The sequence below is a fragment of the Marinobacter goseongensis genome (genome assembly GCF_023156235.1).
Lineage (GTDB): Bacteria > Pseudomonadota > Gammaproteobacteria > Pseudomonadales > Oleiphilaceae > Marinobacter > Marinobacter goseongensis.
Window position 1 is genome coordinate 54,676 of the sequence record NZ_JAKZAI010000010.1, and the last position, 115,343, is coordinate 170,018.

General features: G+C 58.6%; 102 protein-coding genes, 1 pseudogene and 1 riboswitch (2 of these 104 only partly in view). Of the genes and pseudogenes, 65 read left to right on the plus strand and 38 right to left on the minus strand.

The window, feature by feature from the left end; all coding sequences use genetic code 11:
• From ntrC to glnA, 4 genes are all read right to left on the minus strand, one after another.
• Positions 1-60: the 5' end (the start) of a nitrogen regulation protein NR(I) gene (gene ntrC / locus MLC70_RS10725; protein ID WP_248183680.1), read on the minus strand. 1,368 nt of this gene lie to the left of the window's left edge; 60 of the gene's 1,428 nt are visible here — the first part of the coding sequence; the start codon lies at positions 58-60; its stop codon lies off the left edge, out of view.
• Positions 60-1,151 carry a nitrogen regulation protein NR(II) gene (gene glnL, locus MLC70_RS10730; protein WP_248183681.1) on the minus strand — a complete coding sequence of 364 codons (1,092 nt, stop codon included), beginning with the start codon at positions 1,149-1,151 and terminating at the stop codon, positions 60-62. The genes ntrC and glnL overlap by 1 nt, the downstream gene beginning before the upstream one ends.
• Positions 1,152-1,417: 266 nt before the next feature.
• Entirely contained in the window at positions 1,418-1,942 is a 525-nt protein-coding gene (locus MLC70_RS10735; protein WP_248183682.1) for a DUF4124 domain-containing protein, read from the minus strand.
• Between the two features lie 200 nt (positions 1,943-2,142).
• Positions 2,143-3,546 carry a glutamate--ammonia ligase gene (gene glnA / locus MLC70_RS10740; protein ID WP_248183683.1) on the minus strand — a complete coding sequence of 468 codons (1,404 nt, stop codon included), beginning with the start codon at positions 3,544-3,546 and terminating at the stop codon, positions 2,143-2,145.
• Positions 3,547-4,015: 469 nt separating this feature from the next.
• On the opposite strand from glnA, the gene typA reads away from it, so the two are divergent.
• From typA to MLC70_RS10765, 6 genes and pseudogenes are all read left to right on the plus strand, one after another.
• Positions 4,016-5,827, plus strand: coding sequence for a translational GTPase TypA (gene typA / locus MLC70_RS10745; RefSeq protein WP_248183684.1), 1,812 nt, complete (start codon positions 4,016-4,018; stop codon positions 5,825-5,827).
• Between the two features lie 96 nt (positions 5,828-5,923).
• Positions 5,924-6,886, plus strand: a pseudogene (gene pip / locus MLC70_RS10750) (prolyl aminopeptidase).
• A gap of 82 nt (positions 6,887-6,968) precedes the next feature.
• Positions 6,969-7,406 (plus strand): D-aminoacyl-tRNA deacylase, encoded by a 438-nt coding sequence (gene dtd / locus MLC70_RS10755; protein WP_248183687.1) that lies wholly within the window; start codon positions 6,969-6,971, stop codon positions 7,404-7,406.
• 526 nt (positions 7,407-7,932) lie between these two features.
• Entirely contained in the window at positions 7,933-8,367 is a 435-nt protein-coding gene (locus tag MLC70_RS18665) for a porin (RefSeq protein WP_345799552.1), read from the plus strand.
• Positions 8,364-8,969, plus strand: coding sequence for a porin (locus MLC70_RS18670; RefSeq protein WP_345799553.1), 606 nt, complete (start codon positions 8,364-8,366; stop codon positions 8,967-8,969). Before MLC70_RS18665 ends, MLC70_RS18670 begins: the two co-directional genes overlap by 4 nt.
• 108 nt (positions 8,970-9,077) lie before the next feature.
• A complete protein-coding gene (locus MLC70_RS10765; protein WP_248183688.1) occupies positions 9,078-9,944 on the plus strand; it encodes a CYTH domain-containing protein in 867 nt (288 codons plus the stop codon).
• Here the strand turns inward: MLC70_RS10765 and MLC70_RS10770 are convergent.
• Positions 9,941-11,092, minus strand: coding sequence for a potassium channel family protein (locus tag MLC70_RS10770; protein WP_248183690.1), 1,152 nt, complete (start codon positions 11,090-11,092; stop codon positions 9,941-9,943). The two genes, MLC70_RS10765 and MLC70_RS10770, sit on opposite strands and share 4 nt — an antisense overlap.
• A gap of 79 nt (positions 11,093-11,171) precedes the next feature.
• On the opposite strand from MLC70_RS10770, the gene glnE reads away from it, so the two are divergent.
• From glnE to MLC70_RS10785, 3 genes are all read left to right on the plus strand, one after another.
• Positions 11,172-14,072 (plus strand): bifunctional [glutamate--ammonia ligase]-adenylyl-L-tyrosine phosphorylase/[glutamate--ammonia-ligase] adenylyltransferase, encoded by a 2,901-nt coding sequence (gene glnE / locus MLC70_RS10775; RefSeq protein ID WP_248183691.1) that lies wholly within the window; start codon positions 11,172-11,174, stop codon positions 14,070-14,072.
• A 77-nt stretch (positions 14,073-14,149) separates the two neighbouring features.
• A complete protein-coding gene (locus MLC70_RS10780) occupies positions 14,150-15,073 on the plus strand; it encodes a branched-chain amino acid transaminase (RefSeq protein ID WP_248183692.1) in 924 nt (307 codons plus the stop codon).
• Between the two features lie 101 nt (positions 15,074-15,174).
• Complete coding sequence (locus MLC70_RS10785) at positions 15,175-15,891, plus strand: 3-deoxy-D-manno-octulosonic acid kinase (RefSeq protein ID WP_248183693.1); 717 nt, start codon at positions 15,175-15,177, stop codon at positions 15,889-15,891.
• On the opposite strand, the gene MLC70_RS10790 is transcribed toward MLC70_RS10785, so the two are convergent.
• From MLC70_RS10790 to MLC70_RS10835, 10 genes are read right to left on the minus strand one after another with little or no spacing between them, the layout of a single operon-like run.
• The gene (locus tag MLC70_RS10790; RefSeq protein ID WP_248183694.1) at positions 15,881-16,987 is read right to left on the minus strand and encodes a glycosyltransferase family 4 protein; all 1,107 of its coding nucleotides are present in this window, start codon (positions 16,985-16,987) and stop codon (positions 15,881-15,883) included. The genes MLC70_RS10785 and MLC70_RS10790 overlap by 11 nt on opposite strands.
• Positions 16,984-18,231, minus strand: coding sequence for an O-antigen ligase family protein (locus MLC70_RS10795; RefSeq protein ID WP_248183695.1), 1,248 nt, complete (start codon positions 18,229-18,231; stop codon positions 16,984-16,986). The genes MLC70_RS10790 and MLC70_RS10795 overlap by 4 nt, the downstream gene beginning before the upstream one ends.
• Positions 18,228-19,235, minus strand: coding sequence for a WavE lipopolysaccharide synthesis family protein (locus tag MLC70_RS10800; RefSeq protein WP_248183696.1), 1,008 nt, complete (start codon positions 19,233-19,235; stop codon positions 18,228-18,230). The genes MLC70_RS10795 and MLC70_RS10800 overlap by 4 nt, the downstream gene beginning before the upstream one ends.
• Entirely contained in the window at positions 19,232-19,972 is a 741-nt protein-coding gene (locus tag MLC70_RS10805) for a glycosyltransferase family 2 protein (protein WP_248183698.1), read from the minus strand. Before MLC70_RS10805 ends, MLC70_RS10800 begins: the two co-directional genes overlap by 4 nt.
• Entirely contained in the window at positions 19,969-21,576 is a 1,608-nt protein-coding gene (locus MLC70_RS10810) for a capsular biosynthesis protein (RefSeq protein WP_248183699.1), read from the minus strand. Before MLC70_RS10810 ends, MLC70_RS10805 begins: the two co-directional genes overlap by 4 nt.
• The gene (locus tag MLC70_RS10815) at positions 21,576-21,950 is read right to left on the minus strand and encodes an HAD family hydrolase (protein ID WP_248183700.1); all 375 of its coding nucleotides are present in this window, start codon (positions 21,948-21,950) and stop codon (positions 21,576-21,578) included. The genes MLC70_RS10810 and MLC70_RS10815 overlap by 1 nt, the downstream gene beginning before the upstream one ends.
• Before the next feature lie 21 nt (positions 21,951-21,971).
• Positions 21,972-22,538, minus strand: a complete 567-nt coding sequence (gmhB, locus tag MLC70_RS10820; RefSeq protein WP_248183701.1) for a D-glycero-beta-D-manno-heptose 1,7-bisphosphate 7-phosphatase — start codon at positions 22,536-22,538, stop codon at positions 21,972-21,974.
• The gene (locus MLC70_RS10825) at positions 22,535-23,578 is read right to left on the minus strand and encodes a glycosyltransferase family 9 protein (protein WP_248183702.1); all 1,044 of its coding nucleotides are present in this window, start codon (positions 23,576-23,578) and stop codon (positions 22,535-22,537) included. The genes gmhB and MLC70_RS10825 overlap by 4 nt, the downstream gene beginning before the upstream one ends.
• A 1-nt stretch (position 23,579) precedes the next feature.
• Positions 23,580-25,028, minus strand: coding sequence for a bifunctional D-glycero-beta-D-manno-heptose-7-phosphate kinase/D-glycero-beta-D-manno-heptose 1-phosphate adenylyltransferase HldE (gene hldE / locus MLC70_RS10830; RefSeq protein WP_427902105.1), 1,449 nt, complete (start codon positions 25,026-25,028; stop codon positions 23,580-23,582).
• Positions 25,025-25,609: a D-sedoheptulose-7-phosphate isomerase gene (locus MLC70_RS10835; RefSeq protein ID WP_248183705.1), complete on the minus strand. Its 585-nt coding sequence runs from the start codon at positions 25,607-25,609 to the stop codon at positions 25,025-25,027. The genes hldE and MLC70_RS10835 overlap by 4 nt, the downstream gene beginning before the upstream one ends.
• A gap of 263 nt (positions 25,610-25,872) precedes the next feature.
• Between MLC70_RS10835 and rfaD the strand changes: the two genes are divergently transcribed.
• From rfaD to MLC70_RS10850, 3 genes are read left to right on the plus strand one after another with little or no spacing between them, the layout of a single operon-like run.
• Positions 25,873-26,814, plus strand: a complete 942-nt coding sequence (gene rfaD, locus MLC70_RS10840; protein WP_248183707.1) for an ADP-glyceromanno-heptose 6-epimerase — start codon at positions 25,873-25,875, stop codon at positions 26,812-26,814.
• Positions 26,811-27,818: a lipopolysaccharide heptosyltransferase II gene (gene waaF / locus MLC70_RS10845; RefSeq protein ID WP_248183709.1), complete on the plus strand. Its 1,008-nt coding sequence runs from the start codon at positions 26,811-26,813 to the stop codon at positions 27,816-27,818. Before rfaD ends, waaF begins: the two co-directional genes overlap by 4 nt.
• On the plus strand, positions 27,815-28,564 hold the full coding sequence (locus tag MLC70_RS10850; protein WP_248183710.1) for a glycosyltransferase family 2 protein: 750 nt from the start codon (positions 27,815-27,817) through the stop codon (positions 28,562-28,564). Before waaF ends, MLC70_RS10850 begins: the two co-directional genes overlap by 4 nt.
• Here the strand turns inward: MLC70_RS10850 and MLC70_RS10855 are convergent.
• Positions 28,548-29,642 carry a glycosyltransferase family 4 protein gene (locus MLC70_RS10855; RefSeq protein WP_248183711.1) on the minus strand — a complete coding sequence of 365 codons (1,095 nt, stop codon included), beginning with the start codon at positions 29,640-29,642 and terminating at the stop codon, positions 28,548-28,550. The genes MLC70_RS10850 and MLC70_RS10855 overlap by 17 nt on opposite strands.
• A gap of 70 nt (positions 29,643-29,712) precedes the next feature.
• Between MLC70_RS10855 and MLC70_RS10860 the strand changes: the two genes are divergently transcribed.
• Positions 29,713-30,747, plus strand: a complete 1,035-nt coding sequence (locus tag MLC70_RS10860; protein WP_248183712.1) for a glycosyltransferase family 4 protein — start codon at positions 29,713-29,715, stop codon at positions 30,745-30,747.
• 7 nt (positions 30,748-30,754) lie between these two features.
• Here MLC70_RS10860 and MLC70_RS10865 read toward each other — a convergent pair whose 3' ends face one another.
• Positions 30,755-31,663, minus strand: coding sequence for a lysophospholipid acyltransferase family protein (locus tag MLC70_RS10865; protein WP_248183713.1), 909 nt, complete (start codon positions 31,661-31,663; stop codon positions 30,755-30,757).
• A gap of 293 nt (positions 31,664-31,956) precedes the next feature.
• Complete coding sequence (locus MLC70_RS10870) at positions 31,957-32,628, minus strand: YrbL family protein (RefSeq protein WP_248183714.1); 672 nt, start codon at positions 32,626-32,628, stop codon at positions 31,957-31,959.
• Between the two features lie 68 nt (positions 32,629-32,696).
• On the opposite strand from MLC70_RS10870, the gene MLC70_RS10875 reads away from it, so the two are divergent.
• Positions 32,697-33,377: an SGNH/GDSL hydrolase family protein gene (locus tag MLC70_RS10875; protein WP_248183715.1), complete on the plus strand. Its 681-nt coding sequence runs from the start codon at positions 32,697-32,699 to the stop codon at positions 33,375-33,377.
• On the opposite strand, the gene MLC70_RS10880 is transcribed toward MLC70_RS10875, so the two are convergent.
• From MLC70_RS10880 to lpxL, 4 genes are read right to left on the minus strand one after another with little or no spacing between them, the layout of a single operon-like run.
• On the minus strand, positions 33,331-34,404 hold the full coding sequence (locus MLC70_RS10880; RefSeq protein WP_248183717.1) for a glycosyltransferase: 1,074 nt from the start codon (positions 34,402-34,404) through the stop codon (positions 33,331-33,333). The two genes, MLC70_RS10875 and MLC70_RS10880, sit on opposite strands and share 47 nt — an antisense overlap.
• Before the next feature lie 2 nt (positions 34,405-34,406).
• Complete coding sequence (locus MLC70_RS10885; protein WP_248183719.1) at positions 34,407-35,516, minus strand: glycosyltransferase; 1,110 nt, start codon at positions 35,514-35,516, stop codon at positions 34,407-34,409.
• Complete coding sequence (locus MLC70_RS10890; RefSeq protein ID WP_248183720.1) at positions 35,513-36,451, minus strand: mitochondrial fission ELM1 family protein; 939 nt, start codon at positions 36,449-36,451, stop codon at positions 35,513-35,515. Before MLC70_RS10890 ends, MLC70_RS10885 begins: the two co-directional genes overlap by 4 nt.
• Positions 36,452-37,402 carry an LpxL/LpxP family Kdo(2)-lipid IV(A) lauroyl/palmitoleoyl acyltransferase gene (gene lpxL, locus MLC70_RS10895; RefSeq protein ID WP_345799554.1) on the minus strand — a complete coding sequence of 317 codons (951 nt, stop codon included), beginning with the start codon at positions 37,400-37,402 and terminating at the stop codon, positions 36,452-36,454.
• A gap of 136 nt (positions 37,403-37,538) precedes the next feature.
• Here lpxL and waaA point away from each other — a divergent pair, with 136 nt between their 5' ends.
• Positions 37,539-38,801: a lipid IV(A) 3-deoxy-D-manno-octulosonic acid transferase gene (waaA, locus tag MLC70_RS10900; RefSeq protein ID WP_248183721.1), complete on the plus strand. Its 1,263-nt coding sequence runs from the start codon at positions 37,539-37,541 to the stop codon at positions 38,799-38,801.
• A 44-nt stretch (positions 38,802-38,845) separates the two neighbouring features.
• On the opposite strand, the gene MLC70_RS10905 is transcribed toward waaA, so the two are convergent.
• Positions 38,846-40,234 carry a TolC family outer membrane protein gene (locus tag MLC70_RS10905; protein ID WP_248183722.1) on the minus strand — a complete coding sequence of 463 codons (1,389 nt, stop codon included), beginning with the start codon at positions 40,232-40,234 and terminating at the stop codon, positions 38,846-38,848.
• 172 nt (positions 40,235-40,406) lie between these two features.
• Positions 40,407-40,518: riboswitch (TPP riboswitch) on the plus strand.
• Positions 40,519-40,590: 72 nt separating this feature from the next.
• Here MLC70_RS10905 and thiC point away from each other — a divergent pair.
• From thiC to cpdA, 4 genes are all read left to right on the plus strand, one after another.
• Positions 40,591-42,480, plus strand: coding sequence for a phosphomethylpyrimidine synthase ThiC (gene thiC / locus MLC70_RS10910; protein ID WP_248183723.1), 1,890 nt, complete (start codon positions 40,591-40,593; stop codon positions 42,478-42,480).
• A gap of 116 nt (positions 42,481-42,596) precedes the next feature.
• Complete coding sequence (locus MLC70_RS10915; RefSeq protein WP_248183724.1) at positions 42,597-43,214, plus strand: NUDIX domain-containing protein; 618 nt, start codon at positions 42,597-42,599, stop codon at positions 43,212-43,214.
• Positions 43,214-43,699 carry a DUF1249 domain-containing protein gene (locus MLC70_RS10920; protein WP_248183725.1) on the plus strand — a complete coding sequence of 162 codons (486 nt, stop codon included), beginning with the start codon at positions 43,214-43,216 and terminating at the stop codon, positions 43,697-43,699. The genes MLC70_RS10915 and MLC70_RS10920 overlap by 1 nt, the downstream gene beginning before the upstream one ends.
• A gap of 171 nt (positions 43,700-43,870) precedes the next feature.
• A complete protein-coding gene (cpdA, locus tag MLC70_RS10925; protein ID WP_248183726.1) occupies positions 43,871-44,677 on the plus strand; it encodes a 3',5'-cyclic-AMP phosphodiesterase in 807 nt (268 codons plus the stop codon).
• A 33-nt stretch (positions 44,678-44,710) separates the two neighbouring features.
• Here cpdA and metE read toward each other — a convergent pair whose 3' ends face one another.
• A complete protein-coding gene (gene metE, locus MLC70_RS10930) occupies positions 44,711-46,984 on the minus strand; it encodes a 5-methyltetrahydropteroyltriglutamate--homocysteine S-methyltransferase (RefSeq protein ID WP_248183727.1) in 2,274 nt (757 codons plus the stop codon).
• A 135-nt stretch (positions 46,985-47,119) separates the two neighbouring features.
• On the opposite strand from metE, the gene MLC70_RS10935 reads away from it, so the two are divergent.
• From MLC70_RS10935 to MLC70_RS10945, 3 genes are all read left to right on the plus strand, one after another.
• Positions 47,120-48,010 (plus strand): LysR family transcriptional regulator, encoded by an 891-nt coding sequence (locus MLC70_RS10935; RefSeq protein WP_248183728.1) that lies wholly within the window; start codon positions 47,120-47,122, stop codon positions 48,008-48,010.
• A gap of 44 nt (positions 48,011-48,054) precedes the next feature.
• Positions 48,055-48,447 (plus strand): glycine cleavage system protein GcvH, encoded by a 393-nt coding sequence (gene gcvH / locus MLC70_RS10940; RefSeq protein WP_248183729.1) that lies wholly within the window; start codon positions 48,055-48,057, stop codon positions 48,445-48,447.
• A 94-nt stretch (positions 48,448-48,541) separates the two neighbouring features.
• Positions 48,542-49,738, plus strand: coding sequence for a class I SAM-dependent rRNA methyltransferase (locus MLC70_RS10945; protein ID WP_248183731.1), 1,197 nt, complete (start codon positions 48,542-48,544; stop codon positions 49,736-49,738).
• A 44-nt stretch (positions 49,739-49,782) separates the two neighbouring features.
• Here the strand turns inward: MLC70_RS10945 and MLC70_RS10950 are convergent, their stop codons facing one another.
• Positions 49,783-50,439 (minus strand): histidinol-phosphatase, encoded by a 657-nt coding sequence (locus MLC70_RS10950; protein ID WP_248183734.1) that lies wholly within the window; start codon positions 50,437-50,439, stop codon positions 49,783-49,785.
• 174 nt (positions 50,440-50,613) lie between these two features.
• Between MLC70_RS10950 and MLC70_RS10955 the strand changes: the two genes are divergently transcribed.
• From MLC70_RS10955 to MLC70_RS10965, 3 genes are all read left to right on the plus strand, one after another.
• Positions 50,614-51,129 carry an RNA pyrophosphohydrolase gene (locus MLC70_RS10955; RefSeq protein ID WP_248183736.1) on the plus strand — a complete coding sequence of 172 codons (516 nt, stop codon included), beginning with the start codon at positions 50,614-50,616 and terminating at the stop codon, positions 51,127-51,129.
• Positions 51,130-51,159: 30 nt separating this feature from the next.
• On the plus strand, positions 51,160-53,466 hold the full coding sequence (gene ptsP, locus MLC70_RS10960) for a phosphoenolpyruvate--protein phosphotransferase (RefSeq protein ID WP_248183738.1): 2,307 nt from the start codon (positions 51,160-51,162) through the stop codon (positions 53,464-53,466).
• Between the two features lie 112 nt (positions 53,467-53,578).
• Positions 53,579-54,823, plus strand: coding sequence for a patatin-like phospholipase family protein (locus MLC70_RS10965; protein ID WP_248183739.1), 1,245 nt, complete (start codon positions 53,579-53,581; stop codon positions 54,821-54,823).
• Positions 54,824-54,886: 63 nt separating this feature from the next.
• On the opposite strand, the gene hslU is transcribed toward MLC70_RS10965, so the two are convergent.
• From hslU to MLC70_RS10990, 5 genes are all read right to left on the minus strand, one after another.
• Complete coding sequence (gene hslU, locus MLC70_RS10970) at positions 54,887-56,218, minus strand: ATP-dependent protease ATPase subunit HslU (RefSeq protein ID WP_248183740.1); 1,332 nt, start codon at positions 56,216-56,218, stop codon at positions 54,887-54,889.
• 12 nt (positions 56,219-56,230) lie between these two features.
• Positions 56,231-56,761 carry an ATP-dependent protease subunit HslV gene (gene hslV, locus MLC70_RS10975; RefSeq protein ID WP_213478305.1) on the minus strand — a complete coding sequence of 177 codons (531 nt, stop codon included), beginning with the start codon at positions 56,759-56,761 and terminating at the stop codon, positions 56,231-56,233.
• Positions 56,762-56,837: 76 nt separating this feature from the next.
• Entirely contained in the window at positions 56,838-57,341 is a 504-nt protein-coding gene (locus MLC70_RS10980) for an SPOR domain-containing protein (protein WP_248183741.1), read from the minus strand.
• An 18-nt stretch (positions 57,342-57,359) separates the two neighbouring features.
• Positions 57,360-59,045 (minus strand): arginine--tRNA ligase, encoded by a 1,686-nt coding sequence (argS, locus tag MLC70_RS10985; protein ID WP_248183742.1) that lies wholly within the window; start codon positions 59,043-59,045, stop codon positions 57,360-57,362.
• A 114-nt stretch (positions 59,046-59,159) separates the two neighbouring features.
• Positions 59,160-61,367, minus strand: a complete 2,208-nt coding sequence (locus MLC70_RS10990) for a primosomal protein N' (protein WP_248183743.1) — start codon at positions 61,365-61,367, stop codon at positions 59,160-59,162.
• 232 nt (positions 61,368-61,599) lie between these two features.
• On the opposite strand from MLC70_RS10990, the gene rpmE reads away from it, so the two are divergent.
• Both rpmE and MLC70_RS11000 read left to right on the plus strand, forming a co-directional pair.
• Positions 61,600-61,821, plus strand: a complete 222-nt coding sequence (gene rpmE / locus MLC70_RS10995; protein WP_248183744.1) for a 50S ribosomal protein L31 — start codon at positions 61,600-61,602, stop codon at positions 61,819-61,821.
• 231 nt (positions 61,822-62,052) lie between these two features.
• The gene (locus tag MLC70_RS11000) at positions 62,053-63,318 is read left to right on the plus strand and encodes a malic enzyme-like NAD(P)-binding protein (RefSeq protein ID WP_248183746.1); all 1,266 of its coding nucleotides are present in this window, start codon (positions 62,053-62,055) and stop codon (positions 63,316-63,318) included.
• An 80-nt stretch (positions 63,319-63,398) separates the two neighbouring features.
• Here the strand turns inward: MLC70_RS11000 and MLC70_RS11005 are convergent, their stop codons facing one another.
• Positions 63,399-65,894: a penicillin-binding protein 1A gene (locus MLC70_RS11005; protein ID WP_248183747.1), complete on the minus strand. Its 2,496-nt coding sequence runs from the start codon at positions 65,892-65,894 to the stop codon at positions 63,399-63,401.
• A gap of 195 nt (positions 65,895-66,089) precedes the next feature.
• Here MLC70_RS11005 and MLC70_RS11010 point away from each other — a divergent pair, with 195 nt between their 5' ends.
• The 12 genes from MLC70_RS11010 (at position 66,090) to MLC70_RS11065 (ending at position 82,249) form a co-directional block, all read left to right on the plus strand.
• On the plus strand, positions 66,090-67,154 hold the full coding sequence (locus MLC70_RS11010; protein ID WP_248183748.1) for a type IV pilus assembly protein PilM: 1,065 nt from the start codon (positions 66,090-66,092) through the stop codon (positions 67,152-67,154).
• Positions 67,154-67,717 (plus strand): PilN domain-containing protein, encoded by a 564-nt coding sequence (locus tag MLC70_RS11015; RefSeq protein ID WP_248183749.1) that lies wholly within the window; start codon positions 67,154-67,156, stop codon positions 67,715-67,717. Before MLC70_RS11010 ends, MLC70_RS11015 begins: the two co-directional genes overlap by 1 nt.
• Complete coding sequence (locus MLC70_RS11020) at positions 67,717-68,328, plus strand: type IV pilus inner membrane component PilO (protein ID WP_248183750.1); 612 nt, start codon at positions 67,717-67,719, stop codon at positions 68,326-68,328. Before MLC70_RS11015 ends, MLC70_RS11020 begins: the two co-directional genes overlap by 1 nt.
• 2 nt (positions 68,329-68,330) lie before the next feature.
• Positions 68,331-68,876, plus strand: a complete 546-nt coding sequence (locus MLC70_RS11025) for a pilus assembly protein PilP (protein ID WP_248183751.1) — start codon at positions 68,331-68,333, stop codon at positions 68,874-68,876.
• Positions 68,877-68,941: 65 nt separating this feature from the next.
• Positions 68,942-71,002, plus strand: coding sequence for a type IV pilus secretin PilQ (locus tag MLC70_RS11030; RefSeq protein WP_248183753.1), 2,061 nt, complete (start codon positions 68,942-68,944; stop codon positions 71,000-71,002).
• A gap of 126 nt (positions 71,003-71,128) precedes the next feature.
• A complete protein-coding gene (gene aroK, locus MLC70_RS11035) occupies positions 71,129-71,695 on the plus strand; it encodes a shikimate kinase AroK (RefSeq protein WP_248183756.1) in 567 nt (188 codons plus the stop codon).
• A complete protein-coding gene (gene aroB, locus MLC70_RS11040) occupies positions 71,688-72,782 on the plus strand; it encodes a 3-dehydroquinate synthase (RefSeq protein ID WP_248183758.1) in 1,095 nt (364 codons plus the stop codon). The genes aroK and aroB overlap by 8 nt, the downstream gene beginning before the upstream one ends.
• Positions 72,783-72,803: 21 nt before the next feature.
• The gene (locus tag MLC70_RS11045) at positions 72,804-74,252 is read left to right on the plus strand and encodes an AAA family ATPase (RefSeq protein WP_248183759.1); all 1,449 of its coding nucleotides are present in this window, start codon (positions 72,804-72,806) and stop codon (positions 74,250-74,252) included.
• 236 nt (positions 74,253-74,488) lie between these two features.
• Positions 74,489-78,937 carry a glutamate synthase large subunit gene (gene gltB, locus MLC70_RS11050; RefSeq protein ID WP_248183760.1) on the plus strand — a complete coding sequence of 1,483 codons (4,449 nt, stop codon included), beginning with the start codon at positions 74,489-74,491 and terminating at the stop codon, positions 78,935-78,937.
• A 79-nt stretch (positions 78,938-79,016) separates the two neighbouring features.
• On the plus strand, positions 79,017-80,435 hold the full coding sequence (locus MLC70_RS11055) for an FAD-dependent oxidoreductase (RefSeq protein WP_248183831.1): 1,419 nt from the start codon (positions 79,017-79,019) through the stop codon (positions 80,433-80,435).
• A gap of 119 nt (positions 80,436-80,554) precedes the next feature.
• Positions 80,555-81,619, plus strand: coding sequence for a uroporphyrinogen decarboxylase (hemE, locus tag MLC70_RS11060; protein WP_248183761.1), 1,065 nt, complete (start codon positions 80,555-80,557; stop codon positions 81,617-81,619).
• A 261-nt stretch (positions 81,620-81,880) separates the two neighbouring features.
• Positions 81,881-82,249, plus strand: coding sequence for a PilZ domain-containing protein (locus tag MLC70_RS11065; RefSeq protein ID WP_248183762.1), 369 nt, complete (start codon positions 81,881-81,883; stop codon positions 82,247-82,249).
• An 86-nt stretch (positions 82,250-82,335) separates the two neighbouring features.
• Here the strand turns inward: MLC70_RS11065 and radA are convergent, their stop codons facing one another.
• Positions 82,336-83,712 (minus strand): DNA repair protein RadA, encoded by a 1,377-nt coding sequence (radA, locus tag MLC70_RS11070; protein ID WP_248183763.1) that lies wholly within the window; start codon positions 83,710-83,712, stop codon positions 82,336-82,338.
• Positions 83,712-85,373: an energy-dependent translational throttle protein EttA gene (ettA, locus tag MLC70_RS11075; protein ID WP_248183764.1), complete on the minus strand. Its 1,662-nt coding sequence runs from the start codon at positions 85,371-85,373 to the stop codon at positions 83,712-83,714. The genes radA and ettA overlap by 1 nt, the downstream gene beginning before the upstream one ends.
• A 242-nt stretch (positions 85,374-85,615) precedes the next feature.
• Here ettA and glyA point away from each other — a divergent pair, with 242 nt between their 5' ends.
• The 8 genes from glyA to MLC70_RS11115 all read left to right on the plus strand — a co-directional run bounded on the left by glyA (position 85,616) and on the right by MLC70_RS11115 (position 92,254).
• The gene (gene glyA, locus MLC70_RS11080; RefSeq protein ID WP_248183767.1) at positions 85,616-86,872 is read left to right on the plus strand and encodes a serine hydroxymethyltransferase; all 1,257 of its coding nucleotides are present in this window, start codon (positions 85,616-85,618) and stop codon (positions 86,870-86,872) included.
• 92 nt (positions 86,873-86,964) lie between these two features.
• Entirely contained in the window at positions 86,965-87,483 is a 519-nt protein-coding gene (nrdR, locus tag MLC70_RS11085; RefSeq protein ID WP_248183768.1) for a transcriptional regulator NrdR, read from the plus strand.
• Positions 87,480-88,595 carry a bifunctional diaminohydroxyphosphoribosylaminopyrimidine deaminase/5-amino-6-(5-phosphoribosylamino)uracil reductase RibD gene (ribD, locus tag MLC70_RS11090; RefSeq protein WP_248183770.1) on the plus strand — a complete coding sequence of 372 codons (1,116 nt, stop codon included), beginning with the start codon at positions 87,480-87,482 and terminating at the stop codon, positions 88,593-88,595. The genes nrdR and ribD overlap by 4 nt, the downstream gene beginning before the upstream one ends.
• Before the next feature lie 67 nt (positions 88,596-88,662).
• Entirely contained in the window at positions 88,663-89,778 is a 1,116-nt protein-coding gene (ribBA, locus tag MLC70_RS11095; RefSeq protein WP_248183772.1) for a bifunctional 3,4-dihydroxy-2-butanone-4-phosphate synthase/GTP cyclohydrolase II, read from the plus strand.
• Between the two features lie 48 nt (positions 89,779-89,826).
• Positions 89,827-90,303 (plus strand): 6,7-dimethyl-8-ribityllumazine synthase, encoded by a 477-nt coding sequence (ribH, locus tag MLC70_RS11100; protein ID WP_248183774.1) that lies wholly within the window; start codon positions 89,827-89,829, stop codon positions 90,301-90,303.
• Positions 90,303-90,779 carry a transcription antitermination factor NusB gene (gene nusB / locus MLC70_RS11105; protein ID WP_248183776.1) on the plus strand — a complete coding sequence of 159 codons (477 nt, stop codon included), beginning with the start codon at positions 90,303-90,305 and terminating at the stop codon, positions 90,777-90,779. Before ribH ends, nusB begins: the two co-directional genes overlap by 1 nt.
• Positions 90,780-90,782: 3 nt before the next feature.
• The gene (gene thiL, locus MLC70_RS11110; protein ID WP_248183778.1) at positions 90,783-91,730 is read left to right on the plus strand and encodes a thiamine-phosphate kinase; all 948 of its coding nucleotides are present in this window, start codon (positions 90,783-90,785) and stop codon (positions 91,728-91,730) included.
• Entirely contained in the window at positions 91,727-92,254 is a 528-nt protein-coding gene (locus tag MLC70_RS11115; RefSeq protein WP_248183779.1) for a phosphatidylglycerophosphatase A family protein, read from the plus strand. The genes thiL and MLC70_RS11115 overlap by 4 nt, the downstream gene beginning before the upstream one ends.
• A gap of 29 nt (positions 92,255-92,283) precedes the next feature.
• Here MLC70_RS11115 and MLC70_RS11120 read toward each other — a convergent pair whose 3' ends face one another.
• Positions 92,284-92,493: a DUF6316 family protein gene (locus MLC70_RS11120; protein WP_248183781.1), complete on the minus strand. Its 210-nt coding sequence runs from the start codon at positions 92,491-92,493 to the stop codon at positions 92,284-92,286.
• A 246-nt stretch (positions 92,494-92,739) separates the two neighbouring features.
• On the opposite strand from MLC70_RS11120, the gene MLC70_RS11125 reads away from it, so the two are divergent.
• The gene (locus tag MLC70_RS11125; RefSeq protein WP_248183783.1) at positions 92,740-93,423 is read left to right on the plus strand and encodes a DUF2057 family protein; all 684 of its coding nucleotides are present in this window, start codon (positions 92,740-92,742) and stop codon (positions 93,421-93,423) included.
• 21 nt (positions 93,424-93,444) lie between these two features.
• On the opposite strand, the gene MLC70_RS11130 is transcribed toward MLC70_RS11125, so the two are convergent.
• A complete protein-coding gene (locus MLC70_RS11130; protein ID WP_248183785.1) occupies positions 93,445-94,974 on the minus strand; it encodes a WS/DGAT/MGAT family O-acyltransferase in 1,530 nt (509 codons plus the stop codon).
• Between the two features lie 114 nt (positions 94,975-95,088).
• Positions 95,089-96,000 carry a LysR substrate-binding domain-containing protein gene (locus MLC70_RS11135; protein WP_248183786.1) on the minus strand — a complete coding sequence of 304 codons (912 nt, stop codon included), beginning with the start codon at positions 95,998-96,000 and terminating at the stop codon, positions 95,089-95,091.
• Positions 96,001-96,105: 105 nt separating this feature from the next.
• Here MLC70_RS11135 and MLC70_RS11140 point away from each other — a divergent pair, with 105 nt between their 5' ends.
• Complete coding sequence (locus tag MLC70_RS11140; protein WP_248183787.1) at positions 96,106-97,092, plus strand: glutathione S-transferase family protein; 987 nt, start codon at positions 96,106-96,108, stop codon at positions 97,090-97,092.
• 4 nt (positions 97,093-97,096) lie between these two features.
• On the opposite strand, the gene ispB is transcribed toward MLC70_RS11140, so the two are convergent.
• The gene (gene ispB, locus MLC70_RS11145; protein WP_248183788.1) at positions 97,097-98,065 is read right to left on the minus strand and encodes an octaprenyl diphosphate synthase; all 969 of its coding nucleotides are present in this window, start codon (positions 98,063-98,065) and stop codon (positions 97,097-97,099) included.
• Between the two features lie 242 nt (positions 98,066-98,307).
• Here ispB and rplU point away from each other — a divergent pair, with 242 nt between their 5' ends.
• From rplU to proB, 4 genes are all read left to right on the plus strand, one after another.
• Positions 98,308-98,619 carry a 50S ribosomal protein L21 gene (gene rplU / locus MLC70_RS11150; RefSeq protein WP_213478264.1) on the plus strand — a complete coding sequence of 104 codons (312 nt, stop codon included), beginning with the start codon at positions 98,308-98,310 and terminating at the stop codon, positions 98,617-98,619.
• Positions 98,620-98,655: 36 nt separating this feature from the next.
• Complete coding sequence (gene rpmA, locus MLC70_RS11155) at positions 98,656-98,916, plus strand: 50S ribosomal protein L27 (RefSeq protein ID WP_248183792.1); 261 nt, start codon at positions 98,656-98,658, stop codon at positions 98,914-98,916.
• 142 nt (positions 98,917-99,058) lie between these two features.
• Positions 99,059-100,252 (plus strand): Obg family GTPase CgtA, encoded by a 1,194-nt coding sequence (cgtA, locus tag MLC70_RS11160; protein WP_248183794.1) that lies wholly within the window; start codon positions 99,059-99,061, stop codon positions 100,250-100,252.
• A gap of 34 nt (positions 100,253-100,286) precedes the next feature.
• Positions 100,287-101,411, plus strand: a complete 1,125-nt coding sequence (proB, locus tag MLC70_RS11165) for a glutamate 5-kinase (protein WP_248183796.1) — start codon at positions 100,287-100,289, stop codon at positions 101,409-101,411.
• Between the two features lie 56 nt (positions 101,412-101,467).
• Here the strand turns inward: proB and rpsT are convergent, their stop codons facing one another.
• Positions 101,468-101,737 (minus strand): 30S ribosomal protein S20, encoded by a 270-nt coding sequence (gene rpsT, locus MLC70_RS11170; protein ID WP_248183798.1) that lies wholly within the window; start codon positions 101,735-101,737, stop codon positions 101,468-101,470.
• 267 nt (positions 101,738-102,004) lie between these two features.
• On the opposite strand from rpsT, the gene murJ reads away from it, so the two are divergent.
• The 12 genes from murJ to MLC70_RS11230 form a co-directional block, all read left to right on the plus strand.
• The gene (gene murJ, locus MLC70_RS11175; RefSeq protein ID WP_248183799.1) at positions 102,005-103,585 is read left to right on the plus strand and encodes a murein biosynthesis integral membrane protein MurJ; all 1,581 of its coding nucleotides are present in this window, start codon (positions 102,005-102,007) and stop codon (positions 103,583-103,585) included.
• 97 nt (positions 103,586-103,682) lie between these two features.
• The gene (gene ribF / locus MLC70_RS11180) at positions 103,683-104,660 is read left to right on the plus strand and encodes a bifunctional riboflavin kinase/FAD synthetase (protein WP_248183800.1); all 978 of its coding nucleotides are present in this window, start codon (positions 103,683-103,685) and stop codon (positions 104,658-104,660) included.
• Positions 104,661-104,722: 62 nt separating this feature from the next.
• Positions 104,723-107,542, plus strand: a complete 2,820-nt coding sequence (gene ileS, locus MLC70_RS11185) for an isoleucine--tRNA ligase (protein WP_248183801.1) — start codon at positions 104,723-104,725, stop codon at positions 107,540-107,542.
• Positions 107,542-108,066, plus strand: a complete 525-nt coding sequence (gene lspA, locus MLC70_RS11190; protein WP_248183803.1) for a signal peptidase II — start codon at positions 107,542-107,544, stop codon at positions 108,064-108,066. The genes ileS and lspA overlap by 1 nt, the downstream gene beginning before the upstream one ends.
• Positions 108,066-108,518 carry an FKBP-type peptidyl-prolyl cis-trans isomerase gene (locus tag MLC70_RS11195; RefSeq protein WP_248183804.1) on the plus strand — a complete coding sequence of 151 codons (453 nt, stop codon included), beginning with the start codon at positions 108,066-108,068 and terminating at the stop codon, positions 108,516-108,518. The genes lspA and MLC70_RS11195 overlap by 1 nt, the downstream gene beginning before the upstream one ends.
• Positions 108,519-108,536: 18 nt before the next feature.
• Positions 108,537-109,490 (plus strand): 4-hydroxy-3-methylbut-2-enyl diphosphate reductase, encoded by a 954-nt coding sequence (ispH, locus tag MLC70_RS11200; RefSeq protein ID WP_248183806.1) that lies wholly within the window; start codon positions 108,537-108,539, stop codon positions 109,488-109,490.
• A 183-nt stretch (positions 109,491-109,673) separates the two neighbouring features.
• Complete coding sequence (locus MLC70_RS11205; RefSeq protein ID WP_248183807.1) at positions 109,674-110,276, plus strand: GspH/FimT family pseudopilin; 603 nt, start codon at positions 109,674-109,676, stop codon at positions 110,274-110,276.
• A complete protein-coding gene (pilV, locus tag MLC70_RS11210; RefSeq protein ID WP_248183810.1) occupies positions 110,245-110,778 on the plus strand; it encodes a type IV pilus modification protein PilV in 534 nt (177 codons plus the stop codon). Before MLC70_RS11205 ends, pilV begins: the two co-directional genes overlap by 32 nt.
• A 9-nt stretch (positions 110,779-110,787) precedes the next feature.
• A complete protein-coding gene (locus MLC70_RS11215) occupies positions 110,788-111,882 on the plus strand; it encodes a PilW family protein (RefSeq protein WP_248183812.1) in 1,095 nt (364 codons plus the stop codon).
• A gap of 14 nt (positions 111,883-111,896) precedes the next feature.
• Entirely contained in the window at positions 111,897-112,379 is a 483-nt protein-coding gene (locus tag MLC70_RS11220) for a pilus assembly PilX family protein (protein ID WP_248183814.1), read from the plus strand.
• A gap of 43 nt (positions 112,380-112,422) precedes the next feature.
• Positions 112,423-112,815, plus strand: a complete 393-nt coding sequence (locus tag MLC70_RS11225; protein WP_248183816.1) for a hypothetical protein — start codon at positions 112,423-112,425, stop codon at positions 112,813-112,815.
• Positions 112,805-115,343: the 5' portion of a pilus assembly protein gene (locus tag MLC70_RS11230; RefSeq protein ID WP_248183818.1), read on the plus strand. It continues 662 nt past the right edge of the window; the window shows 2,539 of its 3,201 coding nt (coding positions 1-2,539); it begins with the start codon at positions 112,805-112,807; its stop codon lies beyond the right edge, outside the window. Before MLC70_RS11225 ends, MLC70_RS11230 begins: the two co-directional genes overlap by 11 nt.

Sequence of the window (115,343 nt, forward strand, 5' to 3'; positions counted from 1 at the left end):
CAGCACCCAGCGAATACTGCGATCGTCGTCTATGATCCAGACGTTTGCCGGTTGGCTCATTAGTTGTCCTCCAGGGGCAGGAAGATGATGAAGTCGGTTTTGCCGGGCTCGCTCTTGCACTCAACCAGCCCGTGGTGTTGCCCGATGATGCTCTGGGTAATCGAAAGGCCCAGACCGGTGCCGCTGGCACGGCCGCTGATCATCGGGTAGAAAATATTTTGCAACAGCTCCGGCGGAATGCCGGGGCCGTTATCGATCACGTCAATCCGGCAGACCAGGCGATGACGCTTGTGGCCAATGGTAAATTGCCGCAGGGCGCGAGTGCGGAAGGTAATGGTGGGCGGCTCGTCACCGCTCTGTTCGGCCTGGTTTTCAAACGCCGCTTCCATGGCGTTTCGGGCAATGTTCAGGAACGCCTGAATCAGTTGCTCCTTGTCACCATAGAACTCCGGCAGGCTGGGGTCGTAGTCCCGGCGGAACTGGAGCCGCCCGCGGCTTTCGGCTTCCAGCAGGGTTTTGACCCGCTCCAGCACTTCGTGAGCGTTGGTGGGCGCCAGCTTCAGCGCTTTGTTGGGGCCGAGCATGCGGTCTACCAGAGAGCGCAGGCGGTCCGCCTCGTCGATGATGACCTGGGTGTACTCCCGCTGGCCTTCGTCATCCAGCTCCCGGTCGAGCAACTGGGCGGCACCGCGGATGCCGCCCAGCGGGTTCTTGATCTCATGGGCCATACCACGCACCAGGATGCGGGTGGTTTCCTGTTGCGAAATAATGTCTTCCTCACGGCTGATACGGAGCAGCCGATCCCGGGGCTGAATCTCAATCAGCAATTCGTTGGGGTCGAGGCTGACCGGTGATACCGAATAGTCCACAGTGAGTCGCGTGCCGCTGGTGAGCACGAATTCCGCCTCCCGCCGGGTGTAGGAGTGCCCGTTCTCGGCCGCGGCGTGCAGTGTGGTCAGTGCGTCTTCGGAGTCCACCAGAATGTCCCGGATGGGCAGGCCCTGGCTACGGGTGTTGCTGGTTTCGAACAGGCTCTCGGCGGCCGGGTTCAGGTACTGGATACGCAGGCCATCCTCGATCACCAGAACGGCGGTGGTCAGGCTATCCAGAATGTTCTTGTAGCCGGAGGCTTTGGTTTGTAAGAGTGCCATGCTGCTGTCTCGATCGATTGGCATTGCTGCGTACTTCCCGGTCTTGCAACGCAGTTCTGCAAAAACTGAACCAGTTTCCGAATTCGGTTCAGTTTGCGTGCCCGCTTAACGGGCACGTGGCCCGGACAGCCTGTGCGGACGCAATTACGTAGTGCGTTTTGGCAAAGGCTGCCAGAGGGTAGCGGAAAGAGCGCCCCGTTCGTGATCAGAGTATGGCTTTTTTATGGTGCGCGCGCACTATACTGGTGCGCACAGACTTTGGTGGGTCAGTTATTGACGGAGGGACGATGAATAGTAAAGCGGATGGATTCGCCGGATTTTACCTGAACACCCTTCTCGTCGATGATGTTGACGCCGGCGTTGTGGGTGCCGCGAAATACATTGCGAACCGTGACGGTGTCGGAAGCCGTCTGGCCGACGGGCTGGCCATCGAGCGTTACCTCATAGCGATGGCCTCTTTTCAGCGCAGGCTCACTGGCCACCCGGAAGGCCACATCCCCACTGCCACTGTGGAATGCCTCGTCGTCATTGGGGGCAATAATGCGCACGCTGTCGTAGGCGGCACCTTCCTCTTGCACCTGCCGCTTCAGCCTCTCAGGCTCCTGAACATCTGCCGGCTTTGGCAGCGTGACGGTGGTGACAGGCTTGACCTTGACCTCCTCTGCTCCGTCTGACGGCTCATCAGAGAAGGTGACGTTGCCTTGGGCATCGACGTTGCGGTAGACCTCCGCGAGGGCCGGGGCGGCACCGATGAGAAAAATGCCAACAAAGATTCCAAGCCGTATGTTCATGCCACTAACCTGTTATTGGGGTTTGATTCGATTATCAGTCGCCGGCGGTGGGTTTTCAACGGTCTCTCGGGTTCAAAGAGTTACATATCGTTAAGGGCCGCAGTGACTGTGTCGTAGCTCACAAAAAAAGCCCCGCCGGAGCGGGGCTTTTTCGCGGAATGACCCGAGAGTCATTCCTTACCTGTCGACAGCAGCCGCTGTTAGCAGGAGTAGTACAGCTCGAACTCGACCGGGTGAGTGGTCATGTTGATGCGCTCAACTTCGCCACGCTTCAGATCGATGTAGCCGCCGATCATGTCTTCGGTGAACACGCCACCGCGGGTCAGGAACTCGTGGTCGGCTTCCAGGCAGTCCAGAGCTTCCGCCAGGGTTTCTGCAACCTTCGGAATGTTCAGAGCTTCTTCCTTCGGCAGGTCGTACAGATCCTTGTCCATAGCATCGCCAGGGTGGATCTTGTTCTGAATGCCGTCGAGGCCGGCCATCATCAGCGCGGCGAATGCCAGGTACGGGTTGGCTGACGGGTCAGGGAAGCGAACTTCGATACGACGCGCCTTCGGGCTGTTCACGTACGGGATACGGATCGAAGCGGAGCGGTTGCGGGCAGAGTAGGCCAGCATAACCGGAGCTTCGAAGCCCGGAACCAGACGCTTGTAGGAGTTGGTGGAGCTGTTGGTGAAGGCGTTGATAGCCTTGGCGTGCTTGATCACACCGCCGATGTAGTACAGGGCAGATTCGCTCAGGCCCGCGTAGCTGTCGCCGGCAAACAGGTTTTTGCCGTCTTTGCTCAGGGACATGTGAACGTGCATGCCGGAACCGTTGTCACCAACCACCGGCTTGGGCATGAACGTCGCTGTTTTGCCGTAAGCGTGAGCGACGTTATGTACGCAGTACTTGAGGATCTGAACTTCGTCAGCCTTCTTGGTCAGGGTGTTGGCGCCAACGCCGATTTCACACTGGCCAGCAGTACCGACCTCGTGGTGATGAACCTCGATGTCCAGGCCCATGGATTCCATGGCTGCACACATGGCGCCACGCAGGTCATGCAGGCTGTCGACCGGCGGAACCGGGAAGTAGCCGCCTTTGACGCCCGGGCGGTGACCGATGTTGTTGCGATCGAAATCTTCGCCGGAAACCCACGCCGCTTCTTCAGAGTAGAGCTCGTACATGGAGCCCTGCATATCGGTCTTCCACTTGGCTGAATCGAAGACAAAGAACTCGGGCTCGGGACCAAACAGCGCGCCATCGGCAATGCCGGTGGACTTCAGATACTCTTCGGCACGACGTGCAACGGAGCGCGGGTCACGCTCATAACCCTGCATGGTTGAAGGTTCAACGATGTCGCAGGTGATGTTCAGCGTGGTTTCTTCGGTGAACGGATCAAGAACAGATGTACTGTCGTCCGGCATCAGGATCATGTCGGATTCGTTGATGCCTTTCCAGCCGGCAATGGAGGAGCCGTCGAACATCTTGCCATCCGTGAAGAAGTCGTCGTTCACTTCGCTGGCGGGCAGGGTCACGTGCTGCTCTTTACCGCGGCTGTCGGTGAAACGCAGGTCAACCCATTTGACTTCGTGTTCTTTGATCAAATCAACTGTCTTGGACATGTGCATGCTCCATCGTGTTACCCGCTGCGCGGGTGATTTCATGTTCGTTATGCCGGATCGTTCAGCGACGCTGACTTCCGATCTGTTATTGAGGTCGGGGCAGCTTACCAAAAGCGGCGGCGTCTTACCTTCAAAATCGGCTGTCTCAGGTCAAGCAATTGCCTTGCCAATTTGAGTCATGTGCGCCAGAACAGCGCAACTGCAAGGAGTTCGGCCTTTTTTGGCGCGCATAGGTTCGCTGCTGCCGTCCCTCTGCACTTCATTGGTGCGTCATGTTGGTGCGCCAGGCGTGAGCATGACCCAAATTAGTGCGCAGGTCGAATTGAGCGAATAGGCGTTTTTCTTCATATTAACGACATCGAGTTTTCGATATACTGCGCGCCGCTTCATTTATACCCTGCTGCTTTTCGGATGCCAAATCGGGAAATACTTTGCAGGGAAGCTCCGTACATGCCGCAGGATTATTTTTGTGATTGAAAAACTTCGTAATATCGCCATTATCGCCCACGTTGACCACGGTAAAACCACCCTGGTTGACCAGTTGCTCCGTCAGTCGGGCACACTGGATCGTAAAGAGCTCGAAAGTGAGCGGGTGATGGATTCCAACGACCAGGAAAAAGAACGTGGCATTACCATCCTGGCCAAGAACACCGCACTGAAATGGAATGGCTACGACATCAACATCGTAGACACCCCGGGCCACGCCGATTTCGGTGGCGAGGTGGAGCGGGTCATGAGCATGGTCGACTGCGTACTGCTGGTGGTCGACTCCATCGATGGCCCGATGCCGCAAACCCGCTTCGTGACGCAGAAAGCGTTCGATGCCGGCCTTCACCCGATTGTTGTGGTCAACAAGATTGACCGCCCGGGCGCTCGTCCGGACTGGGTCGTTGATCAGGTGTTTGATCTGTTCGACAACCTCGGTGCCACCGACGAACAGCTCGATTTTCCGATCGTGTACGCCAGCGCCCTGAACGGTATTGCCGGCATGGATCACGAAAAGCTGGACGACAACATGGACGCGGTATTCCAGGCCATCGTTGACCACGTTCCGGCGCCTGCCGTCAATCTGGATGGCCCGTTCCAGATGCAGATTTCCCAGTTGGACTACAACAGCTTCCTGGGCGTGATCGGCATCGGCCGTATTACGCGTGGCAAGATCAAGACCAACTCCCCGGTAACCGCGATTGGCGCTGACGGCAAGAAGCGCCAGGGCCGGATTCTCAAGATCATGGGGCACTCGGGTCTGCAGCGCGTTGAAGTGGAAGAGGCTCAGGCCGGCGATATCGTCTGTGTCAGCGGTCTGGATGAGCTGTACATCTCTGACACCCTCTGTGATCAGAGCAGTGTTGAGGCCCTGCCTCCGCTGACGGTGGACGAGCCAACAGTATCCATGACGTTCCAGGTCAATGATTCGCCCTTCTGCGGCAAGGAAGGCAAGTTCGTCACCAGCCGCAACATCAAGGAGCGCCTGGAGAAAGAATTGCTGCACAACGTGGCGCTGCGTGTGGAAGAAGGCGACTCCGCGGACAAGTTCAAGGTGTCTGGCCGCGGTGAGCTGCACCTGTCGGTTCTGATCGAGAACATGCGCCGCGAGAATTTCGAGCTGGCCGTCGGACGGCCGGAAGTGGTCATTCGTGAGATCGACGGTGTCAAGCAGGAGCCTTACGAAAACGTGATCGTTGACATCGAAGAGCAGCATCAGGGTGCTCTGATGGAGCAGATGGGGCTTCGTAAGGGTGACATGACCAACATGATTCCGGATGGCAAGGGTCGTATGCGTCTGGAGTACACCATCCCGGCTCGTGGCCTGATCGGTTTCCGGAACTCGTTCCTGACCATGACCTCCGGTTCCGGCATTCTGACGTCCACGTTCAGCCATTACGGTCCGATCAAGGGTGGTGACGTGACCAATCGCCAGAACGGCGTACTGGTGTCCATGGCGACCGGCACTGCTTTGACTTACTCTCTGGAGACCCTGCAGAGCCGCGGCAAGCTGTTCCTTGATCCGGGCCAGGAAATCTACGAGGGCCAGCTGTGCGGTATCCACAGCCGTGATAACGATCTGGTGGTGAACCCCACCAAGGGCAAGAAGCTGGACAACATGCGTGCGTCCGGTAAGGACGAGGTGATTGCTCTGGTACCGCCGATCAAGTTCACCCTCGAGCAGGCGCTGGAATTTATCGACGACGATGAGCTGGTAGAAGTCACGCCGAAGTCGGTCCGTTTGCGCAAGAAACTGCTGACCGAGAACGAGCGCAAGCGCGCGAACAAGAAGTAAGCAGCGTTCGGCGAAAAAAAGGGCGGGCCAGAAATGGCCCGCCCTTTTTTTTAACTTCAGCTACACTCCGGGTATACCTTCGTCCCGGAGCCCCCGATGCTCACGCTGTACCCAGACATCAAGCCCAACGCCCAGCACCGAATTGCGGTGGATCCGCCGCATGAATTGTACGTCGAAGAAAGCGGTAATCCACAAGGCATGCCGGTGCTGGTAGTGCATGGCGGGCCCGGTGGCGGGTGTGAGGATTATCATCGCCGCTTCTTCGATGCGGAGCGCTACCGCATTATTTTGATGGACTAGCGCGGAGCTGGACGATCAACCCCCCTCGCCGAACTGGGAGGCAACAGCACCGACCGGCTGGTATCGGATATGGAAGCGGTTCGCACCTTTCTGGGTATCGAGCGCTGGCTGCTGTTCGGCGGCAGCTGGGGTTCCACGCTCAGTCTGGTGTACGCCCAGGCGTTTCCCGAGCGGGTTCTTGGTTTGGTGTTGCGGGGAATCTTTCTGTGCCGCCCGAGAGACATACACTGGTTCTACCAGGAGGGTGCCAGCCGGATTTTCCCGGATTACTGGGAGGATTTCCTCGCGCCCATTCCCGAAGACGAACGCGGCGATCTGGTGTCTGCTTACTACAGACGGTTGACCAGCAGCAACGAGCTTGAGCAGATTCAGGCGGCCAAGGCCTGGTCAATCTGGGAGGGCCGTTGTGCCACTCTGCATCCGAATCCGCGCGTGGTTGAGCATTTCGGCCATCCCCACGTTGCCATTGCATTGGCGCGGATCGAGTGCCACTACTTCATGAATCAGGCGTTCCTTGAGCCTGATCAGATCGTGCGTGACGCCGGCAGACTCGCCGGTATTCCTGGCGTCATTGTGCATGGGCGCTATGACATGGTGTGCCCGCTGGATAACGCCCTTGCGCTGACGGCAGCCTGGCCAGGAGCCGACTTGAGAATTATCCGTGACGCGGGCCATTCGGCGTCGGAGCCGGCCATCATTGACGCGCTTATCCGCGGCGTGGATGAAGTGGCCGCCGACGTGAATGGGACGTTAGCCTGAATTGCACCTTCGGGGGTTGCGGTCCTGTAACCCCATGGATACACTCTTGCAACTTGTTAATGGTCCTTCCACAGGGAGTTAGATGAAAGGGCTTATCCAGCGTGTATCCAGTGCCAGTGTTTCCGTAGACGGGCAAATCATTGCTGACATACCTCAGGGGCTTTTGCTGCTGCTGGGTATGGAGCGTGGTGACGGCCCTGAACAGGTTGAGGCGCTGGCCAGAAAGATCGTCAATTACCGCGTTTTCTCCGATGACCAGGGACGGATGAATCGAAGCCTGCTGGACATCAGTGGCGCACTTCTTGTGGTTCCCCAGTTTACCCTTGCGGCTGATACCGGCTCCGGTACCCGGCCCGGTTTTTCTTCAGCGGCACCCCCCGAGCTTGCCGATACTCTGTTTCTTCAGTTTCTGGAGGTGGCTGGCAGCCTCTTGCCCGGCGCTCGTATCGAGCGTGGGCAGTTCGGAGCAGACATGAAAGTGGCGTTGGTTAATGACGGGCCAGTCACTTTTATGCTGTAGGTGGGAGGCAGTTCCTGAAATGCATCTCATTCCGCACCATAATTGCGCGCGGCCGATGATGGCGAACCTGAATGGTGCGGCCAGAGTGCGAAATCAGGCGGGTTATACCTCCGGTTTTCAGGGGTTCGATTTTTAATTGTCTGATTAAAAAGATTATTTAATATTCTGGCCCCGGACTTGAAGGGTTGGCGGGATACAAAGGAAAGACCAAACAAGAATATCGATGCCGTAAATACGCACCAAAAAAGCTAAAAAGCGGTCGTTAAAAATTTGCAAAACTAAAATGGTTGTATTAAAGCAGGTTCATCATGCAGCGCTTTAACTTATCAGGGTAAGCTATTGAGCTGTAACGATCCGAAGTTTTTCGGGGCGAACAAAAACTGAAAAAATGTTAGCTGCGTGTCATCAAACTGACATGGAAGCTGCACAAAATAAGGCTCTGACCAGCCTGCCTGGTGAAAGTCTCAAGAACGGGATCTGAACCCGTCGCTAAAACCTGAGTTAACTCAATAAAGGAAGACGCAACATGAAGAAAACGCTCATCGCATCTGCTATTGCAGCGGCAACTTTCTCTGGCGCAGCGCTGGCGCAAGAAAGCAATCTGCCGACCTTATACGGCAATATCCAGTACGCCATTACTCACACCGACTTTGAAAATGGTGGTTCGGAGATCAATCACTTCGATAATGGTTCTACCCTTGGCGTGAAGCATGAACATGAAGTTGCCCCGGGCATTACTGCATTCTTGAAGTTAGAACTGGAAGGCATCAGCGCAGACAATAAAGCAGGTAACAAGAACAATACTGCCGAAATTGACAGCTCCGGAAACGTTACCCGCAACGACGACAGCGGCGGCCTGAACGAGCTCGACGAAGCCTACATCGGTATTAAGGGTGACAGCTTTGGCCAAGTGTGGGTCGGATCAGACGACTCCCAGTATGAGCAGCTGTTGGCGGCTTGATCGAGTTTTATGAAGTGGCTGAGTACAACACTGAGTTGGATTACACCACTGGTGAGGGTGATCTGATCCAATACGTATCTCCGTCGTTTGGTGGCCTGACCCTGCACGGCGCATTTGCCATTCAAGGCGATGGTGATCCTGACTACGATAAAAAGGCATACCCTTACCAGTTGGGTGCCAAGTATTCTGTAGATATGGTCACCCTTGCCGTGGCAATGGATTCTAACGACGGCGACACTGCCAGCAGCGAGAACACTTATGGTGTAAATGTTTCGGCTGATATTCTTGACAACCTGACGGTTGGCGCTCTCTACAGCATGCGTGGCGCCAAGGACGACGGCCTTTTACCTGGTACAGAAGGTCAGAAAAACGCTCAGGTATACGCATTCTACACACTGGGTGCTAACCAGTTCGCAGCTTCTTACGAAATGTCAGAGCAGGATAAAGGCGACGAGGAGGCGGACGTGCTGACTCTCCAGGCTCTGCACAATGTGTCGGATAATCTGTACGTATACACTGAAGGCTACCTGCGTAACGACGACGACGGTGCTACTGATGAAGACACCACACAGTTGGCGCTGGGTGCTGTTTACTACTTCTGATCCGCTAACCAGCTAATCAGAGAGTAAACCGGGAAAGCCGGCGACCTTCGGGTCGCCGGCTTTTTTATGTATGCTGCAAAAAATCCAATCTGAACCGAGAGGGCTCTTGTGGCCGAAGAACTGGAAATCAAACTCAGCCTGTCCGAGGCGCATCAGCGTCTGGCCCTGACCTGGTTGCTGGAGCAGCCCGCTGCTTCTGAGGGGGCCTGCAAGACCCTGGTCAATCGTTACTACGACACCCCGGATGGCGATCTGAACCGGCAGAAAGTGGCGTTACGGGTCCGGCAGGCCGGTGACCGCTGCATTCAGACCCTGAAAACCCAGGGTGAATTTGTGGACGGCGCCCATCGTCGAAAGGAGTGGGAGTGGCCGCTGATGGGAACAGATCTGAACCTCGGGGTGTTGTCCGACACGCCTGTGGGGCAGGGCATCAATCTTGCCGCGTTGACACCGGTGTTTGAAACCAATTTCCAGCGCCAGGTGGTGATGATAGAAGAGGGTGGCACGGTGATCGAGGTGGCGGTGGATGCCGGCTGCATCATCGCTGGCGACAACAAGCGCCCTCTGCATGAAATCGAGTTTGAACTGAAGGCCGGCGATGCCTCACAACTGGTGAGCTGGGCAAAGGCCCTGGCGACCCAGGTGCCGGTGTTCCTGAATCTGGTGAGCAAGGCCGAGCAGGGGTACTTTCTCGCGGGCTTGCACGAACCCGAGGCACTGCGGGAAGAGGGCGCCACCGGTCTCTCGGTGCCCGAATTCCTCCATGGTCTGAGCGTGGCCTGGCTCAAGGGTGAGGCGCTGAAAGTGGCGCCTGATGCCCTGGCGGCAATCGGTCAGCTGGCGGCACAGCGAGGTGCCGGCGAGCAGTTCAGTCGGGTGTCTGAGGGCCTGCTGGTCAGCGAGCCGATGCCCGAAATGGCCAATCGGGAGGCGCTTGGTCAGCTTCAGCTCGCGCTGGCATCGGCGACAGTTTAAGGGGCTGCACCTTCGGCCTTGGCGTCGGCAGTTTTCCATTTTTCGAGGAAAGCCCGGTAGCGAGTCAGGGCTTCGTCCACCACTTCAACCGTCGGAGTTTCGTGGGACTTGACCAGCACGATCAGGCCCTTGCCCTTGATCTCCTCATTGGTGCTCGGATGGCACACCACTTCCCCATCGTTATCGATATAGGCCAGTGCGGTACCGATACCATGGCGGATCAGGGCACTGACGATGTCCGCCCAGTCCAGATCATCGAGTTTCAGATCATAGCGATGGGGGTGGTCGTTCTGATAGTTGAACATGTCCTCCAGAACTTTCTCGGAGCCCGGCGCGACAACGGCACGTACCATGATCTCCGGGTAGGTTCTGACCGGCCGAATAATCGTGCGCACGCCCACGGCCCTGAAACGGTCCCGATTGCGGTCGCTCACGCACTCCACCGTCGTGTGATGACCAAGGTTGGATTCGGTGAGTCGGTGGGCTATGTCGAACGTCAGGCTGTCCGACGTGGGGTCGGATTCGTCGGACGCCAGCACAACAATGTGCCGTGCGCTGCCAGCATGAACGGCTTTCAGGGCGTCGGGGTCGCCCCCGGAGCCGTGGAAATGAACCAGCCCCACATCGGCCAGCTCCGGCGGCAGTCCGGTGGGGAACATCCGGGTCAGAATAATAATTGGAGTGGTCTCGTACCCCGGCACTGCCCTCACTTGCGACGCGAAACGCGCGAAGTACTGTTCCCCGCCGTGTTGGGGGGTGTTGATGATGACAATATGGTCTTTCATTTTGTATACCCATCGTCCGGTTACGATACGTTCCCGGCGGTAAAACCGGTATTCAATAAAATCACTGACTATCAGTGTGAGCAGGGTGATTGCACTGATAAACATCACCACAATGGTACTGATGCGACCAACGGTGGTTTGCGGCGAAAAATCGCCATAGCCCACGGTGACCAGCGTGGTCATGGTAAGCCAGAAAGCCTCGAACAGGCTGAGGCTTTCTGCCCACCAGAGTACCAGCACCTGGAAAGCCATCAGTCCGCCAAGAATAATGAACAGCCTCTTGATTCGTGAGCGGATGATGCCCGACATCGGTAGATGGGCAAGCTGATGTTCCGGGTTGAGTGGACGACGGTTTCTGAGCATTAAGGGCCTGAGCTGTTCAGTCGGGTAACGGTTCGTTATACAGTACGGGAAATATAACAGAGATACAGGGGTTTGCATTATGTCCGAGCCATGGAGCGGTCTTCCGAAAGTGCTTGCCGAGGATGTGTCGGCTGGTTGGTCTTCAGTGTTTGAGGACGGCCCCCAGGGCTGGATGACACCGGATGCGGGTCTGGCTGAGACCGATGTGGCCAACGCCATGGCCCGAAGCGTGTTCCTGAAACACACCCTGGAGCGGCATCCGGAGCAGGTTGAGGCGCTGGTGGCCTCGCGCTCCCTGCGCGAGACAACGGAGCCGGGCTATCTGCAACAGCGCTGGCAGGAGTATCTGAGCGAGGTTGAAGACGAACACTCGCTGCACAGGGCTTTGCGCCAGTTTCGCCGGGAAAGCCAGTTTCGCATCATCTGGCGCGACCTCCTGCGGTGGGCCGACATGCATGAAACCATCGCCGCCACGAGCGCGTTTGCGGACACTTGTATCCAGGGCGCCCTGGATTGGCTGTACCAGGATACCTGCGAACAATCCGGCACACCGTGGGGAACCGACCCGGCCACCGGGAGGGAGTGCCCTCAGTCCATGGTCGTGCTGGGGATGGGTAAGCTCGGCGGACGTGAACTGAATGTGTCCTCCGACATCGACCTCATTTTTGCGTTTCCCGGCAAGGGCGAAACCCGGGGTGGGCGTCGTTCTATCGATAATCAGCAGTTTTTCATTCGCCTCGGACAACGGCTGATTCAGGCGTTGGACCAGATCACTGCTGACGGTTTTGTGTTCCGGGTGGATATGCGTTTGCGCCCCTATGGCCAGAGTGGCGCGTTGGCCCTCAGCTTTTCTGCATTGGAAACCTACTATCAGGACCAGGGGCGTGACTGGGAGCGTTACGCCATGGTCAAGGCTCGGGTGGTCGCGGGTGGCGAGCAGGCGGGCCAGGTGCTGATGGACAGCCTTCGCCCCTTTGTTTACCGAAAATACGTGGATTTCAGCGCGTTCGAATCTTTGCGCAACATGAAGGGGATGATCAGTCGGGAGGTCCGGCGTAAAGGCCTTGAGAACAACATCAAACTGGGCAGAGGCGGCATTCGGGAAATCGAGTTTGTGGTGCAGGCGTTTCAGCTCATCCGCGGTGGGCGTGACCGGGAATTGCAGCAGCGGGAGCTATTGAGCGTTCTGAAGGAACTGGAGAAGCTTGAACTGTTGCCATCAACAGTGGTTAAGGAGTTGCGTGAGGCCTACGTGTTCCTCCGCAATCTTGAGCACGCTCTGCAGGGTATGGAGGACAAACAGACTCAGCTTTTACCAGAAGACACGCTGAGCCAGGCTCGCATAGCGCTGATCATGGGGTTCGACAATTGGAGCGACTGCCTGCAGGTACTGGACGTCCATCGGGAGCGGGTCGCCGGTCATTTCTCCGACATCATCGCGACTGAGGAAGAGGAAGACGACTCGGCCTCGCTTGATGAGGGTTGGCATGAGTTGTGGCTGTCGGAAATGGAGGACGATGCGGCCCGTCAATGGTTGCAAGAGCATGGATATGAGGCTGCCAAAGACAGTCTGGCGTTGCTGAACGATCTGCGAGAGAGCCGGACCGTTCAGGTCATGCAGACTCAAGGCCGTAAACGTCTGAATCAATTCATGCCGGTGCTGCTGCAGGCCCTGACCCAGGTGGATGCGCCCTCCGAAACCTTGGGGCGGGTGTTGCAACTGGTGGAGGCCATTCTCAGGCGAACCGCTTACATGGTTCTGTTGCTCGAAAACCCCGGTGCACGGACCCAGTTAGTCAAGCTGTGCAGCGAGAGCCCCTGGATCGCAAGGCAGCTGGCGGAAACGCCGTTGCTGTTGGATGAGCTGCTGAATGCGGAAAGTCTGTATCATCCGCCCGCCAAAGAGGAGCTCCAGGACGATCTGCGCCAGCAGATGCTGCGCATTCCGTTCGAAGATCTTGAGGAGCAGATGGAATCTTTGCGGCACTTCAAGAAGGCCCACATTCTGCGAGTGGCCGCCTCGGAGCTGAAAGGCACCCTGCCACTGATGAAGGTGAGTGACTACCTGACCTGGATTGCCGAAGTGGTGCTGGACCACGTGGTGGATGTCGCCTTTGCCAACCTGGTCAGTCGCCACGGCTACCCCCGTCGTGCCGATGGCTCAGCCTGTGATACCGATTTCGCCATTATTGGCTATGGCAAGCTGGGCGGTATCGAGCTGGGTTATACCTCAGACTTGGATCTGGTGTTCGTGCACAACGCGGATCCGGAGCAGGCCACCGACGGCGACCGGCCTATCGATAACGCCGTGTTTTACACCCGCCTTGGTCAGCGCATAGTGCATATCCTCAGCACCCAGACGCCGTCGGGCCAGCTTTATGAAGTGGATATGCGGCTGCGGCCATCGGGCAGTTCGGGGCTGTTGGTCAGCACGCTACAGGCCTTTGAGAAATATCAGCGCAACGATGCCTGGACCTGGGAACACCAGGCGCTGGCCCGCGCCCGGGGGGTTGCCGGTTGTACGGGTACCCTCGCCGAATTCGAGGCCCTGCGTCACGAACTGTTGTGTCAGATGCGGGATCGTGAGGCCCTGCGCGCGGATGTGGTGAACATGCGAGAGAAAATGCGCACCAGCCTGGGTACCGCGGAGTCCAGCCAGGCCACTACGTTCCACATCAAGCACGACCAGGGCGGCATCATCGATATCGAATTCATGGTGCAGTATCTGATGCTGGCCCAAAGCGGTGAACATCCTGAGCTGACACAATGGTCGGATAACATACGGCAGCTGGAAGAGCTTGGCCGCGCAGGGGTGATCGCTGTCGAGGATGCGGAGAAACTGCGTGAAGTGTACATTACACTGCGCTCGACCATTCACCGCCGGGCCTTGCAGAATCTCAACAGCCAGGTGGAAGGGAATGCCTTTCCCGACGAGCGGGAATACATCCGGGGCATGTGGGAAAAGGTGATGCTGGCGTAGCGCCGGACATTTATGTTCTTCAGAAAATTCCTGCTAGAATGCCGTCTCCCTGAAAAAGCTTGTATGGAGCAGAAACAATGTCGATGGCTGATCGCGATGGCCTGATCTGGCTGGATGGTGAAATGGTTCCCTGGCGTGAAGCCAAAACCCACGTGCTGACCCACACCCTGCATTACGGCCTGGGTTGTTTTGAGGGCGTGCGTGCCTACAGCACCGCCAATGGCCCGGCGATTTTTCGCCTGAAAGAGCACACTGACCGTCTGTTCCGTTCTGCTCATATCCTGAATATGAAAATGCCGTTCACCAAAGAACAGCTGAATGATGCCCAGTGCGCGGCCGTTCGCGAAAACAACCTGGACGAGGCGTACCTGCGCCCCATGGTGTTCTTGGGTTCCGAAGGCATGGGTCTGCGTGCCGACAACCTACAGGTGCATGTAATGGTCGCGGCCTGGAGCTGGCCGTCGTACATGTCGCCGGAAGCCAAGGAAATGGGCATCAAGGTGCGCACCTCTTCCTATACTCGTCATCACGTTAACATCACCATGTGTAAGGCGAAAGCTAACGGCAACTACATCAACTCCATGCTGGCCCTGAACGAAGCTATCGCCAGCGGCTGTGAAGAAGCCTTGATGCTCGACAACGAAGGCTATGTGGCTGAAGGGTCGGGTGAAAACGTTTTCATTCTGCGTGACGGCGTGCTGCATACGCCGGAGTTGACCTCCTGCCTCGAGGGCATCACCCGCGCCACCATTCTTGATTTTGCCCGCGAGCTGAACATTCCGGTGAAAGAGCGCCGCATCACCCGTGACGAAGTGTACATCGCGGACGAGGCCTTCTTCACCGGCACCGCCGCCGAAGTGCTGCCGATTCGTGAGCTGGATGGCCGCTTGATTGGCGCCGGCAAGCGGGGCCCGCTGACCGAGAAGCTGCAGGCGATGTATTTTGATGCAGTGAAGGGTAAACTGGGCGAGCATCAGGAGTGGTTGACGGAAGTTCGCTAACCAGTAAAGAGCGTTAGTTCAGAGAAAGAGCCGCTCATGTTTCCAGTGGGGCGGCTTTTTTAATAGAATTGGTGATTAATCACTCTCTGAGAGGATTGGTAGTGGGCTCAGATACCGAAGTGCGCATCGAGCGAGATGGCGTCAAGGCGCTGGTGATGCCTGAGTGGGCAGCGCAGTTTGACCCGGGCTGGTTTGATCCTGATTTTTGGGGTGAGCGCGCGGTGCCGGTTTCTTCGGGGGGGCGTGGGAGTGCGTGGTTTGTTGAGCGTAGCCCGGAGCATTGGGTCCTTCGCCAGTATCTTCGGGGGGGGCTGGTCGGAAAGCTGGAACGTGATCGCTACCTGTACGCAGGAGAGGCGCGCGTTCGATCGTTCGCAGAGTTCCGTCTGTTAAGACAGCTCCGCATTATGGGGTTGCCCGTACCCAAGCCTGTGGCGGTTATGTACCAACGTAGAGGGTTGCTTTACTCCTCGACCATTATCGTCGAACGCCTTAAAGGTGTTTGCCCGTTAGGGGACGTTGCTCTGGCCCTCAATGAAAACCGTTGGCGAGAAATCGGGCAAGTGGTTCGCCAATTCCATGATGGGGGTGTGTACCACGCGGATTTGAACTGCTTCAATATCCTGATCGGAGAGACCTCAATACACCTGATAGATTTTGACAAAGGTGAGCTGCGCTCCCAAACCTCTTATCGCATCTCCTGGAAAAGCAATACTGTAGATCGGTTGAAGCGTTCCCTGAATAAGGCCTATGGTGAAGAAGTGGAACGTCAATGGCAGTTTTTCCTTGAGGGGTACAACGTCTCCACTAACGTTTGATGAGAGAACTCACGAGATCCTGCATAGCGTGTTTTTGATTCACCATTGAATACTTTTGAGCGAGACATGCTGCCGCCTGACTGGCTCTCTGACCGGCGTCGGGGTCTGTCAGCAAGCTTTGCGCAGCGTTCCCCCATTCCTCCAGGTTGTATCCACTTATTACTTCTGGCACCGCGTGTTCCTGCATTAGCTCAGCCACACCGACGTTGTCACTTGCGATCGTAGGTACTCCACAGGCCAGCCCCTCCAGAACAACGCGACCATATTCTTCCAGTAAGGCGGGGAATATGTGCAAATCCAGGGCATGAAACAGTTGGTGAACATTCGGTACCGGGTCGATAAATCGAATCCGGGACTGCAAGCCGTGTGCGGATATCTGGTCGGCAAAACGAGTGCTGTTGGATTTCCCCACGACAAGGAAGTCGATCTGAAAGGATGTGTTTGATGCAAGAAATCCAGCAACTTCGAGAAAGAAGTGGACGTTTCTCTTGGTAAAGTCTCCGGACGTGATCAGCCCAACAACCGCGGAGGTTTCAGCGATCTGCAGTTCTCGGCGAGCTTTACGCCGGAGTGTTTCTTTGTTCAACATATTGAACAGGCTGGTATCAACACCCTGATAAAAAACATGCAGTTTGTCTTGGGGCACTGAATATCGTTGATGGAAATCATCGGCCATCAGTTTGGAGTTGGTGATGAGTACCCGGTAATCTCCAGCCGAGATCACGGAGTCGTGGAATGCGGCTACATCAAGCTCAGGCGTACCGCACTTTTCTTCATGCAACCTGACACAGTTGTGCATCACCAGGATGTCGTTGCTATGGCTGTCACCATGACTGAAAAAGAGGTCATAAGGGTGTGCTTTCAGCCAGCGTTGTACGCGGTTATCAAACCAGACGCGGCGATAGGTACCTTTGATGGGCCATCGCATGATTTGAATAAAGTCCGCTCCACATTCATTAAGGATTTCCCGGTTATGGCGTTCGGCCATAATCGTAATTGAATAGCCCAGCGCCCTGAGATACTGGCAGTGTTCAATAACGTTTCGGACAGCACCCGTGTGTCTTTGGATTTGTCTGATAGCGATGACAGCTCTCAATGTAGACTCTTCCTGTAGTTGTTACAGATGAACCAGGCTGCGACGGCATAATACAGCCCGAAGTTCTGAAGGATTCTCCTCTGATCAAACAGCGTGATTGTCAGCCCAAAGAAGATGAACGATAGAAAGATGACAGCCAGCGTCACAGACATGATGTGGTGGTTTCGATGGCCGCCAGGGTGAGGTGTGGCCAGGTAGAACAAAGGGATCGTCAGCATCAGTAGCAGAAGGAACAGACCAATCAGGCCGTGGGAAGAAAGCTGATACAGATATTGGTTGTGGGGCTCGGAAGAGTAATCTGACATGAGCGGTTTCAGTTGCCCTTCGGATATCTGACTAAGGATTTCTGTCCGGTATCCAGAGAAGCCCGAGCCAATGACCGGAGCATCGGTGACAACGTTCAGTGCTGCATCCCACATGAGCAAGCGCATTCCCATAGAGGTATACATCTGGCCTTCTGAGAATTGATTAAGCTCGCTCAGCGTTAGCGCATATCGTTCGGAGATCGGGTCAATAAATTTGACCGAGACGATGGCAACAGACGCGACGAGAGCGAGCATAACGACAAAGTAACGGATTTGGTTCCGGGAAACGCTGAACCACAATCCAATGACGAGGAGTGCCAAAAACAGAGCAACAAGGCCGCCCCGGGATCCGGCCTCCATAAAGGCTATCAGTGCGCCAACAACTCCAATCGCGGCTATCACATACCAGTGACGCTTGCTCTGGGTGAAAAACCCTCCAATGCAGAGTATCAAAGTAATGAGGGCGATGTTACCAAAATGGATGGCGTGAACCAGTCCGTCTAACCTGCCCTCGCCATCGTGTACAAACCAATACGCCAGAAACACCAGGCCGCTCAGGGAAAAACTCAGTAAAAGATCCTTTGCGCGGAACCGTGCATGGAACAGGAGCGCGATGACAGGAACGCTGATCAATAGCAGGGCGTGTCGCTCTACACGGGATTTCGCGAAATCGCTCGGATCAACGAGCCAGTAAATAATGATCGACCACAGGAAGAAGAGAAAAGGTGTGGCAATGAATAGCAGGGCCTTTGGCTCAAAACAAAGCCTCTTGCGAGCGTCGGCGCTGGTCGCAAATGAGACGATGCCGGCTAGCCCTAAAAGATACCAGAGGGCACTTCCGTAACCATCAACGATAACGCTCAATGCAGGGAAGGTGCCAATGAGTATAAGCAGTAAATATTTCAGAGCAGAGACCAGGCTGTGCTGTGCTTCGATCATTTGGTGCTGCCTGACTCACTGTTGCGTGTGGTTTTGTAGAGCTTGAACATGGTCTCCAGCTTGACAGGATGCACATGAACCAAGCGTTTCAGAAACAGATTTGCCCTCACTGATGCGGGAGCTTTGGGGAAATCCGGGTCACAGTAGCGGCGGTAAATCTCTTGCCACTCCCAGTGCTGCCACTGGGCGCATTGCCCTTTGGTTCGCGAGATTCGGGCGGTCCCGAGAAACTTCTGGCAAAGTCCTAAGCCGAGCTCAGCAGGGGAAGCTATTACCAGGTTGTTGGCGAAACACTTTTCGGATGTTTCAAGGTTTTCCGGAGTGTTGTCCAAGAGGCCGTTAATGTGGATTGATGAGTCAAATTTCTGAAGAGCTCGAACCCAGAAGGCTTGGGTACAATCAGTCGCGAACCCCTGGAATAGCACATTTTCTCTGTCAATTTCGGGGTCCGTTGCATCAGGGAAAAGTTCTAAGTCCCAAAGCGCTAAAAGGTCTTCTGTCAGTCCAAAGTAGAAAAAGTCGGATAGATGAAAGGGTACGCGGAAGCCCTTCGCGTATTGCCGTGTGAAGACGTTAGCGACAACAACCCGTTCGTGCAGAAAACGATGAGTTCTACTCCGCTCTGGATACCTTTGCTGAAGTTCGGTGAAGAAGTTGCCGGTAAGGAAATTGTCGCTGCGAAGCTTTATCGCATAGCGAGTGGTTACCTTTTTTAGTCCTTCACGGGTTGAAACAATCTGGCGATTATTATTGAAATACTGAGGATTGCCGTTCGATTTTAGAAATCTTACGTTGGGACCTGGGTCGTCTGAAATCACCAGCTCGTCATAGTCCAGTCCACTCAGGTCTTGCGATGGCCAGGTAGAGAGGATAATGCGGCTTCCCGGGAGATGCGTGCGAACGGATTCGATACACTTTTGAGTGATCCCTGATTCCTGGGGCCTATCCTGGAAGGTTTGGACCGGTCCTTGCACGACAACGGTAATATCTTTGTGGTTAATCATGTTTTGGTAATCGATCCGGACGCCGTAAATTCCTGATACTCGGAGGGCGTGCCGCAGAAAATGACATCATCCCTGTTAATCAGGTGGTAATAAATATTATTTCCTCGTTTGATCATCAGATTGTACAGCGGCGCGATATATAGCTCTCCCTTGGCCCACTGGCTTTTGGGCATTTGGCTGTATAGCTCAAAAGCGCCGATAAACTCCTGACAGCTTGTATAGTGATACAGTCCGGTGCTGCAAAGGTCAGAAATGCGGACCTTTTCTGTTGTTCTCTGCACCCGTCCACTCCCTGATGGGTCAGGTTCAACAAAAGACCAGTGGTCTCCCGGGCCTTGGAACACCTCTAAATACCCGCTTCCTTTTCGACTCTCAGCTGGAAACGTAAAGTTGGGCCGAAATGTATCGATATTGAAGATCGTCAGGGGCTGATCGATATTTCCGGACTGTTTTAGCGCGAGATAAACCGTTTCAGCTTGTCCGCGAGTTTCTTCACTAAGAGTAATGATTTGGTAATTCTTGATACCCAGGGCTTTAGCCCTATCACTGACGAAACGCTCTGTGTCGTGAACGTCGCGTATTACGAAGAGGAATGCCTCAGAGTTGAAATATTTTTTGAAGCTCAGAACAGAATGATCGAACAGGGTTTTCCCGTGGGCTTCGAGCATGTATTTAGGTTTTTCGTAACCGGCCCTGAAAAATCGCGAGCTGAGGCCCGCCATTGGAATTACAATCATTGCGAGTGTCTCTCCATCAAGTCGTAGAGCCGGAAGGCATTGGCGAGTATGGCATTCTGTCGATGCGGGTCATCCGAATGCAATGGCAGCATGGATAAAAACAGGTGAACCTGCATGGCATATAGTTCGGAGGGTGTTACTGAAAACTGTGATTCCAGCATTCCCAGAAAAAGCTGTTGGACGTCGTGGTGCTTCGCTGATTCCGGCAGTGTGATCGAAATGTTATCACCGCTCAGGCTGGTGTTGTGATAGCCCGCAATTATCCAGTCATACATTCCCAAAACAGAGTGGCTGAGTTTGGCCAAGTCATAGCGAATGTCGCCATAAGCACTGATTGTTCCATCAGGGGTCATTCCTCTGGGGTCAATGACTTTGATTCGATTGGTTCTGAACTCGTAAAGGATATTGCTGAAGCAAAAGTCGCCGTGGAACAGAGTAGCCCGAGCGTCATCCTTGGGAAGGTTTGCCTGGCTGCCTCGAACGAGATCATTGATGGATAAGCGCCGTTCTCGTCCGCTCGCGCCTGGAGCATAGTATGTAAGCAGGCTCTCGGCGGAAAAGCCTCGGTCCTCACAAAAGGCTTGCAGCCTGGTTTCTGTTTTGACTGTAAAAAGTTTGTTCAGGTCAGATGAGGAAGAATGCTTTTCAGGTTTTGGATGTGCTGCGCAGGTAGTCAGGAAATTCAGGCATTCTTTAAAGATTTTCTTCCACAAAAGCGCAGGGACATCCGCAAAGACAAAAAGCTCGTTGAGTGCGGTATGGTGGAGGTACTCAAGCCGGTAGGCTCCGCTTTCAGTGTTTTCTGGTCGGCCAAGATACTGGGGCGTGAAGCGGCGAACCATCGGGGGCAGGCTCTCAAACCAGTTTGCCTCTGCTTCAATCTTGTCACCATGGTTGCCAGACTTTTCGATCCAGTCAGGCGTTATGCTGAGGTGGTTAAACACCCTCTGGGTGGTGTGTGCTGATTTTGATCGGTAATAAGTATTGGCGTGCCCGAAATCCAGCCAGTTTGGTACTTTGCTGGTACTGAGGCCAACGGTTTTTCGATATCTGCTCAAGCCCTCCAGAAAATGCCAGTTGGACTGGGTAATGCATCTGATCAATTGTCGCGGGCTGCTGAACTTGAAGTATCCGGTGACAACCTCATGCTCTTGCTGAGCAAGGGTGTTTGGGCTGCTGGTGAGCCAATTGTCGCCATTTTCCGTTACGATGGCCCAGTCGTAGTTGTCTTCAACATTGGCCACTGCAACCAGATCATCCCCGTGAGGCAGTGGATCAACCAGAGTGTCACCGAAAAGCACGTGCAAAGGTGTCTCAAGTCCTTGTTCGATCAGGTTCAGCGCTGCAACCAAAGACGCCCCAAGGCTGAGTCCGTCGGGGAGCGGGATGACAGTGATCTCATTCTGATCAAGCCACGTCCGATCAAAGCACGAAATCTCAAACGATTCAGGGACGGTAAGAAACACGGACGTGTTGTCTGGTGCAAGGCGCACCTGATGTTGAAACAGTCGGCGGTTGCCAAGAGGCAGGAAGCTGGGAGGTAGTGCTCCGAACTCTGATCGAAGCTCTTGGGTTATATAGGCCGCGGACATTATCAGGAACATCAGTGCTTTTCCTGTTCGATGAGCGCCTCGACTTCATCCGGGGTCAATCGGGTAAATTCTGATGGACGTATTGCGCGGTCGTCGACGTAGAACCCTTCGAAACCGCACCAAGGCTTGCCTACATGAATTTCGTCATAAGGTACATCGTGACGATCCAGCCATTCTGTCACGATCGGTAGCGTATGTATGTTGATCTTCCCGACGTTCCCTTCGAACGTTCTCATATTTCGAGCTGTCTGAATAATCACCTCGTAACCGAGTTCTTTATAAAAACGAAGCTTATCGATTACGTCCAGATTCGGTGACACGTTCCGGTAATCGGACGTGTCGCCCTTCGTGATGGTCCCGTCGAGATCGACAATCAATTTTTTCATTACACTAGCCTCGAAAACGGTTCAATATTCTTCAGGGCAATTAATGGAGCCTTCAGGAAGTGTGAGTAGTTGCTTGAGGTTCTTTATGCGGCAGTAACGGTTGCCCTCGCTCAACTTCTGCACTTGGTTGTTGAGTAGAATGCCAGTGCCTAAGTCTGCTGATTCGGCAGCGGTCATGTCAGAGACTTTGTCACCAACCATCAGGCAAAGTTTCGGTACAAGCTCAAACTCCTCAATCCCCCTCAATATCATTCCCGGTTTCGGCTTTCTGCAATCGCAATTTCGCTCATCTGCAGGCCCAAAGTCCGGATGGTGCGGGCAATGATAAACCTTGGTGATGGTCACGCCCTGCTCCCTGAAGCGCTCCACCATCCAGTCTGTCACCTCCTGGAATTGTGCTTCGGTGTACATGCCACGGGCAATGCCGGACTGGTTGGTGACCACAATCAGCAGGTAACCCTGGTGCTGAAAGCGCTGGCAGGCTTCGAAGATACCGTCTACAAACTCGAAATCTTCTTTGCGATACACGTAGCCGTGATCCTCGTTGATCACTCCGTCCCGGTCCAGAAATACAGCTTTGCGGGTCATAGGTTCTGTTCCTGAATGCAGCGGTTCAGCATGTCGATAACGTCTTCCGTCGTGATGCTTTTCATCAACTCCTCGCCCTTGAGCCTCTGGCCCCAGCGGCTTTGCTCCAGGGTTTCGCCGCGCACCTGTTTCAGGGCAGGGGTGTAGGCGTCTACCACATATTCCTGCCACCGGTAGGGGCCGGTGCGTTTCGGGTTGCTGTGGGCGTATAGGCCGATAACCGGCGTGCCGGCGGCAACGGCCATGTGGGCCGGGCCGGTGTCTGGTGCCAGTACGAGACTGGCCTCGCCAATCAGGGCGAACAGTTGCTTCAGGCTAGACTGGCCAACCAGATCGCGTATGGGGCGTTGGGCCTGTGCCTGAATACTGGCAGCCAATTCCTTGTCAAGGTCTCCCGGGCCGCCACAAAGGTACACGGTAAAACCCTGGCTGGCGGCGTGGTCAGCCACAGCAGCGTAGCGCTCGGGCATCCAGTTCCGCTCGACGTTGGAGGCGGCGGGGGTGATGATCAGGTGTTTGCGGGTGCCGGGGTCGAGCTGGGCCTTGGCCCAATTCCGGTCTTCTGCATTGACCGGAATGTTCCAGTCAGGCTCCCCGAGAGGAATCCCAAGCGATTTCTGGAACTGTCGGAAGTTGTCCAGCACATGGACTTTGTCCGTCGGCTCTATCCGTTCATTGATGAACAGGCTGTGCAGTTCCTTGCTCTTGGCCTTGTTGAAGCCAATTCGTCGTTTGGCGGAAACGCACAAGCTGGCGAGATTGGCTCTCAGGGCGACCTGCATCAGTAGAAGGGCGTCAAATCGTTTGCCCTGGAGCTGGCGCCGAAGGTTGCGGTACGCTGCCATGCCCTGTTTCTTGTCAAACACAACGAGATTGACGCCGTCCATGCCAGCCATCAGTGCGGCTTCAGCTTTGCCGATCACCCAGGTGATTTCGGTTTCCGGGTCATGTTGCCGGATGGCGTGAACCACGGCAGCCGCGTTGCAGGTGTCGCCGATGGCCGACAGGCGCAGCAGGCAGATGGAGCGGGGCGCAGACAAATCAGCCTCGTACTTTCTTGATCAGCCCGGTGGTGGAACGGCCTTCAACCGTGGGCAGGATGGCCACCTCACCGCCGTTCCCCTGAACAAAGTCCGCGCCGACGATGGTCTCAACTGAGTAGTCGCCACCTTTGGCCAATACCTGCGGCGTCACCCGCTTGATCAGTTGTTCGGGGGTGTCGTTTTCCTCAGGGTTATCGCCGAAGGGGATGACCCAGTCCACGCAGGCCAGGGCGGATAGCACTTCCATCCGGTCTTCCAGCGAGTTTACGGGCCGTTCTGCGCCTTTCAGGCGACGCACGGAGGCATCGGCGTTCAGCCCGACAACCAGCCGGTCACCGAGTGCCCTGGCCTGCGCCAGGTAGCGCACATGGCCGGCGTGCAGGATGTCGAAGCAGCCGTTGGTAAAGACAATGCGCTCGCCCTGCTGGCGGGCGTAGTCGATGTGCAGCAGGCTCTGCTCGACGCTCGGGTGGTAGCCGCTGGTCTTGGCCGACCACTGGTGGCTTGCGCGGGCAGCCAGCTCTTCCGGGGAAACGGTGGCAGCGCCCAGTTTGGCGACCACAATGCCAGCCGCCAGATTGGACAGCCAGGCGGCATCTTTCAGCTCGAACCCGGCGCTCATCAAGGTGCCCAGAGTGGCAATGACGGTATCGCCGGCGCCGGTCACATCACTCACTTCCAGAACTTCCGCCGGGAAATGGTGGTGCTCAGTCTGGGTGATCAGGCTCATGCCTTGCTCACTGCGGGTCAGCAGCATGGTGTCGATGCCCGCTTCAGTCAGCATGGCGCGGGCGGAAGCCAGCATCGCTTCGTCGGACGAGGCATCCCCGCCGGCCGCCTTGAACTCAGTCAGGTTCGGGGTGATGACTGTGGCGCCGCGGTACAGGGAGAAATCTTTGCTTTTCGGGTCTACCAGTACCTGCTTGCCAGCGCTTCGCGCAGCCTGAATCAGGTCGCCAACACAGGCGAGGGTGCCTTTGGCGTAGTCACTGATGATGACGGTATTGTATTGCTCAACCAGTTCGCTGTAACGCTGCTTGACGCTTTCGGCCTGGGCGACGGGGAAGGTGTCTTCCACGTCGAGCCGGACCATCTGTTGATGGCGGGAGATAATCCGCGTTTTGGAGATGGTGCGGGCGTCGTCCAGTTCCAGAAGCTCGGAATGGACCTTTTCCTTCACCAGAAGGTCTTTCAGCAAGCGCCCGTCTGCATCGTTGCCGATAATGCCGAGAATGGCGGCCTGGCCGTCAAGGTGGGCAATGTTTCTGGCGACGTTGGCGGCACCGCCTGCCCGGTCTTCTGTGTGGGCAACACGCACCACCGGCACCGGTGCTTCCGGTGAAATGCGGTTGGTGTCACCAATGAAATAGCGGTCAAGCATGACATCGCCAATCACCAGCACAGAGGCGTTCTGAAGCTGGTCCAGCCGGGCGAGGTCGAGCATCAGTCAAGGCCTCCGGACAGTACCACCTCATCCATCGCTTCACACAGCCAGTGGCCGATGAACATATGGGCTTCCTGAATGCGGGCGGTTTCGTCGCTGTTGATGATGATGGAGAGTTTGGCGATATCTTTTACCTTGCCGCCATCTCTGCCAGTCAGGGCAACGGTGGCGGCACCCAGGTCGTTGGCGGATTTCAGGGCCCGGTTGATGTTCTCGCTCTGGCCGGAGGTGGTCAGGCCGATCACCAGATCTTCGGGCTTGCCTAACCCCAGAACCTGGCGCTCGAACACGGTTTCAAACTCGTAGTCGTTGGGGTGGGCGGTCAGAATCGAGGTGTCGGTGGTCAGCGCGATGGAGGCCAGTGGGCCGCGCTCTTTCTTGTAACGCACCATGAATTCGGCCGCCAGATGCTGGGAGTCTGCTGCGCTCCCGCCGTTGCCCAGAAAGATGACCTTGCCGCTGCTTTTAAGGCACTGCCTGGTGAGCTCGAGCAGTTGTTCCGCCGCTTCCTGATGTTGCTCCAGAATGGCAAAGGTCTTGCGGTGCCGTTCCAGGGTGGCGAGGTAACTGCTTGGCTGGGACATGGGAGCCTCCGGTGTGAGCTGTCATCTGGTCGCGCCGGTGTCTTCCGGCACCGGCTGAAAGCGTAAAGTGTACCATGCTGGCCAGAGGCGTCCCATATGCTTTTTTTCGTACTAACCAGCTGTTAATGCAACGTTCACAGTGGTTTTCGCCGCTGAGGCGAATGGTTGTGGCGGTTTTAGCGATGGGCAAAAGAGGTTAAGATGACAGGTACATTCCGGGTCGTTGTCAGGCCCGCCCGTACGGAGTTCTCAGGAGTCTTACCATGATTGTCGTCACTGGCGGTGCCGGTTTCATCGGAGCGAACATTGTCCACGCGCTGAATCAGCGTGGCGAGACGGACATTCTCGTTGTCGATGATCTGACGGACGGCACCTGTTTCCGTAATCTGGCGGAACTCGATATCACCGATTACATGGACAAAGGCGAGTTTCTGGCGCGGGTCAGGGCGAATGACCTGCCGGTGGGTATCCGGGCCATTTTCCACGAGGGGGCGTGTTCCGACACTACCGAGTGGAATGGCAAGTTCATGATGGAGAACAACTACACCTACTCCAAGATGTTACTGCACTGGTGTCTGGACCAAAAAGTGCCCTTTCTGTACGCCTCCAGTGCGGCGGTTTACGGGGCCAGTGATGAGTTCCGGGAAGGGCGTGAGTGCGAACGACCGCTGAACGTGTACGGTTATTCCAAGTGGCAGTTTGACCAGTACGTGCGCAAGATTCTGCCGTCTGCCCGCAGCCAGATCGTCGGCTTCCGTTACTTCAACGTTTACGGCCCCAGGGAGCAGCACAAGGGCAAGATGGCGTCCGTGGCCTATCACCTGCACGAACAGATCAAAGCGGGCCAGAATCCCAAGCTGTTCCGGGGTTGGGATGGCTATTCCGACGGTGGGCAACAGCGTGACTTCGTATACGTAGACGACGTGTGCAAGGTAAACCTGTGGTTCTTTGATAATCCGGATCAGTCCGGCATTTTCAATCTGGGCACCGGCCGTGCCCAGTCGTTCCTGGAGGTGGCCGAGGCGGTCATCCAGTACCACGGTAAGGGTAAGGTGGAGTTCATCCCTTTCCCGGACGAACTGAAAGGCCGCTATCAGAGCTTCACCCAGGCGGACGTCAGCGCCTTGCGTGATGCGGGTTACACCGATTCGTTCACGGACGTTGCTGGTGGAGTTGCGGGATACCTGGCCTGGCTGGATCGATGAAATACCTGGTGGTTGGCCCGTCCTGGGTTGGCGACATGGTTATGGCTCAGGCGCTGTTCATGTCCCTCAAGCGGCAAGACCCGCACGCAGAAATCGACGTGCTGGCCCCGGGATGGTCGCTTCCGATCATCGCCCGTATGCCAGAGGTCAACCAAGGCATCGCAGCACCCTGGAAGAGTGGCGAACTGGCCCTGAAAGCCCAGTGGCGACTGGCCCGCACGCTGAAAGGGTATGACAAAGCCATTGTTCTGCCCCGTTCGCTCAAATCTGCCTTGATTCCTTTCTTTGCAGGTATTCCCGAGCGGGTTGGTTTCAGTGGGGAAGGGCGTTCGATTCTGCTGACCGATGCCCGGCGCAGGCACCCGACTCGCGACGGCGCGACCATCACCGACAGAACCGTGTGGCGTTACATGGGGCTCGGGGCCAGCAAGGCCGATTATGAAACCTATCAGTTTGATGCGCCACAACCGTCGTTGACGATCGAAAAGGCGAACCTGACAGATGTTATGGGCAACCTTGACCTGGATACGGAACGCCCTGCCATTGCCATCTGCCCCGGTGCGGAGTTCGGGCCGGCAAAGCAGTGGCCTCTTGAAAGCCACCGGGAGCTCGCTGAAAAACTGGTGCAGCAGGGCTTTCAGGTCTGGATTATGGGCGGCCCAAAGGATGTGACGCCGGGTGAGCAGATTGCCAATGGTCAGGAAGGCGTGTTCAACCTTTGCGGTAAAACCCGCCTGGAAGATACCGTGGACCTGTTCAGCCATTGCCGCAAAGTGGTCAGTCACGACTCCGGCCTGATGCATGTGGCCGCCGCTTCTGGTGCTGATGTGGTTGCCATCTACGGTTCCACCAGCCCCGATTTCACACCGCCGCTGACGGATAAGGCGACGATTGTCCGGCATCCGGTGGAGTGCAGCCCCTGCTTTGAGCGGACCTGCCGTTTTGGCCATTACAACTGTCTGACGGGTATTTCCGTGCAGCGGGTCCTGGAGGCCTGTCGGTGAAACTCAGCGCGGTACTGATTACCAAAAACGCCGGTCCTTATTTCGCCAAGTGCTTGAAAAGCCTGGCGTTCGCCGACGAGATTGTGATTCTGGATTCCGGCTCCACGGACGAGACGCTGGCCGTCGCGGAGCAGTTCGGGGCGCGCATTTTCCAGTCTGACGACTGGCCAGGCTTTGGTCCGCAGCGTCAGAGGGCCCAAAGCCACGCGCAGGGCGAGTGGTTGCTCTGGATTGATACCGATGAAGTGGTCACCCCGGAACTGGCTTCCTCCATTCAGCATGCCATCGAGCAGGGGCGGGCGAAGCAGGTTTTTCAGGTCAAGCGGTTGTCGTGGTTTTTTGGCCGTTTCATCCGGCACTCCGGCTGGTATCCCGATAAAGTGGTGCGGTTGTACCGTCGCGACGACTTCGGGTATGACGATGCTCTGGTCCATGAAAAGGTGCACTGCCCGGGCGCCAGTGTGGAAACGCTAGGTGGGGATTTGTTGCACTACACGGCCACTAATTTCCCGGACTACATGGCGAAATCCGTCCGCTATGCGGAGGATTGGGCTGAGGGCCGGGCCCGCCGTGGCAAAAAAGCGTCGCTTTTCTCTGCCTGTACCCACAGCGTTGGTGCGTTTGTCAGGAAATATCTGCTTCAGAGAGGGTTTCTGGACGGCGGGCATGGATTTTTGCTGGCCGTCACCACCGCCATTTATGCCTTCAACAAATACGCAGCGCTCTGGATTAAAACTCGCCGTTGACGGTATCGTTCAGCACCCTCAACAGGGCTTCAGACGACTGCTGAACATGAAAGTGCGAAGTGATTCTTTGTTGGGCGCTTTGGCCCATGCTTTCGCATAGTTCCGGAGATTCATGCAGCCGTTGAATGCCTGCTGCAATGTCTTCTGCGCTACCGGGTGTTACGCGTATACCGGAAACGCCATCTTCAATGAGCTCCGCACTCCCTCCGGTATCACTGACGATGGGTGCAACGCCATAGGCCATGGCTTCAATTACCGTTTTGGGAAGCCCCTCTCGTTTGGTTGAGGCCAGCACAGACACCTTACAGGAGGCGATGATGGCCGGTGCGTCTGTCCGGAATCCTGTCAGGTGGATTCTGTCTGCCATCGGGCTTGCCTGGATTAACGCCTGGACCTCTGGATTATCCATCCCTCTGCCCACCAGGAGTAAATGGACGTTGCTGTCCGGCGGGAGTAGGTGCGTGGCTTTTAGCAGAATTGGCAGTCCTTTTCTGGGGCGGATATTGGCCACCGACCCAACCACGAAGGCGCCATTCGGCACGCCAAATTGTTTGAGGTCTACCGGGGTATTCCGGTACCAGTCGAGATCGTGGCCTTTATAGACCGTGCACACTTTGTTCTTATTGCCCCAAACGTGCTTTTGAAGGTCGTCGCGGGTTGCTTTAGACACACAGACAATTCGATCCACTCTTGGGCTTAAGTGAGTCAGGTAGCCGCTGGGATCCCAGCGGCTGATATTTCCGGTCTGGCCCCGGTAGGTCACCACTTTGACTGGCAGGCCGATGGCCGCAAGGTTGGTGTTGGCGATGGCTTTGTTGTTAAAACAGTAAACTGCGTCAAACTTGCCTTCTTTCAAAATCGCCCGTATTCGCCGGATGGCTTCAGGTTCGATTTTCTTTCTGGGGTGGAAACCATGCACCTTGATACCGTTTGCTTCAAAGCGAGGGCGGTACTCCGAATCCGGCTGTGTCATCAGCTCAACTTCGACACCAAGCTTCACGAGCCCGATAAGCATTTCGGCTTCCGGGCGAACCGAATTCCAGGTGTCTACATAGGAGCTGATTACGAGTAGCTTCACGGTGTTATGTCCTTTTTAAGGTCGATCTCTTACACTGCCGCCATTAAAACATCGACTGGGCCGAGTTGGTATGCACATTTGCCATGTAAATCTGGCCGGGGGCTTCTCCGGTGGAGAACGACAGACGGTTAACCTGATCCGGGAGCTGGCTGGCCAGAGTATTCGTCAAACGTTGATAGCGCGGCCGGGAAGTCGTCTTTTCAGCGAGCTGGACGGTGCCCCGAACGTCGTATTCCGGGAGTGTTCTCACTTTGTCCTGGGACACAGCACGGGAGGCTGGGACCTGATCCATTGTCATGATGGCAAGGCAGTCTACTGGGGTTGGATTGAATCCCTGGTTCGGAGAACGCCCTACATCATCACGAGGCGTGTTGATAATCGGATTGGCAGCGGGCGGCTGACGACCAGTGCCTATGGCAGGGCGAGTGCGGTGGTTTGCCTGAGCTCTGCTATCGAGAGGGTAGTCAGACAGCGCTTGGCCACCGCCAATACGGTCATTATACCGTCGAGTTTTTCCGCATTTCCTGCAGAACCTGAGCGCGTGTCAGGGCTGCGAAGCCAGTACTCGGGCAAACGGCTGGTAGGGCAGGTCGGGCGATTGCTGAAGCACAAGGGATATCAGGTCACCATTGAAGCAGCTCGACGTTTGCGTGATTCGTCTCCCGATCTCCAGTTTGTGTTTCTCGGTGAGGGGCCAGATGAAGACTGGCTCCAAAAGCTGGCAGAGGGACTGCCCAATATCCGCTTTCTGGGGCACCGGGACGATGTGGGAGACTGGCTGGCTGCACTCGATGTTTTCGTTTTTCCGTCGCTTTCAGAAGGTTTGGGGTCAACCATACTGGAGGCAATGCAGCATCGGGTGCCAGTGATTGGCGCCAATGCCGGGGGCATTCCTGACTTGATCAAAGATCGCGAAAACGGCCTTCTTGTTACTGCTGGTGACGCACAAGCCTTGGCGGTGGCGATTCAGCAGGTGCTCGACGAGCCAGGTTTGGCCGAAGGCTTGGCGACTGAAGCGCTTGAGGGTCTTAAAAACTTCAGTCCTGAAGAAATTGCTGGCCGCTATGCTGAACTCTATCGCAAAGTTCTGACCACCAGGAGCTAATAGCTGATTACTGACAAATCTGCCCGGGCTTATAAGGATTCGGATTCCCCGGCGGCCGGTGCCGCATCCGTTTGTACTCCCACTGGTACTGCTCAGGTGCCATGCGTACCACCTTCTCCACGGATTGATTCAGGGCGGTGGCTCCGGCGACGGTGTCGTCGGCACCCATGCCAGGTTCGGCTTCAGTGACCAGAACCTTGAAGCCTTTCCCGTTGGGCAGGCGTTCGGCGTAAGTCACCAGTACGCTGGCCCCGGTTTTCTGAACCAGCTTGCCCACGAGTGTCATGGTCATGACCTCCATGTCAAAAAAGGGCGCATAGGCGTTGGTTTTGCCGCGGGGGGATTGATCCGGGAGGATACCGGCGACGCCACCTTCCTTCAAAATGCCCATCAGGCGCATCAGACCTTTACGGTCTCCGCGCACCAGTTCAGAGCCAAGTCGGCCGCGAACCCGGATCATATAGTCCTCGAATTCCTTGATATGCGGCGGGCTGTAGAGTGCCGCCATTTTGTAGCGGGACGAGAAAAACAGACCGGCAAGCTCCCAATTGCCCAGGTGGGGCGCTAGCAGGATCAATCCTTTGCCGGTCGCCAGAGCCTCATCCACCAGTTCCAGGCCCTCTGTTTCCTTGATAAGCCCCAGGCATTTCTCGACCGGCCATTCCCACATCAGCGGGATCTCCAAAGCTGTCATGCCGGTGTGAGCCAGAGAATTTCGGGACAGCTCCCGGCGTTCCTCGTTTGTGAGTTCGGGCAGGCAGATTTTCAAATTGGTGTCGGTAATCTTCCGCGGTTTGCCGCCGAGCTTCCATGCCAGCAGCCCTGACCACTTGCCGATGAATTGAGCGGCCCCTAATGGCAGAAAGCTGACAGTCCGCAACAAACCTGCGATCAGGTAATACTTGAATTTGCTCATGCTCTGCCGTCTTGATCCTCAAATTGAACAATGTACCGCTTCAGCGGCTGGTGATCGTGTTAATGATGCTGACTGTCATCATGGGCGCCTCGCCGGTATTCAGGAGGCGTACTTTAGCCGACGCACGTCGGTCTACGCTGGCATCGTCAACTCTGGCACGACAAAGGGTGAAGAAATCGGGGAGTGGCTGCCGGCTGTGAGGCTGGGCAAATCATATACGCACTCCGGTTTGTCGTACCTGACAGTCAAGCAAGAAAGCTGGACGAGATGATATCATGGGTAATCACCAGGTTTTATTTTAAGCGTTGAAATCGTTCCCAGGACACCATCTGATCGCTCTGCTCCCAGGCCAGCCTCAGCTCAAATCGAGCGAGCTTTCTGGCGATGTAATGACGGTTCCAGCCAGGAACCCTGGCCAGGGTCTGGGGAATGGTTGGCGCGCCAAGGCCATCTACCAGGAACAGTTCGGGTTGCCCGGAGAGGGCTGTCACCACCAGATTGTGAGGCAGCAGGTTGCGGGTAAGAATGCCTGTGGTTTGCAGCCATTCACAAAAGCGACCAACGGCTTCGCGCATGGGCTGGTCAAAGCCCCGATGGCGCAGGTAGTGCTCCAGGGTCTGTGCGGGCTTGCCCTGGTCATCCAGCAGCAGTTCGCTGACATTGGCGCTGCCGAGGGAGGTGAGTTCAGCCCCGTAAAAACGGGGCAGATGCTGCCAGACCATCTCGGCTTCGCCGCGAGAGAGCAAGCGGCGGATGGCCCTTTGCCGGTGGGCTTTCAGTTCCTGGGCGTTGTCATCAATGCGGCGTCTGCCCAACAGTTTCTTGGCCCACGGCTGGCGCTGATAGCGCGCCTCGATGTTTTCAGGGCGCAGTACTTTCAGACACAATGACGGATCGTCCGGGTGGCGAAAGCAGTGTCGGTTATAGCCTGAGGCGAACGGCTGGCAGGTGCCAAGGTCAATCATGGGTGGTCACAGAACCTTTTATGTCTGAAAGAAGATCCATCCCTGAGTAATGGAAACGGAATCGTACCATGACAACACGTTGTATCGCTTACGGTGACTGTAACACCGAGGGGCTTAAAGGCTACCACGAGCCGGTGTGGCCGGAGCTGGTGGCGTTGCATCTCGGGCAGAGTCTGGTCAATTGCGGTCATACCATGAGCACGACCCGGGAGCTGCTGCGCTACGCCCAGGCGTTTCCGCCGGGCGATTATCAGGTGGGCTTTATCCAGTACGGTCTGGTGGACTCCTGGCAGGTATTTCGCGGCGCGCCTTACGTGTTGTACTACCCGGATAACCCGTTTCGCAAGATCGCGCGCAAGCTGGTGAAGAAGATCAAGAAACTCGGGCGACGACTGCATCTTCTGCAGCGCCTCGGTGCGGTGGAGCAGGTGCCGTTGGCGGAGTACCTCGCCAATGTAAGTCAGGTAGTCGGATCGGCCCCGCAGACCCGGTTTGTGCTGGTGGCAACGCCGCCGAATCTGGACGAGCCGCGCAACCCTCGAATCCGGGCATACAACCAGGCGCTACGGGATCTTGCGAAACAACACTGCAATGCGGTTGTGGCAGATGCCTACGATCAGCTCTGGGCGAGCCGGTCCGAGTGCCTGATGGCGGACGGTACTCACCTGAGCGCCGAGGGTCATCGGGTCGTGGCCAAGGCCGTCATCGCGGCGCAGGAGAAGACCCCGCCGGAGACGCGTCAGCAATAAGCTGGTGATAGAACTGTGCTGTCGCCGTCACCATAGCCTCTTGAGAAAGGGTGTGGGCGGCGCGCTCAAACGCCGCTGTCTGATGGTTTGCCAGCGCGTGCAGCGCGTGCAGCGAGTGGGCGTGTTGGCTTATCAGGCGGCTGAGGTCGGCGGTGCTGTCCGAGTTGGCGATGCAATCCAGCGGCAGGAATTCCCGCACACCGCTCACCGGTGTGGCCAGCACCGGACACCGGGCGCGCAGGGATTCCACCAGAATGTAGGGGAACCCCTCCCGTTTTGAGCTGATCACGCAGGCTGACGCGGCCTTCAGCCATGCTCCGGTATTGGTCTCGAAACCCGGCAGCAGAACCCGGTCCTCCACCTCAAGCTTTCTGATCAGGGCGGTGAGCCGTCCTCGTTGACTGCCTTCTCCAAGGATCACCAGCGTGCCGGCAACACGCGCATCGATCCACGCCTGAATCAATCGGTCGAACTGTTTGACCGGCTCGAGTCGGCCGGCGGCAAGCAGAACCGGTCGGTCGTCGGGAATCGGTATGGTGGTGCCGGTTGTTCCGTGGTTTGTGGTCGCCGGGATGAGGCCATTGTGGATCAGGCGTTTATTCCGATGAGGCAAAGCGGCCAGAATGTCAGCGCTGACGGCGATAACACCGTCCAGCCCGGCAAAGGCCCTGTGGGAGGTTTTGGTGCCGTGTACGGTGCCGAGGGTGACCCCGGCAAATTTCTGGGTGCGACTCAGCAAACTGGCCGCCTTGTTGCCCTGTGCGTGGGTAATGTCCGGCCGGATCGAGCGCAGCGTCCGTTGAATCCGGAACCGGAGCCAGGGGTTGCGCCGGCCCAGATGCAGCGGCAGAGGGTGTACCGTAACAGCAGCACCGAACTGCGACAGATAGGCCGGGTGGGCCAGCACGTGTATGCGATGCCCCCGTGCAGCCAGAGCCGCGGCCAGCTCTGCGGCGTGCTTTTCCATGCCGCCCCAGCCGGTGCCGGGAGTGGCAAGGATCATGGCAATGGTGAGCCCGGTGTCCACCCTCAGGCCTCGCGCCCGGCGATCAGGCGCTGATAGATCGCCAGTGTGGCTTCGGTCTGGGCTTTCAGATGAAACCGTTCCGGCACCCGGATAGGCGGCGTGGGGTGGCTCAGCAGCGTTAATGCGGCTGCGGCAAATCGTTGGGTGTTATCCGGCTCCACCAGGCCCTCAGGAAAACAGGCCCGCAGGGTTTCGGCGGCGCCGCCGCGATCGAAGGCCACTACCGGGATACCGGACGCCAGCGCTTCGGTTACGGTGCGGCCAAAGGGTTCCGCTTTGGTCGACATGTGACACACCAGATCCGACGCCAGGTACAGCTCTGCCATGTCACGGCGTTGGCCCAGAAACGTCACATGGTCATCCAGCCCCAGCTCTGAACGCCGGGCCAGCAACTCTTCCATGAAGCGGTCTTTGCCCGGCTCCACGCCGCCCACAACGATGCCGTGGCAGTCCGGATTCTGGCGTACGATCTCGGCCATGGCTTCCAGGAAAAGAAGCTGACCTTTCCAGCGGGAAATCCGGCCCGGCATCATGATCAGGCGTTTGCCGGCAAGCTGAGGGTAGTCGCGCTCCAGCGCGGCAGACCAGTCGGCGCTGAGGGTCTGGTTGCGAAAGCCGTCCACATCAACGCCGCGCTGGATGACGGTGAGTTTGCTGTCGGCCACTCTGAAATGGCGAAGCACGTACTGCCGCACGCAGTCGGAGACCGCGATGATGTGATCCGCCCGGGCCATGATAGCGCTATAGGCATTCACCGAGTACATGCCATGGAAGGTCGACACCACCACCGGGCGCTCGTTCGCGGGTATGCCCCGTAACGCCAGCCGGGTGATCCAGGCCGGCATGCGTGAGCGCACATGAACCACATCCGGGCGGAGCTGCTGCAACAGACGCAGCATCGGACGGATCTGGCCGAATGAAGCCGGCGACTTACGATGAACGGGGCGCTCGATATGGGTGGATCCCTGCACCTCCAACTGGCGCACCAATGGGCCGCCGTTAGAGATGACGATGGATTCGTGGCCGCGGCGGACCAGTTCGGCGGCAAACTCCACGGTGCCCCGTTCCACGCCGCCACTGTGCAAGGCTGGCAGAATCTGAACCACTCTCATGCCGCGCCTCGTTTCAGAAATGTCCGGATCAGCCATCGGGCAGCGCGATCGGCCTCCCACAGGCGATGCGGGCTGTCGTGCACGGTGTCGCCCATGACGGTGGCATGATCGCTCCAGCGTGCCACATGGCCACGCTCCACCAGCAGATCAACGCCATGGGCGACGCGGCTGTCCTGTTGTGGGGTCAGCTGCAGCAGGCCTGCCGACACCCCGGAGGTGGCGGCCTCGCTGACCATAGACAGGCTGTCGGGTGTGACCCAGATGGCCCGTGAGGCGGCCAGCTGGTGGGAAAGCCAGTCGGCGTGGGTCCGTTGGGGATCAACAACCGTGATCTTGATGCCCGCCAGCTCCTCAAGTCTGCTGGCCAGAGTGTCCGGTGTGCGTCGTGAGCCGGAGATGGTCCAGCGCCAGGACGGATAGGTGCGGATCAGGTGGGTGATCTGCTCAAACACCACGTTGTCGTCCCAGTCAAAATGGGGTGACGGACCGCCCACCAGGATCAGGGCCTCGGGCTTGTCGGTAATCCGGGCCAGCGGGGTGATGCTGTTGATGCTGCCCTGGGTGACCAGCACGCGCTTGCCGGCTGGCACCCGATCGTGTTCCGGCACGATGGCCGCGTCAATCCATCCCAGCGGAAAGGCGGGCTTCATCAGCACCACGGTTTTTGCTCGGGCCTTGCGGCGCAGGGCGAGGAGAAGCCGATGGGTAGAGGAGCCGGCGGCAAGGATCAGGTCCGGAGCGGGCAGGGCGGCGTCCATGGCCGGGGCCAGTCCGGTCAAAGCCCGCCACAGCGGAACCTTCTTCGCCGGGGCATCGATCCAGTGCACGGTAGCGCCAGCGTGCACCCGCAGGCGGTTGCCCAGTCCTTTGAGCTGGTTGCGGTGCCCGGGCTTGTTGTCGGTCAGCAGCCAGATTGCGGGGGCGTCAGAAGGCATTCAATGTGCGTCCTTGCGGTACAGGTCCGGGTCGTCGCTGGATGGACGGGTCTTGAAGCGCCGGTGCATCCACAGGTATTGGTCCGGAAAGCGGCGCACTTCCTGCTCGATGCTCCGGTTTACCAGCGTGGCGTCGGCCAGGTCGTCTCCCGACGGGAAGCTTTCCAGCGGGGGATGGAAGTAGATGTCGTACCCGGGTTCGTGCTCGCGACGGAAATGGCTGAACGGCACCACGGCACAGCCACTGCGCTCGGCAATGCGTGACGTAGCGGTGATGGAGCCGGCGGGTACGCCGAAAAACGGAGCGAACACGATGCCCTTGCGCCCGTAATCCTGATCCGTGGCGTACCACACCACCCGGTTCCTCCTGAGCTGCTTTAGCAGGCCCCGCAGGTTTCTACTGTCCAGTGCTACGCCGTAGCGACGCTCCCGCGCGCGGGTCATGACGGCGTTCATCAGGGGGTTGTTGTGATCCCGTTGCATGACATCGGCCTCGATGAACTCGGTCACCAGGCTGCCGCCCAGATCCAGGGTGCTGTAATGCCCGCCCAGCAGCAGAATGCCGTTTCCTTTTGCAAGGGCTTCGTCCACGTGCTCCAGACCGTGCACGGTGGTCACCGGTAAAAAGCTTCTGGGGTCGCGAAACCACGCCAGGCCGATTTCCATTATGCCGATACCGTTGGAGCGGAAGGTCTTGCGTACCAGTTGCTGCTGTTCCTCCGGAGACAGCGCGGGGAAGCACAGGCGGATGTTGACCTCGGTAATATGTCGACGGCGTGGAATCAGCCGGTAGGCCAGTTCTCCGATCAACTTGCCCAGCCTCCATTGCCAGCGCAGGGGCAGTCGGGACATTAGCCACATCAGGCCAATACCCATCCAGGTCGGCCACCAACGGGGATGACGGTACTGAGTGTATCGGGTGTCGCGTTTTCTAGAGGGGCGCTTGCTCACGCTGGGGTTGTCTCGTCTGTAAATCGGAATCAGAACCGGAGTTTAGCAGGGTGTTTCCGCTCGACTAAAGTGGCAATGTGGGCGAACGTGAACGTGTTTCGGTAGAATGCCCTCCAATTGCCGGCCCGGAGACTCCATGCTTCATTTTCTGTATTCACTGTTCTTTCGCGTTGCGTTGCCGTTTGTACTGTTGCGTTTGTGGTGGATCGGCCGGCGCAACCCGGGCGCCTGGAACCGCTGGCAGGAACGGCTGGGCTTTGTTGAGCCTTCGACGGAGCCGGTGATCTGGGTGCATGCTGTGTCGGTTGGGGAAACCATTGCCGCTGCCCCTCTGGTGAAGGCACTGCTTCGCCGCCGCCCCGATATTCCGATCCTGATGACCGCCATGACCGCGACAGGCTCGGCCCGGGCCAGAGCCATGTTCGGAGATCAGGTCCATTATGCGTATTCCCCCTACGATACCCCTGGCGCTGTGCGCCGGTTCGCCAGCCGAGTACAGCCTCGGGCCCTGGTGATTATGGAAACCGAACTGTGGCCCAACATGATTGCCAACACCAGCCGCCACGACGTGCCCATTTTCCTGATCAATGCGAGGTTATCCGAGCGTTCGGCGAAAGGTTACGAGCGTGTCGCCTCCCTGGTCCGGCCACTGCTGCGCAGCCTTTGCTGGATCGCCGCTCAGGCGGATGAAGACGCTGGCCGGTTTCTGAGGATCGGGGCGCAGCCGGAATCAGTCTCGGTGACGGGCAGCATCAAGTTCGATGTAGATATCACCGAAGCCTTGAGGAGCGAATCGGCAACACTGCGGGCGCAACTGGGCAACGGGCGGCCGGTGTGGATTGCCGCCAGCACCCACGAAGGTGAGGATAAGCAGATTCTGGAGGCGCACCGGTGCGTGTTATCCGACTTTCCCGACGCCTTGCTGGTGATTGTGCCACGGCATCCGGAGCGTTTTGACGATGTGGCAGCGTTGACTGAAAAACTCGGCCTGAGGCTGGCGCGCCGGTCACTGGCAGAGACCACGCTGGCGACGGACATCCAGGTGTACCTGGGTGACACCATGGGCGAGTTGCTGATGCTCTATGGTGCATCCGATGTTGCGTTTGTTGGCGGTTCACTGATCGAACGGGGTGGCCACAACCCGCTGGAGCCGGCCGCCTGGGGCCTGCCCGTGTTGTCGGGCCCGCACATTTTCAATTTTGAGACGATCTACCATCGCCTGGACGCCGGGCACGGTTTATACCTGACGCCTACATCGGACGCCTTGGTGGGGTGTGTCAGCGAATTATTGAAAGATCCGGCAGTGGCCCGACAATCGGGCGATAACGCATTGGCCGTGGTGGATGCCAATCGCGGAGCGCTGGAAAAGGTGGTCGACGGTATTCTCAGGCGGGTGTAAGCCCTGCGACAGCTCTTACTGTCGCAGGGCTCGGGGAGGTCGGATCAGTTACCGACCGGACCCTCGAGGGTTTCCTCGTCATTGGCAAGGGCTTCGATGCCCGGTGCAGAAGCGCTGAGCCAGTTATTCAGATCAATCAGATCCTGCGGGCTCAGTGTGCCGGCCGCCTGTTTCAGGCTCAGGGTGTTGATCACATAGTCGTAACGGGAGTTTGCGTAATCCCGCAGCGCCACATAGTACGCACGCTCGGCATCCAGCACTTCCACGATGTTACGGGTGCCCACTTCGTACCCGGCCCGGGTCGCATCCAGGGCGCTGCGGCGGGAAATGATGGTTTGCTCCAGTGCTGATGTTGTCTCAATGTTGGTGTTCACCGTGCGGAACAGGCTGCGGGTATTGACCCGAACGTCCCTGCGGGTGGTTTCCAGGCTCTGCTCGGCAACCGTGACCAGGGACCGCTGTTGACGCACGCCGGCCTGGGTGCCACCGCCCATGTACAAGGGTACGTTCAGGGTGACCCCGATCACCGCCTCGGTGGTGGTGCCCTCCGAAGAGCGCCGCTGCACAAGTAACGTGCCATTATCGAGGCCATCAATCTCGCTTTTGCCGTAGGAGGCATTGAGGTCCAGCGTGGGGTAGTGGCCGGCTTTGGCAACTTTCAAATTGGCTTCACTGGTGTTCAGATCGAACGCGGCGGCCTGAATGGTCCAGTTCTGCTCCAGTGCCGTGGCTTCCCATTGGGACGGATCCATGGGTTCGGGGCGGCCAAGCGGGAAATTTTCCCGCAGGTTATCGAGCTCTTCTGTGTACTCACCGGTCAGCCGCGCCAGTTGCTCGCGGGCGATGTCCAGGTCACTCTCGGCGGCGATGCGCTGGCTCTTGCTGTCATCGTAGCTGGCGCGGGCTTCATACACCTCGGTGATCGCGATCAGGCCGACGTCGAAGCGTTCCTGAGCCTGTTCATATTGGCGCTGGATAGCGGCTTCAGTGGCGCGGGCGGTGGTCAGGGTGTCGGCCGCCCTCAGTACGTTGAAGTAAGCGCTCGCTACGTCGAGAATCAGCTGCTGCTGTGCCAGGTTGTACTGCGCCCGCGCAGCCTCGCTCTGGAATTTGCTGGCGTCGAAGCTGTACCATGCGTCGGCTCGGAACAGCGGCTGGCTCAGTCGCACGCCATAAGCCAGTGTGGTGAAATCGGCGTTCTGATAGGACGACTCCGTGTCGGTGTAGTTGGCTTCACCGAACGCATTGACTTGCGGCAGCAGGTTGGCGCGGCTCACATCGGTAGCGGCTTCCTGCGCCTCGAAACTGGCCCGTGCTGCTGCAATTCCGGAGTCGTAAGACAGCGCTTTCTCGTAGGTCTCGATCAGATTCATGGCGAGTACCGGATTGGCCGCGAGCAGTCCGATCATCCCGGAAAGGAATCGTTTCTTCATTGTGTCTCCTGGTTCGTTAGCGCGTCGCTCCACTCCGGAGCGCATCGTTGCAGCGTTATGACAGCGCCCGCGAGCAACAGTGGACGAGTCTGGCCGGTCATTATGGACAATAATTGCGCGCATCTCTACACTTGCAAATGTCACTCATTTAGAGTGTTATGCATAAGTACATCGCGTCTTGACGGGGTGCTGGCCGGAACGTTCTCCGGCCGGCTGAGATTGCATCGCAAAACCCGCGACCTGATCCGGATAATACCGGCGTAGGAATTAAGACCAGACAGCAGTGAAGCACGTGGAATCTTCCGTGCTCCGTCATACGCGACCCGATACCACCCACCCCGTTCCGGGAGCGCATGATGACCGATACATCTTCCTCTTTACCCTCATACCTGAGCGATTCCGCCCGCGTCGACTCCGCCGCTATCCAGCCGCTGCCCAACTCTCGTAAAATTTACGTGCAGGGTAGCCGACCGGACTTGCGGGTGCCTATGCGGGAAATTACCGTGCAGGACACACCCACGGAAATGGGTGGAGAAAAGAACCCACCGGTCAGAGTTTACGACACCTCCGGGCCATACACCGACCCCGAAGCCACCATCGACCTGCGTAAAGGCCTGCAACCCATCCGCGCGGCATGGATCGCGGAGCGGGGCGATGTGGAGCAGCTGGAGGGCTACACTTCCGAATTCACCCGCCGGCGCATGAAAGACCCCCTGCTGGACCCTCTGCGCTTTATGGACGAGCGTAAACCGCTGCGGGCCAAGTCCGGACAAAACGTCAGCCAGATGCATTACGCCCGCAAGGGCATCATCACCCCCGAGATGGAATTCATCGCCATTCGTGAAAACATGAAGCTTCATGAGGCGAGAGAACAGGGCCTCCTGCAGGACCAGCACCCGGGGCAGTCTTTTGGCGCCTCCCTGCCGCAGGATATCACGCCGGAATTTGTCCGGGACGAAGTGGCTCGCGGCCGTGCCATTATCCCCGCCAACATCAACCACCCGGAAACCGAGCCGATGATCATCGGTCGCAACTTCCTGGTGAAGATCAATGGCAACATCGGTAACTCCGCGGTCAGCTCCTCCATCGAGGAAGAGGTCGAGAAACTGACCTGGGGTACCCGCTGGGGCTCCGACACGATCATGGACCTCTCCACCGGCAAGAACATCCACGAAACCCGTGAGTGGATCATCCGCAATTCGCCGGTGCCGATCGGTACCGTACCCATTTACCAGGCTTTGGAGAAAGTCGGGGGCGTGGCCGAAGACCTGACCTGGGAAATCTTCCGCGACACGCTGGTTGAACAGGCGGAGCAGGGCGTGGACTATTTCACCATTCACGCTGGCGTGCGCCTGCACCACGTACCGATGACTGCCAAACGCACCACCGGCATCGTCTCCCGCGGTGGTTCGATCATGGCCAAATGGTGCCTGGCGCACCACAAGGAAAGCTTCCTGTACGAGCACTTCGAAGACATCTGCGAAATCATGAAAGCCTACGACGTCTCGTTCAGTCTTGGTGACGGTTTGCGTCCGGGCTCCATTGCCGATGCCAACGATGCGGCCCAGTTCGGCGAACTGGAAACCCTCGGCGAACTGACCAAAATCGCCTGGAAGCACGACGTGCAATGCATGATCGAGGGCCCGGGCCACGTGCCCATGCAGCTGATCAAGGAGAACATGGATAAGCAGCTGGAATGCTGTGACGAAGCCCCGTTCTACACCCTCGGCCCCCTGATCACCGACATCGCACCAGGCTACGACCACATCACCTCCGGCATCGGTGCTGCGATGATTGGCTGGTATGGCTGCGCCATGCTCTGTTACGTCACCCCGAAAGAGCACCTGGGCCTGCCCAACAAGGACGACGTCAAAACCGGCATCATCACCTACAAGATTGCGGCCCATGCCGCCGATCTCGCCAAGGGACACCCGGGGGCCCAGATTCGCGACAACGCACTCTCCAAGGCCCGCTTCGAGTTCCGCTGGGAAGACCAGTTCAACCTCGGCCTCGATCCGGACACCGCCCGGGCCTACCACGACGAAACTCTACCCAAGGAATCCGCCAAGGTGGCCCACTTCTGTTCCATGTGTGGACCGAAGTTCTGCTCCATGCAGATTTCACAGGAGGTTCGGGAGTATGCGAAGGAGCATGGTCTCGATGAGGTGTCGGCGGTGGATGCCGGCATGCAGGCGAAATCGCGGGAGTTTGTTGAATCCGGGAGTAAGCTGTACGACAAGATCTGACTTTGAGTCTGGTGGGACCTGGCCTGATGGTTGGGTGTCTTGAACCGGGGCCAAAGCTTGCACCACTGCAGCAGTTCCGGCTATCGTTCAAAATCGAATTCGCAACCGGATAAACGATGATCCAGCCGTTCCAGTTCAAAGCCAGCGACGTCAAGGTCGAAAAACGCGAAACCGTTTTCCAGGGCTTCTTCCGCATGGACAAGCTGTGGCTGACCCATCCGCGTTTTGATGGCCGCGACATGCCCGTCTTCACCCGCGAGCTGTTTATCCGCGGTGACGCCACCTGCGTACTACCCTATGATCCGGAGCGGGACGAAGTCGTGCTGCTGGAACAATTCCGCCTCGGCGCCATGGATCGGGGCCAATCGCCCTGGTTGCTGGAACTGGTCGCCGGCATGAACGAAGCGGGCGAAACCCCGGAAGACGTCGCGCAGCGGGAAGGGCAGGAAGAAGCTGGCCTGACATTCAGCTCTCTTGAGAAAATCTGCAACTACCTGGTCTCGCCCGGGGGCACCACCGAACTGATTCATCTCTACTGCGGTCGCATCAGCACCGAATCGGCCGGCGGTCTGTTCGGAGTGGAGCATGAGCACGAGGACATCCGTGCCCACGTGGTCTCCGCCGACGAGGCCATTGCCATGATCGCCGATGGCCGCATCAACAACGCGGCGGCGATAATTGCGTTGCAGTGGCTTCAGTTGAATCGTCCCCGCTTGCGGGAAGGGTGGGCCTGATGGGCGAATGGACCATGAAGCCGAAACGTTATGTGCCGGATCTGCGGCAGCTCGGCGCCCTGTGTGACGGCAACTACGTGCGTCTGCGCCAGTTGCGGCAACTGGAATCCGGTGGCGAACCGGTGTCCGAGTTCGAGCTGCACCGGGAATCCCAGTATCTCGGGCGTGTGCGGATCAAGGTGCTGCAAACAGCCCGGTTTACCGAGACGCTGCTGCTCGAGCAGATCCATAACGCTGGCCGTTGGCTCAATAACCCCCAACTGACGGTGCGGGTGTATCATGATGCCTCCATGGCCGAAGTGATCAGCTGCTATCGGGATCGTCAGATTGCCGCGGTCAACGATTACCCCAATCGCTTCATGCATCACCCGGACGAGAAGGTGCAGGTGAACGGGTTTCTGGCGGACTGGCTGGATTACTGCCTGCGTTTCGGGCACCTGCCCATGGAGCATGCCCTGTGGTCTGCCGGTGAAGGCGTGGACTAAGAAGGCATAGCCAACGTCGGTGGCTGTGCCATGGTTGTCAAATTGTGCGCTATGTCGCGTGAAAATGGGCAGAATGTGATTGCTGTTCTGTTTGGCCTTGAGAAAACGGATTACTCTCAGCGTATACGTGTACCAAGCTAAGTGTTCTGCCCAGCAACGAAAAAGAGTGCCATGAACGAAAAGGATAACCCCCGCCCTCTCCGGGTACTGCAGTTAACGGATACCCATCTGATGGCCGATCCGGCCGGCGCATTGCTTGGTGTGAATACACGGGACAGTCTCGACGCTGTGATTGAGCAGGTGCTCGCGCAGCATGGGCAGCCGGACCTGGTGCTCGCCACCGGTGACCTTGCCCAGGACGGCTCCGCGGAGGCGTACCGGGTGTTTGGTGAAAAATTGCGGGTGTTTCCGTGTGGTGCGGGCTGGATTGCCGGGAATCATGATGCCAGAGGCGTCCTGGAGCAGGTTGCCAGTGAGCAGCAGGCCAATCGACGGCACATTGTCCAGGGTGGCTGGCAGTTCATCCTGCTGGACTCCTCGGTGCCGGGAAAGGTGTTCGGCGAGCTGGCAGACTCCGAGCTGGCGTTTCTGGAGGATACATTGTCGCAGAACCCGGCATTGCCCACGCTGGTGGCACTGCACCATCACCCGGTGGACATCGGTTCTGACTGGATGGAGCAGATCGGGTTACGCAACCGCGACGCCTTTTGGGGCGTGGTGGATCGATTCCCGCAGGTAAGAATCGTGTTGTGGGGCCACATTCACCAGGAGCATGACCTCCACCGCAAGGGCGTGCGGCTGTTGGCCACACCTTCGACCTGCATTCAGTTTACCTCCGGTTCTCGCAAGTTTGCTGTGGAGGAATTGCCTCCGGGCTACCGCTGGTTCGAGCTGGAGGCCTCTGGTGAATTCCGCACCGAAGTCCGGCGGGCTACGGATTTCGAGTTCGATCTCGACAGCAACAGCACCGGCTACTGACCCATAGCCGGTGCATCTCGTTCGAAGAAGCTGTCAATTTACCCGCAAGCGACGGGCGGCCTCGACCATCGCCCGCAACGCCGGGATCACTTCCTCCCAGTTGCGGGTTTTCAGCCCGCAATCGGGATTCACCCATAAACGCTCTGCCGGTATCCGCTGTGCCGCTTTTTCCATCAGCGAGACCATGTGTCGCTGTTCCGGAATGTTTGGCGAGTGAATGTCGTATACCCCGGGACCGATATCGTTGGGGTAATCGAATCCCTTGAACGCGTCCAGCAGTTCCATGTCCGAGCGTGAGGTTTCGATGGTAATCACATCCGCGTCCATGCGGGCGATAGCTTCTATAATGTCGTTGAATTCCGAATAGCACATGTGGGTGTGAATCTGGGTGCCGTCGTTGACGCCGTTGGCGCTGATGCGGAACGCTTCGATGGCCCAGTCCAGATAGCCTTGCCAGTCGGATTGTCGCAGGGGCAGCCCTTCGCGCAGGGCCGCTTCGTCGATCTGGATGATGCGCACGCCGGCGCGCTCCAGATCCAGAACCTCCTCCCGTATGGCCAGGGCCAGCTGCAGGCAGGTGTCTTTTCTGAGCTGGTCGTCCCTTACGAAGGACCAGTTGAGGATGGTCACCGGGCCGGTAAGCATGCCCTTCATGGGTTGGTTGGTCAGTGACTGGGCGTATTCGGTCCACGCCACGGTCATCGCTTTGGGCCGCTGGATGTCGCCGAACAGGATCGGCGGCTTCACGCAGCGGGAACCGTAGGATTGAACCCAGCCAAACTGGCTGAAGATGAAGCCGTCCAGCTGCTCGCCGAAGTATTCCACCATGTCGTTACGTTCGGCCTCGCCGTGTACCAGCACGTCCAGCCCGAGCGCCTCCTGCTCCCGCACGCAGTGAGCGATTTCCTCGCGGATACGAGCGGTGTATTCGCGCTCGCTGAGTTCGCCCATGCGATATTGACGTCGGGTGTGGCGAATCTCCCGGGTTTGCGGGAACGAGCCAATGGTTGTGGTTGGAAAGGCGGGCAGAATCAGATGCTGCTTCTGCGTTTCCAGACGCTGTGCATAACGGCTCGTTCGGGCCCCAAGGTCGGGCGTGATCGCTGCGATCGCCCCGGTGACCTCCGGGTTATGAACGCGCGGGGATTGCCGGCGGCCGGCGATGGCCAATGCATTCTGCGCCAGCGGCTGAACGACAGCTTCGCGCCCTTGCTCCAGTGCCCTGGCGAGAATGTGCAGTTCGTCGAGTTTCTGAACGGCGAAGGCCAGCCAGGAACGAATGTCCGGGTCCATGGTTGTTTCCGAAGCCAGATCGACCGGCACATGCAGCAGTGAGCACGATGGGGCCAGCCACAGCCGCTGGCCCAGACGCTGATGAAGCGGTTCGAGCCAATCCAGCGTTGCCTGAAGGTCCGTTTTCCAGACATTGCGCCCGTTGATGACGCCCAGCGACAGTACCTTGTGGGCCGGGAGCCAGTCGGCGACCCGGCTGACTTCGCTCGCGGCACTAATGGCGTCTATGTGTAACCCCGCCACCGGGAGCTCACAGGCCAGTTGCAGGTTTTCCCGCAGTTCGCCGAAGTAGGTGGTGAGCAACAGTCTGACCGGGCACGCTTTGAGTTGGTGGTAGGCGAGATGGAAAGCATGCCGCCAGGCGCCGTCCATCTCGGTGACCAGAGCGGGCTCGTCAATCTGCACCCAGTCCACCCCCTGGTCGGCGAGCCGGTTCAGCAGCTCAGCGTACACCGGCAGCAGGTCATCCAGCAGCGCCAGCCGGTCACTGTCGTCCTTGCTTTTACCCAACCAGAGATAGGTGACCGGGCCGATGATCACCGGCTTTGCCGTCACACCCTGGGCCCTGGCCTCCGCCAGTTGCGCCAGCAGGCGCTGGGGATTCAGCTGGAAGCGGGTATCGCGGTCGAACTCGGGCACGATGTAGTGGTAGTTGGTGTCAAACCACTTGGTCATTTCCCCGGCATGAATGGCGCAGCAGGCGTTGTCGTTGGCAGACCGACCCCGTGCGACACGAAAATAGCGGTCCAGTTCGCTGCCGTTGGTGTCCCGGGCCCGGGCCGGTAGGTGGCCGAGGATCATGCTCATGTCCAGCACCTGGTCGTAAAGCGAGAAATCACCCAGCGGGGCAAGCGCCAGCGATGATTGCTGTTGCCAGTGGCGACGTCGCAGGTCGCGGGCGGTGATGTTGAGTTCCTCGGCACTGACTTCGCCTTTCCAGAAGGCCTCCTGGGCAAACTTGAGCTCCCGTCGTGCGCCGATGCGCGGAAAGCCCAGGTTGTGAGTCGTAATCATGATGGTGTCCTCGTCCGGAATCTTGGGGTGACTTGAGAGGCCACCAAGATTACGCATCGGGATAGATGAATAATAATGGTAATATTTCACCAATCCATGAATTTAATTCACCTTTTGGCGCGGTTGCCACGAGCTATGATCGAGCGGAGTCATCTGGAAATTCTGCGGGAAGTTGAGCGTCAGGGTTCGCTGACGGCGGCGGCCGAAGCGTTGCATCTGACCCAGTCTGCGCTGAGCCACGCTGTCAAGAAACTGGAGCTGCAGCTCGGGACACCGGTGTGGCAGAGGGAGGGGCGGCAGCTGCGGTTGACCCAGGCGGGTCAGTACTTACTGTCGCTGGCAACCCGGCTATTGCCGCAGTTTGAACACGCGGAAATGCTGGTTGGTCAGTTTGCCCGCGGGCAGCGCGGCACCCTGCGTATCGGCATGGAGTGCCACCCGTGTTACCAATGGCTGTTGAAAGTGGTGGGGCCGTATTTAGAAGAGTGGCCCACGGTGGACGTGGACGTGAAGCAGCGGTTCCAGTTCGGTGGCATCGGAGCGCTGTTCGGGGACGACATCGATGTTCTGGTCACTCCGGACCCCCTGCACCGGCCCGGGCTGGTGTTCGAGCCGGTGTTCGATTACGAGCAGGTGCTGGTGGTCGCCAGTGGTCATGACCTTGCATCGAAAGCCTGGGCGGAACCGGCGGATCTGGCGAATGAAACCCTGATTACCTACCCGGTGGAGGTGGAGCGCCTGGATATCTACACGCATTTCCTGCTGCCCGCCCATGCCAGCCCGACCCGGCATAAAACCATCGAAACCACGGACATCATGCTGCAGATGGTCGCGGCGGGTCGGGGAGTGGCGGCGCTGCCGCGCTGGCTGGTGGAGGAGTATGGCGAGAGAATGCCGATAGCGCCGGTCCGGCTTGGGCAGGCGGGTATTTCCAAGCAGATCTTTTTGGGCCTTCGTGAACGGGATCGGGACGTGGATTACCTGAATTCGTTCATGAACCTGGCTCGGGGGGTTCGCTGGCGTTAGCGTCTTCGGTTAAACTGCGCCAAAAACCAACAGGGAATCCGATCATGAGTGATGTACCCGCAGACCTGAAATACATCGAAACCCACCAGTGGGTTCGCGTGGCCGACGATGGCATCGCCACCGTGGGCATTACCGATTTCGCCCAGGAGCAGTTGGGGGATGTAGTATATGTGGGCGTGCCGGACGTGGGCACAACGGTGAACGGTGGCGAGGAGGCCGGTGTGGCGGAATCCGTCAAGTCGGCGTCGGATGTGTTCAGCCCGGTTACCGGTGAGGTCATTGAGGTGAATGAAGCGCTGGAAGATGAGCCGGAGAAGGTGAATGACGATCCATACGGCGATGGCTGGCTGTTCAAGGTGCGCCTGGCGGACAAGGGCGAGCTGGATGGGCTGATGGACCCTGCTGCTTATGCTGAGCACGTAGCCGCCGAAAGTTAGGGTTCGCGCAGGGTCTGAGTCGGCCGGCTGCAGCGTTGGTTTCCAGTGCTTGTGTATAATCCCTCCCCGTTTCGCAATCCATTAGGTAGGCCTTATGAATTTCCCGGTTCTTTATCTCCGCAAAGGCGCTGAGCGCAGGCTCAAAGCCGGCCACCTTTGGGTCTACAGTAATGAAGTAGACATCCAGCGCTCACCGTTAACGGGCTTTGAAGCCGGAGTGCAGGCTGAGTTGCGGGCGTCTAACGATAAGCCCATGGGGACCGTGTTCGTGAACCCCCATGCACTGATTTGCGGCCGGCTGATCAGTCGGGACGCCAGTCACGGTATGACGCCTCAACGCCTGACCCAGCGCATGGAAACGGCGCTGACGTTGCGGGAGCGGTTGTTTGATAAGCTGTTTTATCGCTGGGTGTTCGGTGACAGTGACGGGCTGTCCGGGCTGGTGATCGATCGGTTTGACGACACGGTGGTGGTGCAGATTTCTACTGCCGGGATGGAGTTGATGAAGGAGGCGATCATTCGCGCGGTGCAGCGCCTGGCCCATCCTGCGGCTATCATCCTCAAAAACGATGGCAAGATGCGCAAGGTGGAGGGGCTGGACACTTATGTTGAGCAGGCTCACGGTGCGGAGACCAGTCTGCTGAAGGTGGAAGAGAACGGTGTGCGGTTTGAGGTGCCGCTGGAAGGCGGCCAGAAAACCGGTTGGTTCTATGATCACCGCATGAATCGTCAGCGCTTGCAGGCTTATGCGCCCGGCAAGCGGGTGCTGGATGTGTTCAGTTATGTTGGCGGCTGGGGTATTCAGGCGGCCTGTGCCGGTGCCAGCCAGGTTACCTGCGTGGACAGTTCCGCTACGGCTATCGATTCGGTGCACCACAACGCCCGGCTGAACGGGCTGGAGAACGTGGAAACCCTGGAGGGGGATGCGTTTGATGCTCTGAAGGCGCTGGCGGAGGAGAAGGAGAAATTCGATATCGTGGTGCTGGACCCGCCGGCACTGATTCCCCGCCGCCGTGACCAGAAAGCCGGTGAGCAGGCCTACGCGCGGCTGAACCAGCTCGGACTGCGGCTGCTGGAGCGGGACGGGCTGTTGATTTCCGCGTCCTGCTCGATGCATCTGTCCCAGGACAAGCTGATCGACATCATCCGCGGCAGTGGTCGCAAGATTGACCGCTTCGTTCAGTTGCTGGAGCAGGGCCATCAAGCGCCGGATCATCCGGTGATTCCGGGCATTCCGGAGACGGATTACATCAAATCCTGCTTTGTCCGTTCGTTAACGGGGTTTTTCTAGACTCCCGTTAACGCTTGGCGGAGGTCCTTCAGCGGGTAAAGTGGTCAATCCCGCAGAGACATCACTTTCCAGCCTTTCTCCAGAGCCAGCTTCTCCAGTGTCGGATCCGGATCAACCGCCACCGGGTTGTCGACTTTTTTCAGCAAGGGCACGTCATTGAGGGAGTCGCTGTAAAACCAGGCGCCCTCCAGCGTCTCATTCTGCAAGGCCAGCCAGTCGTTCAGGCGGCTGACTTTGCCGTCCTGAAAGCTGGGAACCCCCGCGACCTGGCCGGTGTAACGGCCATTGATCAGTTCCGGATCGGTGGCGATCAGATGTGTGATGCCCAGCAGCTCAGCGATCGGTTCGGTGACGAAGCGGTTGGTGGCGGTAATGATCATCAGGGTGTGGCCCTGATCGCGGTGCTTGTCCAGCAGCTGGAAGGCCTTGTCCTGCAACATGGGGCGTACTTTTTTGTCCATGAAGCGCTCGCGCCAGGCCAGCAGGTCTTCCATGGCGTGCTTTGCCAGAGGCTGCAGGGCAAAGCCGAGGTAGTGCAGGATGTCCAGTTCGCCGTTGAGGTATTCCTGATAGAAGCGATCGTTCGCCTTGCGGTATTCCTCGGCATCCACAATGCCCTCTTCCACCAGAAATTCGCCCCAGGCATGGTCGCTGTCTCCGGCGAGCAGGGTGTTGTCGAGGTCAAAGATTGCGAGCGTCAAGGGTGTTACCTCCGGTCATGACAGGGGTTGCAGGAAAGGCGTCAGTCTATCACGACACATCGGTGACGGCTTCGTTTGCCGAACCCTTGGGATTCTGTAAGAATGATAGCAACTTGGACAATTCCGACCGGTGAATTTTTGCGCCGGTCAACCGACTTTCAAAAGGACTGTGCCGTGATCGACTCAGACGGTTTCAGACCCAACGTCGGAATCATTCTGGCCAACCACAGGGGCGAGGTTCTCTGGGCAAGGCGAATAGGGCAAGACTCCTGGCAGTTCCCGCAGGGCGGTATCAAGCACAACGAATCGCCGGAAGATGCATTGTATCGGGAACTGGGGGAAGAGATCGGCCTGGCTGCGGCAGATGTCGAGATCATCAGCTGCACGCGGGGCTGGTTGCGTTATCGCCTCCCGCGGCGGATGGTGCGACAGAATTCGCATCCCGTCTGTGTGGGACAGAAACAGAAATGGTTCCTGCTGAGGATGTTATCGCCGGATGCGCAGGTGCGCGTAGACGGCACCGATTCGCCGGAATTTGACGGCTGGCAGTGGGTGAGTTACTGGTACCCCCTCGGGCAGGTGGTCTCATTCAAACGCGAAGTTTACAGACGTGCGCTCAGAGAGCTGGCGCCGAGGCTGTTCTATAACATGGAGCAGTGGCATCGGAGCGAGCAGATCCGGCGCTCATAGGATCCACAGAAATGACGGGCTGAAACCGCCATGCTGAGCATACTGCGAAATCTGGTACAAGAGGTGAACAGCGCCCGCGATCTGCAGGAAGCGCTGGAGATCATTGTATCCCGTGTGCAGAAAGCCATGAGCACCGAGGTCTGTTCAGTCTACCTGCTGGATCCGGCAACCAATCGCTATATTCTGATGGCGACCGAGGGACTCTACAGCAAGGCGGTGGGGCAGGTCAGTCTGGCTCATTCCGAGGGTCTGGTGGGTCTGGTGGGCTCCCGGGAGGAGCCGATCAATCTTGAGGATGCCCCGTCTCACCCCCGCTATCGTTACTTCCCGGAAACCGGTGAGGAGCGTTTCCGCTCTTTCCTGGGCGTTCCCATCATTCACCATCGCCGCGTACTCGGTGTGCTGGTGGTGCAGCAGCGTGAAAGCTCACGGTGTTTCGATGAAGGCGAGGAAGCCTTTCTGGTTACCGTATCGGCGCAGCTGGCAGGGGTGATTGCCCACAGCGAGGCCACGGGCGCAATCAGCGGCCTGTCCCTGACCGGGGAGGAAGCCAGGGACGTCAGTTTCAACGGTGTTCCTGGTGCCCCCGGCGTGGCCATCGGCAAGGGGGTGGTGGTGTATCCCGGCGCCGATCTGGATGTGGTGCCGGAAAAACCGACCGACGATATTGACCTCGAGCTGGAATTATTCGGTGGTGCGGTTACTGCGGTGAGAGAGGACATCGAGCGGGTAGCCGCTCGCCTGGCCTCCCAGTTGCGCCCGGAAGAGCAGGCATTGTTTGATGTATATCTGCGGATGCTGGGTGACGATGCCATGCCCGGCGAGGTCGCCAACAAGATTCGTGAGGGTTACTGGGCACAGGGCGCGCTGAAGCAGGTGGTGCAGCAATACGTTCGCCATTTCGAGATGATGGACGATCACTACTTGCAGGAGCGAGCAGTGGATATCCGCGACCTCGGTCGACGGTTGCTGTCGCACCTGCAGGAAGGCGAACAGAAAGACCTGGTTTATCCGGAGCAGACCGTTCTGGTCAGTGAGGAGCTGACACCGGCGATGCTGGGAGAGGTGCCCAAGGGCCAACTGGTCGGGTTGGTATCGGTGAAGGGTTCCAGCAACTCTCACGTGGCGATTCTGGCCCGCGCCATGGGTGTGCCCACGGTCATGGGGCTGGTGGACATTCCGGTCAATCAGCTCGACGGTCGCGACCTGATTGTCGATGGGTTCGAAGGGCAGATCTTTGCCTCTCCGTCCGAGGAACTGCGGGTTTATTACCAGGAAATCTGCAACGAAGAGGATGAACTGGTCAAAGGGCTGGAAGTCCTGCGGGACAAGCCCTGTGAGACCACCGATGGGCATCGGGTGTCATTGCTGGTCAATACCGGCCTGATGACCGATGTGGTGCGCTCCCTGAATCACGGCGCCGAGGGTATCGGGCTTTATCGCACTGAAGTGCCGTTCATGATCAAGGACCGTTTTCCATCCGAGCAGGAGCAGCGGGAGTACTATCGCGAACAGTTGGAGGCCTTTGCGCCCAGCCCGGTCACCATGCGCACTCTCGACATCGGTGGTGACAAGGCGCTGACTTACTTCCCGATCGAAGAAGAAAACCCGTTCCTTGGCTGGCGGGGTATCCGGGTAACCCTGGACCACCCGGAGATCTTCCTCGTTCAGGTGCGGGCGATGCTCAAGGCCAGCGAAGGGCTGAACAATCTGCAGATCATGCTGCCCATGATCAGCAACATCTCCGAGGTGGAAGAGTCCCTGCACCTGATCTACCGGGTGTATCACGAGGTGCGGGAAGAAGGTTACGACATTCATATGCCCAAAGTGGGCGTGATGGTGGAGATTCCCGCCGCGGTTTATCAGATCCGTGAGCTGGCGGACCGGGTGGACTTCCTGTCGGTTGGCTCCAACGATCTGACCCAGTATCTGTTGGCGGTGGATCGCAATAATCCCCGCGTGGCCCAGCTCTATCACTCCTATCACCCGGCTGTACTGCAGGCGCTGGTGCGTGTGGCCCAGGATGCCCATTCAGTGGGCAAGCCGGTGGGTATCTGCGGCGAGCTGGCCGGTGATCCCGGCGGTGCCCTGCTGCTGATGGCCATGGGGTATGATTCTCTGTCCATGAACGCGGCCAGCCTGCCCAAGGTCAAATCGGTGATCCGCAGTGTGACCCGCGAGTGGGCCTGCCAGCTGTTGGAAGATGTATTGCTGCTGGATTCGCCCCACGTTATCAAGAGCTGCGTGGACCTGGCCTTGCGCAATGCCGGATTCGGCCGTTATCTGCGCCCGGGCAAATCCACCAGTGCCGTCATCGCGGAGCAGGCCGCATCCTGAAGAGTTGGCCTTTTGGGCCACTTTATAGGGTGTGGACTCTAAAAACCGCTGTTACCTTGGAAACTCAGCCGTCTAGGCTTTTATCGAACAAGAACCCGACCGGGAATGTTGTATGACGTCAGCGACCACGGATATCAAATCCAAACCCCGTATCGGCCTGGCCCTGGGTGGTGGTGGCCCGTTGGGAGGGATTTACGAGATTGGGGCGCTGCGGGCGCTGGACGAGGCTCTCGACGGGTTGGACTTCAATAACATCGACGTCTACGTCGGGGTGAATGGCGGGTCCTTCGTGGCCGCTAACCTGGCCAACCAGATGACCACCGCCCAGCTCTGCCGTATTTTTGTGCGCAATGAGGCGGAAGTTCACCCCTTTCACCCGGAAGTCTTCTATCGGCCGGCTTTTCGCGAACTCGCCAGCCGGCTGCTGGCGGTGCCGGGGCTGGTGACCACCGCCCTCCGCCGGTTTGTGAAAAACCCCTACGATCAGAGCCTGCTGGAAGCGATGACCATTCTCGCTCAGGCGGCGCCTGCCGGTTTGTTTGATAACGAGGGTCTGCACGAGTACCTGGAGCGAGCCTTCACCATGCTGGGCCGGACGAACGACTTCCGGCAACTGAAACGCAGTCTCTACATTGTCGCAGCCGACGTGGAAAGCACCGAAGCGGTCTGTTTTGGTGCCCCCGGCTTCGATCACGTGCCCATTTCCCGCGCGATCCAGGCCAGCACGGCCTCGCCGGGGCTGTATGTGCCGGTCAACATTGACGGCCGTTATTACGTGGACGGAACCCTGCGCAAAGGGTTGCATGCGTCAGTCGCGTTTGAGGATGGGGCCGATCTGGTGTTTGCCGTCAACCCCCAGGTGCCCATTGACGCCAGCGCAGCAGTGCGCGCCGGCACCATGAAGCCCGGGGAGCTGACCCGCTCCGGTATGCCCAACCTGCTGTCCCAGATGTTCCGCACCATGGTGTATTCTCGCATGCAGTCGGGTATTGCTCAGTACAAACGGGATTACCCGGATAAGGATATCCTCCTGTTCGAGCCTACCCGGGACGACGCCAAGCTGTTTTTCTCAAACGTGTTCAGTTTCCAGTCCCGCCGCATGGTGTGTGAGCACGCCTATCAGATGACCCGTCGCGATCTGCTCCAGCGGGCGGATGAGCTGGAACCCAGGCTGGCCCGATACGGCATCAAGTTGCGCCGGGACCGGCTGGAAGATGAGCAGCGCACCATCAGCACCAGTCTGTACGGTGAGATGTTGCCGCTGTATGTGGCCAAGGGCCGCAAGAAGCGGGCCCAGAAGGGCAAGTTGGTCAGTGGACTGGGAAACGTCAGCCACCTGTTTTCCAAGGCGCAGTGAGCCGCTGAAGGTCGGGCTCGCGCTGCGCAACCCGACCCGTTCAGCCACACACCGATATCTGCGTTAAAGGATGTAGCGGCTCAGGTCCTCGTCTTCTGCCAGCTCGCCGAGTTTCTCATCCACGTACGCCGCTGTCACTTCGAAACCGTCTGTAACCTGATCACCCGCGTCATAAGACAGGCTTTCCAGCAGCCGCTCAAGCACCGTGTGCAACCGGCGGGCGCCGATGTTCTCCGTGGTCTCATTGACCTTGCACGCTACTTCCGCAATGCGTGTAATGGCGTCGTCCGCAAACGTCAGTTTGACGCCTTCGGTGCCCATGAGCGCTTCATACTGCTGCACCAGTGAGGCGTCCGGCTCAGTCAGGATGCGTTTGAAGTCATTCGGTGTCAGCGCCTGCAATTCTACCCGGATGGGCAGTCGCCCCTGAAGTTCCGGAATCAGGTCCGATGGCTTTGAAAGGTGGAAGGCGCCGGATGCAATGAACAGAATGTGATCTGTGCGCACCGCGCCGTACTTGGTGCTGACGGTGCTGCCTTCAATCAATGGCAGCAGGTCCCTTTGAACCCCTTCACGGGAGACGTCAGAGGAGGTGTTCTCGGAGCGCTTGGCAACTTTGTCGATCTCATCGATGAACACAATGCCGTTCTGCTCGACGGACTGCACTGCGCGCTGTTTGATTTCCTCTTCATTCACCAGTTTGGCAGCTTCTTCGTCCTTGACCTGCTTCAGCGCGTCCGCCACTTTCATCTTGCGGGTTTTCCGTTTGTCGGCGGACATACTGGAAAACATGCTTTGCAGCTGGTTGGTCATCTCTTCCATGCCCGGAGGCGCCATGATCTCGACACCGGCGCCGCCGCTGCGCAGATCAATTTCGATTTCTTTGTCATCCAACTCACCTTCCCGCAGCTTCTTGCGGAACAACTGGCGGGTGGACGATTCGCCGTCGGTGCGCTGGCTGTCTTCCTTGAAGTCCCGGGCGGGGGGCAGCAGGGCATCCAGAATGCGCTCTTCCGCAGCATCGAGGGCGCGGTGTTCGTGGCGTTTTTTCTCGGTTTCGCGGAGCATCTTGACCGCCATGTCAGCAAGGTCACGGATGATGGATTCCACGTCCCGGCCCACGTAGCCCACTTCGGTGAACTTGGTGGCCTCCACTTTGAGGAATGGCGCATCGGCGAGTTTGGCGAGCCGTCGCGCAATTTCGGTCTTACCCACGCCGGTGGGGCCGATCATCAGGATGTTTTTCGGGGTAATCTCTTCACGCAGATCGGCATCCAGCTGCATGCGGCGCCATCGGTTACGCAAGGCAATGGCAACCGCGCGCTTGGCCTCTTCCTGGCCGACGATGTGTTTGTTGAGCTCGTGAACAATTTCACGGGGAGTCATTGCAGACATGGTGGCTCCGGATCAGTCGTTGGCGGAAAGCACTTCCAGGGTGCGATTGTGGTTGGTGTAGATGCAGATGTCGGCCGCGATATCCAGGCCTTTCTCCACAATCTCACTGGCTTTCAGGTCGGTATTTTCAAGCAGGGCGCGGGCGGAGGCCTGGGCGAATGGCCCGCCGGAACCAATGGCAATCAGGCCCTGTTCCGGCTCGATGACGTCGCCGTTGCCGGTAATGATCAGCGAGGCGGTCTTGTCCGCCACCGCCAGCAATGCTTCGAGCTTGCGCAGTGCGCGGTCTGTTCGCCAGTCCTTGGCCAGTTCCACTGCCGCCCGGGTCAGGTTGCCCTGGTGTTTCTCCAGTTGGGCCTCGAACCGTTCAAACAGCGTAAACGCGTCGGCGGTGCCGCCAGCAAAGCCCGCCAGGACCTTGCCGTTGTAGAGCCGGCGAACCTTGCGGGCGTTGCCTTTCATAACGGTGTTGCCAAGGGAAACCTGGCCATCGCCAGCCATGGCGACTTCGTCGTCGCGCCTGACGGAGAGAATGGTAGTCATGTGGGCTCCAGTTGCCTGATGAAAAACGGTATTCAGCAGTTATGGAGGCTGGCGGTGTGTTTTCAAGGGCTGGCGTTCAGCCCTCTTTGGGAATTTTCCGCACCAGAGGTTCGATATTGATGGAGACCAGCTTGTCGATGGCGGAGTTCATCTGGCTGCGGGAGGTGAAGGGGCCCACGTTGACCCGATACCAGGTACTGCCGCTGTCGAGATCGATGCGCTGAACGTTGGCCCGCAGTCCCTGGAACGCGATCTGCGCGCGCTGGCGCTCAGCGTCCTGTTGGCTGCGGAAAGACCCTGACTGAATCAGATAGGTAAAATCCTGGGATGCCGGCCCGGGCGTATACTCCTCTACTTTCGGAGGAACCACCTCGGATTCCGGCAGCAGCTCGTAGAACCGATAGCGTTGCTTTTCTTCTTTGCCGGAGGCGGTTTCCCGCTCAGGAGGCGGCGTTGCCGCCGGTGTCTGCCTGGTGGTTTCCCGCGGCACAGGGTCCGGGGCTGGCAGCGAATTGAGGTAGGCGATGAAGCCGATAAAGCCGCCAACGGCTGCGAGTGACAGAACCCACTTCAGTGACATGTGTCGATAATTCCCGAGTTACATTTCTTCCGGCGCGCTAACGCCAAGAAGGTCCAGACCATTCGCGATCACCTGGCGCACAGCCAGATAGAGGCTGATGCGAGCGTCGCGCAGAGCGGTATCTTCAATCAACACCTTGTGGGCGTTGTAGTACGTATGGAATTGTCCCGCCAGCTCCCGCAGGTAATGGGTCAGGTGGTGCGGCTCACGCTGGGCAGCGGAATTGGCAATCAGCTCAGGATATTTTGCCAGCTGGTTGGCCAGTTCTTTTTCTTCGTCCAGTGTCAGTAAGGACAGATCGCCGACGCATTCATTCAGGCCGCGGTTTACGCCTTCCTCAGCCAGTTTGCGCAGCACGCTGCAAATACGGGCGTGAGCATATTGGATGTAGTACACCGGATTTTCATTGGTCTGGGAGCGGGCCAGATCAATATCGAAGGTCAACTGGGAGTCGACGCGCCGTGCTGCCAGGAAAAAGCGCGTGGCGTCACGGCCCACTTCGTCAATCAGATCACGAACGGTCACGTAGCTGCCGGCACGCTTGGAGATTTTTACTTCCTGTCCGGAGCGGGTCACCATGACCATCTGGTGCAATACGTAATCCGGCCAGCCTCCGGGAATGCCGGCGTCGAGCGCCTGAAGGCCGGCCCGCACGCGGGTGACGGTGGAATGGTGGTCCGCGCCCTGCTCGTTGATCACCGTGGTAAATCCACGCTGCCACTTGTCCAGGTGGTAGGCCACGTCCGGCAGGAAATAGGTGTAGCCACCGTCTTTCTTGCGCATGACACGGTCCTTGTCGTCACCGAACTCGGTGGTTTTCAGCCAAAGGGCGCCGTCGTGTTCGTAGGTGTAGCCGTTTTCCTGCAGGCGGTTGACGGTCGCTTCGACCTTGCCGTCCTGGTAGAGGGAGGATTCCAGAAAGTAAACGTCAAATTCTACGCCGAAGGCCTTCAGATCGAGATCCTGCTCACGGCGCAGATAGGCCACGGCGAATTCACGGATGGCGTCCATATCGTCGGGATCGGCTTTACCGGTCACCTGGCGGTCGTCTGCGGTGATGGTCTCGCCGGCCAGATAAGCGTTGGCCACGTCCACAATGTAGTCACCGCGGTAGCCATCGGCCGGCCAGCTGTCGTCTTCCGGTGTCAGTCCTTTCACCCGGGACTGTACCGACAGGGTCAGGTTGTTGATCTGGGCTCCGGCGTCGTTGTAGTAGAACTCCCGGGTCACTTTATAGCCGTTGGCTTCCAGCAGCCGGCACAGGCAATCGCCGATGGCGGCCCCACGGCCATGACCAACGTGCAGGGGGCCGGTCGGGTTTGCGGACACGAATTCCACCTGAACTTTCTCGCCCTGGCCTGTGCGGTTGCGGCCGAACTGATGGGCTTCGTCCAGAACAGTATTCACCACGCCAAAGGCGCTGGCGGTGCTCATGAAAAAATTGATGAAACCGGGACCGGCAATTTCCACTTTTTCCACGGCCGAGCTTTGTGGAATCCTTGCCACCAACGCCTCTGCCAGTTGCCGCGGCGGGCAGCCCGCCGCCTTCGCGGCCACCAGGGCAATGTTGCAGGCGTAATCACCGTGGGACTTGTCCTTGGTGTTACCAACCTGCGGGCTGTAGGACTGATCCGCGGGCAGGGTGCCCTCGGATTGCAGAGTGGCCAGTGCAGACTGGAGCAGATCGGAGACGGTTTCTTTCATGCTGTCGGATGACTCGGTTTACGGAAGAATGGGTATCAGGCGGGAGACCGCCGGGAATCGAAGCTCGCTATTATCGCGGAAACGGCAGCTGCAAGCAAAAAGCCTACGCGTGTCTCAGCCGGTTTCCTGCGGATCCACATCAATCATCCATTTCAGCCCACTCGGCAGTTTTTGCTGATCCAGATCCTGACACAGATGGGCAAGTACCTGGTTCAGTCGTTTGCGGTTGTCACAGCACAGCACCAACTGTGCCCGGTGGCGGTCCGCGCGGCGGGCGATCAGCGCCGGCAGCGGCCCCCAGACATCGATGCCGGTTACGCTGGCTTTCGGTTTCAGGGTGTCCAGCAGTGCCAGGCTTTTTGCCATGGTGTCGGCTTCTGCCCGGAATATTGCCATGGCACGAAAAGGCGGGAACAGACCGTTCTCCCGCTCGGCAAGCAATTGATCGGCCAGGGCTAGATAGTGGCCCTGGCAGAGGGATTTCAGAATCGGATGGTCGCTGTGGCAGGTCTGGACCAGGACGTGTCCCGGTTTTTCGCCACGACCCGCGCGACCGCTGACCTGCAGCAAGGTCTGAATGAGCTGTTCGGGGGCCCTGAAATCGATGCTGAACAGGCCGCCGTCGGCGTTGACCACCACCACCAGCGTGACGTTGGGAAAATCATGACCTTTCGCCAGCATCTGGGTGCCGACCAGGATGCAGGGCTCCCCGGTGTTCACTTTTTTGAGAATGCCCTGGATGCTTCCTTTGCGCTGGGTGCTGTCGCGGTCCACCCGCACCACCGGCGTGTCCGGAAACTGCGCGGCGAGAATGTCCTCGGTGCGTTCGGTACCCTGGCCGACCGGTTTGAAGGCCTCGCTCTGGCATTTGGGGCAGTGTTCCGTGGCGGCGGTCTGGTAATCGCAATGGTGGCAGCGCATGGCCCGGTCTCGTCGGTGGTAGGTCAGCCGGGTGTCGCAGCGCGGGCACTCCACCATATGCCCGCAATCGAAACACATCATCACCGGAGCGAAGCCACGCCGGTTTACAAACACCAGGGCCTGCTGGCCAGCTGCAAGGCATTTCTCGATGGCTTGCAGGGTAGGGCGGGACAGACCGCCCTCGAGCGGACGGCTGCGGATATCCAGCAGGCTGATGGTGGGCGGCCGGGCGTTACCCGCCCGTTCCTCGAGCCTGATCAGCCGGTATTTTCCGGACAGGGCGTTGTGATAGGACTCCAGGGAGGGAGTCGCCGAGCCCAGTATCACCGGGCATTGGTTCAGGTGTCCCCGATATACGGCCACATCCCGCCCTGAGTAGCGGAAACCCTCGCCCTGCTTGTAGGAGCTGTCGTGCTCCTCATCAACGATAATGGTTTTCAGGTGCGTGAACGGTAGTAGCACGGCGGACCGTGTACCGATCAGAATGACCGGTTCGCCGTTACGGACTTTCAGCCACGTAGACAGGCGCTCGCCATCATTCAGGGCCGAATGCCAGACCACAATCCGGTGGCCGAAATAGCGCTGGAATCGGGCCACCGTTTGCGGCGTCAGATTGATTTCCGGCACCAGCACCAGCGCCTGCGAGGCGTCATCGAGCCGTTGCTTCAGGTAATGAAGGTAGAGCTCGGTTTTGCCGCTACCGGTAATGCCGAACAGAAGCGATGCGTTGAAGCCCTCGTCTGGCCCGGGAATCTGGTCAGCGGCTGCTTGCTGCACCGGCGACAGGGTCGGCCCCGGTGTTGGCGGTGCCGGAGCCGGCGCTTCGCCTAAGGCGGCAGACTCCTCTACCAGTGCTTTCTGGTGCAGTGTGCGAATCTGCTCGCGGGTGAAGCCGGCGGCGACAATGGCCGACACAGGAGCGCCGGCAGGGCGCTCCCTGAGCCAGGTAAGCAGTGCCTTTTGACGATGGGCGTTGGCGGAGAGCGTTTGAGGGAGTCCGCTGGCACGCCACCAGGTGTCCGGTTTTTCCGCGGCCGGGCGGCCGCGCCGCAATGCCGGCGGCAGTGCAGTAAAAAGACATTCCCCCAAAGGGTGCTGATAATAGTCTGATGCCCAGCTCAATAGCCGAAAGGTTTCCGGCGGTAGCGCCGGCCAGGGCTCAGGGGTGGAATACACCGATTTCAATTCGATTCCTGCGGGCGGCTCTACGCCGGTTTCCACGACCAGGCCCATGGCCGATTGCCGGCCAAACGGTATGTTCACTCGCTGGCCTGGCTGGAGCGCCAGATGGTCGGGCGTGCGGTAGTCGAAAAGACGGCGCAAAGGACGGTTCAGGGCAATACGCACAGTGGCCGGCGGTTGCCCGGTTCCGCTGGAAGTCCGTTTCGGTGAGGCAGTCACGGTATTTGCGTATCCTTGATATCGACGTGGAGGCGGCCGGTACGGCGTGCGGGGGAAATGCCCCAAAGGTTTGGGCTTGCCTGCCGTAGCGTTTGCAAGTAAGATTCGCGGTCTGTTTCCGGCAGGGCATGATTGTGCCCCGTCTTCTTCATTGATTCAAACATGCGGTGCCCGGCGCCCGGAGTAAGAAGCTCCCGCGATCAGGTAGCGGCATGACCGACAGAGGTTCGCCATGAAAGAAGGTATCCACCCCAAGTACGAAGAGATTACCGCTACCTGCTCATGCGGTAACGTGATCAAGACCCGTTCCACCATCGGTCAGGATCTGCAGCTGGATGTGTGCTCCCAGTGCCACCCGTTCTACACTGGCAAGCAGAAGGTTATGGATACCGGTGGTCGTATCGATCGCTTCCAGAAGCGTTTCGGTGGCCGCATCGGTGGCAAGAAAGACTGATTATCCGGTTCTTTCTGAAAAAAGCGTCCTGTGGGACGCTTTTTTTGTGCCCGAACCCCCGGGACATTCGTAAATAGTGGCGGTGTATACGCAGTTGGCCCTATTGACTGCTCAGTAAATGCACAATCAGGCCTTGTCTGATCTACGCCTTCGCGCCATAATGGCGCGCTCCGTTGGGACAGGTCCCGGCGGGTTTATTACCTCTTAAACGTGACAAACGGAACAGTGGCAATGTCTCAAGATCTGAAAGAAGCAGCCCTTGAATATCACGCCAAGCCGCGGCCTGGTAAGCTGAGTGTTGAAATCACCAAGCCGACCAAGACCTCCCGCGACCTTTCCCTGGCGTACAGCCCCGGGGTTGCCGAACCGGTCCGCGAGATCGCAAAGGACCCCGAGAACGCATACAAGTACACTGCCAAGGGCAACCTGGTAGCCGTGATCTCTGACGGTTCCGCCATCCTTGGTCTGGGTAACCTCGGTCCTCTGGCGAGCAAGCCGGTAATGGAAGGCAAGGGCGTACTGTTCAAGCGCTTTGCTGGGATTGACGTTTTCGACATCGAAGTCAATTCTGAAAGCCCGCAGGCGTTTATTGAAACCGTAGAGCGTATCGCCGATACCTTCGGTGGTATCAACCTGGAAGACATTAAGGCACCTGAGTGCTTCGAGATCGAGCGCGCTCTGATCGAAAAATGCAATGTGCCCATCTTCCACGACGATCAGCACGGAACCGCCATTGTAACCGCGGCCGGCATGATCAACGCTCTGGAGCTTCAGGGTAAGAAAATTGAAGAAGCAAAAGTGGTGTGCCTGGGTGCCGGTGCCGCCGCGATTGCCTGTATGAAGCTGCTGATCAGCTGCGGTATTCGCTCTGAAAACATCTTCATGCTTGACCGCAAGGGTGTGATCCACTCGGGTCGTGACGATCTGAACCAGTACAAGGCTATGTTTGCCAACGACACCGACAAGCGCACGCTGGATGACGCGATGACCGGTGCCGATGTGTTCCTGGGTCTCTCTGGTCCGGACCTGCTGACCGCTGATCAGCTGAAGCTGATGGCGCCCAATCCGATTGTGTTTGCCTGCTCCAACCCGGATCCCGAGATCAGCCCGGAAGTTGCCCTGGCAACCCGCGATGACCTGATCATGGCGACCGGTCGTTCGGACTACCCGAACCAGGTGAACAACGTGCTGGGCTTCCCGTTCATTTTCCGCGGTGCTCTGGACGTGCGTGCCACCAGCATCAATGAGGAGATGAAAGTGGCTGCGGTAAACGCGATTCGCGAGCTGGCGAAAGAGCCGGTACCCCGTGAGATCTGCGAAGCCTATGGTGTTGAGGCGTTTGAATTCGGTAAGGAATACATCATTCCCAAGCCGATGGATGTGCGCCTGCTGGGAGTGGTTCCGGCGGCGGTAGCCCGTGCAGCGGTTGATTCCGGTGTTGCGCGTAACCCGTATCCGGCTCACTACCCGCTCAAGTCCATGGACGATATCATCTGAGTCGTTCCCGGTGAGCTGAGCACATAAAAAAACCGGCGGTGATCCCGCCGGTTTTTTTGTGCCTGAATGCTTCGGTCAGGTCAGAAGATCTGGCGTGACAGATCATCATCGCCATTACCGCCGTTTCCGGATTCGTCCCGCGGATCCATTGGCGGCGGCGCATCCTCCTCGCGAAACAGTTCAAACAAACCATCCTGCCCCGGTCGGGCGCGCTTTCCGGTTTCCGGGTCAATCCGAACGTTGACGATGCCGTTCGGGCGGGGCATCAGCGAGCTGGAGCTGCCGTTCAGAGCAACTTTCATATAGTCCATCCAGACCGGCAGTGCCGTGCTGGCACCGAATTCGCGGCGTCCCAATGGGGCGGGTTGGTCAAAGCCGACCCACACGGTGGTGGCAATGTCGTGATTGTATCCGGCAAACCAGGTGTCTACCTGCTCGTTGGTCGTTCCGGTTTTTCCGGCCAAGTCGCTGCGACCCAGTGCCAGCGCGCGGCGCCCCGTGCCCAGCTTGATCACGTCCCGCATCATCGAGTGCAGAATATACACCGAGCGCTCATCGGCAAGGCGGCGGGCAATGCGTACTTTAGGTTCACCATCGCTGGCTGCGTCGCCTTCTGCTGATGCCTGCTGTAGGACGTCATCGCAGTCCCGGTTGCATAAAATCACTTTCGGCGCGCTGTAAATCTCTTCGTCGTTGACGTCTGTGATGCTCGCTATCAGGAAGGGCGTCACGTCATACCCGCCGTTGGCGATCACTGCAAAGCCCCTTGCCAGTTCCATAGGCGTCAGCTGGCCGCTGCCAAGAGACAGGGACAGGTCTTTTTGCATGTCGCCGGTGGGGATCTTCAGCTGGTCAAGGTAATCCAGTGTGTTCTGGATGCCCAGGTCCCGGAGTAGCCGGATGGAGACCAGGTTTCGTGACAGGTAGAGCGCCTTGCGAAGCCGCGTTGGGCCATAGAACTGGCCAGACGAATTCTGCGGGCGCCAGGCTGTTTCCAGTTCGTCGTCATCAAACACGATGGGGGCATCGTTATAGATGGTGGCAGGTGTCATGCCGTTTTCGAGAGCAGCCAGGTACAGGAAAGGCTTGAAGGTGGAGCCAGGCTGTCGCTTCGCCTGGGTGGCGCGATTGTACTTGCTCTGGCTGAAGCTGTACCCGCCAGCAAGTGCTTCGATGGCCCCCGTGGCAGTATTCAGAGAAATAAGGGCGCCCTCCACGCGAGGCGCCTGAGCCAGACCAACCTGACGGATATTGATGGTGTCGATCTGCGGGCTGCGGCCATCATCAGCGCCGGCTTCTGTGGTCATGGTGTCGAGTGCCGGGTCTGCGGCCGGTTTGACGTAGACGACATCGCCTCTGCTGACCACGTCCGAGGGTTTTTCCGGTTTGGCGCCGGTCAGGTTTTCGGTTCTGTAGCGTCGGGCCCAGGTCATGGACTCAAAGGTCATGACGATTTTGCCCAGGGTTCGGGCAAACAGATCCACTTCGCCGTCGTCGTCCCGGACCGCGGTCACAATGGCGGGTATGAGGGCTTCCACCCGCGGATAGCCGGCAATCAATCGCTCCAGGTTCTCCGGTTCCAGCTCGACACTGTCAATCTGGCCGATGGGTCCCCGGAAGCCGTGCCTGCGGTCATACGTCTCCAGGCCCTTGCGGAGGGCCAACGTGGCCTGCTGCTGCTTGGTACTGTTAACGGTGAGCTTGACTTCGTAGCCATCGGTGTAGGCCTTGTCGCCAAACCGCCGAACCATTTCGGTTCTCGCCATTTCCGCGGCAAAATCGGCATCCACTTCGGTATCCGCGGCATTGTAGCGCGCGGTGAGGGGGGCATTGGCTGCCAGTTCATATGCGTCCGGCGTGATGTAGCCGAGGTCTCGCATGCGCCCGAGAATCCAGTTGCGGCGAATCTGCGCGCGCTCAGGATTGGCGAGAGGGTTGAAGGCGGACGGTGCCTTGGGCAGGCCGGCAAGCATGGCCATCTGTGCCAGGGACAGTTCGGAGATCGGCTTGTTGTAGTAAACCTGAGCGGCGGCAGCGATGCCGTACGAGCGGTTGCCGAGATAGATCTTGTTCAGGTAGAGCTCGAGGATGCGCTCCTTGCTCAGTTCACGTTCTATTTGAAGAGCCAGAAGTATCTCGTTGAACTTGCGAATAAACGTTCTGTCGCGTGACAAAAAGTAATTTTTTGCAACCTGCATTGTGATGGTGCTGCCCCCAGACTGGATCTCTCCCGTGGAGACCAGTTCGATGGCAGCCCGCATCAGGCCTTTGAAGTCCACCCCGAAGTGGTCGTAAAAACGCGCGTCTTCCGCGGCCAGAAAGGCATGTAACTGAATTGTAGGGATCTGTTCGATTGTGACCGGTGCCCTTCTCTTTTCACCGAATTCTGCTATTAATCTGTCATCCGCGCTGTAGACCCTCAGTGGCGTCTGCAACTTGATATCAAGAAGCTGATCCACTGGCGGAAGTCCGGGGCGAAGATAAAGATAGAAACCGGAAGTCACGATCATCGCGAGACTTAATCCGGTGATAAAAAGCCAGGCAAACAGGCGGGATGTACGCAACAAATGAGACATTTTTTTCTGACAACTGTTGGATATAGGTCTATCATTTGAGAAATTGCTTTAGGAAGGATAATTCGCTTCACCGTTGCAATGTCATTCAAATAATGAAGAACTCGCATTGTAGACGGAAAATTGAAGAAATTCTCTTAAATAAAAAACACATAAGTTACGTAACCCGGTGCATGTAACCAGGTATAGGGTGAGCGCGTGTTCGGATTGTTTGGTAAAAAATCCAGTGCCGTCTTGGGTGTCGATATCAGCTCCAGCTCGGTGAAGCTGTTGGAACTCTCAAAGACGGGTGACCGGTATAAGGTCGAAAGCTACGCAGTAGAGCCGTTGCCGGCGAATGCTGTTGTCGAGAAAAACATTACGGACGTCGAAGCGGTTGGAGAGGTGCTCAAGCGCGTCGCGTCGAAATCCCGCACCGGCGTCAAACAGGTCGCCGTGGCTGTCTCGGGCTCCGCCGTCATTACCAAAGTCATCCAGATGGATGGCGGCCTCAACGAGTTCGAGATGGAGGACCAGATCGCTCTGGAGGCGGACCAGTACATTCCATACCCGCTTGACGAAGTGGCCATTGATTTCGAAGTTCAGGGCGCCTCTGAAACCAATCCTGACCAGGTTGACGTTCTTCTTGCCGCGTGCCGGAAAGAAAACGTCGATATTCGCGAGGATGCCCTCGAGATTGCGTCGCTGAATACCAAGATTGTGGACGTGGAAGCTTACGCGCTTGAGCGTGCCTACTCGCTGATCGAGCGCCAGCTCGAATCGCAGGGCGAGGAACTGGTCGTGGCCATCGTCGACGTCGGCGCGACCATGACAACGCTGAGCGTGCTGGCCGAGGGCAAAACGGTTTATACCCGTGAGCAGATCTTCGGCGGCAAACAGCTCACCGAGGAAATTCAGCGTCGGTATGGTTTGTCGCTGGAAGAGGCGGGGCTGGCCAAAAAGCAGGGTGGCCTGCCGGACGATTACGACTCAGAAGTGCTCACTCCCTTCCGTGAAGCCGTGGTGCAGCAAGTGGCACGAGCGCTGCAATTCTTTTTCGGAGCGAGTCAGTACAACGCGGTGGATTATGTGGTGCTTGCCGGCGGTACGGCTTCCATTCAGGGGCTGACGGAAATGGTCGAGGAAAAAACAGGCACGCCAACGCTGGTGGCCAATCCGTTTGCCGATATGGCAGTCGGATCCCGGGTTAACGCGTCGGCACTTGGCAATGACGCGCCCTCGCTGATGATTGCGTGTGGTCTGGCGATGAGGAGCTTTGACTGATGGCAAAGATTAACCTCAGACCCTGGCGTGAAGAACTTCGCGCGGAAAAACAGAAGCAGTTCGTGGTGATGATTCTGGGGGCGGCCATAGTGGCAGCCGGCCTGGCGTTTCTGTGGAAGTCCGACATGGACAGCCGCATTGCCTACCAGCAGTCCCGCAACGCCTACATCGAGACAGCGACCAGGCAGCTTGATCAACAGATCAAGGAAATCGAGGATCTGAAGCGCAAGCGGGACGAGCTTTTGGCCCGCATGCAGGTGATCCAGGAGCTTCAGGGCACCCGCCCGGTCATCGTCCGCGTCTTCGACGAGCTGGTGCGGACGCTGCCGGATGGCTTGTTCTACTCGGATCTGAAGAAAACCGGAGACCGCGTGGATATCGTCGGCATGGCCGAATCCAATGGCCGGGTCTCCACCTTGTTGCGGCGTTTCGAGGAGTCAGACTGGTTCAGCGATCCGAACCTGACCAACGTTGCCGCCGCCGACAGTCGTCGGACCGGGTACAGTGAATTCAAGATGTCGGTCCAGCAGCAAACTCCAGAGCCCGAAGGGGAGGATAAGTAATGAGCCTCGCGGACTCACTCAAAAGTCTGAATGAATTCGACATCAACGATCTTGATGTCAACAACGCGGGTATCTGGCCAGCGCCGATCAAAGCCATCGTGGCACTGATCATTTTCGGTCTGATCCTGGGTGGTGGGTACTGGTTCTTTATCAAGGATCAGTACGCGCAGCTCGAAAGAGTTGAAAGCACCGAGCAGGAGCTCCGCAAGAAATACGAAGACAAGGCCTACCAGGTTGCCAACCTTGACGTGTTCAAGGCGCAGATGGAGGAAATGGAAGAGACGTTCGGGGCTCTGGTTCGGCAGCTGCCCAGTGAAACCGAGGTGCCCGGGCTGTTGGAGGACATAACCAACACAGCGCTCGGTAGCGGCCTTGCGCTGCAGGAAGTCGCTCTCCAGCCTGAACAGCGTCGTGATTTCTACTCGGTGTTGCCGATCAACATCCGCGTTTCCGGCTCTTACCATGAGCTGGCATCCTTCGTCAGCAGTGTGGCAAGCCTGCCACGGATTGTGACGCTGCACGACTTGACGATTAAACCAACTGGCGGTGATGGCGAGCGACTGGATATGCAGGTCCTCGCACGCACCTACCGCTACCGGGCTGGAGAATGAGCATGGCAGGACAGCATGCGGGAAAAGCCTGGCTGGGTATTTGTCTGGCATCCCTTCTGACGGCTTGTTCCCAGGGAAGTGGTTTCTCTGATCTTGACAAATTCATGGCCGATACCAGGGCGAAACCGAGGGGGCACGTTGAACCCTTGCCGGAGTTCAAGGCATACGAAGCGTTCAGTTACTCTGCCGCCGATCGGCGCGCGCCTTTTGAACCGCCGATTGATGCGCAGTTGACCATGGTGGATAACGAGCCGGTCAGTGACGTCGAGCCGGATCTCGATCGCCCGAGAGAGGTGCTGGAAAACTTCGACCTGAAGGATCTGAACATGGTGGGAACCCTGACAGACACCTCAGGTGGTCTTTTTGCGCTGATTCGCGACAACGCGGGTGGCGTACACCGGGTACGTTCGGGCAATTACATGGGGCAAAACTACGGCCGCATTGTCGGCATAGGCGAGTCCCGTGTGGAGCTCATTGAAATCGTTCCCAATGGCCGGGGTGGATGGGTCGAACGTCCTCGTTTCCTGTCCCTCGATGAAGAAGGCTAAGGAGCGGGATGATGAATAGCGAAAGAAACATGCATGAACAAAAAAGTTTGGGGTCGAGGCTAGCGATGTTCAGAAAACTCAATGTATACGTCAGCGTGATTGCTCTGGGGTTGTTATCTGGCCTGGCCAATGCGGTCACGCTGGAAGACGTGTCGTTTTCATCGTTGCCCGGCGACCAGCTGGAAGTGACGTTGCAATTTGACGGTCAACCCCCCGAACCAACGGGTTACACCATCGAGCGCCCGGCACGGATTGCGGTCGATCTGCGAGATACGCAGAGCGGTCTGGATAGTCGCAGTGTCCCGCTGGGTTCCGGCAATGCCCAAAGCATGACCGTGGTGGAAACCAAAGACCGCACCCGCTTGATCTTCAATCTGATCGAGCTGGCACCCTACGAGACCGCCCGGCAGGGTAATTCACTGGTGCTGACTATTGGTGGTGAAAGCAGTGGCACGACCATGGCTGCCAATGGCGGCGGTTCCTCGTCTGCCGCGCCAGCGTCCTCGCGCAGCCGCGATGCGCTGGCCGGCGTCGATTTTCGTCGCGGTAAAGATGGCGAGGGTCGGGTGATTGTTGATCTCGGCAGTCCGAGCACGCCGGTGGATCTGTCCGAGCTGGGTGGCAAAATTCGCCTGACCATGGACGGCACCACGGTTCCGGAGAATCTCCGCCGCCGTCTCGACGTCACCGATTTTGCCACGCCGGTGACCCGTGTTGACACCTTCATCGAGAGCGGCAACGCCGTTGTCGAGATTCGTCCGGAAGGCAACTACGATTACATCGCGTACCAGTCCGGCTCGCAGTTCACCGTCAGCGTTGAGAAGCTGTCTGAGCAGGAGGCGGAAGAGCGCCGCGAGGAGAGGTTCCCATATACGGGCGATAAGCTGTCACTGAACTTCCAGGACATCGAGGTCCGTTCGGTGCTGCAGCTGATTGCCGACTTTACCGGCCTTAACCTGGTTGCCAGTGATACGGTCAGCGGCAGCATCACCCTGCGCCTGCAAAATGTGCCCTGGGATCAGGCGCTGGATCTGATTCTGAAGACCAAGGGCCTGGACAAGCGTCAGATCGGCAACGTTCTGCTGGTAGCGCCTGCTGACGAGATCGCTGCCCGTGAAAAGCTCGAGCTGGAAACCACCAAGCAGATCGCGGAACTGGCCCCGGTTCGCCTTGATATCATTCAGGTCAACTACGCCAAGGCCGCCGACATCGTTGCTCTGATCCAGGCTGACGCGGAGCTTGTCTCTTCCCGCGGATTCGTTTCGTCCGATGCGCGTACCAACACCATCAGCGTGCGTGAAACGGCAGAAAAGCTTGAGGAAATTCGTCGTCTGGTGACAACCTGGGACGTGGCCGTACGCCAGGTATCGATTGAGGCGCGGATCGTGCGTGCCCAAAACAATGTCGCTGAAGAGCTGGGTGTTCGTTGGGGCGCGCAGGGGCGTGCAACCGCCGATGGCGGCACTGACAGCATTGTGGTGGGTGGCTCCCAGGGTGGCTTGCCGGGCATCGGCACCGGCGGCGGTCCGCTGACGCTGCCTTCCGATCTGAACGTTGATCTCGGCGTAACCCGCACCAACACATCATCGGTCGCCTTCGGGTATATCGGCACCGACCTGCTGATCGACCTCGAGCTGTCCGCCTTCGAGAGCGACGGTCAGGCGGAGGTTGTATCCCAGCCTCGTGTGGTAACGGCTGACAGGCAGACCGCCAAGATCAAGTCCGGTGAAGAGATTCCCTACCAGGAAGCCTCCTCCAGTGGTGCTACATCGGTTTCCTTCAAGGAAGCTGCGCTGTCGCTGGAAGTGACGCCGCAGATTACGCCAGACGACAAGATCATCATGGACCTTGTGGTGAACCAGGATTCCCGTGGCGAAGTGACTGCCGGTATACCGGCGATCAACACCAACGAGGTCACCACTCAGGTGCTGGTGGGCAACGGCGAGACCGTCGTTCTGGGTGGTATCTTCCAGTCCGAAGTCGCCACCACCGTCACCAAGACGCCGTTCCTGGGCGATATTCCCTACCTGGGTCGTCTTTTCAAGCGCACCGAGCGAATCGACGAGCGTAGCGAGCTGTTGATCTTCATCACCCCGAAGATCATCAAAAGCGACCTGATCGATTAAGCTCACCGTGTAACGAAAGCCGCCGCCTAGCACCGGCGGCTTTTTTTCGTCCGGACACGGGTGAAATTTATCGATTTTGCGGCCCTGTGCTATTCTCACCCGCCAGTATGTTTATGAGCTCAAGTTATGTCACTGCCAAAACGAATAGTCCTGGTTGGTCCCATGGGGGCGGGCAAAAGCACGATTGGCCGAATGCTGGCCAGGGAGCTCGGCTATCGTTTTCTGGATTCAGACCGAATCATTGAAGAGCGCTGCGGAGCCAACATCCCGTGGATATTTGATGTCGAGGGTGAGGAGGGGTTCAGGCAACGGGAAACGGCAATGTTGGCGGAGCTGTCTGCGGTGCACGGTACCGTGCTGGCCACGGGTGGTGGTGCCGTCATGCGCCCCGAAAATCACGAACTCCTCAAGCGTGATGCTGCCGTGGTTTATCTGAAAACCTCGATCGACCAGCAGGTCGAGCGCACCCGTCGCGACCGCAATCGGCCCCTGCTCCAGAATGACGATCCCGAGGCGGTCCTGCGACACCTGTTCACAGTGCGCGACCCGCTTTACACCGGGCTGGCCGACATCATTATGTACACGGACCGGAAAAGCCCCAGGCTGGTGGTCCGTCAATTGGTTAACAGGGTGAATCCGAGAACGCCGCGCCACAAACGTCAGGTGCGGAAGGAAGGGCGAAATCATGCATAGAGCGGTCAGAGAGCTCAACGTGGATCTGGGTGATCGTAGCTACCCCATTTTTATCGGCGCGGGGCTGCTGGGTAGCCGGGATCTGACCCCCTACGTGGCGGGCAGCCAGGTCATGATCGTCACCAATGAGACGGTCGCGCCGCTCTACCTCGAAAAGGCCGAGGCGTGTTTTCGCGGCAAGCGCGTGGATACGGTCACCCTGCCAGATGGCGAGAAGTACAAGGACTGGCAAACGCTCAACCTTATCTTTGATGCTTTGTTGGCGAAGCGGCACACCCGGAAAACCACGCTGGTCGCGCTCGGCGGCGGCGTGATCGGCGACATGACCGGGTATGCAGCCGCAAGCTATCAACGCGGAGTGCCATTTATCCAGATTCCCACCACGCTGCTATCGCAGGTGGATTCGTCAGTAGGCGGTAAGACCGGCATCAACCACCCGCTGGGCAAGAATATGATTGGTGCCTTCCATCAGCCTGAAGTGGTGCTGATTGACACCGATTCCCTGGCAACTCTGCCGCCGCGGGAAGTGTCGGCGGGACTGGCGGAAGTGATCAAGTATGGCCTGATCCGCGATACCGAATTTCTGGCCTGGCTGGACCGTGACATCGACCGTCTGATGGCACTCGAAGCGGAGGCTCTGGTCGAGGCTATCTTCCGCTCCTGCGCCTGCAAGGCCGACGTCGTCGCGCAGGATGAACGTGAGGGTGGGCTTCGAGCCATCCTGAATCTGGGGCATACCTTCGGTCATGCGATCGAGACCTTTGCCGGCTACGGCAACTGGCTGCACGGCGAGGCCGTTGGCACGGGGATGATCATGGCGGCGGACTTATCGCGCAGAGACGGCATGATTTCCGAAGCGGATTTCCAGCGCTGCCGGGCGTTAATACTTCGTGCTGGGTTACCGGCTTTGCCGCCCCGGGAGATGACACCTGCGGACTTTATGGAACTGATGTCCGTCGACAAGAAAAACGTGGATGGTGCATTGCGGCTGGTGCTGCTGCGGGCCCTCGGCGACGCTTTTGTCACGGCTGACGCAAAGCCCGGGTCGCTTGCCGCCACCTTGAACGAATTCTGCAGGTCAGCCTGAGTTATCAGGCGTTGATCGGGTTTGGACCACGCGCAACAGGGACTGACAGTGAACGATGCGGGATTGAACAGCCTTGACGATGGCGGTCTGTTTCCGAGGCTGCAACAGGTGTACGGCTTGAGAGCCAATCCGCTGGATATGGAATCGCCGTTTTATCCGGATGCCATGCGTCACCATGCCCTGGAAACGCTCCGGCACCTCAGTGGTTTTGGAGATATGGCGCTGCTTTTGACCGGGTCACCCGGCGTTGGAAAGTCGCGGATTCTGGCGGAACTGGTGCGCAGTGAGTCGTCCCGCCTGGAGTTTCATCGGCTCCCAGCGGCGGCACTGACCACAAGTCAGGCGCTGGCCCGCTGCCTGCTGGCCATTGCCCACAAGAGTATCGAGACCCCGCAAAACCCCAGCGAGGCCATCTACGGATTCTTCCGTTGGTCTGAGGCCCGCGCCCGGAAAGGGCAGCGCATGGTGTTGCTGGTGGATGACGCTGACCGTGCGCCGCCCGAGTGTTTACGCATGCTTCTGGCAGCGTTTCTCGCGGCCGATCGCGGCGCGGCCGCGGTCCCGGTATTCAGCGGTGGCCACGAACTGATTGCCATGCTGGGCCTGGATGAGGCGACCACAGGGGTTCATCAGGTGCATCTGAGACCGTTAACCCAGGAGGAAGTTCGCGGCTATCTCGAGCCTCGCGTGCATCGTGCCGGTGGAGATCTTGCCAACCTTCTCAGTGCCGCCCGATTGCGGCAGATCCACGAGCTCAGCCAGGGCAGCTTCGGCCGCGTCAAGCGGGTCACGCCCGCAGTTTGGCTTGGTATGGTGCCTGCGGCGTCGTCCGCAAGGCAGTTCCCGTTCCGGAGCCTTCTGAGTTTCCGCTGGCCGGCGCTGGCTCTGGCACTGCTCGGCCTGTCCTGGTGGATCGTTTCAGCTCAATACGACGAGTCCCTGGTTCCAGAGCCGGTGGAGGTGGTGCCCGAGCGCATCCGTAAAAGTATTACCATAGGCCCCGATCAGCCTGCTTCCCAGCCGGCGCCGGTGGTGTCTGCAGTGGCGCCGACGCCACTTACCCCGGAACGCGAGCCGGTGCCACAGGCCGAAGCCCGGTCCGAACCCTTGCCGGGACCCTTGCCGGAACTCCAGCCGCAGCCTGAGCTCGACACTCAATTGGCGTCGGATCCGGAGTTCGCGCCATCCATGCCTGAACGCTTTGTCACCCTCGCGGAGGCGCGTCAGCGCGAAGGTGTTACCGCGCAGCTCCTCGCCGGGTTCCTGGAAAAGACTGCAACGGACTTCCTGGAGCAGCATGCCGAGGTGATGGGCTTGCAATATACCCGTTCTACACGCCAGGATCGGGACTGGTTCGTGGTATTCTATGGTGAGTTTGCCGATGCGGATGCTGCCAAGTCGGCGCTGGCGAAGCTGCCGGCGGATTTGCAGACCATTTCGCCCTGGATCCGGCCATTTGGCGGGTTTTGATCGTCATTCGCGCTTCGTCAGTGAGACCGGGAAGGCACCGGTAAAAGTCCAGAGAATCAATGGGTTTAGGTGATCCAAATGATTTTCTTGCCCCTAAAATAAGCAGTCTCCGGATTGAGTACGTATTTCTACGTGTGTAGAATATCCAGCCCCCATTTTCAGTGTCAAAGGGTGACTTTAACGGTATTTGTTTACAACTCTTTGATTGAAAAGCATTTCTATGTGAGAGAACGCTTATGATGACAGGTTTGTATCATCCCGAGGAATTCAGGGACAACTGCGGTTTCGGACTGATCGCCCACATGAAGGGCGAGGTCAGCCATAAGTTGTTGCAAACTGCCATCGAGTCGCTGACCTGCATGACCCACCGTGGTGGTATTGCTGCAGACGGAAAGACCGGTGACGGTTGTGGCCTGCTGATCCAGAGTCCAGATGCCTTCCTGCGCAAGGCCGCCAAGGCCGCCTTTGGCAAAGAGCCCGGCGACCTGTTCGCGGTTGGTCAGGTGTTCCTGAATCAGGACGAAGCCAAGGCGCAAGCCGGGCGTGCTGCCATCGAAGCGCGGTTGACCGAGCAGGGCCTGGATATTCTGGGCTGGCGTGAAGTGCCCACCGATGACAGCTGCCTCGGTCCGATGGCGCTGGATTGCCTGCCACGTATCGAGCAGGTCTTCGTGGCGCCCGCCGGTAAGGCAGAAAAAGAGTTCGCCATCAGCCTGTTTATCGGTCGCCGTTACGCCGAGCGTGATATGGCGGACGACGCCGAGTTCTACATCTGCAGCCTGTCTCACCGCACGCTGGCCTACAAAGGCCTGATGATGCCGGCCGATCTGGCGAACTTTTACAAGGATCTGGGCGATCCGGACCTGCAGACCGCGATTTGCGTGTTCCACCAGCGGTTTTCCACCAACACCATGCCGCGCTGGCCGTTGGCCCAGCCGTTCCGGTTCCTTGCTCACAACGGTGAGATCAACACCATTGATGGCAACCGCAACTGGGCGATCGCCCGCGCGGCCAAGTTCAGCTCGCCGGACCTGCCGGACCTGCAAACCCTGCAGCCGCTGGTTAACCTGACCGGTTCGGATTCATCCAGCATGGATAACATGCTGGAAGTACTGCTGGCCGGTGGCGTGGATCTGTTCCGTGCGGTGCGGATGATGATTCCGCCGGCGTGGCAGAACGTTGACACCATGGACTCCAAGCTGCGCGCCTTCTACGAGTACAACTCCATGCACATGGAGCCGTGGGACGGTCCCGCCGGCCTGGTCTTCTCCGACGGTCGCTACGCGGTGTGTATGCTCGACCGTAACGGCTTGCGCCCGGCACGCTGGGTGGTCACCAAGGACGACTTCATCACCCTGGCGTCCGAGATCGGCACCTACGGTTATGAGCCCGATGACGTTGTGGCCAAGGGCCGTGTTGGCCCGGGCCAGATGCTCGCTGTCGATACCCAGACCGGGGAAGTGCTCCACACGCCGGATATTGATGAGCGTCTCAAGAACGCGCACCCCTACAAGCAGTGGTTGCGCGAGAACTCCCTGCGGGTCGAGACCACGCTGAACCAGGACACACCTGAATTCCGCCTGATGGATGCCGATGAGCTACTGGTTCACCAGAAAATGTTCATGGTGTCCTTCGAAGAGCGTGATCAGGTACTTCGCCCACTGGCGGAGAATGCTCAGGAAGCGGTCGGTTCCATGGGTGACGATACCCCGATGGCGGTGTTGTCCAGCCGCGTTCGCCATGTAGGGGATTATTTCCGCCAGAAATTTGCCCAGGTAACCAACCCCGCGATCGATCCGCTGCGTGAAGCAATCGTGATGTCCCTGGAAACCTGTCTGGGTTCCGAGCGGAACGTGTTCGAGGAAACACCGGAGCACGCCGACCGGATCATCCTGACAACGCCGGTTCTGTCGCCGGCCAAGTTCCTGAAAATCGCCAATAATGATCGCCCCGGTTTTGAGGTGGCGCGAATTCATCTGGGCTACCGCGCCGAGATGGGGCTGGAGCAGGCCATCCGTCAGGTATGCGACGAGGCCGAGCAGGCGACCCGCAACGGCAAAGTTCTGCTGATTCTGTCAGACAAGGATCTGAAAGAAGGCGAGTTGCCGGTCAACGCCCTGATGGCTACCGGTGCCGTTCACCACCATCTGGTGGCGAAAGGCCTGCGCTGCGACTCCAACATCATTGTGGAGACCGGCTGGGCCCGCGACCCGCACCAGTTTGCGGTGTTGTTTGGTTTCGGTGCCACGGCGGTCTATCCGTATCTGGCCTACCAGGTTCTGAACGACCTGATCCGCACCGGCGAAGTGCTGATGGATCCGATCGAGGCCAAAAACAATTACCGTAAGGGCATCAACAAGGGCCTGCTGAAGATCCTGTCGAAGATGGGCATCTCCACCATTACCTCCTACCGGGGCGCCCAGTTGTTCGAGGCCATCGGTCTGGCGGATAACGTGGTCGATCTGTGCTTCAAAGGCGTGCCGAGCCGTATCCAGGGCGCTGGCTTCTTTGATTTTCAGCAGGATCAGGAGCAGCTGGCGGCCGTGGCCTGGAAACCCCGCAAGCCGATCTCCCAGGGTGGTCTGCTGAAGTACGTCCACGGTCAGGAATATCATGCCTTCAATCCGGACGTGGTTGGCAAATTGCAGGAAGCGGTGAGTAGCGGTGAATACGGTCACTACAAGGAGTACGCAGGGCTGGTAAACGAGCGCCCGGTGGCAACCCTGAGGGACTTGCTGGGCTTCCGTAAGGACATTCAGGCCATCGATATCACCGAGGTTGAGCCGGTCGAGAACATCTTCCCGCGCTTTGACTCCGCGGCCATGTCCCTGGGGGCGCTGTCTCCGGAAGCCCACGAGGCGCTGGCGGTTGCGATGAATACCCTGGGTGGTCGTTCCAACTCGGGTGAGGGCGGTGAAGACCCCGCGCGTTACGGCACCGAGAAGCGTTCGAAGATCAAGCAGGTGGCCTCCGGGCGCTTCGGCGTTACCGCCGAATACCTGCGCAGTGCCGATGTCATGCAGATCAAGGTGGCGCAGGGCGCCAAGCCCGGAGAGGGTGGCCAGTTACCGGGCGGTAAGGTCAACGACCTGATTGCCAGACTGCGTTATTCCGTGCCCGGCGTGACGTTGATTTCTCCGCCGCCGCACCATGACATCTACTCGATCGAAGATCTGGCGCAGCTGATATTCGATCTGAAGCAGGTGAACCCGCAGGCTCTGGTTTCGGTGAAGCTGGTTTCCGAACCGGGTGTCGGCACCATTGCCGCCGGTGTGGCCAAGGCCTACGCCGATCTGATCACCGTTTCCGGTTACGACGGAGGCACCGCAGCCAGCCCACTGACCTCCATCCGTTACGCCGGCTCCCCGTGGGAGCTGGGTCTGACCGAAACCCAGCAGGCGCTGCGCGCCAACGATTTGCGCGGCAAGATCCGCCTGCAGACGGATGGCGGCATCAAAACCGGTCTGGATGTGGTCAAGGGCGCCATTCTGGGCGCGGAAAGCTTCGGATTCGGTACTACCCCGATGGTGGCGCTGGGCTGTAAGTACCTGCGCATCTGTCACCTGAACAACTGTGCCACAGGTGTGGCTACCCAGAACGAACACCTCCGTGAAGAACACTTCAAAGGCACGGTGGAAATGGCCATGAATTTCTTCCGCTTTGTGGCGGAAGAAACCCGCGAGTGGATGGCCAAGCTGGGCGTGCGCAGCCTGGAGGAGCTGGTGGGTCGGGTTGACCTGCTGGAGCGCCTGCCGGGTGACACTGAGCGTCAGAAGAAGCTGGATCTGAGCCGCTTGCTGGCCAACGACCACATCCCGGCGGACAAGCCGCAGACCTGTCAGGTGGAGCGCAACCAGCCGTTTGATGAGGGCGCTCTCGCCGAGCAGATGGTCAGGGACATTGCCGGTGCACTCGATGAGAAGTCCGGTGGCGCCTGGTCTTACCGTGTGACCAACTGCGACCGCTCCATCGGTGCCCGTCTGTCCGGTGAAATTGCCGCGCGGCACGGTAACCAGGGCATGGTGGATGCGCCGGTCACGCTGGATCTGACCGGTACTGCCGGCCAGAGCTTCGGGGTGTGGAACGTGGGTGGCCTTAACCTTATTCTGGAAGGCGACGCCAACGATTACGTGGGTAAGGGCATGACCGGCGGCAAGCTGGTGGTCAAACCGCCCCGCGGCAGCACCTTCAAGACTCACGAAACCTCCATTGTGGGTAACACCTGCCTGTACGGCGCGACCGGTGGCAAGCTGTTTGCCGCAGGTACCGCGGGCGAGCGTTTTGCCGTTCGTAACTCCGGCACCCATGCGGTGGTGGAAGGTGCAGGCGACCATTGCTGCGAATACATGACCGGCGGTCTGATTACCGTGCTGGGATCGACCGGCTATAACTTTGGTGCCGGCATGACCGGCGGTTTTGCCTATGTGCTGGATATGGACAACACCTTCGTGGACAAGTACAACCACGAACTGGTGGAAATCCAGCGCATCTCACGTGAGGACATGGAGTCCTACCGCAATCACCTGCGTGGAGTGATCCGTGAGCACATCTCGGAGACCGGCAGTCCGTGGGCAGAACACATTCTTGAAGATTTCGACGACTTCATCGGCCGTTTCTGGCTGGTGAAACCCAAGGCGGCGAACCTCCGCAGCTTGCTGGCAAGCACGCGCGCGCGCCCGGAATAAGCGCCGGACTGAACAGGGAAAAAGGGGAGGCGCCAGACAGCGTCGCCCCCGTCGAAATCGAGTTGATGAGAGCAGCATGATGAAAGAACGACTGAATAACGACTTCCAGTTTGTCGAAGTTGGGCGCGTGGACCCCAAGAAAGTACCCGCAAAGAAACGCAAGAAGGAATTCGGGGAAATCTATCATCCGTTCACCCAAGAGCAGGCTGCGCCACAGGCACACCGCTGCCTGGAATGCGGTAACCCGTATTGTGAGTGGAAATGTCCGGTTCACAACTACATCCCCAACTGGCTGAAGCTGGTATCGGAAGGCAATATCATGAGGGCGGTGGAGTTGTGCCACCAGACCAACTCCTTGCCGGAAGTGTGTGGCCGTGTCTGCCCACAGGATCGTCTCTGTGAGGGCGCCTGCACCCTGAATGACGGCTACGGCGCCGTTACCATCGGCTCGGTCGAGAAGTACATTACCGACACCGCGTTCGCGCTGGGATGGAAGCCCGACATGTCGGCCGTCAAGTGGACAGACAAGAAAGTGGCGGTGATTGGCGCGGGCCCTGCCGGGCTCGGATGCGCCGATATTCTGGTGCGCAACGGCGTCAAGCCGGTAGTGTTTGATATCTACCCGGAAATCGGAGGCCTGCTGACCTTCGGTATCCCGGAATTCAAGCTGGAAAAATCGGTGATGACCCGTCGCCGCCAGGTGTTCGAGGAAATGGGTGTGGAATTCCGCCTGTCCACGGAAGTGGGCAAGGATGTGATGATGGAAGACATCCTCGGCGACTACGACGCCGTGTTCATGGGCATGGGCACCTACACCTATATGAAAGGCGGTTTCCCGGGTGAAGAACTGCCGGGCGTCTACGATGCGCTGCCGTTCCTGATCTCCAACGTCAATCGCCGCCTTGGTTACGAGCAGGACGCGGCGGATTTCATCGACATGAAGGGCAAGCGCGTCGTGGTGCTCGGCGGTGGTGATACTGCCATGGACTGCAACCGTACCTCCATCCGGCAGCAGGCTGAGAGCGTGACCTGTGCTTATCGTCGTGACGAAGCCAATATGCCCGGCTCCCGGAAAGAGGTGGCCAACGCCAAGGAAGAAGGCGTCAAGTTCATGTTCAACCGTCAGCCCATCGCCATCATCGGTGAAGATCGGGTGGAAGGGGTGAAGGTCATTCAGACCCGCCTTGGTGATCCGGACGAGAATGGCCGTCGCCGTCCGGAAGTGGTTCCCGGCAGCGAGGAAGTGATCCCCGCCGATGCCGTGCTGGTTGCCTTCGGTTTCCGGCCAAGCCCGGCCGGCTGGTTTGGCGAGCAGAACGTCAACACCGACGATTCCGGACGCGTGGCTGCGCCCGAGGAATCCGAGTTTGCGTTCCAGACCAGCAACCCCAAGATTTTCGCCGGTGGTGACATGGTCCGTGGTTCGGATCTGGTCGTAACCGCTATCTGGGAAGGCCGCCAGGCTGCTGAAGGAATTCTGGACTATCTCGATATCTGAGGTCCGATCGGATTTCGATCAAAAGGGCGGCTTGCTAAGGGTAAGCCGCCCTTTTTTATTGCTGTAAACGGGGTATCATTGCCCCTCACTTCGCAGACCGAGAGCAGACTGGAACTCCTATGACCGAGCTGAAAAATGACCGCTTCCTGCGCGCACTGATGCGCCAGCCCGTTGACCGCACACCGGTTTGGATGATGCGTCAGGCTGGCCGCTACCTGCCGGAGTATCGTGCAACCCGTGCCCAGGCGGGGGATTTTCTCAGTCTCTGTAAGAACACCCCGCTGGCCTGTGAGGTCACCTTGCAGCCTCTGGAGCGCTTCCCACTCGACGCCGCCATTCTGTTTTCGGATATCCTGACCATCCCTGACGCCCTGGGGCTGGGCCTGTACTTCGAGACCGGCGAGGGTCCGAAGTTCAAGAACACCATCCGCTCAGCGGCAGACGTTGAGGCCTTGCCCACCATCAAGGCCGAGGTCGATCTGGACTATGTGATGAATGCGGTGTCCACGATTCGTGGCGCACTCAATGGCAGCGTGCCGTTGATCGGCTTCTCCGGTAGCCCCTGGACGCTGGCGACCTACATGATCGAGGGTGGTTCGTCGAAGGATTTCCGCGAGGCGAAGAAACTGATGTACGGCCAGCCGGAGGTGATGCACCGCCTGTTGGACCACCTGGCGGACTGCGTCATCGACTACCTGAACGGCCAGGTTCGTGCCGGTGCGCAAGCGGTGCAGATTTTCGATACCTGGGGCGGTGTGCTCAGCAGCTGGGCATACGAGGAGTTTTCCCTGCGCTACATGAAGAAGATTGTGGATGGCCTGATCCGCGAGAACGAGGGTCGCCGGGTGCCGGTGATTCTGTTCACCAAGAACGGCGGCCAGTGGCTGGAGTCCATCGCTGACTCGGGCGCCGACGCAGTCGGTCTGGACTGGACCACCGACATCGGTAACGCCCGTGCCCGCATCGGCGACCGGGTCGCCCTGCAGGGCAACATGGACCCGGCCATGCTTTACGCGCCGCCGGCGCGGATTCGCGAGGAAGTGGCGGATATCCTGCGCCGCTTCGGTTCCGGTTCGGGGCACATCTTCAACCTGGGCCACGGGATTACCCCCGATGTGGATCCTGAGCATGCCAAGGCATTTATCGAGGCTGTGGTTGAGCTCAGTCCTGAATATCACCGCTGATTTTGGTACTTGCCATTCCCTGGCCTGTAAGCGAGGGGATGGCAGCGGTCGGAAAGGGATTCCCCAAACCGCTACGAGCGCATTTCTGTGCGCTTCTCTCCGGCCATCCATGGCCTCCGGAAGTTTTGAAAAGGGCCCCATAACGGCCTAACTCCGAATCCGACATCTATCCCCGAAAGCCACCCAAAAACTCCGCTAGCCGTATCCCCCGTGTCGGGTCTATAGTCATACAAACCAAGACCGGTAGACAGGAGTAACCACTTGACCACTCAGCCCCCCGAAAAACGCCGCTTCCACCGCATCGAGTTTGACGCCCCCTGCGAGCTCCATTGTCAGGACGGCGTGTGGGCAACGGAGGTGCTTGATATCTCCCTCAAGGGCCTGTTGGTCAAGCGTCCTGCCCGGTGGAACGTGCCGTTAAAGCAGCCGTGTGAGGTGATCATCCACCTTGACGGTCATAAGAGTGGCATCGTGATGGCGGTGGAATTGCGGCATGTGGAGCCTGAGCGGCTGGGATTCAAATGCAAATACATCGATCTGGACAGCGCGACGCATCTGAAGCGATTGGTGGAATTGAATCTGGGTGATCAGGCGCTACTGGAGCGGGAATTCGCGCATTTGATCGATTAGGGGGTTACTGTCCTGGTTGATCGGATGACGGCTTTGCCTCATCCAGTCCCGCCCCGACACCCGTATCGTAAGGCTGGGCCCGAAAGTCAGAGTTCCTCCAAGGCCGAAAGCGCATCACTGAGCTTGGCCACCGGAATCACCCTCATCCCTTCCATAGGTTTGCGCGGCACGTTGGCCTTCGGCACTAGAGCGCGGGTGAAGCCGTGCTTGGAGGCCTCGTAAATGCGCTCCTGGCCGCTGGGTACCGGGCGAATCTCACCGGACAGACCGACTTCGCCGAAAATGACCAGATCCTGGGGCAGGGCGCGGTCCCTGAAGGAGGAGACTACGGCGGCCAGCAGCGCCAGATCCGCACTGGTCTCGTTGACCTTCACACCGCCCACCACGTTCACGAATACATCCTGATCCGACACATGCAGGCCGCCATGGCGATGCAGCACCGCCAGCAGCATCGCCAGCCGGTTCTGGTCGAGGCCGACAGCGACGCGTCTGGGGTAGCCCCCCTGGGCCATGTCCACCAGCGCCTGGATTTCCACCAGCATGGGCCGGGTGCCTTCCCAGACCACCATCACCACGCTACCCGGTGCCGCTTCTTCGCCGCGGTTCAGGAAGATGGCCGAAGGGTTTTTCACCTCTTTCAGGCCCTGTTCCAGCATCGCGAAGACGCCCAGTTCATTCACTGCGCCAAAGCGGTTTTTGATGCCTCTCAGGGTGCGGTAGCGGCTGTCGTTGGAGCCTTCCAGCAGGATAGAGCAATCGATCATATGCTCCAGCACTTTCGGGCCGGCCAGGCTGCCGTCTTTGGTGACATGGCCGACCAGGAATAGAATGGTGCCGGTCTGTTTGGCAAAGCGGGTCAGGAACGCCGCGCTTTCCCGAACCTGGGACACGCTGCCCGGGGCCGATTCAATTTCCGCCACGTGCATCACCTGGATACTGTCCACCACCAGAATCCGCGGTTTCTCGGCTTCCGCCACCTGCATCAACCGCTCGACACTGGTTTCCGACAGCATTTTCAGGTCTTTGGTGGGGAGCCCCAGGCGTTTGGCGCGCATCGCCACCTGTTGCAGGGACTCCTCGCCGGTGACGTACAGTGCCGGCACGCTGGTGGCCAGATGGCAGACCGCCTGAAGCAACAGCGTACTTTTACCCGCGCCGGGATGACCGCCCATCAGCACCGCGGAGCCTTCCACCAGGCCGCCACCCAGCACCCGGTCAAATTCCTGCATACCGGTGCTGATGCGGGTTTGCTCGGCCAGGCTGACATCGTCCAGGCTCTGGACTTCCGCCAGACTGCCGGCAAAGCCCTCGAAGCGGGCGCCTCGGGCACCCTTGGTGTTGGCGCTGACACCGCGAACTTCGCTGATGGTATTCCAGGCCTGGCAGGCGGTGCACTGGCCTTGCCATTTGGAATAGTCCGCACCGCACTCGGTGCAGACATAGGCGGTTCTGGTTTTTGCCATCAGGCCAGCTTCTTGTACTTCATGCGCTTGGGCTGCATTGCCGAGTCGCCCTTGCGCTTCTTGAAGTCTTCGTCGTAGTCGCTGAAGTTGCCCTCGAAGTACACCACGTCGCCGTCGTCTTCGAACGCCAGGATGTGGCTCGCGACCCGGTCGAGGAACCAGCGGTCGTGGGAAATCACCAGCGCGGAGCCGGGGAAGTTGAGCAGGGCTTCTTCCAGCGCGCGCAGGGTTTCCACGTCCAGGTCGTTGGTGGGTTCGTCCAGCAGCAGGACGTTGCCGCCCTCTTTGAGCAGTTTGGCCAGGTGCAGGCGGTTACGCTCCCCCCCGGACAGGTCGCCCACCCGCTTCTGCTGGTCGCTGCCTTTGAAGTTGAACCGCCCGACGTAGGCCCGCGAAGGCGTCTCGTAGTTGCCCACCTTGATGATGTCATTGCCGTCGGAAAGCTCTTCCCACACAGTTTTGCTGCCGTCCAGATCGCGCATCTGGTCGACGTAGGCCAGCTCCACGGTGTCGCCCACGGTAATGCTGCCGGAGTCGGGCTTGTCGAAGCCGGCGATCATCTTGAACAGGGTGGACTTGCCGGCGCCGTTACCACCGATGATGCCGACAATGGCACCGGGTGGTATGCTCAGGGATACATCCTCATAGAGCAGACGGTCACCGAAGGACTTGCTGATGCCCTCCACCTCGATCACCTTGTTGCCCAGGCGCGGGCCGGGCGGGATGTAAAGCTCGTTGGTTTCGTTGCGCTTCTGGAATTCCTGGGAGCTCATTTCCTCAAAGCGGGCGAGGCGAGCCTTGCTCTTGGACTGACGGCCCTTGGCGTTGCTCCGCACCCACTCCAGCTCCTGCTTGATGGCCTTCTGGTGGGAGGCTTCCTGTTTGGATTCCATCTCTAGGCGCTTTTCCTTGTTCTCGAGCCACTGGCTGTAGTTGCCCTCGAACGGGATGCCGTGCCCACGGTCCAGTTCGAGGATCCAGCCCGCCACGTTGTCGAGGAAGTAGCGGTCGTGGGTGATAGCAACCACGGTGCCTTCGTAGTCGTGGAGAAAGCGCTCGAGCCAGGCCACCGATTCCGCATCCAGGTGGTTGGTGGGCTCGTCCAGCAGCAGCATGTCGGGGCCGGACAGCAGCAGGCGGCACAGGGCTACGCGGCGACGTTCACCGCCGGACAGCACGTTGACCTTCTGGTCCCAGGCTGGCAGGCGCAGGGCGTCCGCAGCCACTTCCATCTTGCGCTCGATGTCATGACCATCGGTGGCCTGGATGTAGGCTTCCAGCTCGCCCTGTTTCTTGGCCAGCGCGTCGAAATCCGCATCCGGTTCGGCGTAGGCGGCGTAGACCTGGTCCAGCTCAGCGAGGGCATTGTGAACGCCAGACACCGCTTCATCGACAATTTCTTTCACGGTTTTGGTGTCGTCCAGCTCCGGCTCCTGGGGCAGGTAGCCCACATTGATTCCGGGCTGGGGCCGGGCTTCACCGATGTAATCCTGGTCCACGCCCGCCATAATGCGGAGCAGGGTGGATTTACCAGAACCGTTAAGGCCGAGTACGCCGATTTTGGCACCCGGAAAGAAGCTCAGGGAAATGTCCTTGAGGATTTCACGCTTGGGCGGAACCACTTTGCCCACGCGGTTCATGGTGTATACGTACTGGGCCATAACGGGTTATGTCCTCTGTTGATTCGGAGGTAAAAAGGGAATTTGCCAGATAAGCCCCGTAAGGTAGCGAAACCGGCAGGCTATAGCAATTGACGCAAACCGCCCGGGGGCATCCCCGATTGCGGTGTGACGGTTTCTGCGGAGGGGCTTCTGCGGGTATAAAGGATGATTTTTCACCCATTTGTGAGATAGAATAGCGGCCCAAATTTTCGGGCAGCTACGCACACAGGGGCAGCGCATCCATGTTTAATCGTGATATGAAAATCGCAGGCTTTGACGACGAACTCTGGAACGCCATGCAGGCGGAAGAAAAGCGTCAGGAAGCTCACATCGAGTTGATTGCGTCAGAAAACTACACCAGCCCCCGGGTGATGGAAGCCCAGGGCAGCGTGCTGACCAACAAATACGCCGAAGGCTACCCCGGCAAGCGCTACTACGGTGGTTGCGAGTTCGTGGATATCGCCGAGGATCTGGCCATTGAACGGGCCAAGCAGCTGTTTGGTGCGGCTTACGCCAACGTGCAGCCGCATTCCGGTTCCCAGGCCAACTCCGCCGTGTTCATGGCGCTGCTCAAGCCGGGCGACACCGTGCTGGGAATGAGCCTGGCCCATGGCGGTCACCTGACCCACGGCGCCAGCGTCAACTTTTCCGGCAAGATCTATCACGCTGTTCAGTACGGACTGAACCCGGAGACCGGGCTGATCGATTACGATGAGATCGAGGCCCTGGCCCTTGAGCACAAACCCAAGATGATCATTGCCGGCTTCTCGGCGTACTCCCAGGAGCTGGATTTTGCCCGGTTCCGTGAAATTGCAGACAAGGTCGGTGCCTATTTGTTTGTCGACATGGCCCACGTGGCCGGTCTGGTTGCCGCCGGTGTCTACCCGGATCCGGTTCCCCATGCTCATGTGATCGCGACCACCACCCACAAGACCCTTCGCGGTCCCCGTGGTGGCCTGATTCTGGCCTGCGACGACGCCGACCTGCAGAAAAAACTGAACTCCGCGGTGTTCCCGGGTGGTCAGGGCGGCCCGCTGATGCACGTGATTGCCGCCAAGGCGATCTGCTTCAAGGAGGCCATGAGCGAAGAGTTCAAGACCTACCAGAAGCAAGTGGTCAAGAACGCTGCAGCGATGGCAGAGGTGTTTGTTGAGCGTGGTTTCGACGTGGTGTCCGGTGGCACCAAGAACCACCTGTTTCTGCTCAGCCTGATCAAGCAGGACATCACCGGTAAAGACGCTGACGCGGCGCTCGGCCGTGCCCATATCACCGTGAACAAGAACGCGGTTCCTAACGACCCGCGCTCGCCGTTCGTGACCTCCGGTCTGCGGATTGGCACGCCGGCCATCACCACCCGTGGGTTTGGTGAAGCCGAGTGTCGTGATCTGGCGGGCTGGATCTGCGACATCCTCGACAATCTCGAAGACGAAGCGGTCAACACCCGTGTGCGCGAGCAGGTAGAAGCTCTGTGCGCTCGCTTCCCGGTCTATGCGGGCTAAACTCAGGTAATCGGGCCGGGCAATCCACGAGGTTGCCCGGCCACCCTGACCCCCGGTGACTCTTCCCCGGCTATTTTCCGGAGCTCCCGACTATGCACTGTCCCTTCTGTGGTGAAGCAGATACCAAGGTGATCGACTCCCGGCTGGTGGCCGAGGGTGATCAGGTGCGTCGTCGTCGCGAGTGCCTGTCCTGCCGTGAGCGCTTTACCACTTTTGAGTCCGCCGAACTGGTGATGCCTCGGGTGGTCAAGCAGGACGGTACCCGTCAGCCTTTCGACGAGGAGAAGCTGCGGTCGGGCCTCATGAAGGCGCTGGAGAAGCGTCCTGTCAGTATCGAGGCAATCGATGCGGCGCTGAACCGGATCCGCTTCCGGCTGCGAGCGACGGGGGAGCGTGAGGTCAAATCCATGCAGCTGGGCGAGGAGGTAATGACCGAACTGCGCCAGTTGGACAAGGTGGCCTACGTGCGGTTCGCGTCGGTGTACCGCAGTTTTCAGGATATTAACGAGTTCAAGGAAGAGATCGAGCGCTTGTCGGTCAGCTCCGGAGAGGATCCGGTGGATGTGGCCAAGGTTCTGGCAGACAACCATTCCACCAAAGGCAAGGCATGATCGACAGCCGGGATGTTGCACTCATGGCCCGCGCGGTGCAGTTGGCTTGGCGCGGGCGCTACTCCACGCACCCGAATCCGAGGGTGGGCTGCGTCATCGCCCGTGGAGGCCGGATTCTGGGTGAGGGCTGGCATGAACGCGCCGGTGAAGCCCATGCCGAGATCCGTGCGCTCAGTCAGGCCGGGCCGGCAGCCCGGGGGGCAACGGCTTACGTGACTCTGGAGCCGTGCAGTCATTTTGGCCGCACGCCGCCCTGCGCGAAAGCCCTGATCGAAGCCGGTGTTGCCCATGTGTTCGCGGCCACCAAGGACCCCAATCCGTCGGTGTCCGGGCGTGGCCTGGACATGCTGCGGGATGCCGGAATCCGGGTAACCGAAGGGTTGCTGGCCGATGAGGCAATCCGCCTGAATCCCGGTTTCATGAAGCGGATGAATTCAGGGCGTCCTTTTGTGAGGCTGAAAATGGCGGCCAGTCTGGACGGCCGTACGGCAATGGCGTCAGGTGAGAGCCAGTGGATTACCGGAGCCGAGGCTCGTCAGGATGTGCAGCGGCTGAGAGCCATCAGCGACGCCATCCTCACCGGGGTAGGCACGGTGCTTGCTGATGACCCCTCGCTCACCGTGAGGCGTGAGGAACTTGGCGACATTGGCGATGCCACCGAACCGTCCCGTCAGCCGTTGCGAGTGATTGCTGATCGGGACGCGAGAACGCCGCCGGGCGCCAGAATCCTGCAGGGTGGCAACGTACAGGTGTTCTGTGCCTCGCCGACATTGGCCACCGCGCCGGCGCAAGATCTTGCGGCCCTGGGAATCAGTCTTACCGGGGTTGCCTGGAAAGACAACGGCATTGATGTGCGGGAACTGCTGGATGCCCTGGGTGACCTGGGCATCAACGAATTGCTGGTGGAGGCCGGTCCGACGCTGGCTGGAACCTTCATCGATGAGCGCCTGGTCGACGAGCTCTGGCTTTATCAGGCGCCGATATTTTTGGGCAGTACCGGGCGGCCAACCGCCCACCTGCCACTGGAAACCATGGCGGATAAAGTACAATGGACGGTGCTGGATCGTCGTCAGGTGGGTGAGGATCAGCGTCTGATCCTGGCGCCACGGTAACTTTTCAAATTCACGGTTTGTTCGCTCCGGAGGTCGGAGCTCGCGAACTGCAAGGGTGCAACAACCTATGGCACTGAATAGCATAGAAGACATTATTGAAGACATCCGTCAGGGCAAGATGGTGATTCTGATGGACGACGAGGACCGCGAAAATGAAGGCGACCTGGTCATGGCGGCAGAACACTGTACGCCGGAAGCCATCAACTTCATGGCCCGTTTCGGTCGTGGCCTGATCTGCATGCCGATGACCCGTGATCGCTGCGAACAGCTGGGTCTGCCATTGATGGTTCAGCGCAACGCCTCGGGGTTTGGTACCAAATTCACCCTGTCGATCGAAGCCACTGAAGGCGTCACCACCGGCATTTCTGCCGCTGACCGCGCCCGCACCGTACAGGCGGCGGTGGCGAGGAACGCCAAGGCCTCCGATCTCGTACAGCCGGGCCATATTTTCCCGCTGATGTCCGATCCGGGTGGCGTGCTGAGCCGTGCCGGACACACCGAAGCTTCCTGTGACCTGGCGGCGCTTGCCGGCAGTGAGCCGGCCGGCGTGATCTGCGAAATCATGAACGACGATGGTTCCATGGCACGTCGGGAAGATCTCGAGAAGTTCGCCGCGGAGCATGATTTGAAGATCGGCACCATTGCCGACCTGATCCATTACCGCACCCTGAACGAGCGCACCATTGAGTGTGTCGAGCAATACGACCTGGACACTGAGTACGGCGTGTTCAACCTGCGTACCTACCGCGACAGCATTCAGGGCTCGACCCATCTGGCCATGGTCATGGGTGACATCCAGCCTCAGGAACCGGTGCTGGTGCGAGTGCACATCACCGACACCCTGCGTGACCTGCTCGGCGCCCGCCGCGCCGACTCCCGCAGCTGGCCGTTGCACCATGCCCTGGAAAAAGTCTCCAGCGAAGGCCGGGGTGTGGTGGTTCTGCTCAACAGCGCCGCAGACAGCTACAACCTGGAAGACCGTATCCACGAGTTTTTTGGCGAGGAGCAGGCGTCCGCAGCGAAGGGCAGCTCCGGTGTGTACTTCACCGTGGGCACAGGCTCCCAGATCCTGCGGGATATCGGCGTTGGCAAGATGCGGCTGCTGAGCCCGCCCATCAAATTTTCCGCCATTTCCGGTTTCGACCTGGAAGTGGAAGAGTACGTACCCTACACCCCCGAATGATGAACCCGGTGGTTTGGCGTTGCCGAGCCGCCCGTTAAGGAGCCATTCATGGCAGAGATCAAAGTGATTGAAGGCGATTTTACCCAGTGCAGCGGCCGTTACGCCCTGGTGGTTGGTCGGTTTAACGGCTTCGTGGTGGAGAGCCTCGTGGAAGGTGCGCTGGATACTCTGCGTCGCCACGGCATCGCCAACGACGACATCACCGTTGTACGGGTGCCCGGTGCCTATGAAATGCCGCTGGCGGTCAAGCGTGTTGCCGAAACCGGCAACCACGATGCTATCATCGCTCTGGGCGCGGTCATCCGTGGCGGAACCCCCCATTTCGAGTATGTCGCCGGCGAAGCCTCCAGTGGTCTCGGGGCCGTCAGCCTGGAAACCGACGTACCGGTCACTTTCGGGGTACTGACCGTCGACTCCATTGAACAGGCCATTGAGCGCTCCGGTACCAAGGCCGGCAACAAGGGCGCGGAAGCCGCCATCACGGCCCTGGAAATGGTCAGCCTGTTCAAGAAGCTGGGTGAGTGATGAGCACAACGGAAGACACGTCTCCCCAGCCGGGCGCGACCGGGCAACCGAAAGCCGGCGATCGCCGCCGCGCCCGAGCGCTGGCCATGCAGGGTCTGTATCAGCGCCATTTCAGTAAGAGCCCGGTTTCCGACATCGAAGCCGAGTTCATGGTCGATAACGACATGAGCAAGGTCGATGCCCTCTACTTCCGCGACCTGTTGCGGGGCGTTCACCGTGAGCAGGCGGAGCTGGATCGGCTGCTGGAGCCCTTCCTCGACCGACCGCTGCACGAAGTCGACCCGGTTGAGCTGGCCATTGTTCGTCTGGGTGCCTACGAGCTCAAGCATCGCCTGGACGTGCCCTACAAGGTGGTCATCAACGAAGGTATCGAGATGGCCAAGAAGTTCGGCGGTACCGAAGGGCACAAGTTCGTCAACAGCATCCTCGACAAACTCAGCCGCCGCCTGCGACTGGCCGAGACGCGCCCGCGCTAACGCATGGGCGAGTTCGAGCTGATACGCCGTTACTTCAGCCCTCTGAACGGGCAGGGCCACACCGATCTCCTGGTGCTTGGCCCTGGCGATGACTGCGCCATTGAGCGCATCACGCCCGATCACCAACTGGTTTTTTCCGTGGACACCCTGGTGGAGGGGGTTCATTTTCCCGCCGATTACGATGCCGATCGCCTTGGCTGGCGGGCGCTTGCGGCTGCCGCCAGTGATCTCGCTGCCATGGGCGCCCGCCCGGTCTGCTTTACCCTTGCTTTGACACTTCCGGCTGCCGACCCCCGCTGGCTCCAAGGCTTTTCCGGGGGACTCGGCCGCGCTGCCCGGCAGTTCGGAATGACGCTGGCGGGCGGCGACACCACCCGTGGACCCCTGACCCTTTCCCTGCAGGTGCACGGTGAGGTTCCTGCAGGCACGGCGTTGCTGCGATCCGGCGCTCGTGTCGGCGATCTGGTGTGTGTCAGCGGTGTGCTCGGGGAAGCCGGGGCTGCGTTGGATTATCTGGGTGTCAGCCGGCCCACCGCCGATCAGCAAGTGCTTCTGCAGCGCTATCATGAGCCGGCGCCGCGGCTGGAGCTTGGTATGGCGCTGAGAGCGGCGGCAACGGCCGCCATTGATGTCTCGGACGGTCTGGTGGCCGACCTCGGGCATATTCTCGAGGCATCCGGTGTGGGGGCGGAGCTCGAGCTTTCGGCCATACCGCTGTCTGACGCGGTAAGTCGGCTTTGCGGGCCGGAGCGCGCTCTGGACCTTGCGCTTCACGGCGGGGATGACTACGAATTGTGCATCACGATCTCGCCGGCGTCCTGGGACGCTTTGCCCGCGTCGGTACGGACGCAGCTGACCATTATTGGTAAGGTGGTGGCTGGGCAAGGTGTCGCCGGTGTAGACACGTCGGCAGGCAGTTCTGGATACGACCATTTCGGGAGCACGACATGAGCAGTGATGACCAGTTTCAGGAGCCTGAATTTGCGGGAGAGTTGCTGCCCCCGGGCTTTCTGAAAGATCCGGTACACCTGCTGGCGTTCGGGTTCGGCAGTGGCGCGGCTCCCCGTGCCCCCGGCACCTGGGGCAGTCTTGCGGCTATCCCGCTGTGGTTCTGTATCGCCTGGCTGCCCCCTGTTGCCTATTGGGCCGTGGTGACTGTCGCGTTTCTGGTGGGCATCTGGTTGTGTGGCAAAACGGCGGACGATCTCAAGGTTCACGATCACGGCGGTATCGTCTGGGATGAGTTCGTGGGTATGTGGATTGCGTTGGCCCTGATCCCGGACAATGTTTACGGCATCCTGACGGCCTTTGCGCTGTTCCGGCTGTTTGATGTGGTCAAACCCTGGCCGATCAGCTGGATTGACCAGCGTGCTCCGGGCGGACTGGGGATCATGGTGGATGATGTGGTGGCCGGATTTATGGCACTGGCGTGTCTATTCGCCATCGACCTGTGGGTCATGCCGCTTATTCTTTGACCGGCCGAGCGCTGCAAAGCGCCCTGAGCCTAGTGAATCTTGTGCTGTTGCTCTTCAGGCAGCAGACGGACGACGTGCAGAAAACGTTTCAGCCCCGTTTCCGCTCGTTCGCGGGTCGCGAACGGACCGCTGTCGAAGCCTTCTCTGGTGGTGAAATACCACTTGCTCCCCACACAAAAAAAACGGCTGCTGCGAAACGGTACGTGCCCGTCTTCTCCGATCCGGCGTTGAGTGTCCATAGCGTCTCCTGCGCCCTGGTTTTATTTTTTGTAGGGAGGGCTCCGTGTTGTGTGTGCCGATCTGTTTAAAATTAAATCAATCCCGGCCGAATTCAACATTTATTTACAATTTGTAAGCCATGGGTCTCATTCCGCCTCTGCAGGCCCGCCCCAGCGGACATGACGAAACCCTGTCTTCCGTCTTGCCCTCGTAACACGCACTCGGCAGAATGCGAACAAACCGAATTCAAACCAGAAGGACTTTTCATGAGTATTTGTCGCGTTTTTGAGGATTTCAAGCTTGCCCGGCATCCGCTATCGCCACTGCGCATAGTCACCCTGCTTATTGCAGGCTTGGTGCTGGCCGGGTGCAGTTCTTCCATGACCCGAGTGCAGACCTGGGAGGGTGAAGCCGCGGCAGAGGGCTCTGCTGTGCTGGAGACTCCCGGCGAAATCCGCGTAACCCGTGTGAATGGTCGCTCCATGGGCAACTTTCTGATGGAGGATTTGGCACTGGATTACGATCTTCTGCCGGGTAAGAACCAGGTAGTGTTCAGCTACAAGACCATCTGGGCGAAGTCTGGCGTGGTCAGAAACGGCGAGTCCAAGGTCTATGTGGTAGAGACCGAGCCCCATGTGGCGTCTTTCACCGCTCAGGCGGGGGAAACCTATCGGTTCGAGTTCGACAAGCCCACGTCCCGCCGCGATGCCGAATCCTTGACCAAGGATTTCTCCGGCGCGATCGTCAATAGCGCCGGCACCGAGGTGGCCAGTTTCGAGTTGTGGGACGGACAGGCACCGGCTACACCGGCGCGCACCCCGGTTTCCGGGGACACCGTGGGTAGCGGCGCCGCGACGGTACAGGGCGACAATCTGGAACAGTTGAAAGCGCTCTGGGAGAATGCATCAGAAGAAGAAAAGCGCGCATTCCTGCGCTGGGCGTTCGAGTAACAGCACCCGAGGGCGGTTTCGTCAGTGGCGAAACCGCCGAAACGTTTTCTTGAGTACACCCTCCAGCATGGTCAGAGTCTCGTCGGTCAGGCTCTGATGGCTTTGCCCTCCCTCGTTGTACGCTTCTTCTGTCTCCGGCAACGCTGAGGCGGCCGTCTCGATGGTGCCCAGGCTCTCCTCCAACAGGGTTTTCAGGGAGTTACCGTCAGCGACCACATCGGGGCACAGGGTAAAGTTGATGGTCAGGCGCCCCTGATAGCTCACCGCCACAATCACCAACCCCATGCTGTCGAACAGAGGAGCTGAGTTGTATTGGCGCACCAGCTTTGCGCCCTGCAGGTAGAGTGGCACCTGAGGACCCGGCACGTTGGTGATCGGCAAGTTGAACGCCGGCTGATAACGCTGGGCGATTTGCAGCTCCGAATACAGCCGTGCAGACAGCGCCAGCATGGTGGATGGCAGCAATTCGGTCAGACGATCGGCGGCGATGGCCTCGCGATAGGGTTCCGAAGCGACAGCGTTGCGGTGGATCGTGCGAATCCGTCGGGCCGGATCCGGCTCGCTGGTCGCCAGGTCCAGCAACATCGCGGACATCTGGTTGCCGGTGGCTTTGCGCAAGCTGTTCGAGCGCACCGATATCGGCGTCATCGCCACCAGCGACTTGCCCTCATCACTGCCGTGGTTTTCGAGATAGCGCCGCAGGGTTTCCGCGCACAGACCCAGGACCACGTCATTCAGGGTGACGGTGCCCAGGTTCGCTTTGATCGCCTTGAGCCGTGACAATTCCACTTCCGCGGACACGATCTGCCGATTGGCGGTGATCTGACGATTGAATGGACAGTGAGGGGCAGAAAACACCGGAAATGGCAGCGGCAGTTTACGAATCTGACGTTGCACCAGGCCACGCGCTGTCACTTCTGCCGCACTGATGGCCAGCGACGTCACCTGCAGCGGTTTGCGCAGCAGGTTGGCCCCGGTCTGGAGTATGACCCTTTCCTCTGACGGCTCTGGCTTGGGAAACCAGGGCCGGGGCTGGGAAATCGGCCGCGCGTCGGGCGTGTATTCCAGTAACTTGCCCATGATTTCCTCACCGCTGAAGGCATCGATAGCGGCGTGGTGGAGCTTCACAATCAAGGCAAATCCGTGGTGATCGTCATCCTCCTCATCGGCGGGAAAACCGTCAACAAACGTGATGTGCCAGAGTGGCCGGTCACGTTTCAGTGGTTCTTCCAGAATCTTCGATGCCAGCTCGGTCAGGCTGTGGGACTGGCCATGCTCCCCAAGGTTTACGTAGGCCAGATGACGTTCAATGCTGAAATCCCGGTCGTCAATCCAGTAAGGACGACCAAGGCGAAGCGGTATTTCCTTCAGGCGTTGCCGGAATACCGGAACCACGTGGAGGCGGCTGCGCAGATAGGCCACGAACGTGCTGAAGGCCAGCGGTTGGCCACTGCCACGAGCATCAAACAGATAGATGCCGCCGATGTGCATCGGTGCCGTTTCCGACTCCAGGTAAAGGAATGAGGCATCCAGTTCCGACAGCTGCCGCATGCATAAACTCCGTTCTGCGGTTGAGTTTGGGGCAGTATAAACGAGTAGGACCCGATTCCGTTGGCTGTTTTGCCTCAAATCTTGCCGGCGCGGGAGTCAGGTTCGCCGAGCGGTTCAGGATTCCAGCCAATGGGTGAACACGTCCGGTTGTCCCAGCCGCTCCCAGAACCACATCAGGGCCTTGCCCTGGTCTTCGGCGTGCCGAGCCAGGTGCAGCATGATCGGTTGTCGCGTGTCGTGTACCTCCAGCGCGACAAGCTGGCCTGCGGCCAGTTGTTCCTGCACCCGTGGCAGCGGTAGCCAGCCCACCCCCAGGCCGGCCTGCTGCAGGGCGATTTTCTGGTCGACGTTCGCCACGGTAATGGTACGTTGCCGGCGGAAGATCCCGGCGTTGCCCGGTGGCAGGGAACGGGAGGTGTCGGCGGCCACGGCGGCGGGGTAGCGGCTGATGTCCTCTTCGCTCAATGGCTGTGGGGCGGACGTCAGCGGGTGATCGGGCGCCACGGCATAGACAAAGTTCATGGTGCCCAGGGCCTTGGTGGTGAATGGCCCCGCGGGTTTGCTGAGCTGGTCAGCACCCACAACCAGATCCACCCGCCGGCTTTGCAGGGCATCCCACGCGCCGGCGAACACTTCCTCTACCAACTGCACTTCCACCGGAACGCCCAGTGCGTAGAACTCGCCAATGGCAGCGAACAGGCTGTCGGCCGGCAACAGCGAGTTGAATCCGATGCGCAACCGGGTTTCCCAGCCCTGAGCGACCTGGCGTGTGGTGTGCGCCAGGTTTTCCGCCGCCTCCAGCAGGGTGCGGCCTTCTTCAAGGAGGTAACGGCCCGCGGGTGTCAGGGTGGCACGGTGACCACTGCGGTCGAAAATGGCGATGTCCAGGTCTTCTTCCAGCTTCTGTACGGTATAGCTGATGGCAGAAGGCACCCGGAACAACTCTCCTGCGGCCCCGGCAAAGCTGCCTTTGCGCTCGATGGCATCCAGAACTTTAAGGGCGTCGATGGTGATGGCTGTATGCATGTTCGAATTATCTGAGGTAGTTGGCCGAAATTGCTTGTTTGAGAGGTTAGCAGGCTGGCCGGTATTCTTCTCGCAAATTTGACCGGTTATAGCGAGGAGAAGGGTATGGGCCTGTTAGTGGATGGCAAGTGGCATGATCAGTGGTACGACACGGACAAAACCGGGGGCAAGTTCGAGCGCGAAGCCGCCCGTTTCCGCAACTGGGTCACGGCGGACGGATCGCCCGGTCCGGACGGCGAGGGTGGGTTCAAGGCGGAGTCCGGCCGCTATCATCTCTATGTTTCCATGGCCTGCCCGTGGGCCCATCGCACGCTGATTTTTCGCGCTTTGAAGGGGTTGGAGAAGCACATTCCGGTGTCGGTGGTGCACCCGGACATGGTCGAGAACGGCTGGGAGTTCCGGCCCGGCGACGAACAGCACCGTGATCATTTGCACGATTTTCAGTTTCTGCACCAGCTTTATACCCGCGCGGCGCCGGATTACTCCGGGCGGGTAACCGTGCCCACCCTGTGGGACACCGAAAAACAGACCATTGCCAGCAATGAGTCAGCAGACATTATCCGCATGTTCAATTCGGCGTTTGACGGTCTCGACGGTGTTCGTACGGATCTCGATTTCTACCCGGAAGCCCTGCAGGACGAGATTGATGGCATCAACGCGCGGGTTTACGACGCGGTAAATAACGGTGTCTATAAGGCCGGTTTCGCCACCGCTCAGGACAAGTACGAAGAGGCCTACGTGGCATTGTTCGAAACACTGGACTGGCTGGAAGAGCGGCTATCGGGCCAGCGTTACCTGGCGGGACGGCAGCTGACCGAAGCCGACTGGCGCCTGTTCACCACACTGATCCGCTTTGACGCGGTGTATTACAGCCATTTCAAGTGCAACCGGCAGCGCATCGGAGATTATCCGGCGCTCTCGGCGTATGTGCGGGACCTTTATCAGGTGCCCGGCGTGGCCGCAACCGTGGATATAGCGCAGATCAAGCGTCATTACTATGTCAGCCAGCGCACCATCAATCCCACCCAGATTGTGCCGGTGGGGCCGAGCCTCGATTTTGATGCACCCCACGGCCGCGAGGCGCTGGGTTGAAGAATCAGCTTACCCGCGCCACCGCCAGTTCAGTGAGCAGGTTGAGCGACTCGCGGTAAGGGGAGTCGGGCAGGGCGTCAAGGCAGTCCGCGGCGAGGGCGGCCTGTTCTCGCGCCTTGGCCATGGTGTATTCCAGTGCGCCGGAACTTTCGACAATACCGAGGATGGCCGGCAGGTCGTCCAGACCGCCCTTGCGAATGGCCTGGCGGATGAGCTGACGCTCTTCCTCGACACCTCTCTCCATGGCGTAGATCAGCGGTAGCGTGGTTTTGCCTTCCGCCAGATCATCACCGACGTTTTTGCCCATGGCCTCGGCGTCGCCGCGATAGTCGAGCACGTCGTCCACCAGTTGGAATGCCAACCCCAGATGCTTGCCGTAGTCTTTCAGCGCCGCTTCCTGAGTGTTGTCAGCTCCGGCGAGCAGGGCGCCAGTGTGGGAGGATGCCTCGAACAGCATGGCGGTTTTGTTGTGGATGACTTCCATGTACTGGGATTCATCAAGATCCGGATTCTTCACGTTCATCAGCTGCATCACTTCGCCCTCGGCAATCACAGCCGTGGCGTGGGACAGCACGTCCATGATCCGCAGGTTCTGCAGTTCCACCATCATCTGGAAGGCGCGGGCGTAGAGGAAATCACCTACCAGAACGCTGGGTGCGTTGCCCCAGCGGGCGTTGGCGGTGGAACGGCCCCGGCGCATGTCGGAAGTGTCCACTACGTCGTCATGAAGCAGGGTGGCGGTGTGCAGGAATTCGATCACCGCGGCCAGCTTCAGGTGATCGTCCTGGCGGTAGCCGGCGGCACGGCTGGACAGCAGCACCAACAGGGGTCTCAGCCTTTTGCCACCACTTTCAATAATATAGTGGGCTATTTTCTCCACCATCGGGACGTCGGAGGAAAGCCGTTTGATGATCAGGTCGTTCACGCGGCTGAAGTCGTCGGCCACGGTGTCGTAGATGCGCTGGGCTGTCATGCGGCTTGGGAGTCCCTTTATGATCAGTTCGTCTGGTGCGTTCGTCGGTAAATGAGGCAGGTCGCGGCAATGCTAGGTACTGGCGCTTTCGGTGTCAACTTGGCTTGTATTGCCGGGCGTGTTTTCGTACAATCACGCGCCCAACTCATCCCAACCTGCGCTCCCTGCTATAGGGTTGCCGAAGTGCTTCCCTTAGAACCAGGTGGATAAGAGCAGGGATGGGTCAATCGCGGAGAGCATCAATGTACGCAGTTATTGTTAGCGGTGGTAAGCAGCACCGTGTAAAGGAAGGCGAAACTCTGAAGCTGGAGAAGCTGGAAGTGGAAACCGGCGGCAACGTCGAGTTTGACCGCGTTCTGCTGATCGCCGATGGTGACAAGGTTCAGGTAGGCGCGCCGGTAGTTGATGGTGCCAAAGTGACAGCGGAAGTGGTCAGCCACGGCCGTCACGACAAGATCCAGATCATCAAGTTCCGTCGCCGGAAGCATCACATGAAGCGTCAGGGCCACCGTCAGTGGTTTACTGAAGTCAAGATCACGGGTATCAAGGGCTGAAGCTCTCGACACACCCCCTAAAGAAGGAGGCTTGTAATGGCTCACAAAAAAGCAGCAGGTAGTACCCGTAACGGTCGCGATTCCGAGTCGAAACGACTTGGTGTGAAGCGCTATGGCGGTGAGTCTGTATCCGCAGGCAGCATCATCATTCGTCAGCGCGGCACCCGTTTTCACGCTGGTAGCAACGTTGGCATTGGCAAGGACCACACCCTGTTTGCGAAAGCAGACGGCCAGGTGAAGTTCGAAGTCAAAGGCCCGCAGAGCCGTAAGTTCGTGAGTATCGTTCCGGCTGCGTAAGCAGCGGCGATCCGGTTCTGTCGAACCTTGGGTGGCGCTGGTATCCTGACAGGATCAGGTACCGAGCCATCCGGAGCCCCGCAAAGCTTCCTAGAGGCTGCGGGGCTTTTTAGTTTATGCGCACGGCGCAAAGGGTTGATCCATGAAATTCGTAGACGAAGCCACCATCATTGTGGAAGCCGGCAAAGGCGGTCACGGTTGCCTCAGTTTCCGGCGTGAAAAGTACGTTCCCCGAGGCGGTCCCGACGGCGGCGATGGTGGTGACGGCGGCTCGGTGTATCTGGAAGCGGACAGCGCTCTGAACACCCTTATCGACTATCGGTTCCAGCGCAAGCACAAGGCCCAGAATGGAGAGCCGGGCGCGGGTCGTAACTGCACCGGCAACAAGGGCGAGGATCTCATCCTGCCGGTGCCGGTGGGCACGACGGTTGTCGATATGGACACCCACGAAGTGCTCGGCGATCTGACCCATGCCGGCCAGCGTCTTAAGGTGGCCCAGTGCGGTTTCCACGGCCTCGGTAATACCCGCTTCAAGTCGTCGGTCAACCGCGCTCCGCGCCAGACCAGCAAAGGTTCCGAGGGTGAGTTGAGAAACCTGCGGCTGGAGCTCAAGGTGCTGGCGGACGTGGGGCTGCTGGGCATGCCCAATGCGGGCAAATCCACGTTTATCCGGTCGGTGTCGGCGGCGCGACCCAAGGTAGCGGACTATCCGTTCACAACGCTGGTGCCTAATCTCGGCGTGGTCAGCGTGCAGGCTCACCAGAGTTTCGTGATTGCTGATATTCCCGGGCTGATAGAGGGTGCCGCTGAAGGTGCTGGCCTGGGGATCCGCTTTCTCAAGCACCTGGTGCGCACGCGCCTGTTGCTGCACCTGGTGGATGTAGCGCCTTACGACGGTTCCTCTCCGGCCGGGGCGGTACGCGCCATCGCCCACGAGCTGGAGAAGTTCAGTGAGACACTGGCCAATCGTGAGCGCTGGCTGGTGTTGAACAAAGTGGACATGGTGGCGGAAGCAGACCGTGACGCTCACTGTCAGGCCATCGTGGATGAGCTTGACTGGAAGGGTCCAGTGTTCCGCATCTCGGCGTTGAGTGGCGAGGGCACCAAGCCGCTGACCCAGGCGGTCATGCGCTGGATCGAAGAGCAGGCGGAGGAAGAGGCGCAGAACCCGGAATTCGCCGAGCGCGAGGCCGCTCGCCGACGCCAGATGGACGAAGAGGCGCGCGCCCGCATCGAGGCGGAGCGTCAGGCCCGTCGGGCCGCCCGTGAAGACGACGATGATGACGACTTTGACGACGACGATTACGACGTCGAAGTGGTGTACGCCCCCGAATAATCTCACAACAGCCCAGAGAGCATCCGGACCGATCATGAGTGAACGCGCCCAGTTACGCCAGGCCCGCCGTCTGGTGGTGAAAATAGGCAGTGCCCTGCTGACCAACGACGGCAAGGGTCTGGATGTCGCCGCCCTTGGGCTTTGGGTGGACCAGATCGTCGAGTTGATTGAGGCGGGCGTGGAAGTGGTGATCGTGTCCTCAGGATCGGTGGCTGAGGGGATGAGCCGGCTAGGCTGGAAAACCCGGCCGCAACAGCTTCATGAGCTTCAGGCTGCTGCGGCTGTTGGTCAGATGGGGTTGGTGCAGACCTGGGAAGCCCAGTTCAAGCGTCACGACATTCATGCCGCCCAGATCCTGCTGACCCATGACGACCTCTCTGACCGCAAACGGTACCTCAACGGCCGTAGCACGCTGCGGGCGCTGCTGGATTTCGGGGTGGTGCCGATCGTCAATGAGAATGACACGGTAGTGACCGACGAAATCCGTTTTGGCGATAACGACACCCTGGGAGCGCTGGTGGCCAACCTGATCGAGGCAGACGGGTTGATCATTCTGACCGATCAGTTAGGGCTGTTTGACAAGGACCCGCGCAAGCACGCGGATGCCCGGCTGGTGACCGAACGCAAGGCGGGCGACCACGAGCTGGATGCCATGGCCGGTGGCGGAGCCGGGGCGCTGGGGCGTGGTGGTATGCAGACGAAGGTGCGCGCCGCGCGGCTGGCGGCGCGGTCCGGGGCTTTCACGGTGATTGTGGGTGGCCGGATCGAGCACGCGATTACCCGCTTGCGTGCCGGTGACGTGATCGGCACCCTGCTGTTGCCTGAGCAGGGGCGGATCGCCGCCCGTAAACAGTGGTTGGCGAGCCATCTGCAGACCCGGGGCAAGCTGACCCTGGATGATGGTGCGGTTCGGGTGCTGTGTCTTGGTGGCCGCAGCCTGTTACCCGTCGGGGTCAAGAGCGTGGCCGGTCAGTTCCGCCGCGGCGAGATGGTCTCGTGCGTGGATGGCGCTGGCAAGGAGATAGCGCGGGGACTGGTCAACTACGGCGCCGATGAGGCTCGGGCGATTGCGGGCCGGTCAAGCGATCGTATTCTGGACGTGCTGGGGTACGTCTCCGGCGAAGAGATGATTCACCGGGACAACATGGTGATCGTCTGACAGGCACAAAATAACCGGCTCGCGAGCCGGTTATTTTGACGCTGAAGTAAAACCGCTTACGCGCTCTTCAGGGCCTTGATCTTGCTGCTCAGGCGGCTCTTGTGGCGAGCAACCTTGTTCTTGGCAAAAATGCCCTTGTTGACCATGCCGTCCATGATCGGCTGGAACTTCTGGAAAGCCGCCTGGGCTTCTTCGTAGTTGCCGGCTTCGATCGTGGCCTGAACTTTTTTCATGTACGTACGCGCCATAGAACGCAGGCTGGCATTGTGCTTGCGGTTCTTCTCGTTCTGACGTGCGCGCTTCTTGGCTTGCGGGGAATTTGCCACCGTGTAACTCCTGAAAATCTGTAATTGATTCGAAAATTCGCGGGCGCGCCAAAACCAGCGCGTCGAAATAAATGACGCGGAACTATGCCGCCGATGGGTTTAAATGTCAAGGCTTAAACCCATTTCATCCCGCGGTACGCAAGGGCTGTGCTAAACTCGCTCCGCAGCGAACAGCAGTGTCCCGGAGTGCGCAGGTATTTACCGAGATATCAGCACACTCACAAGCTGCCGCCATCCGATTCAGCCATTTCCGATGTCAGGGCCCGAATGTCATCCCAAGCAGAAGATCCGTCACCACAGCCCCTGCCCCCTAAAGCGCCCGGGCTGCTTCGCTCGTCTGGCGTGGTGGGTATCATGACCATGCTGTCCCGGGTGTTGGGGTTGGTTCGCGATATGGTAATTGCCCGTTATTTTGGCGCGGGCGCCGGGGCGGACGCCTTTTTCGTCGCGTTCAAGATTCCCAATTTTCTCCGCCGTCTGTTTGCCGAAGGGGCTTTTTCCCAGGCCTTCGTGCCAGTGCTGTCCTCCTATCGGCAAAACGAGGACATCGCGGAAGTTCGGCGTCTGGTTAACGCTGTGTCTGGTTCCCTCGGCCTGGTGCTGCTGGGGGTAACCATTGTGGCGATGCTGGGTGCGCCGCTGCTGACTGCGGTGTTCGCGCCGGGCTTCCTGGATGACGAGTACAAGTTCGGGTTGGCCAGCGACATGTTGAGGATCACCTTTCCCTATCTGCTGCTGATCTCCCTGACCGCCTTCGCCGGTGGCATTCTCAACAGCTACGATCGGTTCGCCATCCCTGCTTTTACGCCGGTGCTGCTGAATCTGGCGATGATCGGCGCGGCCATCTTCCTCACTCCGCTGATGGAAGCGCCGGTAATGGCGCTGGCCTGGGGGGTGTTCATTGCCGGCGCCCTGCAGCTGTTTTTCCAGTTGCCGTTTCTGATGCGGCTTGGTCTGTTGCCGCGGCCACGGGTGGATTACCGTCACGAAGGGGTCAGCCGCATCCTCAAGCTGATGGCGCCGGCGTTGTTCGGGGTGTCGGTGAGTCAGATCAACCTGTTGCTGGATACGGTGCTGGCCTCGTTCCTGCAAACCGGCAGTGTGTCCTGGCTGTATTATTCTGACCGCCTTTCCGAGTTGCCCCTGGGGGTGTTCGGCATTGCCATTGCGACGGTGATTCTGCCGAGCCTGTCCCGCAAGCACGCGGCGGCGTCGGCGGACCAGTTTGCGGCCACGCTGGACTGGGCGGTGAGGGCAGTGTTGCTGATCGGTCTGCCGGCGGTGGTGGCGCTGGCGCTGCTGGCCGAGCCGCTGATTGCCACGCTGTTTCATTATGGCGAGGTGACGGATCGGGACGTAGCCATGTCGGCCCAGAGTCTGCGGGCTTACTCCGCCGGGCTGCTGGCGTTCATGCTGATCAAGGTGCTGGCGCCGGGGTTCTTTGCCCGCGAAGACACCAAAACCCCGGTCAAGATCGGTATCATCGCCATGGTAGCGAACATGGCGATGAACCTGGCGTTGATTGTGCCGCTCGCCCACGCCGGGCTGGCGCTGGCCACCTCGCTGTCGGCCTGGTTGAACGGGTTGCTGCTCTGGTGGGGGCTCAGAAAAGAGGGCGCCTGGAAAAGTCAGTCCGGCTGGCCCCGTTTTCTGCTGCAACTGGCGTTTGCCAACCTAGCGCTGGCGGCGGTGGTGCTCTACCTTCGCGCCCCGGTCAGTGACTGGCTGGCGGCACCTGGGATGCAGCGGGCAGCCGATATGGGCATCCTGGTCGCCGCCGGTGTGGCGGTTTACTTCATTGCGCTGGCGTTGGCCGGCGTGCGGGTAAGACATTTCCGCCACAGGTAGGTTATAATCGCGCGTTTTCTCACCAGCGATTCCCGGGCTCCCATTGGTGACCGGGAATCGGCTGACTGCAACGCTGGCAATTGAAGGTTCGCATTACATGCGTCTGATCCGGGGTCTGACCAACCTGAAAATTCTGTCCCTGCAAGAGGCGTCGCCACTGGCCCATGGCTGTGTTGCGACCATCGGCAATTTTGATGGCGTGCACTTGGGCCACAAAACCATTCTTGAGCAGGTCAAGGAAAAGGCCCGGGCGCTGAACGTGCCCTCGGTGGTGATGATTTTCGAACCTCAGCCCCGGGAGTTTTTCCAGGGCCGCGAGGCGCCGCCGCGATTGATGGCGTTCCGCCAGAAGTTTGAAACCCTGATGTCCGAGGGCATTGATATGGTGCTGTGCCTGCGCTTTGACGAGCGTTTTCGCAGCTATTCCGGCATGGGGTTCATTGAGGACGTCCTGATTGATGGGCTGGCCGTGCGCCACCTGGTGGTCGGCGATGATTTCCGTTTTGGCTGTGACCGGGCCGGCGATTTTACCCTGCTGCAAGACGTCGGGGCTGCCCGCGGATTCTCTGTCGAGAATACCCGCACAGTCTCGGTGGCCGGAGAGCGGGTGAGCAGCACCCGGATTCGGGAGTTGCTCAACGTGAATGGCCTGGAAGCGGCCGAGAAACTGCTGGGCCATCCTTACCGGATTCGCGGGCGCGTGGTGTATGGCCGCCAGCTGGGCCGTGAGATCGGCGCCCCGACTGCAAATATCCTGCTGCGACAAATGCCCGCCTTGCAGGGAGTTTTCGTGGTCAGCGCGAGATTACAGGACGGCTCGATCCGGGACGGCGTCGCCAACATTGGCGTGCGGCCAACGGTGGATGGCAAACAGCCCTCCCTTGAAGTGCACCTCTTCGATTTTGCTGGCACACTTTACGGCCAGACTCTGGAGGTGGTGTTCCGCCACGGCGTGCGGGAGGAGGTTCGTTTCGACTCCGTGGACGAACTCAAGGCGCAGATCGCTCGCGATTTTGACCGCGCCCGGGCGTGGATTGCCGAACATGGCTCCGCCGCCAGCGAACAACAGGCGTAACCGGCGCAGTCCGGCCCTATTTTTCTGATGACAACCGACCGACAAGAGCACGCACACAGACCATGAGCGACTACAAGCACACTCTGAATCTGCCTGACACCGCGTTCCCCATGCGCGGTAACCTGGCCAAGCGCGAGCCGGATATGCTCAAGCGCTGGCAGGATCTGGATGTATACGGCAATCTGCGCAAGCAGCGTGAGGGTCGGGAAAAGTTCATTCTGCATGACGGCCCTCCCTACGCCAACGGCAGCATTCACATTGGTCACGCGGTCAACAAGATTCTCAAGGACATGATCGTCAAGTCCCGCGGTTTCATGGGCTATGACGCGCCCTATGTGCCGGGCTGGGATTGTCATGGCCTGCCCATTGAACACAAGGTGGAGCAGGAAATTGGCAAGGCCGGGGTCAAGGTGGACTACAAAACCTTCCGCCAGGCCTGTCGCGATTACGCCACCAAGCAGATTGCCGGGCAAAAGGCCGATTTTATCCGCCTCGGCGTCATGGGGCAGTGGGATAAGCCCTACCTGACCATGGACCCGAAAGTAGAAGCCGGCATCGTTCGCGCCCTCGGCAAGATCGTCGCCAAGGGGCATCTGGTGCGCGGTTACAAGCCGGTGTACTGGAGTGTGGTCGGGCAGTCTGCCTTGGCCGAAGCGGAAGTGGAGTATCAGGACAAGACCTCGACCCAGATCGATGTGCGCTTTACCGCAGTGGACCAGGCGAGGGCCTTGTCCGCGTTTGGCACTGACAAGGGTGAGGGTGACGTGGCGGTGGTGATCTGGACGACCACGCCCTGGACCATCCCCGCCAACCAGGCTGTGTCATTGAATGCCGAGCTGGACTATGCGCTGGTTCAGGTCAACGCCGGTCATGGACCAGAGCGCATGATTCTTGCCGCTGACATGGTGGAGGGCATCATGGCACGCTGGTCCGTTGATGCCTTTGAAGTGCTGGCGTCCTGTTCCGGTTCTGCGCTCGAGAATCTGATGCTCAAGCACCCGGTGTTCGACAAGCAGGTGCCCGTAATTCTGGGCGATCATGTGTCTACGGATGCCGGTACCGGCGCGGTCCATACCGCACCAGACCACGGTATGGAAGACTTTGAAGTGGGCAAGGCCTACGGCATTGGCACCATCAATCTGGTGCAGGCGGATGGCACCTACACCAGTGCCGCCGGCGAGTTCGCCGGTGTACATGTGTACAAGGCCGATGAGCCGGTGTGCGGAGCGCTGGGTCGGGAGGGCAAACTGGTGTTCTCCGAGAAATTCCTCCACAGCTATCCTCACTGCTGGCGTACCAAGACCCCGCTGATATACCGGGCGACCCCGCAGTGGTTCATCAGCATGGAAAAAGAACACCTGCGTGCCGACGCGCTGGAAGCCATCAAGGGTGTGCGCTGGGTTCCTGCCTGGGGGCAGAACCGCATTGAAGCCATGTTCCAGCAGTCCCCGGACTGGTGTATCTCGCGCCAGCGCACCTGGGGGGTGCCAATCACCCTGTTTATCCACAAGGAAACCCAGGAGCTTCACCCGGACACCCAGAGCCTGATCGAGGACGTCGCCAGAGAGATCGAGTCCCTTGGCATTGATGCCTGGTACGACCTGGACGCCAGCGCGCTGCTTGGGGACGATGCCGAGCACTACGAGAAAGTGACGGACACGCTCGATGTGTGGTTCGACTCCGGCGTCACCCACGATTCGGTTTTGCGCCCGCGCGCTGAACTGGGGCAGTTCCCGGCGGACATGTACCTGGAAGGTTCTGATCAGCACCGCGGCTGGTTCCAGTCTTCCCTGAAAACCTCCATCGCCATGAACGGCGTGGCGCCCTACAAGCAGGTGCTGACCCATGGTTTCACGGTAGATGGCAAGGGCCACAAGATGTCCAAATCCATGGGCAACGTGATCGCGCCCCAGGAAGTGATGAACGAGCTGGGTGCCGACATTCTGCGGTTGTGGGTATCGGCGACGGACTACAGCGGCGAGATGACCGTGTCCAAGGACATCCTGCGCCAGACCGCAGACGGCTACCGCCGTATCCGTAACACCGCCCGTTTCCTGCTCAGCAACCTGACCGGGTTCGAGCCGGATCAGCACATGGTGGCGCCGGACGACATGATCGCCCTCGACCGCTGGATGGTGGACCGCGCCCTGCAATTACAGAACGAGCTCAACGAGGACTACCAGAACTACGCGTTCCTGCGGATTTACCAGAAGGTGTACAGCTTCTGTGAGGCCACATTGGGCGGCTTCTACCTCGACATCATCAAGGATCGCCAGTACACCACCCAGGCCGACAGCCTGGCGCGGCGCTCCTGCCAGACCGCGTTGTACCATGTGGCTGAGGCGCTGGTGCGCTGGATTGCACCGATTCTCAGCTTTACCGCCGACGAGATCTGGCAGACGCTGCCGGGCAAGCGCGGTGACACCGTGTTCTACGAAACCTGGTACGACGGCCTGACCGCGCTGCCAGACAACGCTGAACTGGGGCGGGATTACTGGCGCGAGATTTACAGCGTCAAGGAAGCCGTCAACAAGCGCCTGGAAGAGGCGCGGGCGCGTGGCGAGATCAAAGGCTCCCTGAGCGCCGAGGTCACATTGTATTGTGAGGGCGATCTGGCGGCGGCTCTGAAGCACCTGGGTGACGAGCTGCGGTTCGTGCTGATTACCTCCGAGGCCACGGTCAGACCGGTGGCGGAAGCGGGCGACGCTGAACACACGGCCTACGAGGGGCTGCTGGTGAAAGTGACTCCGGCTGCCCATGCCAAATGTGAACGCTGCTGGCACCACCGTGAGGATGTCGGCCAGCACGCCGCCCACGCGGATCTCTGCGGCCGCTGTGTGACCAACGTCGAAGGCACGGGCGAAGCCCGCTCGTTCGCCTGATGGACGCGGTCATGACGGACGACGCCAGCGGTTCCAAGATGAAGTGGTTGTGGCTGGCGGTGCTGGTCATCGCCCTCGACCTCGGCACCAAGGCCACGGCCACCGCCATGCTGACCTACGCCAGCCCGGTGGCGGTGATGCCCAGTTTTAACCTGACCCTGCTGCACAACACCGGCGCGGCGTTCAGCTTTCTGGCCGGTGCCGCCGGTTGGCAACGCTGGTTCTTCGTGGTGCTGGCGATTGGTGTCAGCGTGGCTCTGGTGATTTGGCTGAAAAGCCTCAAGCGCAATGAAACCTGGACGGCGATTGCCATCGTACTCATTCTCGGCGGCGCGCTCGGTAACGTGTATGACCGGGTGGTGCATGGTTATGTGGTCGATTTTCTGCATTTTTACTGGAACGACTGGCATTTCCCCGCCTTCAACCTGGCCGACACCGCCATCACCATCGGTGCCGGCATGATGATTCTCGACATGTTCCGCAAGCCCGCCGAGGGCGTTGCGGACGGGAGTGACCAACACTGATGAAAAACCTTCCGGTAGACAAGGGCACCCGCGTGACCCTGAACTTCGCTCTGAAATTCCAGGATGGCGAAGTGGTGGATTCCACGTTCGACAAGGCCCCGGCGACCCTGGAAATTGGCGACGAAAATCTGCCAGAGAACTTCGAGGCGTACCTGATGGGTATGACCGCCGGTGAACACAAAACTGTGGAAGTGCCGCCGGAGAAAGCCTTTGGCCAGCACAACCCCAACAACCTGCAAACCTACAAGCGCCATGAGTTCAGTGCAGACATGGTGCTCGAGCCCGGGGTGATGATCTCCTTTGCCGACGCGCGCCAGCAGGAGTTGCCGGGGGTGGTCAGCCGTGTCGAGGGCGACGAGGTGGAAGTGGACTTCAACCATCCGCTGGCAGGGCGTACACTGACCTTTGAAGTGGAAATCATTGACGTGGAGCCGGTCGGACCGGCCCACTAACCAGAGCAGCAGGCTGATATGCAGATCCGACTCGCCAATCCCCGCGGCTTTTGTGCCGGCGTTGATCGTGCCATCGAAATTGTAAACCGGGCGCTGGATGTGTTCGGTGCGCCCATCTACGTGCGACACGAGGTGGTGCACAACAAATTCGTGGTGGACAACCTGCGCAATCGCGGTGCGGTGTTCGTGGACGAGCTGCATGAAGTGCCGGACGACACACTGGTGATCTTCAGCGCCCATGGCGTTTCCCAGGCGGTGCAGAACGAGGCGGCCCGTCGCGGGCTGAAAGTGTTTGACGCCACCTGCCCACTGGTCACCAAAGTGCACATGGAAGTGATGCGCTACAGCCGTGAGGGTCGCGAGTGCATCCTTATCGGTCATCATGGCCACCCGGAAGTAGAAGGCACCATGGGGCAGTACGATCACAGTAATGGCGGCGAAATCTACCTGGTGGAGAACGAGGAAGACGTCGCCAACCTGCAGGTAAACGACCCGGCCAAGCTGTCCTACGTCACCCAGACCACCCTGTCCATGGACGATACCGCACGGGTGATCGATGCCCTCCGTGCCAAGTTCCCGGAAATCCAGGGTCCCAGAAAAGACGACATCTGCTACGCCACCCAGAACCGCCAGGACGCGGTCAAGCAGCTCGCCGGCGACTGCGACCTGATGTTGGTGGTCGGCTCTCCCAACAGCTCCAACTCCAACCGCCTGCGGGAACTGGCCGAACGCATGGGCACCCCCGCCTATCTGATCGACGAGGCCGCACAGATTGACCCCGCCTGGCTTGAGGGCAGGAAGATAGTCGGCGTGACCGCCGGCGCCTCGGCTCCGGAAGTGCTGGTGAATGATGTGATTTCCCGCCTGAAAGAGCTCGGCGGTGACGTGCCCGAAGAAATCCCGGGGCGCGAGGAGAACATTGTGTTCTCGATGCCGAAGGAGCTTCGGATTGATGTGGTTGAGGTTTCCTAGGTTCAGTTATCCACTGGATTCGTTCGGTATCGGTTTATAGTTCGTAATCCAGTGTGATTAAAAGCACGTTTTAACCGCTTTCATTGCCGGTCATCGGTAATTTCCCACCGCTTATCGCCCATCCGTATCCACCCGCATTGAATTTTTTTAATCTCAGTAACAGTTGGAATTGGAATGTTGGTTATGACTGCTACGAAAAGAAACAACGGCTTTACGGTCATTGAATTGATGTTGACGATTGCAGTGCTTGCCGTAGTGGTGACATTCGCGATCCCGTCTTTTCAAACAATGATTATGAATAACAGGATTTCCTCTCAAGCAAACGAAATAACCAGTCTTGTCAGCTTCGCCAGGAGCGAAGCCTCCAAGCGCCCCGATGCACGTGTCACTTTATGCCCGTCCAACGACGGTTCCAGCTGTGCTGGTGGGGCCGCATGGGAGTCTGGTTGGATCGCCATGCTGGACGTGGACGGTGACCAGACGTTAGACGCAGGCGATGGTGACAGGGTGCTCAGGGTAGGTGAGCCGCTGGCGGGTGGAAATACCTTCCGGATTGCCGGATTTGGTGGCAATGCTTTTATTCAGTTTGACGGCAGTGGGCAGCCGGTTTCCCCGGGCGCCCTGGGCGCCGTGGATGGTTCCCTGGTGGTGTGTGATAGCCGGGATGATGAGTTCGCTCGCGGAGTGGTGGTTATGGTTTCAGGCCAAACGCGTCTCGCGCGTGACGAAAACAATAGCGGAACCGTTAATCTGCATGGAGGTGGCAACGATGTTACCTGTCCGTAGCCCTGAGAATAAGCAAGCGGGGATCACCCTAATCGAAATACTGGTCACCATGATCATTCTGGCGATTGGGTTACTAGGTCTCGCCGGCTTGATGATGGATGGTCTTAAAAATAACCAGAGCGCCTATCTGCGCACCCAGGCCAGTATCCTCGCTTATGACATGTCGGACCGCATCAGAATTAACCGGGACCGCGCCATCGCTGGCGATTATGATGGATATTCCACCTCGGGAGAAGGCGGCTTCACGAATTTGCCCGCATGCGTCACCAATGCCGCCGGATGTTCCGCTGCTGACCAGGTTAATCAAGACCTCGCGGAATGGACGCGGGAGATTCAGGGCGTTGGCGGCACAGCCCTTCTGCCTGACGGGGAGGGTTCCATTACCCGAGGTGGAGGTAATCTTTTCACGATTACGGTTGGCTGGCAGGAAACACTGTGGGATGAAGAAAGCGATGCTCGCGTAAGCGACCTTCAGCAGTTTGCAGTTGAATTCAGTTTGTAGGAATTGAAGATGGAACAGACCGAGATGTCCCCAAACCGTCAGCCCAATCTCCCTTCCATGAGAGCCGCAGGGTTGTCATTGATAGAGCTTATGATCTCGCTCGCGCTCAGCGCGACTCTGATCATTGGTGTTACAACCATTTATCTCGACTCCAGTCAGACTTCTCGACTAAGCAATTCGTTGGCGCGCATCCAGGAAGCCGGTCGGATTGCGACCGAAATCATTGCCAGAGATGTGAGGATGTCCGGCTTTCAGGGGTGCGCTGATCCGAACAGCATTTCCATGACAATCATTGCGAACAATCCACCGACTGCAGACTTTTTTCAGACCTCTCTGCGGGGCTGGGAGGTCAACAGCGGAACCTGGGCGGATGGCACCGAGTTCGATGATGAGAGCATTGAAGGCAATGCTGTGCTCGGTAGCGATGTCATTTCGATTCAAAGGGGCGAAATCGTTCCAATCAGCCTTACTGGTAACATGACAGCGACCAACGCAAATATTCAGGTCGCCGGTCAGTTGGCGTTATTTGATCAGAACGACATCGTGCTGATCTCTGACTGTGAAAACGCTGACTTGTTTCGAATTTCCAGTAATCCGGAGAGTGGGACGTGGGCTCATGCCAACAATGTAAACTCAGGAAATCGTCTTAGCCAAGCCTACAACGACACTGCCCGTATTATGCGCTTCAGCTCAACAGCGTATTTCGTGGCAGACACCGGCCGCGATGATGCCCGCGGCAATGCCGTGTTTGCTCTCTATCGCCAGCGGGAAACCAATGCCGGGGGTTCCTTCACTGTTGACGAGCTGGTGGAGGGTATCGAAAGTATGCAGGTCCTCTACGGGGAGCGGTTGGCCAGTGACAACATTCGTTACGTGCCGGCAGACACGGCCGGTTTGGATATGGCCCGAGTGGTGGCGGTAAAGTTGGGTTTTTTGATCAGCAGTCCTGAGAGTGTGCAGGATGGCACGGATCAGCTCAGCTATAACCTGCCGGGGGAGACCGTTGCTCCCGCAGGCACTGCAGGAGCAACGGTTTTTCATCCTGTGGATAGCCGAATCCGCCGTACGTTTGAGTCTACGATCAATATTCGGAACCGTAATTAATTGGAGGCGTGCCGATGACAGCGTTGAAAAACAAGGCGGTTTTACCGGGAAGTCAGACCGGAGCGGTTCTAGTGGTCAGTCTGATTGTCCTGCTGGTCCTGACGCTACTGGGCGTGGCGGGTATGAACAGTTCGATGATGCAGGAACGGATGGCAGCGAACGCGCAGCACTCGAACCGGGCGTTTCAGGCTGCAGAGAGCGCGGCAGGCGCTTTGCTGCAACAGCTTATGAGCGGTGACCTCAGTATGCTCCAACAATCAATGGTTTCCGCGGATTCCATGAGCACCACGACCGCTTTTACTATCGGTGGCGCAGACGTCTCTTCGGAATACACCGCTCGGTATCTGGGTGAAATCATCATTAGCAGCGGCAGCTCAATGGACGCAAATGAGAGCACAACACTGTTGAAAGGTTACCGCTATGAGCTCAGCGGTTCCTCGGAAATTTCCGGAAGCGGCGCTTCGCGCACTGTTTTTAAGGGCATCGAGTATTACTAAACCATTGGGCAGGTCAGCGTTAGCTGAGTCGCCGGGAGGAGTTATGACCGTACCAAAGAGCATTCATCAGTTTGCGATTCGTATCCTTGCGCTTTTCATTCTTGCTGCCAGTCCAGGGGCATTTGCAGAGCGCCTCATTGATAAATCGGAGATGAGGCCGACCATAAATGTCGTGGAAAGTGGCGGAGTTTCAGTGGTCACCAACTCTGCGGGAGAAGTCGTTCAGGTTGTTACTGGCGTATGCGAGGGTTGTGAGAGACGATCCTTTTTACCTGAACGAAATGTGCGTGTCATGTTTGAAGGGCAACAGCTATCGGCTGCTGGCAGTGACAGTATGAACGGAGCTCCTGCGTTTGTCGGCGTTCGCGTGAATAGCGGGATGGCCACCTCCGTCGAGTTTCGAAAAGTTGTAAAGGAGCGTCAGAATGCGAACTAATCGTTTTATATCCGCAGCAGGTGCGTTTTTTCTGACCCTGGGACTGGCCTCTTCGGTGGCGGCTGACGATACCGAGATCTTCTTTAATACCAGTGAAACAACAATCAGGCCGAACATTCTCTTTGTCATGGATAACTCCGGAAGTATGACATCGATGGTGTCAACCACCTCCGAATACAATTCTTCGGAGAATTACAGCGGCGATTATGATGAGGATTTCATCTATTACAACGCGGGTTGGGGACTGCACTCCATCAGAAAGTCTGTCTTGACCTGCAGCGATGTGCTGCCCCGTCTGAACGGTTCTGGATGGTTGCTGGATTATAAGATGGCTTACTTCTTCCAGCGGGACTGGAATCAGCTTCGCAATGTGGATATCAACAATTCACCCACAGACTGCGAGGCGGACGACGACCAGAAAAAAATCAAGTGGCGAAACTATCGCGGGGCGGATATCTATTCTGCAAATTACCTGAATTGGTATTTCGATCACCGGGTAGCAGAAGAGCGCTCACGCATGAGCATCGTAAAAGAGGTGGCGAAAAACCTCGCGGACAGTATGAGTGGCGTGAATATCGGTCTGATGGCGTTTAATACGGATTTTGACCAATATATCTGCACTAATCAGGGGTGCGGTTACACGACTGGTGAGGGCGGCCACGTTATCCTCCCCGTCGGTGACATCAAAGACAACAGAGATCAGTTCAAGTCTGCAATCGATGACCTGTCGCCCGACACCAATACCCCATTATCAGAAACGCTGTTTGGCGCCATGCGTTACTTTTCCGGCGGCGCTCCGTTCCTTGATCGAAATCCAGAGGATGATACCGTCGACGGCTCAGATAACTATATTTCGCCGGTAGAATACCAATGCCAGTCGAACAACGTCATTATGTTGACGGATGGTGAGCCTACCTTGGATTCCAACAATAACGCGACTATGGAGGGTGTGGTAGGCAACTGCTCGGGGAACTGTCTTGATGAGGTCGCTGAGTACATGAATGAGAATGACCTTCTCTCGGGAATGTCTGGTACTCAGATAGTAAATACCTACACAGTTGGATTTGAAACGGATCAGGAGCTTCTATCCGATGCGGCTGTCAAGGGCGGTGGCGCGTATTACACTGCGAACGACTCGGAATCATTGCAGGAAGCATTCTCGGATATCGTGCGTTCGGTACTCGCGGTAAATACTACGTTTGTCGCACCGGGGGTTGCTGTGAATACCTTCAACCGTCTGAACCACCTGGACTCCCTGTACTTCTCTGTATTTCAGCCGGATGTCTCGCCACAGTGGAATGGCAACCTTAAGCGCTACCGGTTGGGTTCAGATGGCAAGATTTATGACAGCACCGGCAGCGAAGCGGTTAACGATACTACCGGCTTCTTCAAGACCGACGCTCAGAGTTGGTGGAGCCCTGAGGCAGACGGCCCGGCTGTCGCCAAGGGTGGTGCAGCGTCACAGCAGGCTGATCTGAATGCAAACCGGAAAGTGTATACGCACTACGCTGGTTCATCGAACGATCTGACCCTGGCTGCTAACTCAGTTTCGGTGGCTAATAAAGCAAATCTGTCAAAAGCGATGTTTGGCGACGCGGATATGTCCGATGAGTTGCATGAAAAACTCATAAATTGGACAAGGGGCCTCGATGTCGATGATGACGATAATGACGGGTTGACAACCGATGCGCGTAAGTACATTGCGGACCCTCTGCACTCGGTTCCTCATCTGGTCATTTATGGCGGAGACTCAGAAACTCCGGATACCACTGTTTTCTTCGGGGATAACCAAGGATTTATCCATGCTATCGATGGTAATTCAGGCGAAACCTATTTTTCATTCATGCCTGGAAGTCTGCTGGATAATCAGCAAACCTTGATGGTGAACAGCGGCAGTGTCACTGACCATGTGTATGGCATGGATGGTTCCATCATCAGCTGGCAGTACGATGATAATAATGACGGTGCAATCAGTGCAGATGATGGGGATCACCTTTATATCTACTCTGGCATGCGCCGCGGCGGCCGAAATTATTACGCGCTGGATGTAACGACCCGCACATCGCCTCAGATGCTTTGGAGTATTACTGGTGGTCAGGGTAACTTTGTGGAGCTTGGTGAGACTTGGTCGAAGCCGGTGAAAACCAAGATCAAAGTCCAGAACTCTGTCAAAGAGGTGCTGATCTTCTCCGGTGGTTACGATGCCCAGCAGGATGAGCTGACAATCCGGGAAGCGGACTCGATAGGTCGTGCTCTGTTCATTGTGGACGCAAACAACGGCCAGAGGTTGTGGTGGGCAGGACCGTCAGGAAGTGGCGCTGACCTCGAATTGGCTGATATGGAGTACAGCATCCCGGCATCGCCAAGAGCACTGGATTTGAACGGTGACGGCTTGGTGGACCAAGTCTATGTCGGCGACATGGGCGGCCAGATTTGGCGGTTCGACATGTTCAACGGCGAGAAAACTTCCGATCTCGTGACCGCAGGTGTGATTGCTGAGTTTGCCGGAGATACCGCACAGACCAACC

What these genes read in the sequence shown, in the direction of transcription:
- glnL (WP_248183681.1), bottom strand. Translation starts at nt 1,151, where the DNA reads ATGGCACTCTTACAAACCAAAGCCTCCGGCTACAAGAACATTCTGGAT.
- MLC70_RS10735 (WP_248183682.1), bottom strand. Translation starts at nt 1,942, where the DNA reads ATGAACATACGGCTTGGAATCTTTGTTGGCATTTTTCTCATCGGTGCC.
- glnA (WP_248183683.1), bottom strand. Translation starts at nt 3,546, where the DNA reads ATGTCCAAGACAGTTGATTTGATCAAAGAACACGAAGTCAAATGGGTT.
- dtd (WP_248183687.1), top strand. Translation starts at nt 6,969, where the DNA reads ATGAAAGGGCTTATCCAGCGTGTATCCAGTGCCAGTGTTTCCGTAGAC.
- MLC70_RS18665 (WP_345799552.1), top strand. Translation starts at nt 7,933, where the DNA reads ATGAAGAAAACGCTCATCGCATCTGCTATTGCAGCGGCAACTTTCTCT.
- MLC70_RS10770 (WP_248183690.1), bottom strand. Translation starts at nt 11,092, where the DNA reads ATGCTCAGAAACCGTCGTCCACTCAACCCGGAACATCAGCTTGCCCAT.
- glnE (WP_248183691.1), top strand. Translation starts at nt 11,172, where the DNA reads ATGTCCGAGCCATGGAGCGGTCTTCCGAAAGTGCTTGCCGAGGATGTG.
- MLC70_RS10780 (WP_248183692.1), top strand. Translation starts at nt 14,150, where the DNA reads ATGTCGATGGCTGATCGCGATGGCCTGATCTGGCTGGATGGTGAAATG.
- MLC70_RS10795 (WP_248183695.1), bottom strand. Translation starts at nt 18,231, where the DNA reads ATGATCGAAGCACAGCACAGCCTGGTCTCTGCTCTGAAATATTTACTG.
- MLC70_RS10800 (WP_248183696.1), bottom strand. Translation starts at nt 19,235, where the DNA reads ATGATTAACCACAAAGATATTACCGTTGTCGTGCAAGGACCGGTCCAA.
- MLC70_RS10805 (WP_248183698.1), bottom strand. Translation starts at nt 19,972, where the DNA reads ATGATTGTAATTCCAATGGCGGGCCTCAGCTCGCGATTTTTCAGGGCC.
- MLC70_RS10810 (WP_248183699.1), bottom strand. Translation starts at nt 21,576, where the DNA reads ATGTTCCTGATAATGTCCGCGGCCTATATAACCCAAGAGCTTCGATCA.
- MLC70_RS10815 (WP_248183700.1), bottom strand. Translation starts at nt 21,950, where the DNA reads ATGAAAAAATTGATTGTCGATCTCGACGGGACCATCACGAAGGGCGAC.
- gmhB (WP_248183701.1), bottom strand. Translation starts at nt 22,538, where the DNA reads ATGACCCGCAAAGCTGTATTTCTGGACCGGGACGGAGTGATCAACGAG.
- MLC70_RS10835 (WP_248183705.1), bottom strand. Translation starts at nt 25,609, where the DNA reads ATGTCCCAGCCAAGCAGTTACCTCGCCACCCTGGAACGGCACCGCAAG.
- rfaD (WP_248183707.1), top strand. Translation starts at nt 25,873, where the DNA reads ATGATTGTCGTCACTGGCGGTGCCGGTTTCATCGGAGCGAACATTGTC.
- waaF (WP_248183709.1), top strand. Translation starts at nt 26,811, where the DNA reads ATGAAATACCTGGTGGTTGGCCCGTCCTGGGTTGGCGACATGGTTATG.
- MLC70_RS10860 (WP_248183712.1), top strand. Translation starts at nt 29,713, where the DNA reads ATGCACATTTGCCATGTAAATCTGGCCGGGGGCTTCTCCGGTGGAGAA.
- MLC70_RS10865 (WP_248183713.1), bottom strand. Translation starts at nt 31,663, where the DNA reads ATGAGCAAATTCAAGTATTACCTGATCGCAGGTTTGTTGCGGACTGTC.
- MLC70_RS10870 (WP_248183714.1), bottom strand. Translation starts at nt 32,628, where the DNA reads ATGATTGACCTTGGCACCTGCCAGCCGTTCGCCTCAGGCTATAACCGA.
- MLC70_RS10875 (WP_248183715.1), top strand. Translation starts at nt 32,697, where the DNA reads ATGACAACACGTTGTATCGCTTACGGTGACTGTAACACCGAGGGGCTT.
- MLC70_RS10885 (WP_248183719.1), bottom strand. Translation starts at nt 35,516, where the DNA reads ATGAGAGTGGTTCAGATTCTGCCAGCCTTGCACAGTGGCGGCGTGGAA.
- MLC70_RS10890 (WP_248183720.1), bottom strand. Translation starts at nt 36,451, where the DNA reads ATGCCTTCTGACGCCCCCGCAATCTGGCTGCTGACCGACAACAAGCCC.
- waaA (WP_248183721.1), top strand. Translation starts at nt 37,539, where the DNA reads ATGCTTCATTTTCTGTATTCACTGTTCTTTCGCGTTGCGTTGCCGTTT.
- MLC70_RS10905 (WP_248183722.1), bottom strand. Translation starts at nt 40,234, where the DNA reads ATGAAGAAACGATTCCTTTCCGGGATGATCGGACTGCTCGCGGCCAAT.
- thiC (WP_248183723.1), top strand. Translation starts at nt 40,591, where the DNA reads ATGACCGATACATCTTCCTCTTTACCCTCATACCTGAGCGATTCCGCC.
- MLC70_RS10915 (WP_248183724.1), top strand. Translation starts at nt 42,597, where the DNA reads ATGATCCAGCCGTTCCAGTTCAAAGCCAGCGACGTCAAGGTCGAAAAA.
- MLC70_RS10920 (WP_248183725.1), top strand. Translation starts at nt 43,214, where the DNA reads ATGGGCGAATGGACCATGAAGCCGAAACGTTATGTGCCGGATCTGCGG.
- cpdA (WP_248183726.1), top strand. Translation starts at nt 43,871, where the DNA reads ATGAACGAAAAGGATAACCCCCGCCCTCTCCGGGTACTGCAGTTAACG.
- metE (WP_248183727.1), bottom strand. Translation starts at nt 46,984, where the DNA reads ATGATTACGACTCACAACCTGGGCTTTCCGCGCATCGGCGCACGACGG.
- MLC70_RS10935 (WP_248183728.1), top strand. Translation starts at nt 47,120, where the DNA reads ATGATCGAGCGGAGTCATCTGGAAATTCTGCGGGAAGTTGAGCGTCAG.
- gcvH (WP_248183729.1), top strand. Translation starts at nt 48,055, where the DNA reads ATGAGTGATGTACCCGCAGACCTGAAATACATCGAAACCCACCAGTGG.
- MLC70_RS10945 (WP_248183731.1), top strand. Translation starts at nt 48,542, where the DNA reads ATGAATTTCCCGGTTCTTTATCTCCGCAAAGGCGCTGAGCGCAGGCTC.
- ptsP (WP_248183738.1), top strand. Translation starts at nt 51,160, where the DNA reads ATGCTGAGCATACTGCGAAATCTGGTACAAGAGGTGAACAGCGCCCGC.
- MLC70_RS10965 (WP_248183739.1), top strand. Translation starts at nt 53,579, where the DNA reads ATGACGTCAGCGACCACGGATATCAAATCCAAACCCCGTATCGGCCTG.
- hslU (WP_248183740.1), bottom strand. Translation starts at nt 56,218, where the DNA reads ATGTCTGCAATGACTCCCCGTGAAATTGTTCACGAGCTCAACAAACAC.
- hslV (WP_213478305.1), bottom strand. Translation starts at nt 56,761, where the DNA reads ATGACTACCATTCTCTCCGTCAGGCGCGACGACGAAGTCGCCATGGCT.
- MLC70_RS10980 (WP_248183741.1), bottom strand. Translation starts at nt 57,341, where the DNA reads ATGTCACTGAAGTGGGTTCTGTCACTCGCAGCCGTTGGCGGCTTTATC.
- argS (WP_248183742.1), bottom strand. Translation starts at nt 59,045, where the DNA reads ATGAAAGAAACCGTCTCCGATCTGCTCCAGTCTGCACTGGCCACTCTG.
- rpmE (WP_248183744.1), top strand. Translation starts at nt 61,600, where the DNA reads ATGAAAGAAGGTATCCACCCCAAGTACGAAGAGATTACCGCTACCTGC.
- MLC70_RS11000 (WP_248183746.1), top strand. Translation starts at nt 62,053, where the DNA reads ATGTCTCAAGATCTGAAAGAAGCAGCCCTTGAATATCACGCCAAGCCG.
- MLC70_RS11005 (WP_248183747.1), bottom strand. Translation starts at nt 65,894, where the DNA reads ATGTCTCATTTGTTGCGTACATCCCGCCTGTTTGCCTGGCTTTTTATC.
- MLC70_RS11015 (WP_248183749.1), top strand. Translation starts at nt 67,154, where the DNA reads ATGGCAAAGATTAACCTCAGACCCTGGCGTGAAGAACTTCGCGCGGAA.
- MLC70_RS11020 (WP_248183750.1), top strand. Translation starts at nt 67,717, where the DNA reads ATGAGCCTCGCGGACTCACTCAAAAGTCTGAATGAATTCGACATCAAC.
- MLC70_RS11025 (WP_248183751.1), top strand. Translation starts at nt 68,331, where the DNA reads ATGGCAGGACAGCATGCGGGAAAAGCCTGGCTGGGTATTTGTCTGGCA.
- MLC70_RS11030 (WP_248183753.1), top strand. Translation starts at nt 68,942, where the DNA reads ATGTTCAGAAAACTCAATGTATACGTCAGCGTGATTGCTCTGGGGTTG.
- aroK (WP_248183756.1), top strand. Translation starts at nt 71,129, where the DNA reads ATGTCACTGCCAAAACGAATAGTCCTGGTTGGTCCCATGGGGGCGGGC.
- aroB (WP_248183758.1), top strand. Translation starts at nt 71,688, where the DNA reads ATGCATAGAGCGGTCAGAGAGCTCAACGTGGATCTGGGTGATCGTAGC.
- gltB (WP_248183760.1), top strand. Translation starts at nt 74,489, where the DNA reads ATGATGACAGGTTTGTATCATCCCGAGGAATTCAGGGACAACTGCGGT.
- MLC70_RS11055 (WP_248183831.1), top strand. Translation starts at nt 79,017, where the DNA reads ATGAAAGAACGACTGAATAACGACTTCCAGTTTGTCGAAGTTGGGCGC.
- hemE (WP_248183761.1), top strand. Translation starts at nt 80,555, where the DNA reads ATGACCGAGCTGAAAAATGACCGCTTCCTGCGCGCACTGATGCGCCAG.
- radA (WP_248183763.1), bottom strand. Translation starts at nt 83,712, where the DNA reads ATGGCAAAAACCAGAACCGCCTATGTCTGCACCGAGTGCGGTGCGGAC.
- ettA (WP_248183764.1), bottom strand. Translation starts at nt 85,373, where the DNA reads ATGGCCCAGTACGTATACACCATGAACCGCGTGGGCAAAGTGGTTCCG.
- glyA (WP_248183767.1), top strand. Translation starts at nt 85,616, where the DNA reads ATGTTTAATCGTGATATGAAAATCGCAGGCTTTGACGACGAACTCTGG.
- nrdR (WP_248183768.1), top strand. Translation starts at nt 86,965, where the DNA reads ATGCACTGTCCCTTCTGTGGTGAAGCAGATACCAAGGTGATCGACTCC.
- ribD (WP_248183770.1), top strand. Translation starts at nt 87,480, where the DNA reads ATGATCGACAGCCGGGATGTTGCACTCATGGCCCGCGCGGTGCAGTTG.
- ribBA (WP_248183772.1), top strand. Translation starts at nt 88,663, where the DNA reads ATGGCACTGAATAGCATAGAAGACATTATTGAAGACATCCGTCAGGGC.
- ribH (WP_248183774.1), top strand. Translation starts at nt 89,827, where the DNA reads ATGGCAGAGATCAAAGTGATTGAAGGCGATTTTACCCAGTGCAGCGGC.
- nusB (WP_248183776.1), top strand. Translation starts at nt 90,303, where the DNA reads ATGAGCACAACGGAAGACACGTCTCCCCAGCCGGGCGCGACCGGGCAA.
- thiL (WP_248183778.1), top strand. Translation starts at nt 90,783, where the DNA reads ATGGGCGAGTTCGAGCTGATACGCCGTTACTTCAGCCCTCTGAACGGG.
- MLC70_RS11115 (WP_248183779.1), top strand. Translation starts at nt 91,727, where the DNA reads ATGAGCAGTGATGACCAGTTTCAGGAGCCTGAATTTGCGGGAGAGTTG.
- MLC70_RS11120 (WP_248183781.1), bottom strand. Translation starts at nt 92,493, where the DNA reads ATGGACACTCAACGCCGGATCGGAGAAGACGGGCACGTACCGTTTCGC.
- MLC70_RS11125 (WP_248183783.1), top strand. Translation starts at nt 92,740, where the DNA reads ATGAGTATTTGTCGCGTTTTTGAGGATTTCAAGCTTGCCCGGCATCCG.
- MLC70_RS11130 (WP_248183785.1), bottom strand. Translation starts at nt 94,974, where the DNA reads ATGCGGCAGCTGTCGGAACTGGATGCCTCATTCCTTTACCTGGAGTCG.
- MLC70_RS11135 (WP_248183786.1), bottom strand. Translation starts at nt 96,000, where the DNA reads ATGCATACAGCCATCACCATCGACGCCCTTAAAGTTCTGGATGCCATC.
- MLC70_RS11140 (WP_248183787.1), top strand. Translation starts at nt 96,106, where the DNA reads ATGGGCCTGTTAGTGGATGGCAAGTGGCATGATCAGTGGTACGACACG.
- ispB (WP_248183788.1), bottom strand. Translation starts at nt 98,065, where the DNA reads ATGACAGCCCAGCGCATCTACGACACCGTGGCCGACGACTTCAGCCGC.
- rplU (WP_213478264.1), top strand. Translation starts at nt 98,308, where the DNA reads ATGTACGCAGTTATTGTTAGCGGTGGTAAGCAGCACCGTGTAAAGGAA.
- rpmA (WP_248183792.1), top strand. Translation starts at nt 98,656, where the DNA reads ATGGCTCACAAAAAAGCAGCAGGTAGTACCCGTAACGGTCGCGATTCC.
- cgtA (WP_248183794.1), top strand. Translation starts at nt 99,059, where the DNA reads ATGAAATTCGTAGACGAAGCCACCATCATTGTGGAAGCCGGCAAAGGC.
- proB (WP_248183796.1), top strand. Translation starts at nt 100,287, where the DNA reads ATGAGTGAACGCGCCCAGTTACGCCAGGCCCGCCGTCTGGTGGTGAAA.
- murJ (WP_248183799.1), top strand. Translation starts at nt 102,005, where the DNA reads ATGTCATCCCAAGCAGAAGATCCGTCACCACAGCCCCTGCCCCCTAAA.
- ribF (WP_248183800.1), top strand. Translation starts at nt 103,683, where the DNA reads ATGCGTCTGATCCGGGGTCTGACCAACCTGAAAATTCTGTCCCTGCAA.
- ileS (WP_248183801.1), top strand. Translation starts at nt 104,723, where the DNA reads ATGAGCGACTACAAGCACACTCTGAATCTGCCTGACACCGCGTTCCCC.
- lspA (WP_248183803.1), top strand. Translation starts at nt 107,542, where the DNA reads ATGGACGCGGTCATGACGGACGACGCCAGCGGTTCCAAGATGAAGTGG.
- MLC70_RS11195 (WP_248183804.1), top strand. Translation starts at nt 108,066, where the DNA reads ATGAAAAACCTTCCGGTAGACAAGGGCACCCGCGTGACCCTGAACTTC.
- ispH (WP_248183806.1), top strand. Translation starts at nt 108,537, where the DNA reads ATGCAGATCCGACTCGCCAATCCCCGCGGCTTTTGTGCCGGCGTTGAT.
- MLC70_RS11205 (WP_248183807.1), top strand. Translation starts at nt 109,674, where the DNA reads ATGACTGCTACGAAAAGAAACAACGGCTTTACGGTCATTGAATTGATG.
- pilV (WP_248183810.1), top strand. Translation starts at nt 110,245, where the DNA reads ATGGAGGTGGCAACGATGTTACCTGTCCGTAGCCCTGAGAATAAGCAA.
- MLC70_RS11215 (WP_248183812.1), top strand. Translation starts at nt 110,788, where the DNA reads ATGGAACAGACCGAGATGTCCCCAAACCGTCAGCCCAATCTCCCTTCC.
- MLC70_RS11220 (WP_248183814.1), top strand. Translation starts at nt 111,897, where the DNA reads ATGACAGCGTTGAAAAACAAGGCGGTTTTACCGGGAAGTCAGACCGGA.
- MLC70_RS11225 (WP_248183816.1), top strand. Translation starts at nt 112,423, where the DNA reads ATGACCGTACCAAAGAGCATTCATCAGTTTGCGATTCGTATCCTTGCG.